Below are 109,456 nucleotides of genomic sequence, written 5' to 3' on the forward strand. Positions count from 1 at the left end.
GCGGCTTATGCCTGAAGATATCGAAACGCTGGGCATCAGGGGTTTGGTAGACATCCCAAGCGCGGCATATCTTGCCGTGCCGTCACCGCCGATCGGCGCGTGACGCTTAACCTTTGCGCAAACAGGCGATGTAGAACCCGTCCATGCCGCCTTTGTCAGCCCAGAAATCAGGGCGCAGACGCAACCCGCCCTCTTCGGTGATCCACTCTGCGTTGACCCCGGCCACGTCCAGCGCGGCGCGGTCAACGGTCATGTCGCCATGCCGCTCCAGTGCCTCATCGACCTGCACTTCGCCCTCGTCCGGCAGCAGGCTGCAGGTGCAGAACACCAGCCGCCCACCGGGTTTCAGCAGGCTCCATGCGTGGTCGATCAACTCGGATTGCAACTCGATCAGATCACCGAATTCCGAGCCGTCCTTGGCATGGGGCAGATCGGGGTGGCGGCGGATTGTACCGGTGGCAGAGCACGGCGCGTCGAGCAGGATGGCGTCGAATTCCCCTTCTACGGCACGCGCGTCTTTGGTCAGCGTCTTAGCCTTAAGACCCACGCGGGTCAGATTTTCCTTCACCCGCTGCATCCGGGGATGGGACTGGTCGACGGAAGTGACAACGGCCCCGGCAGCGGCGAGTTGCATGGTCTTGCCCCCCGGTGCGGCGCAGAGGTCCAGCACGGTCTCGCCTTCTTTCGGGGCCAGCACCCGCACCGCAATCGCGGCGGCAGCGTCCTGCACCCACCAGTCGCCTTCGGCAAAGCCGGGCATGGTCGAGACCTGCCCGGCATCCGTCACCCGAACGGAGCCGGTCGGCAGCAGCGTGCCGCCCACGGCCTCGGCCAAAGCGGCAGGGTTGCCCTTGGCGGTCAGATCAAGCGGCGCGCCCGCGAAATGCGCCTCTTCCATCGCGGCGATGGCGTCCGTTCCCCAAGCCTCAGCCAGCGGGCCGCGCAGCCATTTGGGCAAGCGCGGTGCGCGCAGGGCGCCCCATGCTTCGGGGCCCTGCGCGGCAATCTTGCGCAAGACGGCGTTGGTCAGCCCTTTAAGGTGGCTAAGCGTGCGGTGCTGGGACACAAGATTGACCATCGTGTTCACGACCCCATGCGCCGCCCCGCCCTGACAGAGCTCCACCGTACCGACGCGCAGCACGTTGCGCACGGTCAACGGGGGGGCCTTTTGCAGATGTTTTTGCAACAGCCGGTCGGCACGCTCCAACCCGCGCAGCGTGTCCTGTGCGAGACGTTGTGCCCGCGCCCGGTCATCGGGGGGCAGCTTGTCCAACGCGCCGGAGGCGAGCAGTTCCGACATCAGACGTGGCTCTTCGCCCAAAACCTGATCCAGCAGATATACCGCGCTTCTGCGGGCCTGAACGCCTGTGTCTGCCATGATCTTATCCTATCTGGGTCTTGCTTCGGGGGTTGCCGGGTTGTCTGGGCCAGCGCGCGACGTATATCAAGGGAGAACTTGGCTCAAGAGGACCATGATGCCCGATCAACGCCCCATTCCCGACAGTAGACCCGGCCCTGACCCAACTCCAAGCCCCGCGCCGGACCTGCCCCCGCAGCCCAAACCGGGCCCGAAACCGATCCCCGACACGCCGCATGACCCGACACCGGCCCCCGGCCCAGACCTGCCCGCCGCCGCGCAACGTGCCTTGGCCGAAGCTGCCGCACGGCGCGAGGCCGCCGCAGCGCTGGATCTGCCCGCCGAACTCGGCGGGCGAGATGGGCCGGAGCCGGTGCGCTATGGTGATTGGGAGAAAAAGGGCATCGCTGTCGATTTCTAAGCGGCCTTAGCGCAGGGTCAGCACCGCCGATTCACCCGTCCCCTTGTCTGAGGTGAAACGGATTTTCGCGCCATCGCGCATGACAACTTGGCAGTTATAGCCCAGATCCTTGCCGCCCCAGACCAGCGTCCGACAGAAGAAACCGTCTTTCCACGTCCAAGTGCCCGTGACCTCCCAAACCGCGCCTTTGCCGGAAATGGCTCCGCCAGAGGTCACCCGCAGATCGACGAGCGGGCGGGTCAGCCTTTTGCCATTCACCGCCGCGACGAAGTCGGATTTGCTTTGGATACGGGCATATTCCGCCGCCGCGGGCAGGGCGCTCAGCGCCAGCATCGCAGTCGCGGCGAGTGCAAAGATAAATCTCATCGAAACCTCCCATCAGTGAATTGCCTTCGGCATTCACGTAGCTCACGCGGGTAAAGTTTCAGATAATCTGCGCTATTATGAGGTTTTCAGGCCCAGCACATCCAGCATGTCATATTCGCCCGGCGCCTGTCCCTGCCCCCAGAGCGCTGCCTTCAGCGCGCCTCGCGCAAAAAGAGCCCGGTCAGAGGCGATGTGGCGCAGGATGATCCGCTCGCCAGCGGCGGCGAACATCACATCATGTTCCCCCACGATGTCACCGCCCCGGATCGCGGTGAAACCGATATCGCCCTGCTGGCGCGAGCCAGTGATGCCATCGCGGCCCCTGTCGGAGACATCCGCGAGTTTCACGCCCCGCCCCTCGGCGGCAGCTTCGCCCAACATCAAAGCGGTGCCTGACGGTGCGTCGACCTTTTGATTGTGATGCGCCTCGATGATCTCAATGTCGTAGTCAACATCCAGCGCGGCGGCGACCTGACGGGTCAACTGTGTCAGCAGGTTCACCCCAAGGCTCATGTTGCCCGCGCGGACGATGATGGCCCCCTGCTCGGCTGCTGGGGCAAGCTGCGCGATCTCCTCATCGGTCATCCCGGTGGTGCCGATGACATGCACGATCCCGGCCTTCGCGGCCTCGGCAGCAAAGGCAATCGTAGCTTGCGGCGCGGTGAAGTCGATCACGGCTTGCACCTTGGCAAACGCCTCGGCTGCGTCGTCAGTTACGGTCACACCAGACGCAGTGCCCCCCATCGCTTCGCCCACATCGCACCCCACCCAGTCATGACCGGGACGCTCCACCGCCGCGGCCAGATGCATTTTGTCGCTAGCGGTGATCTCACGGATCAACATCTGGCCCATGCGGCCAGAGGCGCCGGTAACGGCAATGCCGGGGGTCTGTGTCATGGGGGTGTCTCCTGCAGTTCGGGGGCATGAATGGCTCGGCTGGTTTAGCCCGTCGGCGAGCGCTTGGCAAAGTGCAACCGAAGCCTTAGATGGGGTTCATGGCAAAGAACAAGTTTCATGAGGGCGCAGGCCCGTCGCAACGACAACTCCGCGTGGGCGAAACCGTCCGCCGCGCCTTGTCTGATGTACTCGCACGCGGGGACGTGCATGACACCGACCTCAACCGTCTGTCGATCACCGTGGGAGAGGTGCGCATCTCGCCCGATCTCAAGATCGCCACGGCCTATGTGCTACCACTGGGTGGTGAAGGTCAGGATGAGGTGCTCAAGCTGCTGGCGCGCAATAAGAACGAATTGCGCCGACAGGTGGCTAAGAAACTCACGCTCAAGTTTTCCCCCGATCTGCGGTTCCAATTGGATCGCACATTCGACCGGATGGACGACACGCGCCGGATGTTGAACCAAGACGTGGTGCGCCGCGATGCGGATGCGCCGGATGATGACGCTGCAGACTGCGCGCCGGATCAGTGATCCGCGCCGGTCTGATCGCATTGGCGCTGATCGCGCTGAAAGGCACGCCTTCGGACGCCGCCGAATGTCGCAACATCACGTTTGACGGCAGTTCCTATACTATTTGCGAAGTTGATCTGGAGCGTGACGATCTGCGGCTCTTTCTTAACGATGACACAGGCGCGCCCTATGGGTTCTTCGGATCGCTTGATGAGGCCTTGAAGGCGCAGGGCTTGCGGCTGGGCTTTGCGATGAACGCGGGCATGTACCACGAGGATCGTTCTCCGGTCGGGCATTACGTCGAAGAAGGCGTCGAGGCGCGCGGCGTGATCGACAGCGCGGGGCCTGGCAACTTTGGCCTGCTGCCCAACGGCGTCTTCTGCCTGCGCGATGGCCGCGCCGATGTGATTGAGACCAAGCGTTACCTCAAGAGCAAACCTGACTGCCGCTTTGCCACGCAATCGGGGCCAATGCTGGTGATCGACGGGGCGCTGCATCCGCGATTCTTACCCAACAGCACCTCGCGCTATATCCGCAACGGCGTTGGCACCACGGCAGACGGAAAACGCGCGGTTTTCGCGATTTCCAATGACGTGGTAACCTTTCATGAGTTTGCCCGGCTCTACCGCGATGAGCTGGACCTGCCTAACGCGCTGTATTTCGACGGCAATATCTCACGTCTGCGCGCACCGGGACTGCGCCGCACCGGGGCGGGCTTCACCACGCTAGGGCCGATCATCGGCATCGTCACGCCTGCAAAGTGACTTTTCCCCGGCGCTAGGGCTGGGCAGCGGCGCGCGGCTCCGTTAGAGGGCAGCACCACAAAGGCGAAGGGGCAAGACATGGCACGCAAACGCAAAGGTCGCGACATTTCCGGTTGGCTGGTGGTGGACAAACCCGCCGGGCCGACATCGACCGCCGTGGTCAACAAGGTTCGCTGGGCGCTTGAAGCCAAGAAGGCGGGCCACGCGGGCACGCTTGATCCCGAAGCCACCGGGGTTCTGGCCATCGCCTTGGGCGAAGCGACCAAGACCGTGCCCTATATCACCGACGCGCTCAAAGCCTATGAGTTCACCGTGCGTCTGGGGATTGCCACCAACACCGACGACGCCGAAGGCGAAGTCATCGGCACCTCCGATCTGCGCCCCGACGATGCGGCCATCAAGGATGCGCTAAGCAATTTTATCGGCGATATCCAACAGGTACCGCCGCAGTTCTCTGCCGTGAAGATCGACGGCCAGCGCGCCTATAAACGCGCCCGCGATGGCGAAGAGATGGACATCGCCGCCCGCCCGCTTTGGGTGGAAAGCCTGCTGCTGCTCGACCGGCCCGACGCCGATCACGTCACACTTGAGATGGTCTGCGGCAAGGGCGGCTATGTCCGCTCCATCGCGCGCGACTTGGGGCAGAAGCTTGGTTGCCTCGGCAACGTCCGCGAGCTGCGCCGCACGTGGTCCGGCCCGTTTGAGGCCGCGAACGCGCTGACGCTGGCACAGATCGACGAGATCGCACGAACGCCAGAACTCGACACGCATCTGCTGCCGCTGGCCGAGGGGCTGGTCGACCTGCCCGAGGTCAAAGCCACGCCCGAAGGTGCCACCCGTCTGCGCAATGGCAACCCCGGCATGGTCATCGCCCATGACGTGGAATATGGCGACGAATGCTGGGCTTCGCTGGATGGCCAGCCCGTGGCCGTGGGCCGCTTCAAAGTGGGCGAATTGCACCCCAGCCGGGTGTTTAACCTCTCTACGGACACGAACGAGGGCTGAATGCCCCTCATCACCCGCAGCCATACGAAGGGCGATGCGCCCTCAACGGCGGTCTACTCTGCTTGCGAGCAATACCGCTACAGCCTCACACGAGTCTGGGACAGCGCTGCGCCGCGGGTGATGTTTGTCATGCTGAACCCCTCCACCGCGACGGAGGTGCAGAACGACCCCACCGTCGAGCGTTGCGAGCGTCGGGCGCGGGTGCTGGGCTTTGGCGGTTTCCGGGTGACCAATATCTTTGCCTTTCGCGCCACCGATCCGCGCGACATGCGTGCCGCCCCCGATCCGATTGGCCCCGACAACGACGCCACGCTGGTCGAAGGGGCCGACTGGGCCGACCAGATCATCGCCGCTTGGGGCGTGCATGGTGCCCATCTGGACCGGGGCCTTAGCGTCGCCGCACAGTTGGCGGCGGGGGCCAAACCGCTCTACCACCTTGGACTCTCCAAGGCCGGGCATCCGCGCCACCCCCTCTACCTGCCCTACACACAAGAGCCGGTTTTGTGGCAACCCTAGCGCCCCGCGCTGGCAGGCATTCGTTAACCACTTTCCCGCTATTCCTTTGATTTTACAGCCACAGCGTGCCCTTCTAAGGGCGGGATGATGTGTGGGGCATCAAGCAATGAACGGGTGGAACTGCGCATGTTGTGGCTGGCTGGTGTGATGGGTCTGATGGCGGTCAGCGCTGTCACTTTCGTTGAAATCGAAACGCCGCCCGATGATGATGTTCCAGAAGGTGACACTCCGCGCGGCCCCAACACCGTCGGAGACATCCTGTCGGGCAGCGATGGCGGAGAGACGGTGCAGGGAGGCACGGGCGACGACCAACTTGGTGGCCACGGCGGGAATGATCTGATCCATGGCGCCGCCGGCGATGATGATCTGCACGGCCATGATGGCAACGACACGCTGTACGGCGATGATGGCGACGACAGCCTGCACGGCAATGACGGAGATGATGACCTTTTCGGCGGCGCAGGGAACGACAGCCTCTTTGGCCATAATGACGATGACTTCCTCTATGGCGGTGCGGGCGATGACGCGCTGCAAGGCTCTGCGGGTGATGACGTGCTGCATGGCGAAGCTGGGAGTGACGCGCTCCAAGGCGGGCTTGGCGATGATGCGCTGCGCGGTGGCGCGGGCGAAGATACGCTCTTTGGCGGCTGGGGCGACGACACGCTTACCGGGGCGGATGACCTGCAAAGCCGCGATTACCTGAACGGTGGCGGCGGGGATGACCTGATCGTAGCGGGGGCCGGGGACGTGGTGACATCCGGCGAGGGCACGGATCGGATCGTAATGGGCGAATGGATCGGCAGCGGCGGTGCCGCGCAGATTACGGACTACCACGCACAGGATGATTCGCTGCTTTTTGTCTGGGATGACAGCGCCGCAGCCGGGGCGGAACCGCCGCTCGCGATCCTGCCCGACCCCGATCTGCCGGGCCAATCGCTGGTTATGCTTGATAATATTATTGTTGCACGGGTTCTCGGGGACAGTGTTGCGCTTGATGATATTGCCCTGATCCCGCTCAGCGCGGCCTTTAACCTTGGCTTTGCGGCATAACGCATCTGACAAGCTGGCATAAATCAGCCTTTGCCAAAGGCGCAAATTCCTCCTATACGCCCCCATCGCCTGCTGATTCCGTCAGCGGGTGATATCTCCATGGGCCTGAGCTGGACGACATCCCGGCCTGCGCCATCCATTTAAACTCTTTTCGAAAGGAGACCCCGATGTCGATTACTGCTGAAGAAAAAGCAAAAGTCATGAAAGATTTCGGCACCAAAGAAGGCGACACAGGTTCGCCCGAAGTACAGGTTGCCATTCTGACCTCGCGCATCGTCACGCTGACCGAGCACTTCAAGACCCACAAAAAAGACAACCACGGCCGCCGTGGTCTTTTGAAAATGGTCGCGACGCGCCGCAAGCTGCTGGATTACGTTAAGGCCAAAGATGAGTCCCGTTATCAGGACCTGATCAAGCGCCTCGGCCTGCGCCGCTAATTGCGGACAGCCCGCCGGGTTTCCCGGTGACAGGACGACCCAAACCTCCCGGCCCACGCCGGGAGGTTTTTTGTTGCGCGCAGGTCAGCGCAGAGCGCAACGGAGAGAAGCCGCCGCTCATAGCCCCGCTACGACAGAACGCTTCCCATTTGCCTTGAAAACCTGTATGTCCGCGCAATCTGAAATCCGGCGCGCGGACTCCTGCGCCTGAAAAAGAAGATACCGGAGTCAGGGGCAATACGGCCCCTATGCAATGGCCAATGGGCCAAAAAGGAAACGTAGATGTTTAATGTAACGAAAAAATCGATCCAGTGGGGCGAAGAGACGCTGACACTGGAAACCGGTAAGGTTGCCCGTCAGGCGGACGGGTCGGTGATTGCCACGCTGGGGGAAACCAGCGTTATGGCCAACGTGACGTACGCACGTCAGCAAAAGCCGGGCCAGGACTTCTTCCCCCTGACCGTGCACTACCAAGAGAAATACTATGCCGCCGGTAAAGTACCGGGTGGCTTCTTCAAGCGTGAGGCCCGCCCCACCGAGAAAGAAACCCTGACCGCGCGTCTGATCGACCGTCCGATCCGCCCGCTTTTTGTCCCCGGCTTCAAAAACGAAGTTCTGGTGATGTGTACCGTGCTGAGCCACGATCTGGTGAACGACCCCGATATGGTCGCGATGATCGCCGCTTCCGCCGCGTTGACCATCTCCGGCGCGCCCTTCATGGGTCCGATCGCGGGCTGCCGCGTGGGCTATGAGGATGGCGACTACATCCTGAACCCAACAATCGACGACATGCAGGACCTGCGCCTGAACCCCGAGCAGCGCCTCGATCTGGTTGTCGCCGGCACCAAAGACGCCGTGATGATGGTCGAATCCGAAGCCTATGAGCTGTCGGAAGAGGAAATGCTGGGCGCCGTTAAGTTCGCCCACGACCAGATCCAGCCGGTCATCGACCTGATCATCGATCTGGCCGAAGACGCGGCGAAAGAGCCGTTCGACTTCCAGCCCGACGATTACTCGGACCTGTCCGCCGCTGTGAAAGCCGCTGGCGAAGACGAAATGCGCGCTGCATTCGCCATCGCCGACAAGCAAGAGCGCACCGCCGCTGTTGCCGCCGCCCGCGAGACGATTAAGGGCAAGCTCACCGAAGAGCAGCTTGAGGACAAGAACCTCGGCTCCGCGATGAAGGGCCTTGAGGCCAGCATCCTGCGCGGCGACGTGGTGAAAACCGGCAAGCGTATCGACGGTCGTCGCACCGACGAAATCCGTGACATCGTGGCTGAAACCGGCATCCTGCCGCGGACACACGGCTCGGCGCTCTTCACCCGTGGTGAAACCCAAGGCTTGGTCGTGACCACGCTCGGCACCGGCGACGATGAGCAGTTCATCGACGCGCTGCACGGCAACTTCAAATCGAACTTCCTGCTGCACTATAACTTCCCCCCCTACTCGGTTGGTGAAGTTGGTCGCGTGGGCCCTCCCGGCCGTCGTGAAGTTGGCCACGGTAAGCTCGCTTGGCGTGCTCTGCAGGCGGTTCTGCCCGCAGCGACAGACTTCCCCTACACCATCCGTCTCGTGTCCGAGATCACCGAATCCAACGGTTCGTCCTCCATGGCATCCGTCTGCGGTGGTTCGCTCTCGATGATGGACGCAGGCGTGCCGCTGAAATCGGCTGTGGCCGGTGTGGCGATGGGTCTGATCCTCGAAGATGACGGCTCCTACGCGATCCTGTCGGACATCCTCGGTGACGAAGACCACCTCGGAGACATGGACTTCAAAGTGGCCGGTACCGAAGCGGGCATCACATCCCTGCAGATGGACATCAAGGTTGCAGGCATCACGCCCGAGATCATGGAAAAAGCCCTGGCTCAGGCCAAAGAAGGCCGTATCCACATCCTTGGCGAGATGAACAAGGCGCTCTCGGGTGCCGCGGACTTCTCCGTCCACGCCCCGCGCATCGAGACCATGCAGATCCCCACCGACAAGATCCGTGAAGTGATCGGGTCCGGCGGTAAGGTCATCCGCGAGATCGTCGAAGTCTCCGGCGCCAAGGTCGACATCAACGACGAAGGCATCATCAAGATCGCAAGCGCCAATGGCGACGCCATCAAAAAGGCCTATGACATGATCTATTCGATCGTGGCAGAGCCCGAAGAAGGCGCCGTCTACACCGGCACCGTGGTCAAGATCGTCGATTTCGGCGCTTTCGTGAACTTCTTTGGCAAGCGCGACGGTCTGGTCCACGTGTCCCAGATCGAAAACCGCCGCCTGAACCACCCTTCGGACGTTCTGAAGGAAGGTCAGGAAGTGAAAGTGAAGCTCTTGGGCTTTGACGATCGCGGCAAGGTGCGCCTGTCGATGAAAGTTGTCGATCAGGAGACTGGCGAAGAGATCACTGCCGAGAAGAAAGAACCGGCAGAAGGTTGATTAAATCCTGCTGCGGACCCTCCCCGGGGTCCGCAGCTTTTCCCGCAGGGCAGTACAAGACATGAGCGCAGAGCATCTGGTCACGATTTGCATTACCATGGGGCTGCGTCCCGATGTCCTGCAACAAACGCTCGAAAGCCTCGGCCCAGACCTGCGTAAGCTCCCCATCATTGGCATTAACGACTTTGGCGATGCCCAAACAAGCGCGGTCTTCGACCGTCTCTGCCCCCACGGCCAGCGCGTTGATCTGGGCAAACAGGTCGGACACCACCCCGCCGTTGACGCCATGTATGCCAAGGTGCGCACGCCTTACGTCTTTCACATGGAGGACGACTGGGAATTCACCCGCCACGATTTCTTAGATGACGCCCTGCGCCTGCTAGAGGCCCATCCCGATGTTTCCTCGGTCTGTTTCCGCGACACCGATAACTTCTTCATCGAAGACGCGGCCCGCGCCCAGATCGTCAATGAGGACTGTGCAGGCGTCTCCTACGCGCGCATGGATGCCCTTAGCCCTAAATGGTATGGCTATACGTTCAACCCGCATCTTGCCCCCCTCTCCCTCTGGAAAGAGGTTGGCGGCTTCAGCGGTTTCAAACGTGAAAGCCATATCTCGCGTCACCTGCGCAAACAGGGAAAATTTACCGCCTTTTTGAAACCCGGCGCCTGCCAGCATATCGGGTTTGTCAGCGTCGCTCACAAACCGCCCTCCGCCTTCAAACGGTTCAAAAACTGGCTGCGCGGTCGACCTACCCCCAAAGCTTAACCCGTAAGAACCTGTCACCCCCGGGGCCGATAGGAATGAGGTCAAATCCATGCCGCAGCGCCCAAAGGGATTCGTTATCAATCTCGCCGCCTCCCCCAAACGGCTGGACAGCGCGAAGGCCGAGTTGGACGGCGCCCAAATTGACCCGATCCGCGTAGACGCATTCGACGGGCGTGAAATCGACCTTGCGCAGTTCGCGCCCTATAACGATAGCAAAGCCCGACGGTTCATGGGCCGGTCGATGACCCAAGGTGAGGTCGGATGCTACGTCTCCCACCAACGCGCCGCCACAGCCTTTCTAGAAAGCAGCGATGAGATCGGCTTCGTTTTCGAAGATGATATCGCCCTGCAGCCTGAGTTCAAAACCGCCGTGCCACAACTGATAGAATGGCTCCGCGCCCGCGACGATTGGCACTGCGTCAACTTAGGCGCAACGCGCTTGAAAATCACCAGTCCCATGGCAGAGGTCGCAGGCATTGAAGTGCTCCGCGCCCACTATTTCCCCATGCTCGCCCATGCGCTGATCTGGAACCGCGCCGGAGCCAATGCCTTCCTTGCCGCCTCCGAGCCTATTTTCTGCCCCGCGGACAATATGTTAAGACAAGTCCTCACACGTTCCGACATGGGGTTGGCAACCGCCCAAAGCCTCGTCACCGCTGGCCGGTTCGACAGTGACATTTCCGCCCGCTCAGGCGGCAACCGGGGTCAGTTCCGCCGGTCGCCGCTCTATGGCCTGCGCAAACAGCGCCGCTTGCTGCATGAAAAAGCGATGGCCTTCGCACATAAGCTCGGCCATCGCTGACAGCGCATCAGCCCGGCAGCTTGGCCTTACGCAGATAGGGCAACACAGTATCGAAAGCCCCGAACTTCGCCTTGGCGTCCTCGTCTGACACGGTCGCGGGAATGATTACATCCTCGCCCACCTGCCAATCCGCTGGCGTTGCCACGCCATTCTTGCCAGCAGTCTGCAACCCATCCAGCGCCCGCAGCACCTCGGCAAAGTTACGGCCGACATTCATTGGATAGGTCATGCTCAGCTTCAACTGCTTATCCGGCGAAATGATAAAGACCGAGCGCACCGTGGCACTGTCATTGGGCGTGCGGCCATCAGGCATATAGGCTTCGGCGGGCAGCATATCAAAGGCCTTCGACACCTCCAGCCCAGCGTCAGCGATAATCGGGAAACCGGCCTTGGTGCCCGCAACCTTCTCAATATCGCCCTTCCACTTTCTATGCTCTTCAACCCCGTCAACGCTGACGCCGATCACCTTGGTGCCGCGCTTTTCCCACTCATCGGAGAGCCGCGCCACGGCGCCGAATTCGGTCGTGCAAACGGGGGTGAAATCCTTCGGATGCGAGAACAGGATCGCCCAGCTGTCACCGACGAACTCATGCAGCGAAAAACTGCCCTGATCGGTTTCGACGGTAAGGTCGGGAATAGTGTCGTTGATACGCAAGCCCATGATATCCTCCGGGTCAATCTGTGAACAGATAGGCTAGAGGTAATCGCAAACCCCGCCATTTTCACCCCCCGATTGCCACAAAGCAAAACTTCACCGCAGCGCCACGGCCCCTTCCCCTTCATCCTTTCTTAAATACCGATCCCGCCCCCACCTCACATCGCAAGGCTGGGCACGGAGCGCCCTTCAGAACGGCGCCTTCGCCCGTACCTTGGTCGATGTCCCGCCCTGCGGATGGTTAAACCGCAATTCCTCACTATGCAGCATCAAGCGCGGAAAATCCCGCGCAGGCCCGGTAGCATAGAAAGGGTCGCCCAAGATCGGATGCCCAAGCGCCAGCATATGCACGCGAAGCTGGTGGCTGCGTCCGGTCTTGGGGAACAGCCGAACGCGGGAGGTTTCTCCATTAGTCTTGAGCATCTTCCAATCTGTTTGTGCGGGTTTGCCCGTTTCATGGCAGACCTTTTGCAAGGGCCGATTGGGCCAATCAACGATCAACGGCAGATCGACCGTGCCGGACTTCCCTTCCGGCACACCCCAGACCCTTGCAACATAGGTTTTCCGCGTCATGCGTTTTTCAAACTGCAGCCCAAGATGGCGCTGCGCATGGGGCGTCATCGCAAAGATCATCACGCCCGAGGTGTCCCGATCCAACCTATGCACCAGCAGTGCCTCGGGAAAGACCGCCTGCACCCGCGCGATCAGGCAATCGGCCAGATGCTCGCCTTTGCCGGGCACGCTCAGCAAACCAGAGGGTTTATCGACCAGCAGCACTTCGGCGTCTTCATGCAGAATGACCAGCGGGTCCTGTGGCGGGTTATATTCGCTATCCATGGCTCCCCCTCGCAGATGACGCCCCGCTGATCAAGCAAGGCGCGGCCTTTAGGCGACAGCGGCGAAACTGTCTTTGAGAATCGCCGACAGCGCATCGGCATCCGCTTGGGTGAACGCATTGGGTTGGTCGCTGTCGATATCAAAGACCCCCAGCAATTCGCCTGCCCCGTTCCAAACCGGCAGCACCAGTTCCGACCGTGTCGAGGATGCGCAGGCGATATGCCCGGGGAACGCATCGACATCCGCCACCAACTGCACCTCGCCCGTGCGTGCAGCAGCCCCGCAGACCCCACGCGAGAACGGAATCACCAGACAGCCGTGCCCGCCTTGATAGGGCCCGATTTTCAGCAATTCAGGCGCGGTCACGCGGTAGAAGCCCGTCCAATTAAAGCGGTCATCGGACTGATGCACCTCGCAGGCAATCGTGGCCATCAAGGCCACGGCGTCATCTTCGCCGTCGGTCAGGGCGGCGATGGTTTTGGCAAGGGTTTGGTAGTCGACTGTCATGGTGAAACTCTTATTGCAGACGGGAAAAGGGAGGCGGGCCGCCTCCCTTCGAATGGTTAAAGAAACGTGGATCAGGGACGCTCAATCGCGATGGCGGTGCCTTCGCCGCCACCAATGCAGATCGCCGCGATACCGCGCTTCAACCCGCGCTTTTCCAGTGCGTTCAAGAGTGTCACCATGATCCGCGCCCCCGAGGCACCGATGGGGTGGCCAAGCGCACAGGCGCCGCCGTTAACGTTCACGATGTCATGCGACAGGTCCATTTCATGCATGAAGGCCAGCGGCACTACGGCGAAGGCTTCATTGACCTCCCACAGATCCACGTCTTCTTTCTTCCAGCCGATCCGCTCCAGCAGTTTTTGCGCTGCGGGCACGGGTGCGGTGGTGAAAAGCCCCGGCGCTTGGGCGTGGCTGGCATGGCCGACGATCCGTGCGCGGATATTCAGATCCTTGGCTTTGGCGCTGTCCTCATCCGCCAGAACCAAAGCCGCCGCCCCGTCTGAGATCGAAGATGAGTTTGCCGCCGTCACCGTACCGCCCTCGCGGAAAGCCGGCTTTAGCTGCGGGATCTTCTCGGGCCGGGCGCTGGCGGGCTGTTCGTCCGCGCTAACCGTGGTGCTGCCCTTGCGCGATGTCACCTCCACCGGGGCGATTTCATCGGCGAAAGCACCGCCTTCCTGCGCCTCAATCGCACGCGACAGCGACGCGAGTGCATAGTCGTCTTGGGTCTCACGGGTGAACTGGAACCGTTCGGCGCAATCCTCGGCAAAGGTGCCCATCAGGCGGCCCTTGTCATAGGCGTCTTCCAAGCCATCAAGGAACATATGGTCGATCACCTGCCCATGGCCCAGCCGCGCGCCGCCACGCATTTTCGGCAGCACATAGGGCGCGTTGGTCATGCTTTCCATGCCGCCCGCGACCATCACATCGGTATGGCCAAGCGCGATTTGGTCAAAGGCCATCATCGCCGCTTTCATGCCCGAACCGCACATCTTGTTGAGCGTGGCGGCGGGCACTTCTTCGCCCAGACCTGCCTTGAAGCCCGCCTGACGCGCGGGCGCTTGGCCCTGACCTGCAGGCAATACGCAGCCCATCAGCACTTCCTGCACAGCACTTGGGTCCATCGCCCCCAAGGCCGCTTTGATCGCGCTGCCGCCCAACTCCGCGGCCGTAAGCCCTTCGAAAGCGCCCTGAAAGCCGCCCATTGGGGTTCTGGCTGCACCGGTTATCACGACATTGCGCATCACGTTCTCCTTAAGTTGGGCCGCATAACATGAGGTGAGGTTTTGCGGTTAATCACGTCTGGAACTTTACAGTCTTGAGCCATGTCTATGGAAGTTTCCGCAAGAAAAGAAGACCGCTTTTGCACGGTCAGCGTGCTCCACAAGCAGATCAACGCGGCTGTTAGCTGGCCTGATTGCCCCGTTATTACCCCCCTCCTTTGAGGCAGGGCGGTACGCATATTCCCCAAAACAGCCTCGCTGGGATCACAATTGCGCCTTGGTTGAGCGGCATGAACCTAGTTGTAGCTGCATATAGCTTCCCTCGGTGCCGCGTTTAATAGCCCCCACCCAGTACGCGGTGCCGAGGAACTTCTCCCAAATTTCACCTCGCATTGGCAGAACCAACATCACGGTCTAGGGTCGCGTTGACGTATATCAGCGAGAGGCACCCCATGCGCGATTTCCATCTTCCCGGCCGGTCGGCTGTTTTGGCAACCAATGGCATGTGCGCCACCTCGCACCCGCTGGCCGCGCGGGCGGCGGTGGATATCCTTGGGCGTGGCGGCAATGCGATGGACGCGGCGATTGCTGGCGCGGTGCTGCTGGGCATTTGCGAACCACAGATGACCGGGATCGGTGGTGATTGTTTTGTGCTTTACTCCCCTGCGGGCAGTAAAGAGGTCCATGCGCTCAACGGCTCTGGTCGTGCGCCTGCTGGGCTGGATGCCGCCAAATTGCGGGAAAAGGGCGAGACAACGGTGCCACTCCGCTCTGCCGATGCTGTGACCATTCCCACCGCCATTGACGCCTTCTGCCACCTGTCTGAGAGCGTGGGCAAGCTGGGGTTGGACGCCCTACTGGCCCCTGCGATCCACTATGCCGAGGCCGGTGTGCCCGTCGCCCCGCGCGTGGCCTTTGACTGGGCCACAGATGGCGGCACCTTGCAGGGCCGGGCACGCGACCACTTCTTGATTAATGGCAAAACGCCCCGCGGCGGTGACATTTTCCGCGCGCCGGGCCAAGCCGAAGTGCTGCGCCGCGTTGCTGCTCAGGGGCGCGATGCGTTCTATAGCGGAGAAATCGCTGAAGACATGATTACCACGCTGCAAGCCGCAGGCGGCAGCCACAGCGCCGAAGATTTTGCAGCGGCCCGCGCCGAGGTCACGACGCCTGTGTCGGGCCATTACAAAGACCTCGAAGTGGTCGAGCATCCGCCCAACGGCCAAGGCGCCACCGCCCTTTTGCTGATGAACATCCTCAACCATTTCGACATCGCCGGAATGGACCCGCAAGGCGCCGAACGGCTGCATATTGAGGCTGAGGCCACCAAGCTTGCCTATGACGCGCGCAATCGCTTTCTGGCTGACCCGGATCATACGACGCGGTTGGACCACATGCTCGCGCCTGAAACAGCCCGCGCACTCGCAGCGCTAATTGATCCCAAACGCGCGATGGCCGCCGCCGCGCCGATCAGCGAGGCGGTGCATAAAGACACGATCTATATCACAGTGGTAGATGGCGACGGCATGTCGGTGTCGTTGATTTATTCGATCTTCCACGGCTTCGGCTCGGGGCTAGCCTCGGACAAGTTCGGCATCCTGCTGCAGAACCGCGGCGCAGGCTTCACGCTGGAAGAGGGTCACCCCAACGAACTGAAGGGCGGCAAGCGCCCGATGCATACCATCATCCCCGGCATGATCCGCGAGAATGGTCGCGTGACGATGCCCTTCGGCGTGATGGGCGGTGCATATCAACCCTGCGGCCATGCGCGCTTTGCGTCCAACCTCTCCGATTTCGGCATGGATGTGCAAAGCGCCATCGACGCGCCCCGCGCCTTTGCCGATGGGCATGTTATGAAGGTCGAGCGCGGCTTTGGCGATGACGTTCGTCAAACGCTGAGCGACTTGGGGCATAAGGTTGAGATACCCGCCACCGCGATCGGCGGCGCGCAGGCCATCCGCATTCGCGAGGACGGCGTGCTTGAAGGGGCCAGTGACCCGCGCAAAGATGGCTGTGCTTTAGGGTATTGATTGGCGAAAGTCTGGCGGGCAACAGCCCGCCGGGCTCAGTTCATCTGAAAATGCAGCGGATAGGCGCCGTCGGTGAAAGGGCCAAACAGATCAGGGATATCGGGGTGATCCACCGGCTCGCCCGAATAATCCGCGACGAGGTTCTGCTCGGACACATAGGCCACATAGTAGCTCTGATCATTCTCGGCCAGGAGATGATAGAACGGCTGATCCTTCACCGGGCGGTTCTCTTCAGGGATCGACTCGTACCATTCTTCGGTATTGGCGAATTCCGGATCGACATCAAAAATCACGCCACGGAAGGGATGCTTCTTGTGACGGACGACCTGCCCGAGGTGATATTTTGCGCGCGTACGTATCATAACATGCTGCCCCTACCCCTCGACGGTAGCCCTTTCAAGGGGTTTGTCCAATCATGGCGATAGTTCATAGAGAAACAGACTGTGATCGGCGTACCGACAGCGGCCTTCGGGCGTTGGCACCCCCAAAGCGGTGTGCGATCAGCGCAATCCCGCCAAGCCGGGCGCCCATCCCGCTAATTTAGTGATGTGATGAGACACGGGAATCGGGTAAAGTCCTTGAAAAAACGTACCTATAAAAAACGAGAGGCGAGAGGCAAATGAGCAAGCATCTTCGCGCAATGATTATCGTGCTGCTGGTGGCATCCTGCGGCGGTGGCCCCCAAACGGCCCCGCGCGATTTGGATAACGCCTGCACGATTCTGAAAGAGCGCCCCGATTATTTACGTGCATTCCGCGCGACCGAACGGAAATGGGGGGTGCCCATTCACGTGCAAATGGCCACCATCCACCAAGAAAGCAAATTCGTGGCCGACGCGCGGACGCCGTTCAAATACGTGCTGGGCGTGATCCCCATGGGCCGTCAATCCAGTGCCTTTGGCTATTCGCAAGCGCTTGACGCGACATGGGATGAGTATCTGAACTCCGAAGGCCGCCGCCGTGCGAAACGCGATGAAATCCGCGACGCGAGCGATTTCATGGGATGGTATATGAACCTGACGCGCGATCGGAACGGCGTTTCCCTGCATGACGCCCGGAACCAATACCTTGCCTATCACGAAGGCCACACCGGTTTTTCCCGACAGAGCTACAACAGCAAGGCGTGGCTGGTTGGCGTCGCCGGCAAGGTCGATTCGCGCTCAAAGCTGTATGAACGTCAAATCGCCGGATGCCGCCTGCGCGGTTGGTAAATGCCCGCAGCCAGTTCTAAACGCAAAACGCCCCGGCTCATCGAACCGGGGCGTTTTTGTTTCTGCAGGGCCGCTTAGCGCTTGCTGCCCGCCCGCGCACCTGCGGTGTCAAACAAGCTATTGGCGATATTGCCGCCGACCTGCATGTCACCCAGCACGACGGTTGTGGCACTGCCATTGCCGTCATTGATGATCCACTGGCGCAGTTGCACCGGGTTGCCGGTGAACTTCATCTGGATGTTACCATATTGCGGGTTCGCGGGGTCTTGGGCCGTGACCGTGGTGGCGGTGCCGTCATAGCTGTGACCGGTCACCATCTTGGCACGGCCCAGATCGACATTTTCCGCCAAGATGATCGACAGAGGGGTGCGCGCCAGCGGATAGGTCTCTGCCGGTTGGTTGGATTTTTTGTCGTAGATCACAACCGTGTTCGCGCCCGCAATGACCAGCCCAGAATCGGGGGCGTTATATTCAAAACGTACCTTACCGGGGCGTTTGATATAGATCGTGCCCGAGCTGATCGACCCATCGTCGTTGATCTGGGTAAAGTCGCCCTTGGCGGTCCGAAGCTGGTTCAGATAGCCCGAGATCTCGTTCAGCGACAGTTGCTGCGCCGCCGCGGCGAGGGGGGCGGATACGGCCAAACCAATCGCCAGAATCGCAGAAGTAAGTTTACGCATGTTGTTCGTCCTGTGTTGCCTCACGCTCTGACATAGGGCGGGTTGCCGTGATATTCGATATCAGGGGGCGGTTTTTCGCTATCACCCCTCACCCGGCCCATAAAAAAAACACCGCCAGGACAGTGATCCGGGCGGTGTTTTTATGTCTATCCCCCAAGAGGGGAGGGGGAGATCGCCCCCTATGCCTGTTCCGGTACCAGAATTTCGCGCTTGCCAACGTGGTTGGCCGGAGAGACAAGCCCTTCGTCTTCCATCTGCTCAACCAGTCGCGCGGCCTTGTTATAGCCGATCGCCAGTTTCCGCTGGATGTAGGAGGTCGAGCATTTGCGGTCTTTGATGACCACCTGAACGGCGGTGTCATAAAGCGCGTCTTCGCCATCGGTATTGCCGCCAAGGCCCAGCACCGCGTCGATGTTGCTTTCCTTGTCCTCGGACGGCCCTTCGACCACGCCGCCGACATAGTCGGGCTCACCGAACTGCTTGAGGTGGTTGACGATCTCTTCGACCTCTTCATCGCTGACGAAGGGGCCATGGCAGCGGGTAATCTTGGCCCCGCCCGCCATATAGAGCATGTCGCCCATGCCTAGCAGCTGCTCGGCACCCATCTCACCCAAGATCGTGCGGCTGTCGATTTTCGAAGTGACTTGGAAGGAAATCCGCGTGGGGAAGTTCGCTTTGATCGTGCCGGTGATAACGTCCACGGACGGACGCTGCGTCGCCATGATCAAGTGGATACCCGATGCCCGCGCCATCTGCGCCAGACGCTGAATGCAGGCTTCGATTTCCTTGCCCGCGACCATCATCAGGTCGGCCATCTCGTCGACGATAACGACGATATAGGGCAGCGCCTCGGGGGTATTTTCTTCGGTCTCAAAAATCGGCTCGCCGGTGTCCTCGTCAAAACCGGTCTGCACGGTGCGGGAGAACATCTCGCCCTTGGCCAGCGCTTCGCGGACGCGGCCGTTGTAGCCTTCGATGTTCCGCACGCCCATCTTGGACATCTTGCGATAGCGCTCTTCCATTTCGCCCACGGTCCATTTCAGCGCGACCACGGCCTTTTTCGGATCGGTCACAACCGGGGACAGCAGATGCGGAATGCCGTCATAGACCGACAGTTCCAGCATCTTGGGGTCGATCATGATCATCCGGCATTCCTGCGGTGTCAGCTTGTACAGCAGCGACAGGATCATCGTGTTGATCGCCACGGATTTACCCGACCCTGTGGTCCCCGCGATCAGCAGGTGTGGCATTTTCGCGAGGTTGGCGACAACCGGATCACCGCCGATGTCCTTACCAAGCGCCAGCGGCAGGCGCTGGTTGCCGTCGCCGAAATCACGGCTCGACAGGATCTCGCGCAGAATCACCTTCTCGCGGTGCTCGTTGGGCAGTTCGATCCCGATCACGCTGCGGCCGGGCACGGTAGACACACGGGCGGAAAGGGCAGCCATGGAGCGCGCGATATCGTCTGCAAGACCGATCACACGGCTGGCTTTGAGGCCCGGCGCAGGCTCAAGCTCATACATCGTGACAACCGGACCGGGGCGCACGGCGACGATCTCGCCCTTCACGCCGTAATCATCGAGCACGGTTTCCAGCATCCGCGCGTTTTCTTCCAGCGCCTCGTCGCTCAGGTGCAGGCGCTGCACGCTCTCGGGGCTTTCCAAAAGGCTCAGCGGCGGCAATTCGAAACCGGGGTGCGTGTCGTCGAAGGTCAAGGTGGGCTGCGCTTCGACCTGCGCCTGTTTCGAGGGCTGGACGGGTTTGCGGGTGGGCTGCTGCACCACTTTGCGCGGCTCGGCCACGGGGATCTTCATCGCCTCTGGCGCGGGCGTTTGCTGCAACGGCAGGGTTTCAGAGGCTACTGTATCCTCGTAGCCCTGAACCGTCGGCTCGTGCATCATCGGCTCTTCGACCATCGGCTCCGGTGCCGGCTCAGGTTGTACCTGCGGTTTGCGCAGCAGCGGCTCGGGGCGCAGGGTGGCCGCGCCTGCGGTCAGCGGCGGCTCGGCGCGCAGGGTGGCGGGCTGGCTGGTGTTCAGCAACAGCGGGTCAGGCCCGCGGCCCCGGCCCTTGGTCAGCGGCGCGGTTGTGGGCGTATGGATCGCATTGGCATTGCGAACGCGGTTCTTGATGACATCAGCGATCTTGCTTTTGATGCGCTCCTCGCCCGGAGTTTCATCCACGATGGCATCGCTGTAGGTCTCGATCAGTTCCGGCTCGGGCATGTCGTCCGCTTCGGGGCGTTTGATAAGACCAGGCATCCGGCCAAACAGGCTGCGCGGCTCTGCTTCCGGCTCGGCCATTGGGGCTTGCTGCGCGTAATAATCCTGACCAGCATCCTGTGCTGCCCAAGTCTCGGCTTCCTCAGCCTCCTGACGGCGACGCTCACGCCGTTCGGCCTGACGGGCCGACAGGTTCTGCGCGGCCACAACGGCACCGCTGGCGCCACGGCCCAGAAGGGTCATCAACCCGGCATAGGCCATGATCAGACCGACCAGCAGGAACCGCGTGATGCGCATCAACTCGGCCTTGGTGAAGCCCAGCACAAAGGCACCCAGAGCCAGAATCGCCACGCCCATCAAAAGCGACATCAGCTTGACCGTCAGGGTCGAGCCGATGGGCAAGACCGTCAGCAACGCGCCCATGACGGTATCGCCAAAAAGCCCGCCCAGACCAAAGCTATGGGTCAGCAGCCATTCCTGACCGGGGGCCAGCGTCGCGGCATAGATCGCCCCAAGAGCGACGGCGATGGGGGCAAAGATCAGACGGCCAAGAGCGCGGTCATCGCCTTGATGCAGCGCGAAACGCCCGCCCCAGAACAGCAGAACGATGGCAATGCCCCAAGCGCCCCAGCCCACGATCATGAACAGTGGTGCCGCGATGGAGGCACCGATCCGGCCCATCCAGTTCTGCACCGGCGCATCGGTCGAGACCATCCAGTTGGGATCGTCGGGCGTGTAGCTGCCGATCATCATGGCGGCCATAATGCCCAGCATGATCAGCGCCAGCCCCAGCAGTTCACGACCGCGCTTTTCGATTGCCTGGGCCATGTTGCTGTCTAGCAATGGATCGCGTCCCCGTGTCTGATATGCCATGTCGTCCCTCGCTTATGTCGAATACAGACAGTCGCGGATCGCTTCCAACCCGCGCGTCGTTTCGTCTTTTGGGGCCACCAAGGCGACCCGAATGTAATTTTGACCGGGATTGTTCCCGGCAACGTTCTGCGCCAGATAGCTGCCGGGCAGCACCCGCACGCCTGTCTCGCGCCACAGTCTCAGCGCCGCGGCCTCATCATCCTCGACCGGGAGCCACAAGAAGAACCCCGCCTCGGGGCTCGCATAGCCCGGCACATTGCCAAAAATGCGGTCGGCGATGGCGTATTTCTCTTGGTAGAGCGCGCGGTTCTCTTCCACATGCGCTTCATCCGCCCAAACGGCGGCAGCGGCCTGTTGCAAGGGCAGCGGCAACGGCGCGCCCGCGTAATTGCGCAACTGTTTGATCTCGCGCATCGTCTCTGGCCCGCTGGCGGCAAAACCCGCCCGCAGCCCCGGCAAGTTCGAGCGTTTCGACAGCGAGTGAAAGATCACCACCCGGTTGCGGTCGGTGCCGAGTTCCTTAACCACCTCCAGCGCGCCGGTCGGCGGCGTGTCGCGGTAGATCTCAGAATAGCATTCATCAGCAAAAATCAGGAAATCATATTTCTCGGCCAGCGCGATCAACTCGGCCCAGTAATCGCGCGAGGCGACAACGCCCTGCGGATTGGCGGGGGAGCAAAGATAGGCCGCCGTGGTGCGGCGGAGCACCTCTTCGGGCAAGCTCGCGAAATCGGGCAAATGCCCGGTCTCGGCGGTGGCGGGGACCATGATCGGCTCCGCCGCGCCCGAAATCGCGCCGATCATATAGACTTGGTAAAAGGGGTTCGGCATCAGAATCGCCGATTTCTCCCCATTCTTGGTCGTTGGGCAGAGTGCGATGACGGCGTTATACAGCCCCTCGCGGGTGCCGTTCAGGGCCATAACCTCGCTGTCGGGGTCCATCTCGACCCCGTAGCGGCGGGCAATCCATGCGGCGATGGCGCCGCGCAATTCGGGCGAGCCGTCGTTTGGCGGGTACTTGTTAAAGCCTTCGGCGTGTTTCGTGATCTCATCCGTGACCCAAGCCGGAAACGCATGTTTCGGCTCGCCAATGGTCATATGGATAGGCGTGCCACCGCCCTCATGCCCATCAAGCAAGGCGCGCAGGCGCGGCCACACGTGGGCCGGAAGGTTCGAAAACCGCTCGGAATACATCATCAAAACTGCCTCGGATCGGGATCATTCATGCCCCGTTTGCCCCAAGGTACCCAAGGCCGCCTCTCCCGTCCAGAAAAACCGGGAGATTTGCGGCCCTTGTGGCTTTTCGGTCGTGCGCTGTTATGCCTCGCGTAGGGCCGTTTCAGCCGCTGCACCAAGGCGCAAAAGCTGTTCCTCGGCATTGGGCGCAGCCATAAAAGAGATGCCGCACGACGGCGCGCCGGTTGGCAACGTAAGCGCGCAGAGCCCCATGAGATTCGCGACTCGCGTGTTGCGTAGAGACAGGAGATTCTGCGCGAGGTAGTAGTCATGGTCGCTGTTCAGCCGCTCAATGTTCGGTGGCAGCATCGGCGCAGTTGGCACCAGTACGGCGTCATAGCCCGCCACGGCCCGGTCATAGCCCGCCCGCGCCAGGTCAAGTTTGGCCCAAGCGGCGACGTAATCAGGGCCGGAGAACCCTTTACCTAACCGAAAACGCTCAAGGATTTCGGTGAACATCGCCTCTGGATTGGCCTCGATGACATCTCGCCAAAGACCGTAGGCTTCGGTGGTGTAGAGACAAGAACTCAGCGGCATCGCCTCTTCGACGTCGGGCACGGCGATTTCATCAACCGTGGCACCGGCCTCTCTCAGCCGTTCCACTGCCGCTTCGAAAGCCGCTTTCGGCTCTTCGGAAAGCTCCTCCATCACAACATTGGTCAGCACCGCAAAGCGGCAGCCCTCCAATTCGCTTTCCTGCAAATCAGCAGGCTTCGCCCCTTCCAGAACGCCCAGCAGCAGCGCCGCGTCCTCAACCGAACGGCAAAGCGGGCCAACCGTGTCGAACTTTGCCGCCAGCGGCACTGTCCCGGAAAGGGAGACCCGCCCAGCCGTGGTTTTGAGCCCCACCAAATCGTTCCACGCCGCCGGGATACGCACCGACCCGCCCGTATCCGACCCAATCGCCGCCGCCGCCAGCCCAAAGGCCACCGACGCCGCAGCCCCGGAAGATGAGCCGCCCGAGACACTGTCCGGCTCGTTCACACAGGGCGGCGTCGCGGTGCTGGGGTTATGACCGAGGCCCGAGAAGGCCAATTCGCTCATGTGGGTTTTGCCCAGACAGACCAGCCCCATCGCGGTCGCACTGGCGAGCACTTCGGCATCGCGTTCGGGCACCCGGCCTTCGAGCAGTTTGGTGCCTGCTTCGGTGGCTGTTCCGGCGGTGTCAAAAAGGTCTTTCCAAGAGATCGGCACACCATCAAGCGGCGACAGGCGCTGGCCGTCGCGGGCACGCTCAGCCGCGGCGGCGGCTTCGGCGCGGGCGCGGTCGGGGGTGACGCGGGCATAGATACGGTCGCGCATCGGATGTGCGTCGATGGCATCAAGATAGGCATCGCAAAGCGCCACCGGATCGATATCACCTGCCGCGATCCCGCGCCCCAGATCCGCCGCCGTCATTTCCAACCATTCTTGCATGTCATTCCCCTTGCCGCTGTTCTTGGCGAACCTAGCGACCGTTCGGCGCATGGACAATCCCCGCGCGCAGGTCATATCTAGGGCCATGGATTTTGACCACGATATCGCGATCATCGGCGGCGGATTAAACGGCCCCGCCCTTGCCTTGGCCCTCAGCCGCGCAGGATTGCGCGTGGCGGTGATTGATGCCCTGCCCGCGCAGACCTTTGACGACGCCGAATTCGATGGCCGAGCCTATGCGCTGGCGCTGACCTCGGTCAGGTTGATGGAAGGCATCGGCATCTGGCCCGAGATTGCGGATGACGCCCAGCCGATGCTGGAGATCAAGGTGACCGACGGGCGCGCGGGCACCGGCCCCTCGCCCATGTTCATGCATTTCGACCATGCCGAAATCGAAGAAGGCCCCATGGGCCATATGATCGAAGACCGCCACCTGCGGCGCGCCTTGCTAAAGGCCGTCGCGGCTGATCCGGCGATCACCCTGTTGAACGACACCCGCGTCACCGATCAAACGGTCGAGCCGACCGGCATCACCCTGACCTTGGACGGCGGTAAGACTCTACGCGCGCGGTTGGCCGTGGGGGCCGATGGGCGCGGCAGCGGGACCGCTGAACGTGCCGGGATCAAGCGCATTGCATGGTCCTACGCGCAGACGGCGCTGGTCTGTGTGGTCGATCACGAAAAACCGCACCACGGCATCGCACATCAATTTTTCATGCCCCCCGGCCCGCTGGCAATCCTACCGCTGACGGGTAACCGCTCCCTCATCGTCTGGAGCGAAGCCAGCGCCAATGCCGCCGCGATCAACGCCCTGCCGAATGCGCAATACCTCGACGTGCTGCGCCCGCGCTTTGGCAGTTTTCTGGGGGAGCTTTCCCTGACCGGCCCGCGCTACAGCTATCCCCTGGGCCTGTCTCTGGCGCATTTCATGACCGCCCCGCGCGTGGCGCTTTTGGGCGACGCGGCCCATGGCGTGCACCCCATCGCGGGTCAGGGGTTGAACGCGGGTCTACGCGATGTGGCGGCCCTGGCCGAGGTAATCGCTGATGCGGTGCGCCGGGGCGAAGACCCCGGAAATGACGCCGTACTGGCACGCTATCAGGAGTGGCGGCGGTTCGACAACGCCAGCCTTGCGCTGGCGACCGATAGCTTCAACCGGCTGTTTTCGAACGATAATGCGTTTTTGCGCCTGGCCCGCGACATGGGCATGGCCGCAATCAACGCCCTGCCCGGCCTGCGTCGCAACTTCATCCGCGAGGCAGCAGGCCTGACGGGAGAATTGCCCCGGCTGATGCGTGGAAAGCCCCTTTAACAGGGCCGCGCAGCGTTACAGCGTACGCGCTTCATCCGGCAACATCACCGGAATGCCATTGCGGATTGGATAGGCAAGCCCGGCGGCCTTCGACACCAATTCCTGCTTTTCCGCGTCATAGACCAGCGTTGTCTGAGTACGCGGACAGATCAGTGCCTCCAGCATCCGGCGGTCGAATTGAACGGTCGCATCCGTCATTGCATCAAGCCCTCTTCCTGACCGCCACGCATCGCGAATTCGATCAATGTCACCAATGTCTCGCGCCGGGTCTCCAGCGATGGCGCCTCAAGCAGCGCCTGTTTGTCTTCGTCCTCAAACTCCAGCATCATCGACAGAGAGTTAATGAGCAATTCATCTTCGGCGTCTTTCAAGGTATCCCAATCCGCCGAAAGGCCGCGGGCATCGAAATAGCGGCCTAACAGATCAAGGAAACGCGTCCGGTCAAAGGTGTCGTCAAACTCATCCTCGCCAAGATCCCGGTCGAAGCCCGACCAGTTCACATCGCAGCGGCGATAGGGGCTAAAACCTTCGATCTCTTCCACAACGCGAAACCGTGACACACCACCCAAGGTCACCATATAGCGCCCATCTTCGGTCTCGGAAAATTGCGTGATGCGCCCGGCACAGCCAATCTGGTGCAGGCCATTGCCATCGCGGCCCGGCACTTCGTTGGGCTGGACCATGCCGATCAGCCGAGTATCCGTTTTAAGCGCATCTTCGATCATCTGAAGATAGCGCGGTTCGAATATATGCAACGGCAACCGCGACCGGGGCAGCAACAGCGCCCCTGCCAACGGAAAGATCGCAATTGTTTTGGGCAATTCTGCTGGCTTGATCATGACAAGGGACTTAGTGCGCCCGGCTCCTCAGGCAAATATCATCGACGACAGTTTGCGGCGCCCGTTCAAGACCACCGGATCATTGGGCTTTAACGCCTCGAAAATGGTGAACATCTGGGTCTTGGCAGCGCCCTCATTCCATTCACGATCCCGGCGGAAAAGCTCCAGCAAGTGATCCACCGCCCCTTCGGCATCGTTATGCGCATAAAGCGCCTGAGCCAAATCAAAGCGCGCTTGATGGTCGTCAGGATTGGCCTCAACCGTGTCGGTCAGCTCGGCCACCGGGCCCGCGTTGGCCGCTTGATGCGCCAGTTGTAGCTGAGCATGAGCCGCTTCCAGCTCAGGCGACTTGGAGATTTCGATCGGCGCACCATTCAGCAAAGCTTCGGCCTGCTCCAACTCGCCCATCGCGATATAGGCGCGCACCATGCCACCGTAGGCCGGGGCGTTCATCGGGTCTTCTTCCAAAATCGCGGCAAAGGTCTGCGCCGCGTCGGCCGCAGCCCCTTCGGTCAGCATTTCTTCGGTAGCGGCCACGGCGTCGGCAAGCGTATCACCGGGCGCTTCGCCACCACCCGCTATTACCACGCGGTCAACGAAGGCCTTGATCTCGGACTGCGGCTGCGCGCCTTGGAAACCATCAATCGGCTGACCTTTGTAGAAAGCATAGACTGTCGGGATCGATTGGATCTGCAATTGCCCTGCAATCGCCTGCGCCTGATCGACATCGACCTTCACCATCTTTACCGCACCATTCGCGGCGCGCACGGCGTCTTCCAACATCGGGCCGAGCGTCTTGCACGGGCCGCACCAAGGCGCCCAGAAATCAACGATGACCGGCACCGTCTGCGAAGCTTCGACCACATCGGCCATAAAGGTCGCTTCGGTCGTGTCCTTGATTAGGTCGGCATCTGCCGAGGCCGGGGCGGCGGTGGAAAGGTTCAGGTCAATCATGCTGTCATCCTCGCTAATCGCGTTTGGCTTTATATGGACGTGCGGTGGTCCGATTCAAAGGTCAAAACTGGCAAAAACCGGTGCGTGGTCGCTAGGTTTCTCCCAACCGCGTGCATCGCGGACGATATGGCTGGAGTGTCCGGCCTGTGCGATATCAGAGGTGGCCCAGATGTGATCGAGCCTGCGGCCCTTATCAGCGGCGTCCCAATCGGCGGCGCGGTAGGACCACCAGCTATAAAGATTGCCCGTCGGCACGTCCTGCCGGGTGATGTCGATCCAATTGCCCGCATCCTGCACCGCGCCAAGCGCTTCGACCTCCACCGGGGTGTGGCTGACGATCTTCAACAGCTTCTTGTGGTCCCAGACGTCATCCTCACGCGGGGCGATGTTCAGATCACCCACAAGGATCGACTTCTTGGGCTTTTCACTATGAAACCAGTCGCGCATTTCCGAGAGGTAGTCGAGCTTTTGTCCAAACTTCTCATTGATCTCGCGGTCGGGTTTGTCACCGCCAGCGGGGACGTAGAAGTTGTGGATCGTGGTGCCGTTTTCCAGCTTGGCCGCCACATGGCGGGCATGGCCCAACATGGCGAAATCCTGATCTCCTGCGTCCAGCAGAGGCAGCTTCGACAGGATCGCCACGCCGTTGTAGCCCTTCTGACCGCGCGCCACCATGTGCGTATAGCCAGCCGCCTTGAACGCCTCGACCGGGATTTTATCGACCGGGCTTTTGCACTCTTGCAGGCACAGCACATCCGGCCCGTGTTCGGCCAGCAGTTTCAGCACCAAAGGCTCGCGCAGGCGGACGGAGTTGATGTTCCAAGTGGCGAGGGAAAAGGACATGGGGCAGGCTCCGGTCTGAGGGTGGTCCGGCACAGTAACGCGGGCGGCGCGGGGGTGCCATGAGGAAATCTGCGCACAGGTCACTGGGGCTAAAGATGGACAGAAGATAAAAAAAGGCCGGGCACTACGGCCCGGCCAGTCCAACAGGGAGGTATGTACCTTTAACCCGGGTACAAAAGTCGGGCTTCAAACCGAGTGGCGGGTCATGAAAACCCCGCCTCTCAGAGTTTCCAACCACGCGGGGTTGGAAATGGTTCCATGATTTATGCCATCAGGCGATAACCACCGGATTCAGTCACCAGCAAACGGGCATTCGAGGGGTCAGGCTCGATCTTTTGCCGCAGGCGGTAGATATGGGTTTCCAGCGTGTGGGTCGTGACGCCAGCGTTATAGCCCCAGACCTCATGCAGCAGCACATCGCGCGGCACGACACCATCGGTTGAGCGGTAGAGGAATTTGAGGATATTGGTCTCTTTCTCGGTTAGACGCACCTTGCGGTCGTCCTCTGTTGTCAGCACTTTCATCGCGGGTTTGAACGTATAAGGCCCAAGCTGGAACACCGCGTCTTCGGACTGCTCGTGCTGGCGCAACTGCGCGCGGATGCGGGCCAAAAGGACGGGGAATTTGAATGGCTTCGTGACGTAATCATTCGCCCCCGCATCAAGGCCAAGGATCGTATCGGCATCGGTGTCATGGCCCGTAAGCATCAGGATCGGGCTTTTCACCCCCTGTTTGCGCATCAAGCGACACAGTTCGCGCCCATCGGTGTCCGGCAGGCCCACATCAAGGATCACCAAATCGTACAGCGCCTCTTTGGCTTTGGTCATCGCCTCGGTGCCATTGGCGGCTTCGAAAACGTCGAAATCCTCGGTCATGATCAGCTGTTCACTCAGCGCCTCACGCAGGTCATCGTCGTCATCAACGAGCAGGATTTTCTTAAGCTGGGGCATCTATCTCTCCGTCTGTTGTCTTATACATGCGCTTCGGCAGGGGCTCCGACAAGGGATGTGACCTCTGTCTCACAGCCTCGTGTCAACAAAGCGTGAAATGTTTCAATTCCTTGCGAAATAACCTAGATAAACGCTGAAGCCTTTGCGGAGTTGCAACAAACCATGAGTTTCGCCCCGGATATCACCGAACAACTGGCGCGTGCGCGGGCCGATTTACGCATGGGCGTGCCCGTGGTTTTGGCGGATGGGGCGCAGGCCGCCCTCGTGCTGGCGGCGGAGACGCTGACCGCGCAGCGCCTTGCGGATGTACTGGCCTTGGGCGGAGCGCCCGTGCTGGCAATCACCGCGCGGCGAGCCGAAACGCTGAAAGCCCGCGCCTATGATGGCCAACTGGCCCGCGTGCTACTGCCCCCCGGCGCGACACCCGCTTGGGTGCAAAGCATCGCTGATCCGGCAGATGATCTGCGTGCCCCGATGAAGGGTCCGCTCCAGACCGCGCGGGGCGGTGATACGGTCGCGCATAGCGCCGCGCTTGATCTGGTGAAAGCCGCGCGGATGCTGCCTGCTGCATTGGTGCTCGATCTGCCGCAGGGTGCTGACTTCGCGCGTCTGCACGGGCTGACCCTGATTAACCTCACCGCTGCCGTCCCGATCCTTGCGCGGCGCAGTGCCCTGCATCCGGTGGTCAACGCCCGTTTGCCGATGGAAGTGTCTGAGGCGGGTCGTCTGCATATCTTCCGCCCCGAAGACGGTGGCGAGGAGCATTACGCGATCGAGATCGGCCGCCCTGCCCGCAACACGCCCGTTCTCTGCCGTCTGCACTCAGCCTGTTTTACCGGCGATCTTATGGGCAGCCTGAAATGCGATTGCGGCCCACAGCTTCGCGCGGCACTGGCGCAGATGGGGGGCGAAGGCAACGGCGTGTTGCTCTACCTCAATCAAGAGGGGCGCGGCATCGGCCTTGCCAACAAGATGCGCGCCTATTCTTTGCAGGATCAGGGTTTTGACACGGTTGAAGCCAATCATCGCCTCGGCTTTGAGGATGATGAGCGCGATTTCCGCCTCGGCGCGGACATTCTGCGCTCGATGGGGTTTTCCGCCGTTCGGTTGCTGACCAACAACCCGCGCAAGGTGGGCATGATGGAGCAAAGCGGCGTTGCCGTCACCGAACGTGTCCCGCTGGCCGTGGGCGAGAACCGCCACAACAGCGCCTATCTGGCTACCAAGGCCGCGAAATCGGGACATCTTCTGTGACGCCGAGTGACATGGTTCTGACGCCGACGGGCCTGCGGTTTCAGGGGCGGCGCTATGCCTGTAGCATCGGCAAGGGCGGTCTGACCCATGACAAACGCGAAGGCGACGGGGCCACGCCGCGCGGGATCCATCGTTTGGTGGGGATGCTCTATCGGCCTGACCGTATCCCTGCCCCAAGCGCTTGGGCACAGCCGATCGGGCCCGGTGATCTGTGGTCCGACGCCAGCGGCCAGCCTGACTACAACCACCGCGTCCATGCCCCCTACCCCCATAGCCACGAGGCGCTGCGCCGCGCTGATCCGCTCTATGATCTGGTGATCCTGACCGACTGGAACTGGCCGGAAGCCGAAGCTGGCCGCGGCTCCGCGATCTTTATCCATCAGTGGCGGCGGCCGGGCTATCCGACCGAGGGCTGCATCGCCTTTGCACGGGCCGATCTTCATGAGATCGCCGCCCGTGTCGGCCCGGCGACGCGGTTAATTATTCGCTAACCCGTTCACCAAAAATAGCAGAGCCGACACGCACATGGGTCGCCCCAAGGGCAATGGCCTGCTCAAAGTCACCGCTCATGCCCATCGACAAGCCGTTCAAATCGTTGCGCGCGGCGATCTTGGCAAGTAATGCGAAGTGCAGCGATGGCGCCTCATCTACCGGGGGAATACACATCAACCCCTTGATCGGCAGGTCCAGCGCGCGGCATTCGGCAATGAAATCATCCGCCTCACGGGGCATCACCCCGGCCTTCTGATCTTCTTCGCCGGTATTCACCTGAATGAAGAGGTCGGGACAGCGGCCAATCTCCTGCGCCAAGCGCGCGATGGTCTTGGCCAGTTTGGGACGGTCTACCGTGTGGATCGCCTCGACCAGTTCCATCGCCTGACGGACCTTGTTGGTTTGCAAGGGGCCTATGAGGTGTAGCTCAACATCCGCGAAATCCTCGCGGAACCCCGGCCATTTGCCTGCCGCTTCTTGCACGCGGTTCTCACCAAAGATGCGATGCCCTTCGTCCAATACCGCACGCACGCGGGCATCAGGCTGCACCTTACTCACAGCAATCAGCTTGACCGATCCCGCCGCGCGGCCTGCATCGGCTTCGGCTTTCCTGATGCGGTTTTGGATGTCGTTCAGACTCATTTTCGGCCCTCCATTTCAGGCGCGCAGAGAACACCAGCATCGCGCAAAAGAAAAGGGGCAGACCAAAAGGCCTGCCCCAATATTCAGAGTATGTCGCTCAACTTAGAAGTTGAAGCGAACACCCATGTCGGCAACGGTGTCGCCGTCGATCTGCTTAACCACACCACCGCGCAGCGAGGTGCCGCCGCCGAGGTCGTGGTTGAAGTCAACGCCGTAGCCGGTGTCGTTTGCAGAGTCTGTCGAGTCGCTGTTGTCAGCAACATAGACTTCTACGTCTGTCGCTGCACCAACGTCAAAGCGCGCGGCCAGAACAACACGATCACCGCCGGTGCCGTTGTCAGCATAGGCCAAAGTCACGTCTGCGATGCCGAAGGAACCACCAGCGGATGCGGTCCACTCGGTGTCAGCTGCGCTGTCGGAGTCTTGACCACCAACTGCGAAGGTCCAACCGCTCCATGTGTACGCAACGTAACCGGCAACGCGGTCGTTGTCGTCGGAAGCCGACACGTGCACAGCAAGATCACCAGCGGAGTACAGAACTTCCAGACCGTTTGCACCGGCTGCGCCGCTGCCGCTGGAGGAGTACTGGTCGCCACGGTCGTTGAACGCGGTGTAGTCATAACCGAGACCGGTCAGACCCATGTCGACAGGGTACTGACCTGGCATGGATTCCAGAGCACCGAAGATGTTACCAACGCCAACTTCGAAGCCACCGGTGCGAGCGAAGAAGCGAACACCGTTGAGGTCAGAACCGGCAGGATCGTTGCCGTTGTCTGTGTTGTTCTGCTGGATGCGAGTGCGTGCACCGAAGACAACGCCAGCGTCGGACTCAGCTGTCGCGTCGATCTGCAGACGGAAACGCGAAGTCACGTCTGTGGAGCTGTCACCAGTTGTGGAGTCGTTGTCGTTGTACATGATACCGAAACGGCCGTAGCCGCCGAATGTCACGTCTGCTGCTGCTACACCGGCGGTCGCAACCAGGGCTGTTGTAGCGAAGAGAACTTTTTTCATGAGTTTTCCCTCGGTTTGAATTCATATGCCCAGACCGGGGAATCCGGTAAGGGTATGAAGGGTGTTTGCCCCCAATGCCCTGCACTTGGCAAGGTTCACGGGCCGCCCACCTACAATGTCACCGGGGCTGGTGCAGCTATGCCACAGTTTGGCCGTCTCGAGCTGTACACAGCGCCCACACAGCGCCTGCCCCCATGCACACGCCTTTGACATAGACCTTGCCGATATGGGCCCGCTTGGATAGACCGGAGCGCAAACAGGCAAAGGAAAGCTGCAATGGCCCTTCGTACCGCTTGCAAGATGGCGATCTCCGTTCTGGCGCTTAGCGCGCTTGCCGCCTGTGGTGGGGGCTTTGGTAGCCCTGCCACGGAACGGCCAGATCAATACACCAACTCAAACAACCCTAATAACATTGAGACCAACCCGGAAAACACGATCTGGTCGATCTTTAACCGCAAGAACACGGACAGCAGTGTTTCGGTGAACAAATACCTGTGGTCGGCCTCGCTTGAAGTACTGAACTTCTTGCCGGTGCAATCGGTCGATCCTTTCACCGGCGTGATCGTCACGGGCTACGGCACCCCGCCGGGCGGTGGCCGTGCTTACCGCGCGACGGTTCTGATTGACGATCCGGCGCTTGATGCCCGCTCGCTCAACGTCGCACTGCAGTCCTCGGGCGGCCAGCCTGTCGCACGGGCCACCTCGCGTGCGGTAGAGGATGCGATCCTAAGCCGGGCGCGGGAAATGCGTGTGTCCGACAGCAAATTCTGAGCCCGCTTAACTCAACACCTTTCCAACGCCGGGCCTTGTGAAAACAGCAGCCCGGCGTTTTTCATGTCATAAGGTCCCCGTCATGCCCCGCTATACCCCCGCCGAGATCGAAGCCCGCTGGCAGCAAGCCTGGGAAAAGGATGGCGTCTTTCAGGCCACCCGCAATGCAGACAAGCCGAAATACTATGTGCTTGAGATGTTCCCCTATCCGTCGGGCCGCATCCACATGGGGCATGTGCGCAACTACACGATGGGCGACGTGATCGCGCGCTACAAGATCGCCACCGGGCATAACGTGCTGCACCCGATGGGCTGGGACGCCTTTGGCATGCCCGCCGAAAACGCCGCCATGGCCATCGGCGGCCACCCGGCGGATTGGACCTATGACAACATCGCCGAGATGAAGAAGCAGATGAAACCTCTGGGCCTGTCGATTGACTGGAGCCGCGAGATCGCCACTTGCCATCCCGGTTATTACGGCCAGCAGCAGGCGCTGTTTTTGGACTTCCTCGAAAAGGGTCTGGTCTACCGCAAGAACGCCGTGGTGAACTGGGACCCGGTCGATATGACCGTGCTGGCCAACGAGCAGGTCGAGAACGGCTGCGGCTGGCGCTCTGGCGCGCCGGTGGAGCGGCGCGAGCTGACGCAGTGGTTCTTCAAGATCTCCGACCATTCCGAAGAGTTGCTCTCTGCCCTCGACAGTCTCGACAACTGGCCCGCCAAGGTCAAACTGATGCAGGCCAACTGGATCGGCAAATCGCGCGGGCTGCAGTTTGCCTTCTCGACCATCGAAGCGCCCGAGGGTTTTGACCGGATCGAGGTCTATACCACCCGCCCCGACACACTGCTGGGTGCCTCCTTCGTCGGCATCTCGCCCGACCATCCGCTCGCCAAGACGCTGGAGCGGGACGACGAAGCCGTCGCCGCCTTCTGTGCCGAATGCCGCAAGGGCGGCACCACCGAGGAAGCCATCGAAACCGCCGAGAAGCTGGGCTATGACACCGGCATCCGCGTGCGCCATCCCTTTGACACGGCGCATGAATTGCCGGTCTATATCGCCAACTTCATCCTGATGGATTATGGCACCGGCGCGATTTTCGGCTGCCCCGGCCACGACCCGCGCGACTTCGAGTTCGCCACGAAATACGACCTGCCGATCATCTCGACCTTCCTGCCGTCCGAGGATGCCTCGCCAGAGCTGGACGCCGCTTTCGTCCCGCCGAAGACCGAAAAGGTGTTCTACAACCGTGGCTTCGCGGGCGACCAGTGGCAGACCGGCGAAGACGCCGTCGACGCCGCCATCGCCTTTTGCGAGGAGAACGGCATCGGCCACGGCGTCACCAAATACCGTCTGCGGGACTGGGGCCTCTCGCGTCAGCGCTACTGGGGCTGCCCGATCCCGGTCGTTCATTGCGATGACTGCGGCGTGGTGCCCGAAAAGAAAGAGAACCTGCCGATCGAGCTGCCCTACGATGTCACCTTTGACACCCCCGGCAACCCGCTTGACCGCCACCCGACATGGCGCAACTGCGCCTGCCCCGCCTGCGGCAAGGACGCCCTGCGCGAGACCGACACGATGGACACCTTCGTCGACAGCTCGTGGTATTTCGCCCGCTTCACCGCGCCGCGCGCGGAGACGCCGACCGTCATGGAAGACGCGCAATATTGGATGAACGTCGATCAATATATCGGCGGCATCGAACACGCGATCCTGCACCTGCTTTACTCGCGCTTCTTTGCCCGTGCGATGCAGATCACCGGCCACCTGCCCGAAAGCGCGGTGGAGCCCTTCGACGCGCTCTTTACCCAAGGCATGGTGACACATGAGATCTACCAGACCCGCGACGCCAATGGCCGCCCGGTCTATCACCTCCCCGAAGAGGTGACCGAGGGCAAACTCAGCGACGGCACCGAGGTTGAGATCATCCCCTCCGCCAAAATGTCGAAGTCTAAGAAAAACGTCGTCGACCCGCTGCACATCATCTCGAACTACGGCGCCGACACCGCGCGTTGGTTCGTGCTAAGCGATTCGCCCCCTGAGCGGGACGTGGAATGGACCGCCAGCGGCGCCGAGGCGTCTTACAAGCACCTGTCGCGCGTGTGGAACATCTGCGACCGCGTGAGCGAAATGGACCGCGATGCAACCGGCACCGGCGATGATGATCTGCTGCGCGCCATGCACAAGACGATCCATGACGTGACGATGGGCGTGGAATCCTTCGGCTTCAACGCGGCGATTGCCAAGCTCTATGCCTTCACCGCCACTTTGCAGAAATCCAAGGCAGGCTATGCCGCGCAGCGCGAAGCGATCATGACGCTGGCGCAGTTGATGTCGCCGATGACCCCGCACTTGGCCGAAGACATCTGGGCGCATCAAGGCGGCGAAGGGCTGATCACCAAGGCCCCATGGCCCAAGGCCGATGAGAAGATGCTGGTCGATGACACCGTGACCCTGCCGATCCAGATCAACGGCAAACGCCGGGCAGAAATTCAGGTGCCCGCCGACATGCCGAAGGAAGAGGTTGAAAAAATCGCGCTGGCGCATGAAGCTGTCATTCGAACGCTGGACGGGGCCACACCGAAAAAGGTCATCGTCGTGCCCGGACGGATTGTGAATGTCGTTGCCTAAGCCCACTCATATGCGCCGCCGCTTCCTGCTGGCCCTTCCCCTGTTGGCGCTCGCCGCCTGCGGGTTTGACCCGGTCTATGGCCCCGGCGGCGCGGGCACGGCCCTGCAAAACCGCGTGCTGGTCGATGTGCCCGAAGACCGCTTTGGCTATTTTCTGGTGCGCGAAGTGGAAAGCCGTTTGGGCCGCGCGGCCACGCCCCGCTGGGGGCTGGCGCTGACCACCACCACAACCGAAGACGGGCTGGCCATCGACAGCGAAGGCAACACTCGGCGTTATAACCTGCTTGGCACCACCTCTTACGCCCTGCGCGACCTCGACAGCGGGCAGATCGTGACCTCGGGCAAGGTCGAAAGCTTCACCGGCTATTCCGCCACCGGCACCACCGTCGCCACCCGCGCCGCCGAGTTGGACGCGCAGGAACGCCTGATGGTGATTCTGGCTGACCTCGTCGTGAGCCGCCTTTATGCGGCTGACCTGCCGCAATGAAGCTCACCCCGCGCGAGGCGAAACCCTATTTCGCGCGGCCTGATCCTGCGCGGACGGGGCTTTTGATCTACGGCAGCGATGCCATGCGCGTGGCGCTGAAACGGCAGGAATTCCTGAAAAACCTGCTCGGCGCCAATGCCGAAGAGGAAATGCGCCTCAGCCGGATGCCCGCAGGCGAATTGCGCCGCGATCCGGCGATGCTGTTGGACGCGATCAAGGCCGTCGGGTTCTTCCCCGGCCCGCGTGCCGCGCTGGTGGAAGAGGCCAATGACAATATCGCTAAAATCCTGCTCGACGCGCTGAAAGACTGGCAACCGGGTGACGCGCAGATCATCGTCACCGCAGGCGACCTGAAAAAGACCTCCAAGGTGCTCAAGGCCTTCGAGAGCCATCCCAATGCCTATGCCACCGCGATCTATGACAACCCGCCCGACCGGGCCGAGATCGAACAGATGCTGAAGGAAGCTGGCCTCACCCCCGAGGCCGACGCGATGGCCGCGCTCAGCGATCTGGCCCGCACGCTTGATCCGGGTGATTTCCGCCAAACGCTAGAGAAGATCACGCTCTACAAACTGGGCGACAGCAGCCCCATCGGGCTGGAAGACATCGCCGCCTGCGCCCCCACCTCAACCGAGGCCGAGGTGGACGACATCCTGCATGTGGTCGCCGAGACCCGCGCCGCCGAAATCGGCCCGGTGATGAGCAAGCTGCAAGGCCAAGGCGTGAACCCGGTGACGCTGACCATCATGGCGACCCGGCATTTCCGCACTCTCTACCGCATCGCCGCCAACCCCGGTGCGCCGATCTATGGTGTGCGCGACCGCGACCGCGCGATGCGGCAGGCGCGCAACTGGGGCGCGGTGAAGCTGGAAACGGCGCTTGCGGTGCTGACCGAGACCGACCTCAAGCTGCGCTCTGCCGGGCAGCACGCCCCGGCGCTGGCATTGGTTGAGCGGGCCTTTATCCGTCTGGCAATGCTGGGCGCACAACGTTGATTTTGGGAGAGGAAATTCAATGTATACAGTCATCGGCGGCACCAAGTCCCGCGCGTTTCGCGTTATGTGGATGCTCGAAGAATTGGGCCAACCCTACACGTTGAACCCCGCAGCACCCCGTTCGGAGGAGGCGCGCAAATACAACCCTTCGGGCAAGATCCCCGCGCTTGTGGACGGCGATGAGGTGCTGACCGATTCCCTCGCGATCATGACCTATCTGGCCGACAAGCACGGCGCGCTGACTGCCCCCGCAGGCACGCCCGAACGCGCGCGGCAGGATGCGATGACCTTTTGGCTGATTGACGAATTCGACGCCGTGCTTTGGGCGGCTGCGAAACACAGCTTTATTTTCCCCGAAGAAGCGCGTGTGCCAGCAATCAAAGACAGCCTAAAGGCCGAGTTCGAACGCGCGGCCAATGCGCTCTCCGACCGCCTTGAGGGACCGTTTCTCATGGGCGATCAGATCACCGTCCCCGACCTGCTGGCGGTACATTGCATCAACTGGTCCATCGGCGCGAAATTCCCGCGTGTGGATGACAGGCTGAACCTCTGGGCCAAATCCCTACGCGAACGCCCCGCTTTCGTCGCGGCGATGGCCAAGGAAAATGGTTAACGCCGCGCCCATTCCACAGCATGGCGGCCCGCCCAATGGCCGGTCGCTAGACAACCGTTGATCAGATAGCCGCCCGTGGGCGCTTCCCAATCCAGCATTTCCCCGGCGGCAAAGACGCCCGGCACCTCGCGCAGCATCAGCCCGTCGTCAAGCGCGTCGAGCCGAATGCCCCCCGCCGTCGAAATCGCCTCATCCATGGGGCGCAATCCGGCGTGGGCGATGTGCAGGTTCTTTAGCAAGGCGGCCAGAGCTTCGGCATCCTGCGGCAGCGGGCGCGCCATTTCTTGGAGCAGCGCAATCTGTGCGGGGGTCAGTTTTAACCGCTTGCGCAGGTGGTTCGCCTGACTGTCCTTGCCGCGCGGTTTCGCCAGACGCGCCGCCACGTCGCCAACCTGCAAGTCCGGCAACAGATCAAGCGCCAGCCCATGTCCTTCACGCAGCCCGCGCGAGACGGAATAGATGCCACCACCCTCCAGCCCTTTGGCTGAGATCACCGCCTCCCCGCGAGAGTGGTAGGGGCCGGCAGACCATGCCCCCCCCTTTAGCGCCGCGCCGAAATGGCGGGTCATATGCGGCGACCAATCGACCAGCAGCCCGACATTGGCCGGGGCGAAATCCCGCAGGGCCACCCCGCGCTCCGCGAGAAGAGGCGCCCATGCCCCCGTTGCGCCAAGCCGCCGCCAACTTGCACCGCCAAGGGCTAGCACGGTCACATCGGGATCGACCACTTCCCGGCCACCCGGCGTATCAAAGCCCAAGGCATCCCCGTCCCAGCCCTGCCACTGCCAGCGGGTGTTGATCGTCACCCCACGCTCGGCCAGCTGCGCCAGCCAAGCGCGCAGCAAAGGGGAAGCTTTCATTGCGCGGGGAAACACGCGTCCGGTTGAGCCGGTAAAGACCTCTTGCCCGAGCCCTTCAGCCCAATCCTGCACCGCTTGGCCATCAAACGCCTTAAGTATCGGACGCAGGGCGGGGCTTGCCTCCTGAAAGGCTGCGAGGAACGGGTCGAACGGCTCTGCCTTGGTCAAGTTCAGCCCGGATTTGCCCGCCATTAGAAACTTCCGCCCAACCGAGGGTTTTGCTTCACAGAGCGTCACCGACAGCCCTGCATTCACCATGACCTCTGCCGCCATCAACCCGGCGGGGCCGCCTCCGATAACCAGCGCGCTCTTCATCGACGGGTCTGCGGGTCGAAGACGCCGCCCTCTGGCGCGCACATTTCTTTGATGCCGCTGGCGATCTCGGCAGGTGCTGCAAGTGTATCAGCGGCGAGCTGGGCGGCGTGGGTAAGCAGGTCGTCCCCTTCAACGATGCGGTCGATCAGGCCAAAGGCCAGCGCTTCTTCCGCCGTGATCTTTTGCCCGCCCATCAACATCAGCTTGGTTCGCGCAGGGCCGATGAGCGCCGCCATCCGTGCCGGGTCCGAAGGCTGCGGCAGAAAACCGAGCTTCATCACCGGATAGAAAAACTTCGCCCCCGGCACCGCGATGCGCAGATCGCAGGCCAGCGCCATGCCCATCGCACCACCCGCCAGCGTGCCGTTAAGGGCGGCGATGCTCAGCCCCGGCAAGGCCGCCACCGCGCCCGAGAGACGTTCCCAAACATCCGATTTGGCAAGTCCCGCGCGGGCCTCGTCAAGATCGGCCCCGGCGCTGAACACCTTGCCACGCCCCGTGAGGATTACCGCGCGGGCGGTCTGCGCCGCTTCCATAATCTCGGCCAGTTCGACCAGCATGGCATGGGTCAGGGAATTGGCCTTGTCGGGGCGGTTGACCGTGATGGTCCAGATGTCGCCTGCGCGGTCGAGCTCGATCATATGAGGCCCACCGCCTTGCGGATGTCTTCGTCCCGCAGGGAAATCTCATCGCCCAAGAAACGATCCGCTTCGGGGCCACACATCCACAGCAGAGCCCGCGCAGGCCAATCGGCGGGGATATGTACGTCCCAGTCAAGCTGGCTTACCGGGTTTACGCCGCTTTGTTTGATGTCGCGCTGCATGTCGGTCGCGACCGTGCCGGGTGACAGGCCGATGGCGCGGATGCCATTGCCGCCCTCTTCGTGGTGCAGGCATTGGGTCAGCATATTCGCCGCGGCCTTGGAGGCGCAGTAGTGGCTCCATGCCTCGACCGGACCGTGGGCCGCCCCGGAAGAGATCGTGAGGATCGTGCCGCCGCCCCCGTCTTTCATCACCGGAAGGGCTGCACGCATCCCATGGAAGACGCCGGTCACATTGATGTCGACGGCCTTGGCCCACTCGGTCGGCTCGGCTTCGGCCAAAGGTGAGATCGGGTCGATGACGCCTGCGTTGTTGATCAAGACATCCAGCCCGCCAAATGCCTGCCGGGTTGTTTCCACCGCCGAGGACATCTCGTTATAGCGGGTCACATCGCAAGGGATGGCGATGGCCTGTTTGCCCAACTCCCCCGCCAAATCGGCGATGGCATCCTGACTGCGTGCAAGCAGGGCCACATTGCCGCCCGCTTTGGCAAAGACACGCGCGGCCGCAGCGCCGATGCCCCGGCTGGCGCCGGTAATCATGATCGTCTTGCCTGTCATATCCATGTGATGATCCTTCCGCTAACTTTGTCATTGCTTAAGTGCTGTGGTAATCCGCCGATCAATCAGGGTCCAGCCTCGCGTGGCTTGACCCTGCGCAGGGAATGGCAGACTCTGCGCCTAACTCATTGCCGAAAAGGATTTTCTGATGTCCCGCATTCCCACAGCATCGCTGTTTCTCTCCCTCCCGGTTACGCTGGCATCGACGACCCTTTGGGCCGATCTGACCCCGGCAGAAGTCTGGGGCGACTGGCGCCAATATATGGAGCGCATGGGCTATCAGGTCGAAGCCCAAGAGGCCACGGAAGGGGATGACCTTACCGTAAGCGACGTGACCCTGAAAATGGACATGGCCGAAGACGGCGGCGATTTCTCCATGTCCCTCGGCACGCTGAACTTTGAGCAAGAGAGCGACGGCGCGGTTAACATCCTTATGCCTGATGTGATGCCGATGACCATCAACGTAGCCCCCGAAACACCCGAGGATGAGCCGGTGTCGATGGTGCTAAACTACACCCAGACCGCCCCGGTAATGCGCGCCAGCGGCAGCCCTGATGCGCTGCAATATAACTATGCCGCCGACACGATCTCGCTCACGCTGGCGGGTCTGAAGGTTGGCGAGCAAAGCTACACTGAAGAGCAGGCCAAGTTCAGCCTAACCGGGACCGGCGTCAGCAGCCGGACTGAAATGAGCGGCACCGAGACGCGCAGCTATGAGCAATCGGGCCGCATCTACAACCTGACATATGACGTAGTGATGAAGACCCCCGATGACCCGGCGCGCGTCGCGATGAACGGTGGTTTGGCACAGGTTGTGTTTGACGGCAGCGGCGCATTGCCGATGATCGACGCGGGTTCGGATATGGCCGCGATGATGCGCGCAGGCCTGACCTTTGACGGCAGCTTTACCGCTGGGGCGGGCAGCACCGAGATGGAAGTTTCAGACCCAGAAAATGGCGACTTCGGCCTGATCAGCAGTTCTTCGGGCGCGAAGCTGGGTGTCAGCATGGGGCCAGAGGGGCTCGCCTATAAGGGCGGCCAGCAGGACATCGATGTCAATGTCACCGCCGCTGACATGCCCTTCCCAATCCAGTTCAGCATGGCCGAAAGCGCCTTTGACATGAAGATGCCGATCATGGTGACTGACGAGCCGCAAGACTTCGCCTTCGGCGTCACGCTCGACAGTTTTGAAATGTCGGACATGATTTGGGGCATCTTTGACCCCACCGGCCAACTGCCCCGCGATCCGGCGACATTGGTCGTCGATATTTCGGGCAAGGCCAAGATGCTGTTTGAATTGCTGGACCCCGAAGTCGCATCCACCATGGGCGATCAGGCACCGGCAGAGATTCACGAGTTGACCGTGAATGAGGTCACCCTTGACCTTGCTGGCGCTGAATTCGACGCGACGGGCGCCATCACATTCGACAACGACGGCATGAGCGGCGCCCCCGGCATGCCCCAACCCGTCGGCTCGCTGGACCTGTCGCTGATCGGCGGCGTGACATTGCTCGATAAATTGGTGACCATGGGTCTGGTCCCACAAGAGCAGGCAATGGGCGCGCGGATGATGATGGGTCTCTTTACCGTACCGGGCGACGGCGAAGATTCCTTGACCTCAAAGATTGAATTTACCGAAGACGGCGGCATCCTCGCCAATGGTCAGCAAATCAAATAACCCCACAGCGCTGGCTTTCCCGCGCTCTCTCAACTGGGGAAATACAGCGTTGCCCTTGCCCCCTGCGGGGCGGGGGATTACCCCTTTTGCAACCCAAGCGGAGCCAAACCATGCCAGAAGCCCTTGATGCATTGACCAAGTCCCTTTTGCAGGCGGCCACCAAGGCCGGTGCGGATGCGGCCGATGCAATGGCGATCACGGCAAGCTCTGTCTCGATCGAGGTGCGCGGCGGGGCGCTGGAACAGGCGGAGCGCTCCGAGGGGACGGACATCGGTCTGCGGGTTTTCGTCGGGCACCGCTCGGCCAATGTTTCGGCCTCTGACACATCGTCGCGCACGATTGATGAAATGGCCGAACGCGCTGTTGCCATGGCTCGCGAAGCACCCGAAGACCCCTATTCCGGGCTGGCCGATCCCGATCAACTCTCTGCCCGCCGCGATGCCGAAGGGCTGGAGCTTTGCGATCCAACGCCCGAACCCTCCCCCGAAACCCTGCAAGATGACGCCGCCCGCGCCGAAGCCGCCGCGCTGGCCGTGAAAGGCGTCAGTCAGGTGCAATCGGCGGGCGCAGGCTATGGCGCGCAAGAGATTTACCTCGCCGCGACCAACGGCTTCGAGGGCGGCTACGCCCGCAGCGAACGCGGGCTGTCCTGTGTCGCCATCGCCGGCAGCGGCACGGGGATGGAGCGGGATTACGACGGCGACAGCCGCATCTTTCAGGCTGACCTGCGGGATGCCGGGGACATCGGTGCACGTGCAGGCGAACGCGCGCTGGCGCGGCTGGGTGCGCGCAAACCACCGACCGGCAGCTATCCGGTGCTGTTCGACGAACGCATCGCCGCGTCGCTGATCGGGCATCTGCTGGGCGCGATCAACGGTCAGGCGATTTCGCGCGGGGCGTCCTTCCTGCGCGATGCGATGGGGGAGCAGGTGCTGCCCGAAGGTCTGTCCCTGATCGAAGACCCGTCCCGCATCCGTGCCACCGGCTCACGTCCTTTCGATGCCGAAGGGTTGCCGACCCAGCAACGGGCCATCGTTGAAAAAGGCATCCTGCAAGGCTGGACGCTCGACCTTGCCACGGCCCGCAAGCTGGAGCTTACCCCCACCGGCAACGCCGCGCGGGGCCCCGGCTCTGGCCCTCAGCCCTCCAACTGGAACATCGCGCTGACCCAAGGGCAGGCCAGCCGCGACGATCTGATCGCTGAGATGGGCACGGGGCTTTTGGTGACCTCGATGATCGGCAGCACGATCAACCCCAACACGGGCGACTATTCGCGTGGGGCCTCGGGCCTCTGGGTCGAGAATGGCGAGATCACCCATGCGATCAACGAATGCACCATCGCGGGCAATCTGCGCGACATGCTGCGGGCGATGATCCCCGCCAATGATGCACGCACCCATCTGAGCCGCGTTGTGCCCTCGCTGCTGGTGCCGGGAATGACCCTTGCCGGTGCCTGAGGATGACCTCGCCCTTTTAATCGACGCGGCCCGCAAGGCGGGTGCGGTCGCGCGCGGCTTTGTCGGGGCCACGGCCAAACGCTGGGACAAGCCCGATAACGCAGGACCGGTAACCGAGGCCGATCTGGCGGTGAACGATCTGTTGCTCGCGGAACTGCGCGGCGCACGGCCCGGCTATGGCTGGCTGTCGGAGGAGACCGAGGACAATACCGAACGGCTGGGGCATGAACGGGTCTTTATCATCGACCCGATCGACGGCACCCGCAGTTTCGTCGAAGGCTCCGACACATGGGCGCATTCGCTGGCGATTGCCGAGGCGGGTCAGGTCACGGCGGCGGTGGTCTACCTGCCGATGCGCGACATGCTCTATGCTGCCAGCCGGGGCGGTGGGGCCACGCTGAACGGCACGCCGATCCGTACCTCCGAGGTGAGCGATCTGGCCGAGGCGACTGTACTTGCCGCCCGCCCCGCGCTGGTGGCCGAACGCTGGCACGGCGGCGCACCGCCTGTGTTCAAACGCAGCTACCGTCCCTCGCTTGCCTACCGCATGGCGCTTGTGGCCGATGCGTCTTTTGACGCGATGATCACCCTGCGCCGTACATGGGAATGGGACATCGCCGCAGGGACGCTGATCGTGGCCGAGGCGGGCGGCACCTGCGCCACCACCAAGGGCGCGCCGCTTAGGTTCAACAACCCGGACCCGCGTGTCGATGGCATCGTGGCGGGTGGCCCAATGGTGCAGCGCGCGCTGATTGACGCCCTTGCGTGACCGGCCCCATCTGCTAGGCACTATGCGCAGCACCGCAGCTTTGACAGATCAAAGGACAGCTCCATGACCCAACGCCTGCACCTTGTTTTCGGTGGCGAACTTGTCGATCCGACCAAGAACGCGTTCAAGAACGTCGACGACATCCATATCGTCGGGATCTTCCCCAACTACGCCAGCGCCTATGACGCATGGAAATCCGAAGCGCACCGGACCGTGGATAACGCGCATATGCGCTATTACATCGCCCATCTGCACCGCCTGCGCGACGAAGAGACCTCGGCCTCACCCACCGAAGAGCTGGAATAAACCACCATGGCGGCGCGGTCGCTGGGGCTTGCAGCCTATCGCGCCCTCGTGCGCCGCGGCGGGGCCGAAGACGCACCGCCCTATGCCCCCCGCCCCAAAGGGGAGCTGGTCTGGATGCATGCCGCCGAGGCGGGCAACGTGCTGGCCGTGCTTGACCTTGCCAAACGGTTCATGGCGATGCGCGACCGGGTCGCGGTGCTGGTCACCCTTTCGGAAAGCGCGGCTGCGCAAGACCTGCCAATCTGCGACACGCGCGATCTGTTCATCTTCCCTGCCCCCGGCGAACACCCCGACAATGTCGCGCGGTTCCTTGACCACTGGCGGCCCGATTTCTGCCTGTGGACATGGGGCGGGCTGAGGCCCAACCTCGTGTTGGAAACCGCAGAGCGCGGCTGCCCCATGATGATGATCGACGCCGACAGCGCCGGTTTCGATGGCCGACGGGACCGCTGGCTGCCTGATGTGACGCGGCAGTTGCTAGGGGCTTTCGAACAGGTGCTGGCCCGCTCCCCCGCCGTGCTGCGCCGTCTCGTGCAACTGGGCCTGCCGCGCAGCAAGGGAGAGGTGACATCGCCGCTGCTGGGCGGCGGTCAGGCGCTGCGCTGCGCGGAATCGGATCTGGCGGATATGTCGGCCTGTCTGGTCGGGCGTCCGGTCTGGTATGCGACGCAGGTGCTGGCCGAAGAGATACCGGTCATACTCACCGCCCATCGCCAAGCACTGCGCCTGTCGCATCGGTTGCTGCTCATCTTGCACACCCATGACTACCCGACCGCCGATATCGCCTATGATCGCGCCCGTGCGCGCGGCTTCACCACGGTGCGATGGGGCGATGACCCCTACCCTGACGAGACGACGCAGGTCATGGTGGCGGACGATCCGGGCGATCGGGGGCTGTTCTTTCGGGTGGCTCCGGTGTCCTTCCTCGGGTCTTCGCTGGTCTCGGGCCACGGCGGCTGCGATCCCTTTGAGGCGGCGGCGCTTGGCTCGGCGGTGCTCTACGGCCCCAAGGTGAGGAACTTCCTACCCTCCTACGGGCGGCTGGCGACAGCAGGCGCGGCGCGGATCGTCAACGACGCGGGCGCCCTTGGCAACGCGGTGTCGCGGTTGATCGCGCCGGATCAGGCCGCCACCATGGCCCATGCGGGCTGGGACGTGATCAGCGAAGGGGCCGAACTGGCCGATAGGGTGATTGAAATGGTGCAGGACCGGCTCGACGAACAGGCGGGAGCATCCCATGCGCGCGCCTGATTTCTGGCACCTGCCCCGCCCCGACTGGCGTGCACGGTTGCTGCAACCGTTAGGCGTGCTTTATGCTGCGGCCACCGCGCGGCGGCTGGCCAGCGGCACGCCGCTGCGCTTGGGCATCCCGGTGATCTGCGTCGGCAATATCAACGCGGGCGGCACCGGCAAGACGCCCACGGTGATGGCGGTGCTGCAATACCTGCTGGAGCGCGGCCACCGCCCGCATGTCGTCTCACGCGGCTATGGCGGCACGCTGGAGGGGCCGGTGCGGGTTGACCCCGTACAGCACAGCGCGAATGAAGTGGGCGACGAGCCGCTGCTGCTCGCCGCATTCGCCGATGTTTGGGTGGCCCGTGATCGTGCAGCCGGTGCGCGGGCGGCAGAGGCGGCGGGGGCCACGGTGGTGGTGCTGGATGACGGTTTTCAGAACCCCGCGCTGGTGCAGGATCTGAGCATCGTCGTGGTGGACGCGGTCAAAGGGTTTGGCAACGGCCTCTGCCTGCCTGCCGGGCCGTTGCGCGAGCCTGTCGCGGCGGGGCTGGCGCGGGCTGACTTACTGTTGTCGATTGGGGCTGACGCAGCGCAGGCAGCTTTTGCAGAAAGGCTGCCAAAGACCGATCTCCCCCACGCGCGCGCCGAACTCGCCCCACTGCAAACCGGAATGGATTGGTCGGATTCCCAAGTGCTCGCCTTTGCAGGCATCGGCCACCCTGAGAAGTTTTTCGCCACGCTGCGCGGGCTGGGGGCCACGATCCTCCACGCCGAGGCGCTGGAGGATCACCAGCCACTGACGCCACGACTGATGCTGCGGCTAAAGACCGAGGCCGCGATGCGCGGGGCGCAGCTCGTCACTACCGAGAAAGACGCGGTGCGCCTGCCGATGGAGTTCCGCGCAAAGGTGCTGACCCTGCCGGTGCGCCTGTCCCTGCCCGAAGGCAATGCGCTGCATACAGCGCTGGACAGGCTGCCACCGCCTTAGGCCTTATTGTCTTCGCCCAATTTCGGCGCGGGCCGGTGCAGCGAAAGCTCGGCCCCTGAAAAGGTGAAAGGCGACCGCAGCCCCGGCACACCGTCGAGTTCGATCTGCATGCCCCGCGCCACGACCTGCGGATCGGCCATGACATCGGCCATGTCGTTGATCGGCCCGGCGGGCACGCCATGCGCTTCGCACGCCGCCAAAAGATCATCGCGGCTGCGCAGACGGGTCGCCCCGGTCAGGCGGCGGATCATCTCGGGCCGGTTGGCGACACGGTCGGCATTCTTGAGGTACTCGGGCGCGGTGGCCATGTCATCCAGCCCCAGCAACTGACACAGGCGCTGATATTGCCCGTCATTGCCCGTGGCGATGATGAGATGGCCGTCGGAACACTCAAACACCTCATAGGGCGTCAGATTGGGATGCGCGTTGCCCATCCGCGTCGGCGCCTTGCCGGTGGTGAGATAGTTCATCGCCTGATTGCCGGTGATCGCCACGGCGCAATCGAGCAGGGCCATGTCGATATGCTGGCCCACGCCGGTTTGGTGACGCTGATGAACCGCCGCCAGAATCGCGGTACTGGCATAGACCCCGGTAAAGATATCGGTGATCGCCATGCCGGATTTCTGCGGCTGGCCGTCCGGCTCCCCGGTGATCGACATCAGGCCAGACATGCCTTGGATGATGAAATCATAGCCCGCGCGATGAGCGTAAGGGCCAGTTTGGCCGAAACCCGTGATCGAACAATAGATCAGCTTGGGAAATTGCGCAGACAGGCTGGCATAATCCAACCCGTATTTCGCTAATCCCCCGGTCTTGAAATTCTCGATCAGAATATCCGCATCGGCCAAAAGTTCTTTGACCTGCGCCTGACCTTCCTCAGTGCGGAAATCGACGGTGACGGAGGCTTTGCCCCGGTTCGTCGAATGGAAATAGGAGGCGGTAACATCCTCGTCCCGGGTGACGAAGGGCGGGCCCCATTGGCGGGTGTCATCCCCCGCCGGGCTTTCCACTTTGATCACCTCGCATCCGAGGTCCGACAGTGTCTGACCGGCCCAAGGGCCGGCCAGAACACGCGCCAATTCGACGACTTTCAGTCCTGCAAGCGGGGCGGTCATTAGCCAGCCAGCGCTTCGTCGAGGATTTCCTTCATGTCAGCATAGGACATGTTGGAGTGTTTTTTGCCGTCGATGACAAAGCTCGGTGTGCTTGAAATGTCATCCTCTTTGGAGTTCTCGGTGTACCATGCCACCAGCGCCTCGGCTTTTTCACCGTCTTTCAGGCATTCGTCCAACGTCTCGTTGTCAAGGCCAGCCAGACGGCCAATCTTGCGCAGCTCGTCGACGATGGCGGCAGGTTCGCCCGCGCGGGTCCATTCGCTTTGCGATTTGTAGATCAAGTCGGCGATGCCAAAGAACTTCTCCTGACCGCCGCAGCGCGCCACCATGGAGGCCCAGAGACCGTAGCGGTCGAAATAGACTTCGCGGTAGATGAACTTGACCTTGCCGCTGTCGATGTAATCGGCCTTCAGCTTTTTGAAGGTATCGTTGTGGAAGGTCGCACAATGCGGGCAGGTGAAGGAGGCGTATTCGATCATCGTCACCGGCGCGTTTTCATCGCCCATGACCATCTCGGTGATGCCTGAGGTATCCACATCGGCTTCGGTCGTTTGCGCGTTCGCGGCCCCAACGAAAGGTGTCAGCGCGGTGCTGCCAAGGGGGGAGGAGCCGAAGCTGCTTGCGGCAAACCAGCCACCGACGCCGAGTGTGGCGAGACCGCCAAGGATTACGTTTCTGCGATTCATGAGATGTTCCTTTGTCTGTTACGTCAGCTTTAGGTTGGTCAGCTTTAGGTTGGTCAGCTTTGGTTCTTGTTCAATATGTTCTCGCCCAGACGTGCAAGGGCTGCGCGCAGCCCTTCGTCGGCCACGGGCTGAGCGGCTTCGGCTGCTTTGCGTTGCAATGCAGGGCTCGGAGCGGTCTTTTCGCGCTTGGGTTTATGATCAAACGCCACTTGCCCTTCGGCAAAGCCTGTCGCCGCTGTCTGGGTGATCCGCACCCGCGCGATGGCGTTGTAGCCGTAGACCGCGTTGACCCGCGCGCGCAGTTGCTCTTTTTGCATCTCGAGCATGGGCGCATTGGCCCCGGTGGTCAGCAAGGTCAGCGTGGCACCGATGCCTTCCTTGCGGCCATAGCTGACCTCAACCGGGCGTGAGATGGCGGCGGTCGCTTCGCCCACGATCTCGGTCCAATGGGTCAACAGACGCGATTGCGCAAAGCCACGGGTCTCGCTTGCCTTGCGAATCTGCTGCGAGAGCAGGCTGTCGGTGCGTTTAAACCCTTTTGTAGTTGTACGACGTGGCGGCATGGCTTTGTTTCCCGAATGTGCTGACATACATAACCATTTGCCCCAGCGTCACCAGCCCCTGCCCTGTGGAAAGGCCTAAACATTGCGTGAGAAGACATCCGTCAGCAAGCTGCCGCCGATCCTGCTGGAATGGTACGACACCCACGCCCGCGCCCTGCCGTGGCGGGTGCCGCCGCACGACCGGATGGCAGGTGTCACGCCCGATCCCTACCGCATCTGGCTGAGCGAGGTCATGTTGCAGCAGACCACCGTGGCCACGGTAAAGGACTATTTCACGCGGTTCACCGCCCGCTGGCCGGATGTCGCCGCCCTTGCCGCCGCCGAGGATGCCGATGTGATGGCCGAATGGGCGGGCCTTGGCTATTACGCCCGCGCCCGCAATCTGTTGAAATGCGCGCGTGCGGTGGTGGCCGAGCATGGCGGCAGCTTCCCGGCGGATCACGACGCGCTGCTGAGATTGCCGGGGATCGGACCTTATACGGCGGCGGCGATTTCTTCCATCGCGTTCGATCTGCCCCATGCGGTGCTTGATGGCAATGTCGAGCGGGTGATGGCGCGGGTCTATGACATCCACACGCCCCTGCCCGCTGCGAAGCCCGAGCTGATGGCGCGGGCCGTCGCGCTAACCCCGCAGGACCGGCCCGGAGACTATGCCCAAGCGGTGATGGATCTGGGCGCTACAATCTGCACGCCAAAGTCCCCCGCCTGCGGTATCTGCCCGTGGCGTGATCCCTGCGCTGCGCGGGCGGAAGGCACGGCGGCGCTTTTGCCTAAGAAGACCCCAAAAAAGCCGAAACCGGTGCGGCACGGCACGGTCTATCTGGCGCAGCGCGAGGACGGTGCTTGGTTGTTAGAGACGCGGCCCGATAAGGGGCTGCTCGGCGGCATGCTTGGCTGGCCCGGCTCCGACTGGGTAGACGCATCCGAGCCGCGCCCCGAAGGCACGCCGCCGCTGGCCGCCGATTGGCAGCCCCTGCCCGGCGAGGTGCGCCATACCTTTACCCATTTCCATCTGATGTTGACGGTGCAGCACGCGCGGGTCGGCCATGATACCGCGCCCCGAAACGGCGAGTTCATCGGCCAAAATCAATTCAGCCCCAGTGATCTGCCTACCGTAATGCGCAAAGCCTTCGACCTGACGCGCTAGCGCCGCGTCAGGCTTTGAGCGCCGACTGAACTGCGGTATATCTGGCGCGAAACAGCAAGGTGACCCATGGCAAACCGGATTATCTCTCCACAAGACCTCGCTCGCCTGTCGCGGGCGCTGCCATTCTGGATGTCGCTGTTGCTGATCCCGCTGGCGTGGTTCTGTGCCATGCAGGGCGGCTGGACCATTGCGCTCCTGCCGCTGGTCACGTGGTATCTGTTTTCAATGCTCGACGCGGTGCTGGGGCTGAACCTCGACAACGCGGACCTAGAGGCCACCGAAGATGACCTCTATTGGTACCGCCTTGTCACGCTGATCTGGGCGCCGCTGCAATTTCTCACTGTTTTCGGACTGATCTACTATGCCACCCGCGCCGGACATCTAGACACGGCAGAGCGGATATTCCTTTTCTTCGGCGTTGGCGTGATCACCGGCACCATCGGCATCAACTATAGCCATGAGCTGATGCACCAGCGGAACAAGACCGAACGCCTATTGGCGGACACATTGCTGGCGATGGTGCTCTATTCGCATTTTCGATCCGAGCACTTGCTGGTGCACCACCGCCATGTCGGCACCCCGCGCGACACGGTAACGGCGCGTTATAACGAAGGATTCCACCGCTTCTACCCCCGCGTGCTGCGCGAGTCGCTGACCTCGGCCTTCCAAGCGGAGAAAAACATGCTGGCGCGCAAGGGGCTGCCTTGGACCGATCCGGCCAATCCGTTTTTCAAATACTGGGCGCTGCAAGCCACCTTCTTGTTGCTGGCGCTGGTCTTGGGCGGTTGGAGCGGGCTCGGTCTGTTCCTCGTGCAGGCTGGGGTCGCGATATGGCAGCTGGAGCTGGTCAATTACATCGAACACTACGGGCTCACACGCAAGCATCTGGGCGGCGGGAAATATGAGCACGTCCAGCCACGCCACTCGTGGAACGCGGCGCATAAAGCGTCAAACTGGCTGCTGATCAACCTGCAACGCCATTCCGATCACCACTACAAACCCGACCGACGTTTCCCGGTCTTGCAGACCTACGGCACCGGCGACGCGCCACAGCTGCCCTATGGCTATCCGGTAATGACAATGGCCGCGATGCTGCCCCCGCTGTGGCGGCGCATCATGAACCCCCGCGTGCGCAAATGGCGCGAAATGTACTACCCTGAGATCACCGACTGGAAAGCCTACAACAAGGCCAGCAATCCCCTACCCCGGCTTTAGGCTGCGATTGTTACCAGTGGAGTGGTATTGCGCGAATTTCGCGTTTGAGCTGGCCTGCGTCGACTGGCACGTAGACACCCGTCATTAAGCTAAAGAATTGGTCCTCCCCTATCATTTGGGAGAAGGCGGCCTCTGCCGCGGTGCTCTAACTCTGAGTTCGACGCCCGCTACCTGACCGCCGCACTGCGGGACTTTCAGGCGCGAAAAGGGCGGTTGCATTAGGCCGATCCAACAAAAAAACCCCGCCATGGAGCGGGGTCAAGGTAGGCACCCGTGTGGCTGCCCCTCACGCAGAGGGGCCACGGGTGCCGGCGGTGTTCGAATGTCTGTGGGTGGATCAGTTGGCCATTTCGGCTCTGATCTGCTGACGTAGAATGTCGATGGGGACATTCTTGCCGTCTTTCTTGTAGCACCAATAGGTCCAGCCATTGCAGCTTGGCGCTTTCTCATAGGCCGCGCCCACCTGATGGATCGACCCTTTGACATCGCTGCCGATCAGGGTGCCATCGGCACGGACCTTGGCCTTATGCCGGCCATTCATAGAATAGAGGTTCTCGCCCGGGCGCAGCATGCCGCGCTCGACCAACTGGCCGAAAGGCACACGCGGCTCGGCACGTTTGGAGGTGGTGGTTTGCAGCGCTTCGTTGTCGAATTTGCGCACCATCGAGATGCGTTTTTCGGCAACCTTGCGGTAAGATTCCTCGCGCTCAATGCCAATAAAATCACGGCCCAGCATCTTGGCGACAGCGCCGGTGGTGCCGGTGCCAAAGAACGGATCGAGAATCACATCGCCGGGGTTGGTCGAGCCTACGAGAATGCGGTGCAGCAGGCTTTCGGGCTTTTGCGTCGGATGTGCCTTGTCGCCTGCTTCGTCCTTCAGACGCTCATGGCCGGTGCAGATCGGCAGCACCCAATCGCTGCGCATCTGGATGCCTTCGTTCAGCGCCTTCAGCGCTTCGTAGTTGAAAGTATATTTGCTGTTCTCGCTCTTACCTGCCCAGATCATCGTTTCATGGGCGTTGGTAAAGCGCTTGCCGCGGAAGTTCGGCATGGGGTTGGACTTGCGCCAAACCACATCGTTGAGGATCCAGAAACCTTGATCCTGCAATGCCGCGCCGACACGGAAGATGTTGTGATAGCTGCCGATCACCCAGATCGCGCCATCGGGTTTCAGCAAACGCCGCGCGGCTTTCAGCCAAGCGCGGGTGAAATCGTCATAGGCTTTGAAGCTGGCGAATTGGTCCCATTCGTCATCAACTGCATCGACCTTGGAGTTGTCCGGGCGATGCAAATCACCCCGCAACTGCAAGTTGTAGGGCGGATCCGCGAAGATCAGATCCACCGACTCTGCTGGGAGGGCGTTCATTGCCTCAATGCAATCGCCCGCAACAATAGTGTTCAAGGGAAGCGCCGCAGCGCCCTTTGTCATCGTTTTCATATCTCTGCCTCATTACCCGGCGCTTAAGCGCTCATTGGTTGTGGATAAAATGGGCCATCAACGATTCGTGGTCAATTTCTTTTTTGAATCAATCGGTTAACAAATTGGCTTGATACAAGATATTGTGTACGGGTTTGAACAAACGTCTATGGTGTGGGGTCACACCAAGATCCCGGAGGGCAGCCATGTGGCTTTTCGATCCGTAGCCCATATTGGTTTCCCAGCCATAGCCGGGATGCTGTTGCGCTAAATCCACCATGAGGTTATCGCGCACGGTTTTGGCAACGATAGAGGCGGCTGAGATCGACAGACAGCGGGCGTCACCCTTCACCACAGGTTGCGCCGGAAGGCTCAGATCGCGCGGAAGCATATTACCGTCGATCAATGCGTAGTCCGCCACGCAGGCCAATCCGGCGAGTGCGCGGGTCATCGCCAGATGGCTGGCACGCAAGATGTTGTGTTCTTCGATCTCTTCGACGGTAGCATGGGCCACGCAAACCACGGCCACCGACATGATCTCATCATAGAGCCGCTCTCGGGCGCGGGCGGTCAGCTTTTTAGAATCGTTCAGCCCCTCGGGGATCTGCCCTTCGGTAAAGACCACGGCAGCGGCTGTGACGGGACCGGCCAGCGGGCCGCGACCTACTTCGTCCACCCCGGCGATGGTGCGAAAGCCGCGGGCAGCCGCGCCGCGTTCAAATTCAAAGTCTGGTATCATGGAGGCGGTGAAACCGCATGCGCCGAAAAGGTGCAACAAAAAAGAGAAAGGGGAAGCGCCCGAACACCCCCCCTTTCAACACCCGAGCGACAGGGACGTGCCGCTCGGTCAAGGCACGCCGGTGTTACCGACGGGCCAAGCTGTAACCCGAGTCGCGCAGGCAGCGGGCATCATAGCCGTAGCGCGCGCCGTCCGCCGTCTTCACGCGCTTGGCGCAATAGTTGGGCAGACGGTCGACTTGGGCGTAATTCTTTTCAAGGCAGGGTTCGCCAAACATCATCACCTTGCCGTCTTCGCCGTTAAAGCTGCGGAAGCACTGCTGCGGCAGCAGCTTGCGATCCACCCGCTCAGGCAGGGGGCGCACTTCGCGCTTGGGCGATGTCCGGGCAGTGCGACGGGGCTGCGGGCGCCGATCAACATAGGGGCGCAAACGGGGCCGCTCGGAAACCGTGGGGTAATAGCGTGGCGCTTCATAAACCGGGGCGGCACGACGGCGGGTCACGGTCTCGCGTTCTTTGCGCTCTTTGTTATTGTCGTAGATCATCTTGCCCACGATCGCGACGCCCGCAATCGCGGCGAGGGTGCGCAGCACTTCCTTTTCATCGGCAGCGGCGTCGCGGGCACCAAAAGCGGTGATGGCAACCGACAGAGCGGCGATGGTAGCAATGAACTTGCGGTACATGGGTCTGGTCCCTTCTTGTTATCGGCGCGGTGTCCTGCGCCCTTTGTCGTCTGCGGCCAACGCTCGGGGGCCGTGTCTGAGTTTTCGTGTCTGTTGATGCCAGCAAATTGGGGAGAGGGCCAAAGACAGGCAATAACAGGGGGTCGTTATCGAATAACAAGAGGCCGAAAACACCTTAGTTATTGAATATCAGCGGGCAAACGCGCATTAAAAATGTATGAAAAACGCATGTTTCACCCTGATGACCGCGCTGGCGGTCACTGTGGCCCTGCCCGCGATGGCAACGGCTGGCTGCTATGCCGATTATAAGGCCAAGCAAGACAATCCGCTGCGCCTCCATTATGGGGTGGCGCAGATTAATGATGCCTGCGATGCCGCCGGCGCCAAGGCCGAACTCACGCCACGACTTGCGGCGGAGGGCTGGACATTGTTGAATATCCTCTCCGTATTCGGCGACGAAGGTCTGGATCAAAGGAAAGACAGTGCAGGAACATTCTACCTCCGCTTCTGACATGCGCAGATTTGGCGGGCGTTTCGTAGGCGGTGGCATTGCCGCCGTCGTGCTGGTGTTGCTGGCCGGGGCGGCGTTGCTGCTTTGGGCGCTGCCCGATGCCAATGCCTTTAACGCGCGGGTTGAGCGGATTTTTATCGAAAATGACGATCTGACCACCCAAGCCGAGATCAAGCTGCTCGAAATCCTCGCCCAGTCCGGCACCGCATTTTCCGAGACATTGGCCAGCTATCGCATTGTGATCGTGGTCTTGCTGGTCTTTGCCAGCGCGATGCTGATCGCGGCGATGGTGTTTCTGATCATGCTCGTCGGCTTCAACCGTCGCATGGCGCAGATCGAGCGGACGGGCATTCAGGTGAACTCATTGCTGATCAGCCGCGAAGAAAACACCGTTTACCTTAATAACCTCGGATTCAAACTGACCGCAGCGGCGATGGAGACGATGTCAGTTCTCGCCGAAGCGCGGATGGATGACGACGTACTGTCAGGCTCCGAGATCGAGGGCATGATCTCTGGCCGCAGCCCCGCCGATTGCGATGAGGCCGCCGGGGCCACGCGGATCAAACGTTTGCGCGACACATTAGGCAATCAATTGGTGTCGGAACTGCTGGTCAAAAACATCGCCCGGCGTGGCTATATGCTGGCGATCAACAAGGACGTCATCAAGGTTCTTTAACCCCGGCAGAGCGGCGCCCTGCCCGGTCTGCGCGCGGCTGGCCCTAGCCAATGCCCCGCAGGCACGTTAAATGGCGTCAAATTTAATTGGACAGACTGGAGTAATCAGATGGGTTATCGCGTCGCCGTCGTCGGTGCCACAGGCAATGTGGGCCGTGAAATGTTGAACATCCTCGCGGAACGTCAGTTCCCCGTGGACGAGATCGTGGCCCTGGCCAGCCGCCGTTCGCTGGGTTCGGAAATCAGCTTTGGGGACAAGACCCTCAAGACCAAAGACCTCGACACTTTCGACTTCACTGGCTGGGACATGGCGCTCTTTGCCGTGGGCTCCGAAGCGACCAAGAAATACGCCCCCGCCGCTGCGAAGGCGGGCTGCGTGGTGATCGATAACTCGTCGCTTTACCGCTATGACCAAGACGTGCCGCTGATCGTGCCCGAGGTGAATCCGCAGGACGTGCACGGCTATTCCAAGAAAAACATCATCGCCAACCCCAACTGCTCGACCGCGCAGATGGTCGTGGCGCTGAAGCCGCTGCACGACCGCGCCAAGATCAAGCGCGTCGTCGTCTCGACGTACCAGTCGGTTTCCGGCGCGGGCAAGGAAGGCATTGATGAGCTTTGGGATCAGACCAAAAGCATCTACAACCCGACCGATGACAAGCCCGCCAGCAAGTTCACCAAGCAGATCGCATTCAACGTGATTCCGCATATCGACGTCTTCCTCGAAGACGGCTCGACCAAGGAAGAATGGAAGATGGTCGCCGAGACCAAAAAGATCGTCGACCCGTCGATCAAAGTCACCGCGACCTGCGTGCGTGTGCCGGTATTCGTGGGCCATGCGGAATCGATCAACATCGAATTCGAAGACCACCTCGACGAAGCCGAAGCCCGCGACATCCTGCGCGAAGCGCCGGGTCTCATGGTGATCGACAAGCGCGAAGACGGCGGCTACGTCACGCCGGTGGAATGCGTGGGTGACTTCGCCACCTTTATCAGCCGCATCCGTCAGGACAGCACCATCGACAACGGCATCAACCTGTGGTGCGTCAGCGACAACCTGCGCAAGGGTGCCGCCCTGAACGCCGTACAGATCGCCGAACTGCTGGGCCGCGAAGTACTGAAAAAAGGCTGAGGTTCAGCCGCAGTTCTGAATAAGAAAGGGGGCCAAACGGCCCCCTTTTTCGTCTCTGCCTCATGCATCTGCGATGGGCTCAAACCGGCTCGAATGTCTTTGCCTTGGCGTCGTAATATTCCAAGCTGCCCTCGCCGATGTCCGTCCACAGGCCGTGCAGGCTCAGCGTGCCATCTTCGACCTTTTCCTTGATCCACGGGAAGGTCATCAGGTTCTCAAGCGAGGTCAGCACGGCCTGACGCTCCAGCAAAAGCTGCTGCTCCGCCGCGTCTTCGACCTTTTCTACCGTCTCGTATTTCGGGCGCAGCAGGTCCATCCAGCGGCCCACGAAACTGTCTTGGTTCTCAAGCTCGGGCGCGTTGCCTTTGCACATCTGGATACACCCCGCGACGCCACCGCAGCTGGAATGGCCCAGCACAATCAGATGCGCGACCTTCAGCGCGTTGACGGCATATTCCACCGCCGCCGAGGTACCGTGCTGTTTGCCATCCGGCTCATAGGGCGGGACGAGGTTGGCGATATTGCGGTGAATGAAGAACTCGCCTTGATCGGCGCCAAAGATCGAGGTCACATGCACGCGGCTGTCGCAGCAGGAGATCACCATCGCGCGCGGGCGCTGCCCCTCAGCGGCCAATCGGCGGTACCATGTCTGGTTCTCGGCATAGCCGGTCGCCTTCCACCCTTGATAGCGTTGCAACAGATACGACGGCAGAGCCTTGGCCTTGTCCATGTGTAAACGTCCCTTAATGCATGAAGCGGTTTCAGCGCAGATAGCGCAAATACCATACGAATTCGAGAGAAAAGACTCCACCATCGCAACCCTTTGCACACCATCTTGCGTGATGTTGCGACATGGCCGTGGGGGCTGATTGAAGGATGACAACGATGCAACTTGTGCAAATACGCCCGATGGAACAAATCCGTGTCGATCAAGACTGTCTTGGGCTGCTCTACACGCAACTCGGAGAAGTGGGGGCCGAAGATGTCGTCTGTCGCGCGTCGGAGGAATTGGCTTTGCGGATGTCCCATTGCAAAAGTCTGCACCAGAGCCAAGACCGCGCCGGGCTGCGCAAAAGCGTGCATCGTCTGATCGCCATTGCCGAGCAGATTGGCATGGCATTGGTCTCGCAGGTGGCGGCCGATGTTATAGCCTGTATTGATGCCAAGGATGACATCGCCACCGCCGCCACGCTGTCGCGCTTGATCCGCAGCGGGGAACGGTCGCTGACTGCGATCTGGGACTTGCCAGACCTCACGATCTGATCGCTTGCGGGTGGCGATGGAAAGAGTAGGCTGCGCGCAAATCCAGATTTGCAAAGGTTTGTCATGTCCGCCGAATTCGCCACCCCCTCCGCCAATGCCCTGCCGCTTCATGTCTTGAGCGAAGCCGCGCTTGAAGGCTGGCTTGCCGATCAGCCCGGCGCTGTGCAGGCATGGGTGAAAGCCGGCGGTTTTTCGGGCGGCCTTGGTCAGGCGCTTGTCGTGCCGGGGGAGGAAGGCACTCCCGCGCTGGCATTGGTGGGCTACGGCACCGAAGCCGCGCGCCGGCGGGGCCGCTTTCACCTTGCTGCCGCTGCGGCAAAGCTGCCTGCGGGGGACTACCGAATTGAAAGCGGTCTGCCGGAGGACCAAGCGGCGAATGAAGCGCTCGGCTGGCTGCTGGCAGGCTACCGCTTTGACCGCTACCGCGACCAGACGCCACTGGCGGCCCGGCTTGTCGCGCCCGAAGGGATCGACGCCGCGCAGATCACCGCACTTGCCACGGGCGAGATGCTGACCCGCGACCTGATCAACACCCCCGCCTCTGACATGGGGCCGCCCGATCTCGAAGCCGCCGCGCGCAAATTGGCCGAGCAGCATGGCGCGGAGATTGGTGTCATCACCGGCGATGCGCTCTTGGAAAACAACCTGCCGATGATCCACACCGTGGGCCGCGCCGCCGACCGCGCGCCGCGCCTGATCGATATGGCGTGGGGCGACAAGGGGCCAAAGCTGACGCTTGTCGGCAAGGGCGTCTGTTTCGACACCGGCGGGCTGAACCTGAAACCCGGTGCATCGATGGCGCTGATGAAAAAGGACATGGGCGGGGCCGCTGCCGTATTGGGGCTGGCGCATATGATCATGGCCACCGGCATGGAGGTGCAGCTGCGCGTGCTGATCCCGGCGGTGGAGAACTCCGTCTCCGGCAACGCCTTCCGCCCCGGCGACATCCTGACCTCGCGCAAGGGGCTGACGGTAGAGATCAACAACACCGACGCCGAAGGGCGTCTGGTATTGGCCGATGCGCTGGCGCTGGCGGATGAGGACAAACCGGATCAGATCATCTCGATGGCGACGCTCACTGGGGCCGCACGGGTCGCCGTGGGGCCGGACCTTGCGCCTTATTACAGTGACGATGCCGCTTTCGTCTCGGCCTTGGAAAGCGCCGCTGCGGGCTCTGCCGATCCGGTCTGGCGGATGCCTTTCCATGACGCTTACGAGGCGCTGATTGAGCCCGGCATCGCCGACCTCGACAACGCGCCCAAGGGCGGGTTCGCCGGGTCGATCACCGCAGCGCTTTTCCTGCGCCGTTTTGTGACCGAGAGCAAATATGCCCATTTTGACATCTACGGCTGGCAGCCCGCCGACGCCCCCGCCCGCCCCAAAGGCGGCACCGGGCAAGGCACCCGCGCGATCTATGCCGCACTGCCTGCCCTGCTAAAGCCATGAGCGATCCACGCCTCACCCCAGACCCGGCGCTGGCGAGCCAAAGCCGCGCCGCGCAGGTGGCGGTGCCGGTGGCAGACCTCTGCCGTCGACCCGACGGGCCGCGCGACCGGCAGGTGTTGTTCGGTGAGCAGGTAACCGTCCTGCATGAGGCGTCGGGCTGGGCCTATGTGCAGGCCGAGAAGGATGGCTATTGCGGCTATGTCCTGCAAAGCACCCTTGGCACACCGCGCAACGCCACCCACCGTGTCTGCGTCCCCGCCACCCATGCCTATGTCAGCGCCGATCTAAAATCGCCCGACCTGCTGAGCCTCAGCTACGGTGCGCGCGTCACGGTCAGGGCAGAGACCAAGGATTTCGCCGAGACCCCGCAGGGCCATATCCCGCGCGGCCACCTTGCCCCCATCGACAGCCATGAGGAAGACCCCGCGCAGATCGCGGCGCTGTTCCTCGGCACGCCCTACCTTTGGGGCGGCAACAGCCGCTGGGGGATTGATTGTTCCGGTCTCGTGCAGGCGGCGCTGCTGGCCTGCGGCATCCCCTGCCCCGGTGACAGCGACCAGCAGGAAAAGACCGTGGGCGCCCCCGTCAGCGGCGCCTATCAGCGCAATGATCTGCTGTTCTGGAAAGGCCATGTCGCGTTGGTGGTGGATGGCGAGACGATGATCCACGCCAATGCCCATGCGATGGCCGTGAGCTATGAAAACATCGCCGACGCCATCGCCCGGATCGAGGCGGGCGGGGACGGCCGGGTGACGGCACATCGCCGCCCCGGCGTTTAGTCCACCGCGCGGATCAGCTTACGCTCTAACACACGCAGCACCGCTTTAAGGTCATGGCCCCGGCGCAGCACCTGCCCGCCGGTGCCCACCACCGCATACATGCCCTGCCGATTGCGCAGCTTGGGCCGCTTTTCGATCCGGTACAGCGGTATCTCCGCCGTGCGCCGAAAGACTGAAAAGACCGCCACTTCTTTAAGGTGGGAAATCCCATAATCGCGCCACTCTCCGGCGGCGACCATCCGGCCATAAAGCGATAGGATCAGCGACAGTTCCGTGCGGTGGAATGCGACCTGTTCGGCGGGGCGCTCGAAAGCCGTGATCGGCGATGGGGGCTCTATGCTCATGGCTTTACAGTTGACCCTGATGGGGGCCAAATCAAGCCCTGACATGGTCGAATGCGCCGCTCAAAATTTCTTGAAAGCGTTACAGAATTGTGCAACCAATCTGAAAAATGAAACACAAAGGCCCGATGGAATGACCCCAGAAGCCCGCGCCCGCAAATGTGCCGAGGTGATGTTCGCCCAAGATTCCGCCTCTGCCGGATTGGGCATGACCATCGACGATGTGACCCCCGGCGGCGCGGTTTTGTCGATGTCGGTGCGCCCGGGCATGCTGAACGGCCACGGCATTTGCCACGGCGGATTTATCTTCACACTGGCCGACAGCGCCTTTGCCTTTGCCTGCAACAGCTACAACCAAACCACTGTCGCCCAGCAGAACCAAATCACATATCTCAGCCCCGGTCAGCCAGAGGAGCGGCTGACCGCCACCGCATGCGAAGTGTCGCGTAGCGGGCGGTCGGGCATCTATGACGTTACCGTCACGGGCGAGGATGACCGTGTCGTGGCCCTGTTTCGCGGGCTCTCCCGCAGCATCAAGGGCCAGCTATTTACCGAGGAGGAGCCGACCTGATGAAAGACCTGACCCCCGCGAAGGACACGCTCGACCCGATTGAGATCGCCAGCCGGGACGAAATCAGCGCCCTGCAATTGGACCGTCTGAAATGGTCCCTGCGCCACGCCTATGACAACGTGCCTTTCTACAAGCAAAGCTTTGATGATGCAGGCGTGCACCCCGACGATCTGAAACAGCTTTCCGATCTTTCGCGTTTTCCCTTCACGGTAAAGACCGACCTGCGTGATAATTACCCCTTTGGCATGTTCGCCGTGCCGCGCGATCAGGTGGCGCGGATCCATGCGTCTTCCGGCACCACCGGACAGCCGACGGTGGTGGGCTATACCAAGCACGATCTGGCGAACTGGGGCCAAGTCGTTGCCCGTTCCCTGCGCGCGGCGGGGATGCGCCCGGGCGACATGCTGCACAACGCCTATGGCTATGGGCTGTTCACCGGCGGTTTGGGCATCCACCTCGGCGCTGATGCGCTTGGCCTCTCGACCGTGCCAATCTCGGGCGGGATGACACCACGCCAAGTGCGGCTGATCGAAGATTTCCAGCCCAAGGGCATCACGGTGACACCCTCCTACGCGCTGTCGATCCTGGATGAATTCGCCAACCAAGGCATTGATCCGCGCCAATCCTCACTTGAGGTTGGCATCTTCGGGGCTGAGCCTTGGACCAACGCCATGCGGCTTGAGATCGAACAAGCCTTCGACATGCATGCCGTCGATATCTACGGCCTCAGCGAAGTCATGGGGCCGGGCGTTTCGATGGAATGTGTGGAGACCAAGGACGGGCTGCACATCTGGGAGGATCACTTCTACCCCGAAATCATTAACCCCGAAACGGGTGCCCCGGTCGAAGATGGTGAAATGGGCGAGCTGGTGTTCACCTCCCTCACCAAACAAGCCTTCCCGATCATCCGCTACCGCACCCGCGACCTCACCCGTCTGCTGGCGGGCACCGCGCGCTCCATGCGCCGGATGGAGAAGGTCACGGGCCGCAGCGACGACATGATTATCCTGCGCGGCGTCAACGTTTTCCCCACCCAGATCGAAGAGGCGCTGATGGCCACGCCCGGGCTGGCCCCGCATTTCCAGATCGAACTCTCGCGCCCCGATCGGATGGATCAGATGCGCGTGCTCTGCGAATGCGCCGATGCCAGCGTGACCCCCGACGCCCGTGCCACCGCAATCAAAGCGCTCTCGGCGCAGATCAAGCAAACCGTCGGCATCTCGGTCAAGGTCGAGGTTATGGACGTAGGCGGCGTTGCCCGGTCAGAGGGCAAAGCCGTGCGCATTCTCGACAAGCGGCCAAAGGGCTAGGGGGTCGAGCCTAGCCGCAGGTGACCTTGGCGATTTTCCCTTCCGCGTCCAGCACGATGTTGGTGCGATTGGGATTGGCGTCCATGGTCACCGGGTCGCCCTCGGTATAGACGCGCTTGGGCTCGGACACGATGTTTGCCGCCGCGCGGGGACGGCCAATCAGACCCCACCAGCTGCCTTCTTTGCACGTCTCCGCCAGTGGCTTGGCAGGCGTGGGCGCGGTAGGCGTGCTGGAATTGCTGGAACTGCTGGAGTTACTAGACGGCTCATTCACCGCGTCGATCACCGAATTGGGCAGGGGCTTGGGCTTGGTCGTGGAGGCGCGCGCTTCTGTCCGTGCGGGGCGTGGCGCGGTCTGTGTGGGCGGTGTTGTTGTGGCCGCCGGAGGCGTAATCTGCCCCCTCGGCGCAACCGGGGCCGGAATGGGGTTTTGCACCGGCGCTGTCGCCACTTCGGCGCAGCCCGCCACCAATAGGGGTGCCAAGAAAACTAATCTCATGTTCCAAACCTCGTTATTCGCGTGGCGTCGGAGCAAGGGCCGACCATCTCGCAACAGGTAGGTCCATCCCGCGCGTCGCCAAGGGCAAGGCGCTTTGCATTTGCTGGAACCCGCCGATGGCACTACGGTAAGCGCCAGATTACGGAGTTCTCCCATGCGATTTTCGTTCAACCGCAAACGTTTCAAAGACCTCAGCGAACAAGAGGTGCTGGCGCTTGCTATTTCCTCCGAAGAGGACGACGCGCGCATCTATCGTGACTATGCCGAACGGCTGCGTGAAGAATACCCCGACAGCGCCGCAATCTTTGACGGGATGGCCGAGGAGGAAAATGAACACCGCCGCCGCCTCATTGATCTGCACCGCAGCCGTTTTGGAGAGGTCATCCCCCTCATCCGGCGCGAGCATGTTTCTGGCTATTACGCCCGGCGCCCGGTCTGGCTGATCGAAAACCTGTCGCTGGAGCGCATCCGGCAAGAGGCCGCCGCAATGGAGCAGGATGCCGAGAAGTTCTACCTCGCCGCCGCGGCCCGCACCAGCGACGCCGCGACCCGGCAGCTTTTGGGTGATCTGGCCGCAGCCGAGGCAGGCCACCAAGGCAACGCACAGGATCTGACAGAACGGCACCTTGATGACGACAGCCGCAGCGACGAGGACAGCCGTGCGCATCGGCAATTCCTGCTGACTTGGGTGCAACCGGGTCTGGCGGGGCTGATGGACGGCTCTGTCTCTACCCTCGCCCCAATCTTCGCCACGGCCTTTGCCACCCATAACACTTGGACGACCTTCCTTGTGGGCCTTGCCGCCAGTGTGGGCGCCGGCATCTCGATGGGGTTTACTGAGGCCGCGTCGGATGACGGCGAGTTGTCGGGTCGTGGCTCCCCCATAAAACGCGGGTTGGCGTCGGGCGTGATGACCACTGTGGGTGGGCTGGGCCACGCCCTGCCCTACCTCATCACCGACTTCTGGACCGCCACCGTCGTCGCGATCATCGTCGTCTTTGTAGAGCTTTGGGCCATTGCGTGGATCCAGAATAAGTTCATGGAAACACCCTTCTTTCGCGCCGCGTTCCAGGTGGTGCTGGGCGGCGCATTGGTCTTTGCCGCTGGGGTGCTGATCGGCTCAGGTTAAGGCAAAGAGCCATGCCCCATTGCACCCCAAGGGCGGGCTGGCTAATGCTTGACCCATGGTCGCGATCTTCCTGAAAACCCTGCCGTTCTTTGCGCTGATCGGCCTTGGCTACTGGGCCGGGCGCACGCGGTTCTTCTCAGCCGAAGCGACGGCCTATCTCACCAAATTCGTCTTCTACTTCGCCCTTTCGGCGATGCTGTTTCGCTTTTCTGCCAACCTGTCACTGGCCGAGGTTTGGGACAGCCGCCTTGTCGCTGCCTACCTTTGGGGGACGGCTTTCGTCTATGCCATCGCGAGCCTCATTGGCTTCCTGCGTGGGCTCGACGTGGCGACCAACGGGATCGAGGCGCAATGTGCCGTGATCGGCAACACCGGGTTTCTGGGCGTGCCGATGCTGACGCTGCTCTTGGGGCCAGAGGCGATTGGCCCGGTACTGCTGGCGCTGACCGTCGACATGATCATTTTCTCCAGCCTGATCGTGATCCTCATCACCGGCTCCCGCGAGGGGCAGTTGCGGCTGGCGACCTTCAAGATCGTCGGGCTCGGCCTGCTGAAAAACCCAATGATCGTCGCCATCACACTGGGGTTCCTTTGGTCCGGCTTCGGCATCCCGATCCCGGTGCCGCTGAACGAATTTCTGGCCATCCTAGGCGGGGCCGCCACCCCCGGGGCGCTCTTTGCCATTGGTGCCTCGCTTGCCTCTAAATCCGCCGAACGGATCGAGATCGCGGGCTGGCTGACCTTTTGCAAGCTCGTGCTGCACCCGCTGTTCGTGGCCTTTGGCGCGCTATTCCTCTTCGGCGTCGACCCGTACAAAGCCGGGGTTATCATCGCCACGGCCTCTCTCCCGGTCGCGGGCAATGTCTATATGCTCGCTCAACACTACGGCGTCGCCCCTCAGCGGGTCTCTGCCGCCATTCTCGTCTCAACCACAGTCAGTATCGTGACCGTCAGCCTTGTCGTAGGCTGGGTCTCGGCCCTGTGACACATTCAAGTTCGAAAGGAACGCTGCCATGAAGACCATCTCGGAAAACGCCTGTTTCGGTGGCACGCAGGGGGTCTATTCTCATGCGTCCGACGCCTGCGGCTGCGACATGACCTTTGGCCTCTTCCTCCCCGCCGAGGCCCAGGACGGCCCGGTGCCGGTGCTGTGGTATCTCTCGGGCCTGACCTGCACCCATGAGAACGCCATGACCAAAGCGGGTGCGCAGCTTTGGGCGGCAGAGCACGGCATCGCTGTCGTCTTCCCCGATACCTCCCCGCGGGGCGAGGATGTGGCGGATGAAGACGCTTACGACCTCGGCAAAGGCGCGGGGTTCTATGTGAACGCGACGCAGCAGCCTTGGGCGAAAAACTATCAGATGTGGGACTATCTGGCTGATGAGCTGCCCGGCCTGATCGGCGAAAACTTCGCCATTGATATGGAGCGGCAGGGCATCACCGGGCATTCCATGGGCGGGCATGGCGCGTTGACACTGGCGATGAACCTTCCGGGGCGGTTCCTCTCGGTCTCGGCCTTCGCGCCGATCACCCACCCCACGTCGAGCGACTGGGGCAAGAAGCAACTCAGCGCCTATCTGGGGGCGGATGAAAGCACTTGGACAAAACACGACAGCACTCTGCTGATGCGCGAAAAAGGCTTCGATGGCCCGATCCTGATCGACCAAGGCAGCAGCGACCAATTCCTTGACCTGCTGAAACCCGAAGCACTGGCCGAGGCCATGGCCGCCAAACGCCAGCAAGGCAGCTTCCGCATGCAGCCGGGCTATGACCACAGCTATTTCTTCGTGGCGAGCTTTATGGAAGATCACGTCGCCTTCCACGCCGACGCGCTCTATGCAGGTTAAGCCATGACCGCGCTCTACATCGACGCCGACGCTTGCCCCGTCAAAGCCGAGGCCGAGCGGGTGGCGACCCGCCATAAGGTCAAGATGTTCCTCGTCTCGAACGGGGGCCTGCGCATGTCGCAAAACCCGCTGGTCGAGGTGGTGATCGTACCTGACGGGCCCGACGTGGCCGACATGTGGATCGCTGACCGCTGCGGGCCCGGCGATGTGGTGGTCACGGGGGATATCCCGCTGGCCGCGAAATGCGTGGAAGCCGGGGCAAGGGTGCTGAAACACAACGGCGAGGCGCTGACGCAGGCCAATATCGGCAACGTGCTGGCGACCCGCGATCTGATGACCGACCTGCGCGCCGCCGACCCCTTTCGCCAAGGCGGCGGCAAGGGGTTTACAAAGGCCGACCGCTCCCGCTTCCTAGAGGCATTGGAGCGGGAATTGCGCGCGGCAACGCGGGGTTAGCCCCGCGTTTAGGAATTGATAGGGCAAGTGATATGACACCACAGGCAGTCGTTTTCGACATCGGCAACGTATTGATCGAATGGCAACCGGAACGCTTTTACGACAGCGTCATCGGCCCCGACCGCCGCCGCGCCATGTTCGACGCGGTAGACCTGCACGGCATGAACGACCGCGTCGACAGCGGCGAAAACTTCCGCGACACGATCTATGCCACGGCTGAGGAATACGCCGATTGGCGAGATGAAATCCGCCTCTGGCACGACCGCTGGATTGAGATGGCCGCCCCGGTGATCGACCACTCCTTGCGGCTGATGAAAGCGCTTCAGGCGCGTGGCGTGCCAGTCTTCTCGCTCACTAATTTTGGCATCCAGAGCTATGACCACGCGGCAACCCATTATCCCTTCCTGCGTGAGTTCGACCGCGATTTCATTTCGGGCCACCTTGGCATGATCAAACCCGCGCCGTCGATTTACAAAGCCGTGGAGCAAGGCAGCGGCCTGCCGCCCGAAGCGCTACTGTTCACCGACGACCGCGCCGACAATATCGCCGCCGCCGCCGCGCGCGGCTGGCAGACGCATCACTTCACCGGACCGCAGGGCTGGGCCGACCGGCTCGTTCACGCCGGGCTGCTGAGCCGGGAGGAAGCCGCATGACCGTGATCCCCAATATCTCTTTCGACGAAGGCGAAGCGCTGCTGGACTGGATTGCGCTCACCGATGCGCTGGCCGCGGGGCATGACCTGCCCAAGGCCGAGATTGGTGATACCTTCCTCTATCGCGGCAAAGACACGCTTCTCAGCCGCGCGGCATGGATCGACGGGCTGGGCATCGCGGTGAAATCCGCCACGATCTTCCCCGGCAATCCCCACCGCGAAGTGCCGATGGTCAATGGTGGCGTGTCCCTCTTTGATGACGAGACCGGCACGCTCGCCGCGATCGTGGATTTCCACCTCGTCACCAAATGGAAAACCGCTGGCGACAGCCTGCTCGCCGCGCGGCGGCTGGCGCGACCCGACAGTGGGAACATCCTGATCGTCGGCGCGGGCACCCAAGGCCGTGCGCTTCATGCCGCCTATTCCGCAGCCTTCCCGAAGGCGCGTTTCACCGTCTGGAACCGGACGCCCAAGAACGCCGAGGCGATGGCGGCTGAGCTAAAGATCAACGTAGCGACCGATCTGGAGCAGGCCGTCCGTGCCGCCGATATCGTCACCTCTGCCACCATGTCGACCGACCCGCTGATCATGGGCGATTGGCTGCAACCCGGCCAGCACGTCGATCTGATCGGCGCCTACCGCCCCGACATGCGTGAGGTGGACGACACGGCGCTGCTGCGGTCGCGGGTCTTCGTGGACAGTTTCGACACCACGATCGGCCATATCGGCGAAATCAACATCCCGCTTGAGGCAGGCGCAATCGCTCGCGATCACCTGATCGCGGATTACTACGACCTCGGGGTCTTCACTCGCCAAAGCGATGACGAAATCACCCTGTTCAAAAACGGCGGCGGCGCGCATCTCGACCTGATGACCGCGCGACACATCCTTGAGCGTTGGCGGGCCCGTTAAGCGGTCACCAACCCCTCGAGCCGTTTCTCGCGGATCGGCAAATGGACCACGGCGCTGAACGCCCCCACGGCCACACCGACCCACCAGACGCCGGTGTAGCTGCCATAGATGTCATACATCCGCCCGCCCAGCCACACGCCGAGGAAGCTGCCCAACTGGTGGCTGAAAAAGACGATCCCATAAAGCGTGCCCATGTAGCGCAGCCCGTAGATATGCGCGACCAATCCGCTGGTCAGCGGCACTGTGGCAAGCCAAAGCGCCCCCATACCGACAGAGAATAAGATCACCGTCATCGGCGTGATCGGAAACATGATAAAGGCCGCTGCGATCACCGTGCGCCCCACATAGATCCCCGCTAGCAGGTATTTCTTGGAATAACGTTTGCCCGCCCATCCGGCGAGCAAAGTGCCCGCAATATTTGCGAGGCCAATCAGCGAAATCGCCACCGCACCGAGCGCCGAGGTGGTCGTGATTCCGATGTTATGCAGCACGCCACCGGCCAAAATCGGACCGCACATCTCGGTCACGAAAGCCGGGAAATGCGCGGTGATAAAGGCAAGCTGGTAGCCGCAGGAGAAGAAGCCAAGAAAGATCAGCGTATAGGAGGGATCGCGGAAAGCTTTACCGAGGATCTGGCCCATCGACTCCTCCAGCTCTGCCCGGCTGGCCATCGCAGGCGCGCGCATCATCGGCAGGGTCAGCAGCATCGCAAGGATCACACCCGCGAAACTGACAAAGGTCATCTGCCAAGACATGAAGCTGAGCATCCACTCCGCCACCGGCGCGCCAAAGACCTGCCCCGCACTGCCCGCCGCCGTGGCAATCGCCAGCGACATGGAGCGATTGTCATCCGACGCGGCGCGGCCCACCACGGCCAAGATCACGCCGAACCCGGTCCCCGCGATGCCAAAACCCACCAGCCACGCATAGGTCTGATGCTCAATCGGTGTGGCGGAATTGGCCGAGAGCAGCAGACCCACGGCATAGACGACCGCTCCGATGATGATCGCCTTTCGGTCGCCAATCTTTTCCGCCAGCGCCCCAAAGATCGGCTGGCCGATGCCCCAGGCAAGGTTCTGGATCGCGATGGCGAGCGAGAATTCGCTCCGCGCCCATGCGAATTCCTCGGCAATCGGGATTTGGAAAACACCGAAGGAGGCCCGCACGGCAAAGCTGACCATGATGATGATACATCCGACCATCAGGACCGGGGTGAACAGGGGCGCGCGGCTTTGCATGGAGGAAATCCTTTCCGCGGCAGATTATGAGTTTCCCCGCCGCCGTCAATTGCGCATCCGTAAGGCCAAAGACTGGCCAGCCCGCCCGCGCTGACGTAAACCCTGCCTGACAAAGCAAACGGGATCCCCATGGACGAGATCGACAACAAGATCATCGCAGAACTGCGCCGCGACGCACGCATGTCCTATTCCGCGCTGGCGGCCACCACCGGTCTGTCGCGGGTGACGGTGCGGGCGCGGGTGGAGCGGCTGGTCAGTTCCGGTGCAATTTTGGGCTTCACGCTGATCCTGAAAGAAGACATGCGCCACAGCCCAATCCGGGGTCATACCCTCTTGGCCATCGAAGGGGCGGGCACCGACCGGATCAAACGCATCCTTGCGGGCATGCCCGCCGTACAGGCGATCCATTCGACCAATGGCAAATGGGATTTGATTGTCGAAACGGGGACCGAGACCGTCGAAGAGTTGGACAGCGTGCTGGGCCAGATTCGCCGCATTCAGGGGGTGAGTTCCAGCGAGACGAACCTGCTGCTGGCCACCCAAATGACGGTCACGAAATAGCCTAATCGGCAGAGAGCACCACCACCTCAACCCGGCGGTTCTGCTCGCGGCCCGCTTCGGTCAGGTTGCTGGCCCGCGGCGCGAGATAGCCCGCGCCCTGCGCCTCGACCCGGCCGGGGGCCACGTCATAGCTCTGCACCAAACGTTGCCGCACAGCCTCTGCCCGACGGCGCGACAGGGCGGTGTTGGCGTCCAAACTGCCCACCGCATCGGTGTGGCCCACCAGCGCCACGCGCAGATCCGGCTCGGCCTTGAGCAACTCGGCCAGCCGCTCAAGTGTGGCAAAAGGGCCGGGACCAAGCGCAGAGGTGCCGGTCTCGAACTCCAGCCGGTTGAGGACCAGATGGCCGTCGACTTTCAGAGTTTCTGCGAAATCGCCCGTCGCAGTGGCAAGCGGCACCTCGGCAGTCGCCTCTGGCGTGATGGGGGTGCTTTCCCCTTCGGGCGCATCGCCGCTGCGGGCTTGGATAATCTGCACATAGGCCGAGGTCGCCGCCGTGCTGGCAAGGATGCTGATCGCCTCGGTCGGCGTTCCGTCCTCGCCCCGGCGCAGGGCGGTGATGAAGTGGAAAGCCCGCAGGTTCACATACATGTTCGGCCCCGGCAGCACCTCCACGGCAAAGCGAAAATCAAAGCCCCCGCATTCCCGCGCAGCACAGTCGAGCACGATGTCAAAGCCCGCTTCATTAAGCTGCCGCCGCAGCGGGCGCATCACCTGCAAGGCGGTCAGCCCCGGCGTATCCATCCGCCAAGCGGCGCGGCGCACACTGCCATCTACATTGACCCGCGCCACCTGACCTTCGGCATAGACCCCGACCGGCGCCGCATAGCGATCCGGCGCGGTGTTACGCTCTGCCGTCGGGCGTGCGATGCTGGGCAGCGCCAGTTCAAGCGCCGCCGCCGGAGCTGCCAGCAGCACCCAGAGCAGAGCCGCAGCAGCCCCCGACCGGCTCATCGCGCCTGCGCGTGGTAATCGTCGTTCGGGCGCATGTCGGTGGCGCTGGCCACCCGGTTGGTCATGTTAAAGAAACCCGCCACACTGGCGATATCGAAGATGTTACGGTCGGTGAAGCCTGCATCGCGCAGGGCCTGACGGTCGGCCTCCTCGACCTTGGCGCTCGCCTCGGTCAGCTTCACCGCGAAATCCAGCATGGCGCGTTGTTTGGCGCTGATCTTGGCCACGCGGTAGTTCATCACCAGCGCCTCGCCCAATTGCGGATCGCCCGACATTTCGCGCACCGCCGCGCCATGGGCCACAAGGCAGTAGTAGCATTTATTGACCGAAGACACCGCCACCGCGATCATCTCACGCTCTAGCTTGCTGAGCGCACTGTCAGCCAGCATCAGATCGTTATACATGCCCGCAAAAGCGTTCAGCTTGTCGATGTCAAAGGCATAGGCCCGCAGGACATTCGGCACCATTCCGAGCTTTTCCTGACAGATGTCGAAATACTTCTGCGTCGCTTCGGGCAGCGGATCGACCATCGGCAGATCAAGGGCGGTGGGCATGTCGTTGGCCATGGTCTTATCCTTTACTCAGTGCTTTGACGGTAATGATAGTGCCCGACCGGGGCAAAGCCCAGTTTGGCATAGAGCGCCTGCGCGCGGGTGTTGGTATCGACGCAGAGCACCGAAAGCCGCTTGGCCCCTTGGGCCTGCCCCCAATGGGCGGCGGCGCGCATGATCCAAGTGGCCACACCTTGGCGCTGTTGATGGGGCAGCACCTCGACCGCGTGGACCATGCAGATATCATTGTGCACCCCGGCAAAGGCCACGCCTGCGGGTTTCTCGTTCCAGCGCGCAAGGATGCCTGTTTTGGTCGCGGCACGGTCCATCACGGCAAGGCGCGCGGGGCCGACCCCGCCGGCGGCCCAGACCTCGGCCATGATCGCCAGCGGCTCCCAAATGCAAAAGGCGGTGACTGGGGGCATCGGCACATCCGTCAGTCGGGTGATCGGCAGGCTTAGGACCCTGACCGGATCGACCACGTCATAGCCCCGCGCGGCCAGCAGCGCGTCGAGGTCATCTTCCCCCGCGCGGACCATGAAAAGCGGGCGCTGGTCCATCTCGCGCATCGCCGCTTCGGCAGCCGGAATGTCGGCATCGGAGATCGCCCCACGCGCTGTCGCTGCCGAAACACGTTTGCCGCCGCCCTGCCCTTCGCGCAGAGTCCATGGCCCGTGATCAAACCGCCGCGCGGCGGGCCATGTCGCGTCACCCGCGTCAAAAAACGCCTGCGCCTCACTCATGCGAAGGCGGCCTTGAGCTTGGCCATCGCGGCTTCGACCATCCCCGGATCGCTGCCCCGGATCACCACATGCGCGCCAAAGACACCGTCCTTTTGAAACGGGTAGCTGCCCATCGACAGATGCGGATATTCCTCGGCCAGCCCCCCCAGCGGCCCGGCGATATCGCCTTCGCCCCGGTCGATGCGCAGCGTCTCACTGATCAGGGGTTGGCCGCCTGTGAGCCCCGGCAGAACGCTGGCAACCATCGCCTGAAAGACCGTGGGCACCCCGGCCATCACATGCACATTCTCAACCACGAACCCCGGCGCGGCAGAGACCGGGTTTTCGATCAGCGCGGCGCCCTCAGGAATACGCGCCATGCGCAGGCGGGCCTCGTTCATTTGCGTTCCCGCGCGGGCGTAGTGTTCGGCCAGTATCTCGCGCGCGTCGTCGCGCACGTCGATATCACGGTTAAAGGCGGCGGCGATGCAATCGGCGGTGATGTCGTCATGGGTCGGCCCGATACCGCCCGAGGTGAAGACATGGGTATAGGCAGACGACAGCGCCTGCACGGCGGCGATGATCGCCCCGTGATCGTCCGAGACCACGCGCACTTCGCGCAGGTCGATCCCCACTTTCGTCAACTCCCCCGCAAGGTGATGCATATTGCTGTCGCGGGTCCGGCCCGAGAGGATTTCGTCGCCGATCACGATCATCGCGGCGGTGGGGTTTGACATGGGGCGGCTCCTTGAGGATGGCGTCCCTTCGGTATAGGCCGCGTGCCATGCGCTTTCAAACCCAACTTGTCCCCGCCCGGCTGATCCGCCGCTACAAACGCTTTCTGGCTGATTGCAGGCTAGAGGAGACGGGCGAGGAAGTGATCGCTCATTGCGCCAACCCCGGCTCGATGATGGGGCTGGCGGAACCGGGCAGCCGCATCTGGCTGGAGCCGAACGACGATCCGAAGAAAAAGCTGAACTACGGCTGGCGTTTAGTGGACCATGAGAACGGCCATTTCACCGGCGTCGACACCTCCCTGCCCAACCGCGCGATGAAGGCGGCGTTGATCGCACGCGAGGTGGCGCCGCTTGCCGCCTATACCGAGGTCCAGCCCGAGGTGAAATACGGCGAAAACTCCCGCATCGACTTCCTGCTGCGCGGCGATGGCCTGCCCGATGCCTATGTCGAGGTCAAATCCGTCACCCTCTCGCGGCAGACGGGCCTTGCCGAATTCCCCGACAGTGTCACCGCACGCGGGGCGAAACACCTTGGCGAACTAGCGCGGATGGCTGAGGCCGGGCACCGCGCCTTGCTGCTCTATCTGGTGCAACGCACCGATTGCACGCAGATGACCCTCGCCGCCGATATCGACCCGACTTATGCCGCTGCGTCCCAAGCGGCGCGGGCGGCGGGGCTGGAAATCTACGCCATCGGCACCCATATCACGCCCCAAGCCGTCACACTGGCGCAACCGATCCCCTTTGCGGGCTGAGCTGCACTGGCCCTTGCCGGAAAGCCACGCTAAATAGGAGCGAACACAAGGATGGAGAGAGCGGTGAACAACGCACACCGAGGCCGCCAGACGCGCGACGGCATTCGCATTTACGAGCCTTCGGATCACGCCGGGATGCAAGCGGCGGGCCGTCTGGCCGCCACGATCCTCGACGAGATCGCAGAGCATGTCTTCCCCGGTCAAACCACCGGAGAGCTTGACCGCCTGATCGAAGAGAAGGTCAACGCCGCCGGCGCGAAATCCGCGACGATCGGCTACAAAGGCTATCAGCACGCGAGCTGCATCTCGGTGAACCATGTGGTCTGCCACGGGATCCCCAGCGACAAGAAGCTGAAAGACGGCGACATCCTGAACATCGACGTGACCGTGATCGTCGATGGCTGGTTCGGCGACACCAGCCGCATGTATGTGGCGGGCAAGCTTTCGCGCAAGGCCGAGCGATTGATCAACGTGACCCATGACAGCCTGATGCACGGGATTGAGGCGGTGAAGCCGGGCAATACCTTTGGCGACATTGGCCATGCGATCCAGACATTTGTCGAAGGCCACCGCATGTCCGTCGTGACCGATTTCTGCGGTCACGGGCTTGGGCAGGTCTTTCACGCGCCGCCCAACGTGCTGCACTATGGCCGCCCCGGCACGGGTGCTGTGCTTGAGCCGGGCATGTTCTTTACCATTGAGCCGATGGTGAACCTTGGCCGGGCCGAGACCAAGACCCTCGCCGATGATTGGACCGCCGTGACCCGCGACAAATCCCTCTCGGCGCAGTTCGAGCATTCGGTTGGCGTGACCGAAGATGGTGTGGAGATTTTCACCCTCTCGCCCGGCGGCTTGTTCCACCCGACTTATAAAACCGACTGAAACGCTGCGGGGGCACGGCCCCCGCACGCCTATGCGTCGATGGCGACCAAATGGTTGTCCCACGCGCGGCTGGCTGTGGTCAGCCGCGATAGCGTAGCCTCTTGCAGCGACAGGATACCGCCCAGCCCATCCGTGGCGACAAAGCCGCCCCGGCCCGGCGCCAGCCCGCAGACATCGGCACGGCGGTGGCTGGCGAGGAAAGCACCATTGTCGTCAAAGACATGCAACCGCCCGCCCCGCGGTGACGTGATCCCGACCGCCCCGCCATCCGCCGCAAATGCCACGCTGCCCGCGTAGCCCTGCATCGCGATCTGCTCGGCCAGATCGGCCTCGGCTAGGATCGCCGACTGCCCGCGCCGGTGCAGCCCCAGCAGGGGCACACCGTCACCCGGCTCCCCTTGCCATTGCATCGCAAAAGCCACCTGCCCGTCTGGTGCCAAGGCCAGATGACGGATCGAATTCTTGTGAAGCTCATCGGGCAGCGCCACCTGCTCCAGCACTTCGCCCGAGAGGCTGACATAGGACAGGTTGGGCCGCATATCTCCAATGTTCAACTTCTCCCGCCCGCTGTCGGGATGCGTGCGGATGCCGCCATTGGCCACCACCAGCACATCCTCGGCCCAGCGGCGGATTTCATGCGGGCCGATCCCGCCCGAGGCGATCTCGCCAATCCGGGCGTAACCCTTTGCGCGGGACCACAGTCCGATGCGCCCTTCGCCGGTGTCGATCTCATTCTCGCTGGTGGCGAGGATGGCCCCGCCCTGCAAAAACGCCCCATGCCCGTAGAAATGCCGCCCCTCTGGCGCGTCGAGGCGATGGGCCACTTGCCCCTTCTCACAGTCGATCACCAGTGCAAACCGCCCTGGACGGCGGGCAAAGGCCACGGCCTCGGGCGCCGTGGGATGCGCGGCGGCGGCATGGCCACGGTCGGGCAGCGGAATGCGGAAAATGTCGTGGCCGGTCCCGTCCAGCCCGAAAAGCGCATAGTCCCCCGAGGGGTCGCGCGCAGCGGCAAGGTAGACGGGGCTTCCGGCGGCAGCCCAGCCCATCGCCGGCAGACTCGACGCGGCGGCGAGACCGGCGAGGAAATGGCGGCGCGACGGCATCAATCGCCATCCGCCGAGTTAAACCCGACCGAAACGCCGAGCGCAGGGGCGATCTCGGCCCCCACCGCCTCGGAAATGGCACGCACGTCATTTTGCAGTGCTTCGACCCGGATACGGCTGATCGGATCGGCCACCCCGGCGAAAACAGGGTCTTCCAAGCCGCGGGCGGCGGTGAGCGCGCGGTCAAATGCGGCATCGGCCTTGGGGGTGGGCGCGTCCGACAGCGTCCCGGCCAGACCCTGCAATGCTTCAAGCGACAGAACCACATTGCGCAGGCTGCGACCCGAACGGCGCGCCTCGGCCACCTGCGGTTTGGGGGCGTCAAAACTGCCCATTGGGCGGCCCAGACGTTGGTCGGCGACGAACTCCAACCCGGTGGCGAGCGCAGTGTAGAGCGCCTGAGATGCTTCGCGCGGGCTGAGGAAACGGCTGTTCCCCGCCTCCCCGGCGCTGCCGAGCGTGGCGGCGAAATCCTCACCCCATGCGGTGTCGACCTCGCGCCCCAGCACGGCCAGATCAGCCGCCATCGCTTGGGCCAGTGCGCAGCTATAGCTCTCGGCCCCGTAGCCTGCGAAGTCTTCGTCATAAAGCAGCCGTTCCAGCGCAAAGAGCCCGCGCGCGGCGATGGAGACTTCGGCATACTCCCCGCTTGTCGCAATCGGGTCTTCCTCGGCCACCAGCCGCGCCACGCTGCGCCCCACCATGCCGCGCGTATCGGGCCAGAAGGCGATGGCCAGCCCGCGCCCGTCTTCTTCCAACGGTCCAAGGGTCAGATGCGCGATGCCCATCCATGCGTCGAAAGCCTCTTGATAGGCCGGGCGCAGGGCCGTGTCGGTGCAATCCGCCTCCGCGGCCGCGCCTAGCGCTGCGGTAGCTGAGGCGAAACGGGCGGTGCCCGGCAACGCGTGATCGTCGATCACCTCGCTCACCCCGGCAAGGGCGGGGGCGGCGGACAACAGAAAGGTGGCGGTCAGAAGGCTGCGCATCAGAGGCTCTCCAGATAGCGGATCAGGGCGTCGCGGTCGGCTTTGGGCATGGCTACCACGGCATCACGGGCGGGCTGTGCTTCGCCGCCGTGCCAGAGCACCGCTTCGAGCAGCGACCGCGCGCGCCCGTCGTGCAGGAATTGGGTATGCCCGTTAACCTGTTCGGTCAAGCCGATGCCCCAGAGCGGCGCGGTGCGCCATTCGCGCCCATTCGCGCGGCCCTCGGGGCGGTCGTCGGCCAGCCCTTCGCCCATGTCATGGAGCAAAAGATCGGTCATCGGCCAGATCAGTTGGAAGCTCTGCTCGGGCTGATCCTCCAACCGTTCGGTCACGAATTTCGGCTGATGGCAGGAGGTGCAGCCGACCTCATGGAACACCGCCTTGCCGCGCAGCACCTCAGGTGCGCCGACATCGCGGCGGGCGGGCACGGCAAGGTTGCGGCTGTAGAAGGTCACCAGATCCAGCCCCTCGGCGTCGATCTCGGTGCCACGCGTGTCACCATCCCCATGCGGGGCGTCGCGGCAGGCGGTCTGTTCGGTGGTGCAATCGCCCCAAGCTGCGTCGAAGATGGGGGATGAAATGCCGATGTCGCCCGCAAAAGCACTGGCGGATTGTTCGCGGATCGTCGGTGCGCCGGATTTCCAGCCGAAACGGCCCAGCATCGGGCGCGCGTACTCAAAGGACCAGACGATCTGCGCCCGGCCAGAGATCCCGTCGCCGTCGGCGTCTTCCGGGTCGGCCAGTGCCAAGATATCCGCCGCCGGGATCGCCTCCAACAAGCCCAAACCGATCATCTGCGGGGCGACGCGGGGGCTGAGCATCGCGCCGTCGGCCAAGGGGCCATAGCCGAGGTCTTCGGCGCTGTAGGTCGGGCGGCGCAGGCTGGCTGTCTCCCCCTCCGACAGGGCGACTTCCACCTCTTCATAACTCACGCCCAGACGGTATTCCGCCGGATGGCCCGCCACCCCGAAATCCTGCAATTGCCCGCCATAAACCGGATCGGGCCGCGTGCGCGGGGTGCTGTCGCCCACCGAAAGCAGAAACGCCTCGATCTCGCTCATCGCCTCTTCGGGGGGCGTGGGGACCGAGATGCGCAGGAACATCGACACCGCGTCATCCTCTGGCCCCTCGGGCGGATGGCCGCGCCCGTCTTTCAGGTGGCAGCGCTGGCAGGAACGCGCGTTAAAGAGCGGCCCCAGCCCGTCAGACGCGAGCGTCGACGAGGGCGAAGAGACCCAGAGCTTTTTAAACAAACCATTGCCGACCTTAAAGTCCAACTCCCGCTCGAACGGAATGTTGCCCGAGGGCAGCGAAAACGCATCGGCATTGCCGCGCGGGCTGACCGTGGCGGCCCCTGCCGGGTTCGTCTCAAAGGGTTCGGGCTTGTCGAATTCGGTCGCGGGGGCGGTGACCTTGGCAATCCGGGCGGCCTCTTCTGCGGTGCGGGGGATCACCTTGAGATGCGGTTCCTCCAGTGCTTGTGGAGCGGCGGCGGCCATGCTCGCGGCGGCCACCGTGAGCATCGGAATGAGGAATCGCATGGGGTATGCCTTGGATAAGCGGCAGGCCCAGAGCCGGGCCTGCCATTCGAAGTTACTTGCTGTCGTCTGTCGGCTTGGCCTGAAGCTGGCCATAGACGGCCTCGCCTAGTTCGGCCTGAAGCGACAATTGGGTTTCGAGGAAGTCGATATGCCCTTCCTCGTCGGCAATCAATTCCTCGAACAGGTTCTTGGAGACATAATCCCCAACCTGATCGCAGTGATTGCGCGCCTCAATGTATAGGGTGCGGGCCTCATGTTCGGCGGCCAGATCGGACTCAAGACATTCCTTGACCGTTTCACCGATGCGCAGCGCGTCCAGCTTTTGCAGATTCGGATGCCCCTCGAGGAAGATGATCCGCTCGATCAGCTTGTCGGCGTGGTTCATCTCTTCGATGCTTTCCTCGCGCGACTTATCGGCAAGCCGACCATAGCCCCAGTCTTCTTGCAGCCGGTAGTGCAGCCAGTATTGGCTTACCGCTGTCAGCTCGCTGCGCAGTGCCGCGTTGAGATATTCGATGACCTTTACGTCGCCCTTCATGAACCTGTCTCCTTGTTTGGTTTTGCCTGACGTAGAGTGGGTTTCAGCACAGGCACGGAAAAGTTGCCATTTCCTCGCATGGTAGACAAGAACAGAGGCATGCAGCCACCACAATCGGCTGCTTTGCCCAAGGCGCGGTAAATTTTACCCGCAGTGATGACCGTCCGCGCGTCAGAGGCGCGCATCCAGTCGATGGCGTTGTTGATGTCGCGATCGGTAATGTTCTGACAGTGACAAACAATCATGGTTTTGCGTATTCCCTTGCTGGCCTCGGGCCGCCGCAGCGGCCCGAGGATGGATTAGGATTACTGGAAGACGGCCTCTGGCGCGTCGAGGCTGTTGGAGCCTTCAAAGGCGATCTCGTCACCGCCCAGAGCCGTCACGGCACGCTCAATCGCGCGGGTCTGACCCACCAGCGCATCGACCGCGCCCATGATCAGCGCCTCGCCTTCGGCATTGCCGCGCTCAAGCATCATGTCATAGCTGAACCCCGCTTCGGCGGCGGTTTTGATCTGGCCCAGTTCCACCATGGAGGCGTTCAGCTTGGCGCGCAGGTCTTCGTCGACGCTGGCATCGGCGCTGGCCACCAGATCGGACAACGACGCGCCGGAAACCACGCGGCCATCGACGCGCAGGTATTCGCCCAGATAGACGTTCCGCACGCCCAAACCGTCGTAGTAGTGGCTGTTGTGGGTGTTGTCCGAGAAGCAGTCGTGCTCTTCTTCGGGGTCGTTCAGCATGACGCCCAGCTTCATCCGTTCCCCGGCCTGTTCACCGTAGGAAAGCGAGCCCATGCCAGTCAGGATCGCGTCGATCCCGGCGTCTTCGTCGGCCAGCACGGCGGCGCGTGCCTCACCGCCTTCGGCCCATTGCCCGGCCATCCACTCCAGATCGCTGACCAGCAGATCAGTCGTGGCCTTGAGGTATTGCCCACGGCGGTCGCAGTTGTCGCCGGTGCAGTCTTCGCCGGTCGCGTAGTCGGTCCAAGGACGGTTGCCCGCGCCATGCTCAGTACCGTTCAGGTCTTGGCCCCAGAGCAGGAATTCGATGGCGTGGTAGCCGGTGGCGACATTGGCCTCGACTGCGCCCGCCTCATGCAACTGCCCTTCGAGGAGCGCAGGCGTAATCTCGGCGGCGTCCACCTCTTCCCCGCCCAGCGTGAAGGTCGGGTTGGCGATGATGTTCAGAACCGCCAGTTGGTTCTCATCCGTCTCACCGCCATAGGAGGCATCGACATAGTCGATCAGACCTTCGTCCAGCGGCCATGCGTTTACCTTGCCTTCCCAGTCATCGACGATGGCGTTGCCAAAGCGGAAAACCTCGGTCTGCTGGTAGGGCACGCGGGCGGCCAGCCATGCGGACTTCGCGGCCTGAAGCGCTTCGGCCGAGGGGGTGGCGATCAGCGTCTCGACGGCGGCTTGCAGCGTCTGCGCGGTAGTCAGGCTGTCTTCGTAGCCTGCCTGTGCGATGTCGGCATAGGTGCCAAGCACCTCGGCCTTGTCTTGTGCAAATGCCGGAGCGGCGGCGCATGTGATCAGCGCAATGGCCGTGGTCGCTTTGAGGCGCATCGGATGTCCTTCCTTGAAAATCACCATAGTCCCGACGCAGGCGCGGCGGGCCTTCGGGCAATAGGTGACTTATTCTGTCGGAAAAGACAAGGATCAACCTGAGAGGGGATAGCGCTCGGCAAAAAGCTGTTAGCTTGCAGCCCTTTGCAGCAGCGTCACATGGGTATCGCCGTATTTGCGCGTGTCGATCCGGGCGAATCCCTCGGGCGCGTGCATGGGCGCGCTTTCCTCCCAAACGATCATCGCGCCGGGCGCAAACCAACCGCCTTCGGCTGCCGCAACAAGCGCCTTTTGCCCCATGGATTTGCCATAGGGCGGGTCAAGGAAGACCAGATCGAAAGGGCCCTGTGCGCATGGCCCCAGCCGCGTCGCGTCATTGCGCAGCAGCCGCGTTTCCGCCTCTGCCTCCAGTTTGCGCATGTTCTCCCCGATCAACTGTTGGCCTGTCCGGCCATTCTCAACGAAGCAGACCGACACGGCTCCGCGCGACAGGGCCTCAAACCCAAGCGCGCCGGTGCCTGCGAACAGGTCCAACACCCGCGCGCCCTCGATCACATCGTGATGGGTCAACATTGAAAAAAGGCTCTCGCGCACCCGGTCGGAGGTCGGTCGCAGATGCGCTCCGGCGTCGCCCTTGCCAAGCGCGGCAAGCGGTCGGCCACGGTATTTCCCGGCAATGATCCTCATGTTTCCAGCAGAGCCTTAAGGTCGGTATCAGGGTCCGCGACCAGCGCGGGATCAGGCGATTTCCCCGCCTCGATCAACCGTTTACCCACCATGTAACCACGTGGGTCGTTCGCAGCATCCACGGCCAGCAGGGTGTCACCAAGGTAGTACCAGAAGGACGCGCTGCCGTCGCCAAGGCGGCTGACCACGCGGTCATAGCCTGCGTTCAGCCCGGCGATTTGCAGTTTCACGTCATATTGGTCCGACCAGAACCACGGTTTGGCAATGTAGTCCTTACCCGCGCCGAGGATATTTTCAGCGACCACCTCGGCCTGGTCGATGGCATTGGGAACGCTTTCCAAACGGATACGCCCGCCGCGATAGGGGAAAGAGGTGCAATCCCCCGCCGCCCAGATGCCCGGCACACTCGTGCGGCCCCGCGCGTCGACCTTGATGCCGTTGTCGATCTCGATCCCTGCTGCCTTGGCCAGCGTGATGTCGGGCTCAATGCCCACGCCGGTGATGACGAAATCGGCGGCAATCTCTGTCCCATCGCTCAGCCGTGCGCCGGTGACGTGACCTTCGCCCAAGAGCCGCTCAAGCCCCACGCCTTCGCGCAGGGTAACACCGTGGCCTTCATGCAGGGCGCGGAAATAATCACTGGTCTCGGGCGCTGCGACGCGCTGCAGGATGCGGTCGGCCATTTCCACCAGCGTGACCTCTAGCCCCAACTTGGCCGCGACAGCCGCGGCTTCCAGCCCGATGTAGCCACCGCCGACGATCAGAACCTTCGCGCCCTTCACGAAACGCGGCGCCATGGCATCCACATCCGCCAGATCGCGCACGGTAAAGACGCCATCCAGATCGCCGCCAATCGCCGCTGGCAGCCGACGCGGGAGGGAGCCGGTAGCAAGCACCAGTTCGTCATAGGCGACCTCGCCCTCGGTCGTGCTCAGAACACGCGCCTCGGGGTCAATCGCGGTAACGCGGCAATCGGTCTTGAGCGCGATCCCTTGGTCGGCATAGAACGCCTCGGGCCGCAGAAACAGCCGCTCCAGTGTCATATCGCCCAGCAGGTACCCTTTAGACAGCGGTGGCCGTTGGTAGGGCGGGCAAGGCTCGGCCCCGATCAGGGTGATCTTGCCCTCGAACCCGCCATTGCGCAGTTTGGCCACGCATGAGGCCCCCGCCTGCCCGGCTCCGATCACCACCACATGCTGCATTTGCCGCCCCCCAATTGATCTGGTCTCAGTCGCGGTCAAAGCCTATATCTGGCCCCAAGACAACCGCAATGACAGGAGAGGCTATCCCATGACGATTTCTCAAGGTTCTACGCTGCCCGACGCAAAACTGGTTCAGATGGGCGCGGATGGGCCCGAGCCGGTACAGATGGCCGACAAGCTAAAGGGCCGCAAAGTGGTGATCTTTGCCGTGCCGGGCGCCTTCACGCCGACCTGCCACTCTGCCCATGTGCCGAGCTTTGTGCGCACCAAGGATCAGTTCGACGCCAAAGGCGTGGATGAGGTGATCTGCGTCTCTTGCAACGACCCTTTCGTGATGAAGGCTTGGGGCGAAGCAACCGGCGCAACCGAGGCCGGGATTACAATGCTGGCCGACGCCAGCAGCGAATTCACCCGCGCCATCGGCATGGAGTTCGACGCGGCCCCTGCCGGTTTGGTCGCACGGTCCAAGCGCTATGCGATGCTTGTCGAAGACGGCAAGGTGACACTTTGGCAGCCCGAGGAAAGCCCCGGCACCTGCGAGATCTCCGGCGGCGAAGCACTGCTGGACAATATGTAAAACGCGAACGCCCGGCCAGATTGGCCGGGCGTTTTGCTAACTGGGGCTGCCCCCTCAAGGTCGCACGGGCGAAGGCCTACTCTGCAGCAGCCTGCACAATGGTACGCGTGGGGAACGGAATATCGACACCGCCCTCATCCAGAGCCTCTTTGACCTTGCGGGTCATATCGGCCTTGAAGGCAAAATAATCATCCGCGCTGCACCAGACCCGCACAAGAAAATCAACGGAACTGTCGCCAAGGTTGCTCACCTGCACAAAGGGCTCAGGATCGGCATGCGCGCGCGCGTCTGCTGTGATCGTGCTGCGGATGATCTCTTCGGCGGTCTTGAGGTTCGCACCATAGCCCACACCAAAGGTCCATTCCGCGCGGCGGGTTGGGTTGACCGAATAGTTGGTGATGACATTGCCCCAAACTTCGGAGTTCGGCACGATGACCTGCACATTGCTGAGGTCCGCTAGCACGGTGTAGTTGAGGTTGATCTGCTTGACCGTGCCCATCTCGCCCGCGATCACAACGAAATCCCCGATTTTAATCGGGCGGAACAAGATCAGCATGACCCCCGCCGCCACATTCGACAGCGTGCCTTGCAAAGCCAAACCGATCGCCAGACCCGCCGCACCAATGACTGCCACGACCGAGGTCGTTTTGACACCGAAAGTGTTGAGCACGAACAGAACCGTAAAACCCAGCACCACATAGCGCACGATGGAAGCCAGAAATTCGAACAGCATCTCGTCAAGATGCTTGTTCCGCTTGCCAAGGTTTTCGACACGGTGCTGCAGCCAACTTGAAATGACCCAACCCAGCAACAGGATCACAATCGCGCCAATCACCGATCCCGCCGCGCTGGCAAGGAATTCAAGCGTCAGCAGATCGGCGATCGTCTTGCCCTGCCACAGTTCCGTTTCAAACAAATCTTGCATCCGGTCTCTCCGTCAGTCTTTCCCGGCCCCAAAGAGACCATCCATCTTGCGCGCCAGTTTCGCATCAAGCGAGCTTAGCCCATCTACGTCATGGGTGATCAACGTCACCTCCACACGGTTGTAAACGTTGCTCCATTCGGGATGGTGATTCCATTTTTCCGCCCAAATGGCCACCCTTGTCATCCAGCCAAAGGCATCGGCGAAATCACTGAACTTGAAGGTCTTGTGGATCGCATCCCGTCCTTCCACCATCTCCCAGCCCGTATTAAACAGCGGCTGAAGCAGGGTCTTGCGGGTCTCGATGCTCAATCTCTCGGTCATTCTTGTTCCTCGATCGTCGTCTTTTTGAAAGGGCCGTAGTCAGTCAGCACGCTGATCTCCTCGTCCACGGCGTCGCGCTCGGCCTGCAGATACTCCCCCACGGCAGAGGCAAAACCCGGATCGCGCATCCAATGCAGCGACCATGTGGGTGACGGCAGATAGCCGCGTGCGAGCTTGTGTTCGCCCTGTGCACCCGCCTCGACACGGGAAAGCCCATGGGCGATGGCAAATTCCATGGCGCGATAATAGCACAGCTCAAAGTGCAAAAAGGGGTGATGTTCGGTACAGCCCCAGTAGCGGCCAAAGAGCGTCTCAGCCCCGATGAAGTTTAGCGCCCCGGCAACCCAACGCCCGTCACGTTCGGCCAGCACCAGCGCGATATCGTCCCGCAGGTTTTCTTGCGCGTGGTCAAAGAATTCCCGCGTGAGGTAAGGCGAACCCCATTTCCGCGCACCGGTGTCTTGGTAGAACTGCCAAAAGGCATCCCAATGTTCGGGTTCGATCTGATCGCCAGTGAAGGTGTGGATCGTGCCGCCAAAATCCTGCGCCTGCGCGCGTTCCTTGCGGATATTCTTGCGCTTGCGCGAGGATAGACTGGCGAGGAAACCGTCGAAATCCGCATAGTCGCGGTTGTGCCAGTGAAACTGCTGGCTTTTGCGGCTCATCAAACCCAGTGCTTCGGCCCGCGCGACCTCCTGCTCGGTGCAAAAGGTCACATGCAGCGACGACAGCGCGTTGTTATCGGTCAGCTGCACCGCGCCCTGAACCAGCGCGGCGGTGCCTGTCTCTTCAAACTCGGGCCGCACCAAAAAGCGCCGCCCGGTGGCGGGCGTATGTGGCACCGCGATCTGCAGTTTCGGGTAATAGCGCCCGCCCGCCCGCTCATAGGCATGGGCCCAGTTATGGTCGAAAATATATTCGCCTTGGCTGTGCGATTTGGCATACATCGGCGCCACGGCGATCACTTGGCCCGCAATCCGTGCAACCAGATACTGCGGCTGCCAGCCCGTGCCGGGCCCAACTGACCCGCTGCGCTCCAAGGCCGATAGGAATCGATAGGTGGTGAAAGGGTCACGCGGACGCGCCCCGTCTGCGGTCTCAGGACAGGCGCAGGCGTCCCAATCCTCTTGGCCGATCTGTGCCAGTTCCGGCACCACCGTAATCTCGATTTCCTGCGCGCTCATCTGAACCTTGCCTGCCTTGCGTCCTATGTGTGGCCTTGGCCCCGCGGATCAAGGGCGCGGCTGGGGTAGATAGCTTTCAAAGGTAACGTTCTGCGCCACCTGACGTGCGATGTCTTCTTCGGCTTGACTACGGATCGTCCAACACAGCACCGCCGCACCACCGGCTTTCAACTCGGCCACACGGGAGCGGCTGAGGTCATCGGCCTCGTGGCTGATGAAACAGGCGCCACAGTCGGCATAGTCGGGAATTTCACGCAGCCGGTCGCAGGTCGCCGTGGGCAGCGGCCATTCATCGGCGCGGTAGCCGCTGGTGGTCAAGCCGCGTGGCACATCCGGCAACAACCGGGAGAGTTCTCGCACCGAATACGGGTTAAACGACATCACGGCCAGATCCCCGCGATAAGCGGCAAGAGGCCCGGCGGCTGCGGCCTCTAATGCGCCTACATCCGGCCCCATACTGCCATCTTGATCCTTGAACTCCACCAGCAGCGGCACGCGGCCGGCAACAAGATCAAGGATCTCTTCGAGCGTCGGGATGCCTTCGTCGCCCCCTTTGAGGGGGATCTTCGCCAGAGCATCGGCATCGCGCAGGCGCAACGCACCTCGCTCTGCCGTCAACCGCTCTAGGCCATAATCGTGAAAAACCATCGCCTTACCATCGGCGCTAAGTTGCAGGTCGATCTCAATCCCGAACCCCGCCTCAACCGCCGCGCGCACAGCGGCACGGCTATTTTCGGGCCGTCCGGCGGCGAGATCATGCAGCGCGCGATGCGCCAATGGAACATTCAGAAAGGCGGAAGGAAGGGTCATTCGATCTCAAAAATGCCTTCGATTTCGACGGCAACGCCCAGTGGCAACGATGCGGCAGAAACCGCCGACCGCGCGTGACGACCTGCCTCGCCCAAGGCCTCAACCATGAAATCTGATGCACCGTTGATGACTTTGGGCTGGTCGGTGAAATCTGCGGTGGAATTGACAAACCCGGTCAGTTTCACAACCCGCTTCAGCCGATCCAAATCGCCGTCACAAGCGGCGCGCACCTGCGCCAAAAGGCTTAGTGCACAGCTGCGTGCGGCAGCGGCCCCGGCGTCGACATCCATGCTGTCACCCAAACGCCCGACAATCAGCCCATCCGGCCCGTTCGAGATCTGGCCCGATACATAAACGGTGTTCCCTGTGACCACGAAGGGCACGTAGTTCGCGGCAGGTGCAGGGGCGTCGGGCAGGGTAATCCCGAGGTCGGCAAGGCGGGCGGTCAGGGACATGGCGTTTTCCTTTGGCTGCGGTTTCAGGCGGACGCTATCCGCCCTCAAGGCCGAGGAAAAGCCCCTTTGCCGCCTGGCCGGTCGACCGGGTCAGCTTTCGCGGAAGGCGCGGGCAAAATAGTCGGCCATGGGCTTGAGCAGATAGGCCATGGGAGAGCGCTCTCCGGTGCGGATAAAAGCCTCGACCGGCATGCCGGGTAGTAGGATGGTGCCTTCTTCCAGCTTGTCAGTTTCACCGGGATTCAGCGCAATCTCAGCTCGGTAATAGGTTTGCCCGGTGGCGTCGTCTTCGATGGAATCGGCGGACACTTGCAACACCTTGCCGATCAGTTCTGGTGTGGTGCGCTGGTTCAGGGCCGACAGGCGCAAGTTCACTTCTTGGCCCACCGCGACCTGATCAATGTGGATGGTTTGCACACGCGATGCGATGATCAACGGGCGATCTTGTGGGACAAGATACATCAGCGGTTCTGCTGCGCGCACGACCGAACGCGGCGTCTGTACTTGCATGGCGTAGATGATCCCCGACACCGGAGCGCGGATAGAAAGGCGGTCAATTTCAGCCCTAAGCGCGCGGCGCTGTTCTGCCATTTCCAGCTCTCGATAGCGCAGGTCGCGCAACTGGGTGATCGCCTCTTCGCGGCCTGCTGAACGAAGTTTAAGGCGTTCGATATCAATCTCGGTCACACGCTCTTGGGACTGGGCTTTTTGCGCTGACAGTTCGCCGATCTGCCCCGTTAGACGGGCCTCTTCACGTTGCAGGTTCAACACGGCAGACGCCTGCGTCAACCCGCGATCCAACAGCGACTGTTGATTGCCCAATTCTTCTTCGATCAGGTCCAACTGCCGTGCCAGTGCCGTTTCCTGCGCGTCGACACCGCGGATTTGGGCGTTGATCTGCAAGCGGCGCTTGCCCAACTGCTCAAGCTCTTGGGCCACGCTGACCCGCCGCGCGTCGAAAAGGTTGCGCTGCCCGTCGATCAATTCCTGCACATCCGTATTTTCCGACCCAGCGGCGATCAATTCATCATCAAAGGTTACCGCGTCGGTTTCGTCGCGCTGCGCCTCCAACCGGCCCCGGCGGGCCATTAGTTCAAACAATTGCCCTTCGACGATGGCCAATTGCGAGGTGAGCTGCTCAGCGTCGAGTTGCAACAACACATCCCCGGCGGCGACGCTGTCGCCTTCATCAACGCGGATCTCGGCCACCACGCCACCCGTTTCATGCTGAACGATCTGCCGATTGCGGTCGACTTCGATCCGACCTGACGCAACAACAGCCCCAGCGATTTGGCTGGTCACGGCCCAAGTACCAAAGCCACCGAAAAGCACAATCAGCCCCAGAAACCCAAGGATCAAAGGCCGCGTTGCGGACCAACGCTTGTCCGTTTGATCGCTCATGTCACACCCCCGGCATGCGCAGGTGCTTTTTTGATTTCGCGGTGGTTCTGCACCATTTCTGCCAGCACTTCATCCTTGGGGCCAAAGGCCTTGCGCATACCGCCATCAAGCACCAGCAGCGTGTCGCATTCCTGAATGGCCGCTGGGCGGTGCGCCATGATCAGCACCGAACGCCCGCTGGCTTTCATTTGCCGGATCGCATGGTTCAGCGCCTGTGAGCCGATATTATCAAGGTTCGAGTTCGGCTCATCCAACACAACAATCACCGGATCGTCATAAAGCGCCCGCGCCAGCCCGATACGCTGCATTTGCCCACCCGAAAGCCGTACCTGACCCGCACGGATCGGCGTGTCGTAGCCTTGGGGGAATTCAAGGATCATCTCATGGGCCGCTGCCATCTTGGCGGCTTTGACCACTTTGGCGTCATCCGGCTCGGACAAAAGACGGGCAATATTCTCGGCAATTGTTCCGTCAAACAACTGAACCCGCTGCGGCAGGTATCCAATGTGCCGCCCCAGCGTCTCGCTCCCGTAATGCTCTAGCGCAGCCCCGTCGAGGCGAATTGAGCCACCCGCAGGCTGCCAAACCCCGGTAAGAGTGCGCGCCAGCGTCGATTTGCCCGCCCCCGAAGGGCCGATCACGCCAACCGCTTGGCCCGGCTCTACGGTGAAGTTTATCGACTTTAACGCGGCTTGCTTCTCACCCGGAGCAACGACGGTCAGGGCCTTAGCGACCAGTTTGGCCTTGGGCTTGGGCAACGCGGTGCGCGCGGGTTCGACCCCGACAGCCCCCAAAAGCTGAGCCAGATTGGCCCAACCGGCCCGCCCGCGTTGCACCACCGGCCATTGGTTCAACGCCAATTCCACCGGAGCCAGTGCACGGCCCAGCAAGATTGAGCCAGCAATCATCGCACCCGGCGTCATCTGGTTTTGCAAGACCAGCCACGCGCCAAGACCCAGCATTGCCGATTGCAAAAACAACCGCAGCGTCTTTGTCATTGCTGTGAATGTACCGCCCACATCGGTTGATTTAACCTGCTGCTGCAGCGCCTGACCACGGGCCTGCTGCCAGCGCGAAAAAGCGGCGTCGCGCATGCCCATCGCCTGCACCATTTCGGCCTCGACCCTGATTTGGTCTGACATGGCATTTGCCGCCTGCCCCGAAATACCAGCTTGTGCTTGGCTTTCGCGCGACAGCAATTGGTTCGCCACGGTGATCGCCACCAGCACCGCCGCCCCGCTGAGCGCCAGCCAACCCAGCATTGGGTGAAACAGGAAGATCGCCGCGAAGAAGATGGGCGTCCAAGGTGCGTCGAAGGCGGCCATAAGAACAGGCGAGGTCATCAAACGCTGCACGGCCTCAAGATCCGCAAGGCTGGCATTGGTTTTCACATCCGGCGCCACCGCAGACTTGCGCACCACCGCATCAAACACCCGCCGGTCGAGATCGGATTGAAACCGCGCCCCCACCCGCGCCATGATCCGACCGCGCGTGTAATCCAGCACCCCCATCACACCATAAAGAAAGACAACCAGAACAGAGAGCGCGATCAGCGTTTCCTCAGAACCAGAGCCAAGCACACGGTCATAAACTTGCAGCATGTAAAGCGGGCCGGTCAGCATGAGCATATTGGCAAAAAGACTGAACAGCGCCACCGCCCAATAAAGCCCACGGCTGCGCCTGCGTATCTGCCGCAGCTCAGCCAGCCCTCTTTTCACAACATCGCTTTGCATCGATATCTACCAACCCTATCCGCCACCGAGCACCGCTGCGCAGTATGCCCTTTTTAAGGCATAATTAATTTAACAACTTATTGCCAACTTTCCTTTTGCGAAGGCCAACACCCAACCGCCCTAGCGATCGAGGAAACCCGGCGCGGGGGCGCTGGCCCCGTCGCCACTGCTGCCGCCCCCAAAGATGTCGCGCAAGACCCGATCAATCACGTTGTCCGCGCCACCGCCCTGATTGCCGCCCCCTTGGGGTTGCGGCGTTTGAGGCTCCGGCACGGGCTGCGCTTCGCCGAAATCGCTTGGCGGTGCTGGGGCGAGCATCGGCAAGTCGGTCAATGGCATTCCCTCATGCACGCGGCTCATGGTTTCACGCCAAATCTCTGCCGGCAGGCCGCCGCCAGTGACCCCTGTCAGCGGTGTGTTATCGTCATAGCCCATCCAGACACCGGCCACATAATCCGCCGAGAAACCGACAAACCATGCATCTTTGTTCGCTGAGGTCGTGCCCGTTTTCCCGGCCAACTGACGACCGCCAAACTTGGCGCGTTGGCCCGTCCCTTCAGAGATGACCTTCTCCATCATGTAGACCAACTGCCGCGCGGCATCTTCTTGAATGACACGCTCGTTGATGCCGCCACCGGTCCCCATCAAGGGTTCGGTTTCGCCCAGCAGACGCAGATCAATCAGACCATAGGGCGTCACGGACGACCCGCCATTAAGAATGCCCGCATAGGCACCGGTCATTTCCAGCAGCGTGCTTTCCGACGCGCCAAGCGCCAGCGCGGGGCCAGCAGCCAGATCGCTTTTGATCCCGAATTGCGAGGCAACCGAGCTTACGATCTCACGCCCCACACTTTCAGAGACTTTGACCGCCGGAATGTTGAGCGAATTTTTGAGCGCATCGGTCAAGGTGACCGGGCCTTTGAAGTTCTTGGTGTAGTTCTTGGGGCACCATTGACCTGAGCCGGGGATGTTCAGACAGTAAGGTTCGTCCACGATGATGTCATTGGGCGAATAGCCCAGATCGAGTGCCGCCGCATAGATGAAGGGTTTGAAGGCCGAGCCGGTCTGACGCATCGCCTGCGTGGCACGGTTGAATGCGCCTGCGACTTTGGTTTTGCGCCCCCCCACCAGTGCGCGCACCGCACCGTCCGAAGACATAACAACAATCGCTGCCTGCGCTTTCGAGCTTTCGCGCACCTTGTTCTCGAAAATCCATTTCAAGCCGTCTTCAGCCGCACGCTGGATGCGCTGATCGAGCGTCGTTTTAATGATGACATCTTCGGTGGTGTTGCGCGTAAAGAACTCCGGCCCCGAGGACATGACCCAATCGGCAAAGTAACCGCCTGCTTCGGCTTCTGCCGCTTCGGACAGTTGCGCGGGGTTGGCGATGGCTTCATCGGCTTCGGCAGCGGACAAATAGCCCTGTTCTTCCATCAGGCGGATCACTGTGGCGGCGCGGCTTTGTGACCGATCAAGGTTGTTGGTCGGCGAAAGCGTTGTGGGCGCGGTCAAAAGACCGGCCAGCATCGCCCCTTCGGACGCCGACAATGCTGCGGCAGGCTTGCCGAAGAAACGTTGCGCTGCGGCCTCGGCGCCAAAGGCACCGCCGCCCATATAGGCGCGATTAAGATAGATCGAGAGGATGTCGTTCTTGGTATATTTTAGCTCCATCGCCATGGAAAAGAGCGCTTCCTTGGCTTTGCGGCCCAAAGAAGAACGTCGGCAATCTGCCTCATATTCCTTTTCCGTCATGCCTGTGCTGGGGTCATAGGGTTCCCCAAGACAGAGCAGTTTTGCCGTTTGCTGCGTGATGGTGGAGCCACCGTGCCCCTGTAATGGGCCGCGCCCCTCGCTGAGATTAATGCGCACCGCCGAAGCGATGCCCCGCGGGCTGACCCCGAAATGACGGTAGAATCGCCGATCTTCGGTAGCGATGACCGCGTTTTTGAGGTGTTTGGAAACGGATTCAGCCGACACCACGCCGCCAAACTGGTCACCGCGCCACGCAAAGACGTCGCCTTCGCGGTCCAACATAGTGACAGAGCCACGCGCACGACCATCCAGCAATGCGTCAAGCGGCGGGATTGTGGTATAGATATAGCCGACAGCCAAGCCAAGAACGAGGAAAGCCACCAGGCTAACGCGCCAAGTTATTGTCCAGATCAAGCGCCAGAACCAACGAGCCAATCCGGCAAAAAAGCCACCGATGCCCCCGCGCCGAGGCCGTTTGGTCCGGGCTGGCTTACGGCGCGCGGGTGCCGCCTTGCGCGCGGCAGGTTTGGCCTGTGCACGCGACTTGGGTTTCGGCTTTGCCTTACCCGGATACCGCTTGTCCGCCACCAAAGGGCGCTTTCGCTTGTTCTTGTCGGTCATAAAATTGCCTGCCCGGCCCTATTTTTTGCCACTTTAGCCTGACTGCAGCGGTTTGTTTAGCGCTTCAAGGCGCAATCGGCGTCAATTGTCTGATTAATTTATAGGCAGATTCCAGCCAGCGCCCGCTTTTTGAGCAGCGGTGCCAATGAATGGCGCAAATTTGGCAAGCAAACCTGTCCAACAGCGCCTGATTCCCGGTTTTCTCGTGCTGCACGGGCAACCGCCCGCTTCGGTAAGCACGCATTCGGACCCGCAGACAGGAAACGACCATATGAAACCCATCTTAATACTTCCCCTTGCAGCGGCGGTCAGCGCCCTGCCAGGGCTGGCGCTGGCACAGGACGCAGAATACGCGACGCTGGCGGATACGACCTTCATCTTTAACACACTCCTCTTCCTGATCGGCGGCTTCCTCGTCTTTTGGATGGCGGCAGGCTTTGCCATGCTGGAGGCTGGACTTGTCCGATCCAAGAACGTGACAACGCAGTTGACCAAGAACATGGGCCTCTTTGCCATCGCGGCAGTCATGTATTGGCTGGTGGGATACAACATCATGTATCCCGGTGACGGTAATTGGATCATGGAAGGCGTCTTTGGCACCTTTGCCACCAAAGACATCAAGTCCGAGATCGACGCGGGCGGCTACTCCAACGCTTCCGACTTCTTCTTTCAGTTGATGTTCTGCGCCACCACGGCCTCCATCGTCTCAGGCGCGCTGGCCGAGCGGATTAAACTCTGGCCCTTCCTGATCTTCGTGGTCGTACTGACCGGCTTCATCTACCCGATCGAGGCATCCTGGCAGTGGGGCGGCGGTTTCCTTTCCGCGATGGGCTTTAGCGACTTTGCTGGCTCGACCCTCGTGCACGCTGCTGGTGGCTTTGCCGCACTCGCCGGGGCCATCGTACTGGGGCCGCGTTTGGGCAAATACGGCAAGGATGGCCGCGTTGTGCCGATGCCGGGCTCCAACCTTGCGCTCGCCACTCTGGGCACATTCATCCTGTGGATGGGCTGGTTCGGCTTTAACGGCGCCTCGCAGCTTGCCATGGGCACCATCGAAGACGTTGACGCCGTGGCGCAAATCTTTGCCAACACCAATATGGCCGCTGCCGCTGGTGCCGTTGCCGCGCTGATCCTAACACAGGTGATGTACAAAAAGGTCGACCTGACCATGGTGCTGAACGGTGCGCTGGCGGGCCTCGTCTCGATCACTGCCGGACCGCTTGACCCGACATTGTTCGGCGCGCTTTGGATCGGTGCCGTTGGTGGTGTCATCGTGGTCTTCACCGTGCCCATGCTCGACAAGTTCAAGATCGATGACGTGGTCGGCGCGATCCCGGTTCACCTGATCGCTGGCTTCTGGGGCACGCTGGTTGTGCCGGTCTACACCGAAGGCACATCCTTCGTGACGCAGATCATTGGTTTTGCCGCGGTTGGCATCTTCGTCTTCGTGGTCAGCATCGTGGTCTGGATGATCATCAAGGCCGTAGCCGGCATCCGCGTCAGCGAAGAAGCTGAGATCACCGGTCTGGATATGTCGGAACTGGGGATGGAAGCCTACCCCGAGTTCGCCAAGGGCTAAACCCTAGCGACATCGCTAAACAATCGACCGCCCGACCTGAAAAGGCCGGGCGGTTTTGCGTTAGGCCACCAGCGGTAAAGAAATCGTAAAGGTTGTCCCGACACCCGGTGCGCTGACATAGCGGATGCTGCCATTGTGACGGTCCAGAATCTGTCGTGTGATATGCAGCCCCAGTCCGCTGCCATAGGCGGTTTTCGTGTCGGAACTGTCCAACTGGCAAAACCGTGCAAACACTTGATCTTCGGCCCCCGGTGGGATGCCACAGCCACTGTCACTCACGGTCACCACGGCCATCCCTGCTTCACACCGCAGGCTGACCTCGACCAACCCACCCAGAGGTGAAAACTTCACCGCGTTCGACAGCACGTTGGACAGAGCTTGGGCCAGCCGCGCGGGATCGCCTTCCACCATCAGCGCAGCTTCAGGAATGTCACAGGTAAAGCGAATATTCTTCTCGGGCTGCAGGCTCTCGGCCTGCGCCAGCGCGTTCTGAACCATGGGGCCGAGTGCGCATCGTTTCGGGTCTATGCTGAACTGCGCGCTGCTGAGGCACTGGGTATCAATCAAATCATTCACCAGCTTTGTCAGCGCCTCGGAACTGCTGGTCGCCTTTGCGATCAAGCGGGCCTTTTGCGCCTCGTTTACCTTAGTGCCGCCTTGCGACAACAAGCCAAGCGCGCCGTTAATCACCGTCAGCGGGGTCCGCAGTTCGTGGCTTACCGTGGAAAGAAATTGCGCCTGCATCTGTTCGGCGGCAATCGCCTTTTGCGCGGCAATCTTCTGTACGGTGACATCCAAAAGCGCCACGGCCCAGCCGACGTGCTTTTGCCCCATTCCCAAAGAAATCGCATGGGCGCGCACGGCGAAATGGCGGTGACCCAGCTGAAAGTCGGTCACATCTGGCAAACAGCCCTGTGCCGCGAGGTAGCGGATAATCGACCCTAACTCTCCGAATTCACGCAGCGCCGGGGCATGCACGGCCTCCCGGCGCAGCAATTCTGCCGCCGCTGGGTTCGTCTCAAGTGCCTCGCCCTCGGGGTCGATCACAAAAACCGGATCGGTGCTGTTGTAAAACAAAAGCTCCCGCGCAATTGCGCTGACGTCAATCCAGCGGTTGTCGGCCACCAGCCAGACCACCAGCGTCAGCGAGAGGGCAAAGGAAAATGGCGTAGGGTCGGTGTGAAACAGGGTAACCCCGCCCATAATATAGGTCAGATTGGCCACCATCGGAATGAGCGTCGCAGCAAAAAGCTTGAGAAAAAAGCTCCGTACTGCTGGATTTGCCGAACGCACTGCGCGGCCCGCGACGACTGCGGCCGCCATGATGACCATATAAAGATATGTAATCGCTACAAAAAACAGCGGACCATGGTCGGACAGAATATATGATCCATTCTCCCCCGCCAGCCATTTGGTCTCTGATCCGTAAAACTTTCCATGCCAATTGTTGGTTACCGCCCCAAGGGTGATAAGCGCAGGCGCGACAACACTGCAAAGCGGCACCAGCCGCCGCGGCACCTTGGCCCCAAGCGCGTATTCATAAAGAAAAAAGGCCCAAAATGTCGGCAGCAGCACAAAGCCGATCCACGCCCAACGGCTGATCGCAAAGGCACAAGAGGCTGAAGTGGCGGAAAGCTCTATCCCGACGGACAGAAGCCAGAAATCCATGGCAAAGATGGCCCATAGGAACCAATGTTTACCGGGCAGGCTGCTATGTCCACGCACCCAAAGGGCCAGCACGGTGACGAGCGAAGCCGTCACAATCACCAGCTGCACAGCTGGCATGCTTACATCCATTCGAATGCACTGAAAAATTGATTCTAAAATCTGTCTGACCCTGAGTTTTCCCCAGAGGTATCCAAACAGACCATTCCGACCAAGTTTTGATCTAATCTGGACAGAACCGGGGCAATGGTGCCGCTGTGGTCCGGATCAACCCGGTACAGATAAAGAGATCGGGCCGCGACAGGCGCGGCCCAGATTGTTGTTAGATACCTACGTCAATGATCGCGCGGGCCAGAATTGGCACGCTGTTCTGGTTCAACCCTGCGATGTTCATACGGCTGTCACCCACCATATAGATGCCATGCTTTTCACGCAGCGCTTCGACCTTGTCCGGCGTGGTGCCAAGGCGCGAGAACATGCCGCGGTGCTGAGCGAGGAAGCCAAAACGGTCCGAGCCAGACAGGCGCTGCAATTCACCGGCCAGTTGCTCGCGCAGGGCCAGCATGGCGTTGCGGACATCCTCCAGCTCGGCCATCCAGTCGGCTTTGAGTTCGTCATCGGTCAGGATAGTCGACACGATCCGCGCGCCGTGGTCGGGCGGGAAGCTGTAGTTCTGGCGGTTGAGGAAGGCCAAGGTGGCTTGGTTCAGCCCTTGGGCCGCCTCGGAGGCCACCAGCATCAGGATGCCGGTCCGCTCACGGTAGATGCCGAAGTTCTTGGAGCAGCTTGCCGCGATCAGGCACTCTGGCACCGAAGACGCCACTTTGCGGGTCGCGGCGGCATCGGCTTCCAGCCCATCGCCAAAGCCCTGATAGGCGATGTCGATCATCGGCACGGCACCAGTGCTTTGCAGCACTTCGATTACCGCGTCCCACTCGGCGCTGTTCAGGTTCGCGCCTGTCGGGTTGTGGCAGCAGCCATGCAGCAGCACCACATCGCCTTTCTTGGCGGTCTTGAGGTCTTCGATCATGCCATCGAAATTCACGCCACCGGTGTCGCTGTCGAAATAGCGGTAGTTGACCACTTCCATGCCCAGGTAGGACAGGATCGACAGGTGGTTCGGCCATGTCGGGTCAGAGACGAAAACGCGGGCCTTGGGATTAGCCATACGCACCAGTTCAAAGGCCTGACGCACCGCGCCTGTGCCCCCGGGGGTGGCGGCGGCTGCCACGGAACCGCGCGGCACGGCATCACCCAACACAAGGGCCGCCATAGCATCGGCATAGGCCGGATCACCCGCCAGACCGGTGTAGACCTTGGTATCTTGGCTTTCCCAGATGCGCTGCTCGGCGGCTTTCACGGCGCGCATTACCGGCGTGTTGCCGCTGGCGTCTTTGTAGACACCGACGCCGAGGTCGATCTTCGTGTCACGCGGGTCTTCGCGGTAGGCCTGTACAAGGTCGAGGATCTTGTCAGCGGGCTGGGCCTTGAGCGTCTCGAACATGGGGTTCTCCGGTTGGAAGGTAACTAAAAAGGGTTAAGCCGCGCCAGTGGCAACGGGTACGGTGGGGAACATGCCCCACTCCGCCCAAGAGCCATCATAGAGCGACCATTTGCGGTGCCCCATCCGTTCCAGCGCCAGAGCCAGCACGGCGGCAGTGATGCCAGAGCCGCAGGAGGTGATGACCGGTTTGGAAAGGTCGACGCCCGCAGCTTCGAAAATCGCGCGGGTCTGATCGGGGGTCTTCATCGTCTTGTCGTCGTTCAGCAATTCGGTGAAGGGCACGTTACGCGCCCCGGGGATATGGCCCGCGCGCAGCCCCGCCCGCGGCTCGGGCGCATCACCACGGAAGCGGGCGGTGGCACGGGCGTCAACAATCTGCGGATCCCCGAGCTTGGAGGCATGGGCGACCTGCGTCACATCGCGCACCAGCTGGTTCTGGAAACGCACGGTCATATGCCGGTCACGGGGGACGGGCGGCATGTCTTCCGTCTCGCGCCCCTCGGCCTGCCATTTCGGCAGACCACCGTCGAGCACGGCGACGTTCTCTTGACCCATCAGGCGGAAGAGCCACCAGACACGCGCTGCCGACATCAGCCCCGCGCCGTCATAGACCACCACTTGATGCCCATCACCCACGCCCATCGCGCGCAGGCGCGACATGAATTTTTCAATCGGGGGGGCCATATGCGGCAGGTCCGACCGCGCGTCAGAGATGTCGTCAATATCAAAGAACCGTGCGCCGGGAATGTGCGCTGCGTCATACTCGGCCTTCGGATCGCGCCCGGCGTCGGGCAGATACCACGAAGCATCAAGGATGCGCAGATCGGGGTCTTTCAGGTGCTGAGCCAACCAGTCGGTTGAAACCAATGTCTTGGGATCGTCGGCCATTGGGGCCTCCTTCGTCGCGGGCGTTGCCTCTGACTATAACCGGCGAGGGATGCTGGCAAGTGGAAGGGGGCTGGTGAGGGGCGTTGCCTGCCCCTGGGTTGGCGATGCTATGGGGTATTCATGCCACTTTATGGTTCAGGTTTGATGTGTGCTTGCGAAGGAGCACCCAGCCTCACCAAATCGCCTACCCCGGGGAGGGGCAGGCGATGGCCCGGCGCCTGCGGCTCGATTCCGGGCCTGCCGCGCGTATCAGCCGTGATCCTTCAACAACCGCTGCTTCTGCCGCGACCAATCGCGCTTGGCCGCCGTCTCGCGCTTGTCATGCAGCTTCTTACCCTTAGCCACGCCGATCTTGATCTTCGCCATGCCGCGATGGTTAAAATACATCACCAGCGGCACCAACGTCATGCCCTTGCGCTGCGTCGCGTTCCACAGGTCGGCCAATTGCTTGCGGCTCACCAACAACTTACGGCGGCGGCGTTCCTCATGCTGAAAGGTCTTGGCTTGCCGGTAGGGCGCCACATAGGAGTTCACCAGCCACAGCTCACCATCCTCCACGGCGGCGTAGCTCTCGGCGATATTCGCCCCGCCTTCGCGCAGAGATTTCACCTCGGACCCTTCAAGGATGATGCCGCATTCGATGTCTTCTTCGATAGCGTAATCAAACCGCGCGCGGCGGTTTTCGGCGATCACCTTGTAATTCGGATCGGATTTGGAGCTGGTTTTGACCTGTGACATGCCAAAGCATGTAGAGCGCGACCCGCCCCGGTGCAAGATGCTGCCGCTCAGTCACCCAGTTTGGCGTGTACCTCATCCAGATCGATCTCGCCCACAGGCTGCTTGTTCCCCGGATTGTCGAAGTCATATTTGAACAGATCGAAGTCGCGTTTGTAGATCTCGCGCATCAGATGCATCGACAGATCGTCAAAGTAATCTTCAACCGGATGCGCCCGCTTGGGGCCGTGACCTTCGCTTTCGTTAAAGCGCGGGATTGCTGCAAGATCGACCTTATGCGGCGTCTCCACCGCGTTGAGCACTTGTTGCATGCCCTCGTTAAACTGCTCGGTCCAAATGATATTATCGTAGGTGCCGCCATTAATGATGAAGGTGCTGACATGGCCCGACACCGCAGACCAGTGAATGTCCGGGTCCATCGGCCGCCGCCAACGAATGGTATCGCGCGCAAACAGCAAGAAGCGCCGGAAGCTGGCGATCTGGTCAAACTCCTGCTTGCCGTCATCGCCGCCCACGTCGATCCCGTATTTCTGCACCAGCAGCGGCACCAAATTGCCGCGATACCGCCGCCCATTGCGCTGGATGCCGCAAATCTTGTCAAAGAAGGACGATAGAACCCGCGTGTAGGGATTGCGCACGCAGGTAAAGGCATAGGACTTGCGCGCCGTGACATTCTCGGTGATCGGCCCCTGCGATGCATCCAAGGCCCATTTGTGAATGCCCGCCTTGGCATCATGGATGTCCCCGTCAAAGAATTCGCCATGATCGGAGTAATACATGATCTGGCCGATTGTCGAACAGGCGCATTTGGGCACCACCCGGTACACCATGCTCTCACTTTCCGTCATCCATGTTCCGGGAAAACCCATGCGCGTTCTGCCTCCTGCTGGCGCTGACTGTTTTGAGCAACAATCTGGCCTTGCTGCAAAAAAGCAAAGAAATGCTGTTTATTCAATCGGTCTTCACGATTACCTAGGTAAATGACCCACGACAAAAGGCCGATGCAAGCGGGCCACGACAAGGACATTCGGTATCCTGCATGGCGAAAATTGCCTACATCCTGCTGTGCCACAAAGATCCGGAGGCCGTCATCCGGCAGGCGGAGCGGCTGACTGCGGCGGGCGATTATATGGCGATCCATTTTGACGCCTCAGCCAGTGCTGCCGATTACGCCCAAATCACTGCCGCCTTGGGCGACATCGCCAACGTCACCTTTCCGCGCAAACGCATCCGTTGCGGTTGGGGCGAATGGTCTTTGGTACAGGCCACGCTGGACACGCTCAGCGCCGCGATGGAATGCTTCCCGCGCGCCACGCATTTCCACCTGCTCTCCGGCGACTGCATGGCGATCAAATCAGCAGAATACGCACACCAGTTTCTTGATGAGAACGACACCGACTTCATCGAAAGCGTGGACTATTTCGAAAGCGATTGGATCAAAACCGGCTGGAAAGAAGAGCGGCTGATCTACCGTCACTGGTTCAACGAACGCACACAGCGTAAGCGATTCTACGCGATGTTCGAGGTACAAAAGCGCCTTGGCCTGACCCGCAAGATCCCCGCTGACCTTCAGGTGCAGATCGGCAGCCAATGGTGGTGCCTGCGCCGCCGCACCGTTGAGGCGGTGATGGCGTTCACCCACAAACGCCGCGACGTGATGCGCTTTTTCCGCAGCACATGGATCCCGGATGAGACGTTTTTCCAAACCCTCGTGCGCCATCTGGTCCCCGAGGCCGAAATTTCCAACCGCAGCCTGACCTTCCTGCTCTTTACCGACTACGGCATGCCGGTAACCTTCTACAACGACCACTACGACTTGTTGCTAAGCCAAGACTACCTTTTCGCACGCAAGATCAGCCCCGAAGCGCTGGACCTCAAACGCCGCCTCGGCCTGCTCTATTCCGCCCGAGGGGTACAGTTTCAGATCAGCAACGAAGGCCGCAACCTCTTTAAGTTTCTCACTGCGCGGGGCCGTATTGGCCGCCGCTTCGCCCCCCGCTTTTGGGAGACCGAAGCCAGCCTTGGTCGCGAACGTGAACTGCTGATCGTCATCGCAAAGAAGTGGCATGTGGCCAAACGCGTGCTCGAACGCATGCGTCAGGTGACCAACCTGCCCGCCATCGACTTTCTGTTTAATGAGCAAGACACCCCCCTGCCCGACCTCGGCGGCATCCAAACCACGCTGGAAAAACGCACCCGCCACCGGCGCGCGCTGATGCGGATGCTCTATAACTATTATGATAGCGAGCGGCTGATCGTCTGTATGGATACATCCAACCTCGACCTGCTGAATGATTTCGCCTCGGACCGCGCCCAAGTGCGCATGCTTGAGATCGAATGCAAGCTGACAGACCGGTACTTGACTGACCACGCCCTACGCATCGGGCTGGCCGGAGAGCAGACGTCCCAAGAAACCCTGACGCGCCTGCTGCCCACAATCCGAGGCGACATGCTGCACGAAGCCGATCAAATTCGTGATGCTCAGTTCGAAAATTATGGCCGCCTGTCTGAGTACGCCGACACAGAGACCAATACCGCAGCATTGGCACGCTTCTTGACCGTTACTGAGGATAAGGCCCGCGCGATCGCGCAGACCGACAATCTCTTCGCAGATTAGCACCACCACTCTAACTAAATGGAACAGCCCCGACCGACAGGCGTTGAACCCGGAACGCCGATACCGCGCACCATCTGCGGATCGGCAAAACCAACATGCAACTAATGAGGTCACCCATGCACCGCAAGTTCACCGCCATCGCCACTTCCCTCCTGCTTGCCCCAGCTGCCCTCCATGCCCAAGAGACCGCCCCGCAGGTAGACCGTGTCAGCATGTCCCAGGCCGTCAAAGCCGCGCAAGGCAGCATCGACGGCGGCGTACTCGAAGCTGAGATTGAAACCGAAGGCGATGCGCTGGTCTACGAAATTGACCTCGTCCGCGGTGATGCCGTTTACGAAGTGACCGTGAATGCCGCTACGGGCGAGGTGCTCTCGCAATCCGAAGAGCAACTGACGAGCTTCCTCAGTGGTCTGTTCCAGGAGGATGAGCTACGCGCCGCCGGTGACTCCCGCGAAGTCCTGATGCAAGCGCTTACCGAACTCGAAAGTCAAGACGGCACGCGGGTTGAAGAGCTATCACTCGACGAAGAAGACGACCGCATGGTCTATGAGGTCGAACTGACCGACGCCACGGGCGAACGCGACGTGCTAATCGACGCCAGCACCGGCGAGATCACAAACGACGGCTGATCTACAAGCGCAAGGTGCGGCTGCCCTAGCTGGCCGCACCTAACAATCAACAAAACGCCCCTCCCCTAATTTCATCCTTTCTTAAATACCGCTGCGCAGCATCGGCCCCAGCCGCAACGCCAGCGTTTCCCCCCGCCTCACCGCTCAAATCTTGCCGTCACCGGCCACCAGATCCACCGGATCGATCCCCCGTTTTTCCGCACTGGCCCACACGGCGTCTCGCAGTGCAGCGCTCCGTTCAAGCAGGCGTCGAAAGCGGTCTTCGTCCAGCACCAGTAGAGTCGTGGGTGCGATGGCCCGGACATCCACCCGACGTACTCGGTTGGTCAGGATCGCCATCTGCCCAAACATTTCCCCGCGCCCCAAACGCCAAGTTTGCCCCGCGCTTTCTAACTCAACCGCGCCCGAAGCGATAAAGAAAACGCTGCTCGCAGGACTATCCTTATGCAGAACCACATCGCCAATATCGACATAGCGGGTTTTAAGCGACCGGCTCAGCCGCTTCAGCGCGGCATCCTCCAGATCTGTGAACAGAGGAAATTGCTCAATGAGCGCCCCGCGCCGCACGGCGAGATCCAGCCCCGGTCGACCCTCCGCTGCCATACGCCGTGTCGTCAATTCCTGCATCAGAGCGGTATAGACTTCGGCCCCAAACAGCCCATCTTCGCGCATCAACGTATATTCACGCTCTTCCAAACGCAGCGCGGTCCGGCGAATGAAACGGCGTTCCAATTCCTCGGCGTAACCGGGGTACTGTAGCCGCAAACCTTCCAAGGCGGTTTCAATTCCTTCGATGCGGCGCGCCAGCAGATCGTGCAGCAGTTCCGCCACCCGGCGCCCATGAATACGGCGAATGCGCCCGTCGATGAATGTCCCCAAGTCGCGCAAGATCAACCGCTGCGACAGCAACATCTCAAAGCGGTCCGCCGTCATCCGCGCCAATGGGCCAGACACACCATAGCGCCCGTGCAGCACCGCCGCTGCGCGGAAGGTGCGCCCATAGGCCACACTGCGCCGCGCCGCGCGTTGATAGCCGCTGCGGCCTTGGGTGCGCGCCCCTTCGATCAGCCGGTCAGCGTCAGAGAGCACCAGATCGGCCATCCGGGCCGAGATCGTCCGCTCCCGCACGCGGGCAAGGATCGTGTCGCGCTCATGGCCCGCCAGCGCGATCAGGCCAAGCGCGATGCGGTCGCGGTCAAGGATGTCGGTCGCCTCTTCGGCAGTCTTCACCGCCGTCTCCAACCGCTCGCCAAAGCGCTTGGCCTCAGACCGCACGATATCGCGGTTCAGATCGTAGTTTTCGGTCGTTTGGGCCACATCCTCGCGCACGGTCTGTAGGGCAACGGCGATCACCTGCCGCGACAGCGCGTGGTCGATGGGGGAAAGCTGATCCAAGCCCAATCGCCCAATGATCCAACGTAGCGTCGTACCCTGTGCCAAAAGGGTAAAGAGCGTGAACCCGGTGGCCAAGATACCCACGATCCGTTGGATATCATCCGGCACCCGCACGCTTTCCGTCACGGCTAGGGCCAGCGCCAGCGTGACCGCGCCGCGCAGCCCACCCCAAAGGATGGCCACGCGATAGGGCCGCTCAACCATCGGGGAAAGTTTGGCAGCCGTCAGCAATGGCAGCAGGCCAAAAAGGATCACCGCGCGGGAAAGGATCGCCGCAATGACGACCACCGCAATAAGGAAGAAATCCTCCAGCCGGACTTCTTCCAGCAAGCGCGGGATCAGCAAAGCGGCAAGGATAAAGATGAGCGCTCCCGCCCAATGGGCCAGCACATCCCACAACTCGCGCAGATTGGTCAGCGCTTGCGGTGGCAGCCGGCCCGGCGCGGTGAGGTTCAGCGTCAGCCCCGCCGCGACCACGGCGATCACACCCGACGCGCCGACGCTTTGCTCGGCCACGATATAGGCTAGGTAGGGCAGCGCGACCGAGATCGATTGCTGTGCCAGTTCGTGCCGTGCAAACAGCGCCATCACCCAAACAGCGACCCGCGCGCCCAGCCAACCGACAAGTGCCCCGCCCGCGATCAACATCGGGAATTGCGCCAAGGCACTGCCCAGTTCCGGGTCGGGGATGCCCAGCATGACATAACCCATGAACAAACCAAAAAGCGCGATCGCCGCGGCATCGTTCAGCAGGCTTTCACCCTCAATGATCCGCGCCAACCGACGCGGAGCCGAGATTGAGCGAAAGATCGAAACAACCGCCGAGGGGTCAGTGGTTGAAACAATCGCCCCGATCAGCAGACAGGCCGCCAATGGAATGGCGCTAAACCAGAAAAGCGCGTAGCCAATGCTGACCGTCGCCACCACAACCGCCACGACCGCCAGCACAAGGATTGGCACCCAATCGTCGACCATCCGGCGCAGGTTCATCCCCAAGGTCGCTTGGAACAACAGCGTCGGCAGAAAGACGTAAAGAAAGACGTTCGACCGGATCGGCAGCCCCAGAATGGCGGCGGCCATCGGGTTCAGCGCATCGGTCAAATCCGTACGCAACAAAAAGATCGCCGAGGCCCCGATAAGGATACCCACAACAGCAAGGATCACGCTGAATGGCAGGCGCAATCGCGCCGCCAAGGGCTCGGCCAAGCCGATGACCACAAAGAGCGACGCGATGATCGTGGTGACGAGGATGATGTCCATATAGGATGGAATACCAGAGTTTTACCTGAATGCGGGACACTTCTTGCCCCGCTCAGCGCTTGCAGTTCTCAGTGATGTTACTTCCGCGCGCGGCGTTCGGCCCGCCAACGGGCAAAACGGCCCCGTCGAACGGCGATGTCATCCTCGATCGCCTCTATCTTGGGGTCCAGCCGCGCCCGGCGGAACCGCCGCCAGCGCACCCAGATCGCATAGACCAGCGCCGCGAAAAGCAGCAGCACGATGATGGTGACAAAGGGAATACCCTTGCTCGCCTCAGGCCCTTCGACCGCTCGGAGCGAGATGGCATTGGGGTAGATCGACAATAGCTCACTGCGCCAACCATAGTGCTTCAGCGCGTAATACTGCGGTGCGCCAGTGGTGCTGCGTGCGTCTGCCGCCTCGGCCTGAAGGTTGGCGGTGTCGAATTTGAAATAGGGCGGCCAGCCCCAGCCCGTATCTTCGTTACGGTAGACCATGACATCGCCCTTAGCGCGGCGGGTCTGGATGAAAAAGACATCGCGGTTGACCGCCTGCCCGGCGCTGTCCGTCGACGATCCGGACCAGAATATAGAGCTGTTGCCGAAGTCGATCCGCTTTTCATAGGTGTCCGTGACACGCACGATATCGGTCTGTGGCAAGGTATAGTGGAAGAACGCCCCCACCATCACCCAAATGGTTACCCAGAACACCCATTTGACGATTTTCATCTTCGGCCCTTTCAATTACGTCGCGCGGCCGATCAGGGGCCTTCCCCTCACGACATAGTGCCTCTGCGGCACTGCGGCAAATGCCTTACGCCTTGGCGCAGGGCATTTGTCGCGGCGCAAGCGATTTAGCTGCCCAAAAGTGCTTTGGTCAGCTCACTATCAGCTTCGGCCAGCGGATCAATCACATCGAAATGATGCTTGCCCTCGGCCACAACCTGCTTCGCGCCCCAACTACGGGCGAAATTCTCGGCCTGCTCAAGGAAGACCGGGCGCTCATCCGCGCCAACCCAAACCGTCACGTCAACCCCATGGGGCGGGGTCATGTTCATCGGGCTTTCAGCGGCAGCTTCGGCCTCATCCAGACGCAGGGTGTCGTTCATTTCGGTCTGAAGCAGCGGTGTCAGATCGGCCACGGGAGAGATCGGCACGATCCGTGTGATCCGGTCCCGCACCTCCGCCCCCAGCAGCAGGGGGTCGGTCATCCGTGCCACCAGATGCCCGCCCGCCGAATGGCCCGACAGCACGATGGTGCCCTGCGTGCGGTTCGCCACCTCAGTCAGCGCGGCGGCGATCTGTGTGGAAATCTCCGAAATGCGCACATCGGGACAAAGATCATAAGACGGCATCGCCACGGCATAGCCCCGCGCCAATGGCCCAGCGGCCAGATGCGACCAATAGCTCTTGTCGAACGCCTTCCAATAGCCGCCATGCACAAAGACGGCTGTCCCGCGCGACACACCCTCAGGCTGGAAGAGATCGAATTTCTGCCGGTCCGAAGGGCCATAGCGCACATTCAACTGCGCCCGCGCACCCAAGTTTGCGCGAAACGCCTCTGCCTCCTTCTTCCAGCGGGGCGGAAAGCTGTCGGCCCCGTCGATATAGGCAGCGTTTGCGTAGGCGTCATCAAGCATCATTTGGGTCTCCCACCCCGGATTTGATCAAACTGAACTGGACAATCATACTCGTTGTTGCTTTGGAGGCTATAGAGAATAGCGGAGAGATGACATGACTGATGCTAAGACGGATCTGAAATCACTGCTGAAAGACCCCAGCCTGCTTGAAACCCGCGCCTATATCGGTGGCCAATGGGTCGACGGCGATGACGGCACCTTTGACGTGACCAATCCTGCGCGGGGCGATGTCATCGCACAGGTTGCTGACCTCAGCCGCGCGCAAGTCGCGGGCGCGATTGCCCAAGCCGAAAAGGCGCAAAAAGACTGGGCCAGTTGGACCGGCAAGGAACGTGCCGCAGTGATGCGCAAATGGTTTGACCTGATGATGGAGAACCAAGACGATCTGGGCACCATCCTGACCGCCGAACAGGGCAAACCGCTGGCCGAAGCCAAGGGCGAGATCGCCTATGGCGCGTCGTTCATCGAGTTCTTCGGCGAAGAAGCCAAGCGCGTCTACGGCGAGATGATCCCCGGCCACCAGCGCGACAAGCGCATCATGGTGATGAAGCAGCCCATCGGTGTTGCCGCCTCGATCACGCCGTGGAACTTCCCCAATGCGATGATCACCCGCAAGGCGGCTCCGGCGCTGGCGGCGGGCTGTTCCTTTGTGGCGCGTCCGGCGGCGGAGACTCCGCTCTCGGCCATCGTCATGGGTGTGCTGGCCGAACGTGCGGGCATTCCGGCGGGCGTGTTCAACGTGCTGCCGTCGTCGTCCTCGTCGGCTGTGGGCAAAGAGTTCTGCGAGAACCCCGCCGTGCGCAAGCTGACCTTCACCGGCTCCACCGAAGTCGGGCGCATCCTGCTGAAACAGGCCGCAGACCAAGTGATGAAATGTTCGATGGAATTGGGCGGCAACGCGCCGTTCATCGTCTTCGATGACGCCGATCTAGATGCCGCCGTCGAAGGCGCGATCATGTGCAAGTTCCGCAACAATGGCCAGACCTGCGTCTGCGCCAACCGGATCTACGTGCAGGCGGGCGTCTATGACACATTCGCCGCCAAGCTGAAGGACCGTGTGAGCAAGATGAAGGTCGGCGACGGCCTTGAAGAGGGCACTGACCTTGGCCCGCTCATCAACCCCGAAGCCTCGGACAAGGTGCGCGAGCATATCAAGGATGCGGTCGACAACGGGGCCGAAATCATTCTGGGCAACGCCAAGGATGACATGGGCGGCAACTTCTTCGGCCCGACCATCGTGACCGGCGTGACGCAGGATATGAAGGTCGCCAAGGAAGAGACATTCGGCCCGCTCGCGCCGCTGTTCAAGTTCGACGATGTGGACGACGTGATCGCCATGGCGAACGACACGATCTTTGGCCTCGCGTCCTACTTCTATGCCAAGGACCTCAGCCGTGTCTACAAGGTGGCCGAGGCGCTGGAATATGGCATCGTCGGCGTGAACACCGGCATCATCTCGACCGAGCTTGCGCCCTTTGGTGGGGTCAAGCAATCCGGCCTTGGCCGCGAAGGCAGCCACCATGGGATCGAGGACTACCTTGAGATGAAATACGTCTGCCTGTCGGTCTAAGAACCGACCGGAGGAATGAAACGGGGCGTGCCTAAGGCGCGCCCCGTTTTGTTTTGCCTTAACGCTCCGGGCGGTCCTGCGCCAGCATCCGACCTTCTGCGCGGCTCAAGTGATGCACGGCCTGCGCCACATCCCCTTCGCAGCGCTGCAACGCCCGGCACCAAATCCGATGCGCGGATTGCGGCGACCACGGCAATGCCGCCTGCGCTAGCCAAGCCCGCAGAGGCGGTGGCAGGCGATCATATGCCGCCATCGGATCACCCTGCCGCCGCCTATGCTTCAGCCCGCTGCGCAGGTTTCGTTTTCTGCCAGACATGCTGATGGGCCGCCTTTAGTGCGCCTGCATATCCGCCGCGATGTCAGCGGCGCTCATGCTGGTGGGGAAGTAGGTTGGCCAGTTGGTGAGTTCCGCAAGCACTTCAGCGCGATCATCGCCCCAATAGAGGTGGTAGTGGTCGGCCTTCTCGGGTGCGATGATATGGTCGCTGAATTGAATATACGCCGGTGCTTCGGCATCGCCGCCCTCTTTGGCAAAAACATAACGCACGCCGCGGTTGCCCTTTTCGTAGGTCAGAACTTCGTAACCATCGCTCGCATAACGCCCCTGTACCGGATCGCCCGCGCGGAAAAAGGTCACGGCATCACCTTCGATGGTGATGCGGTCCACATCGGTGGCATAGCCAACCTCGTAGTAGGCTTTGTATTCCTGCGCGGTCTTGTCGCCTTTTTCAGCTTTGTGCTGCATCACCGGATCAAGCGCGCCCTGTTGCAGCAGCGGAAACACGGATTGCCAGTCGCCTGCCCAATCAGACAGGGGGCGATCCTTGATCTGCTCATCGTCGAAGTAGCCTTTGTAGATGTCTTCTTTGGCATAGTCGTGATCATGAGCGTGGTCGTGGTCGTGGTCGTGACTATGCGTCTCATTCTTCGTCTTAGAAGCCGTTTCCGCGTACGCCGGTGCCGAAAGCGCGAGGCCAGCGCCAAGAGTGAGCAGGTAAAGCGGGGATGCGAGTGTCTTTTGCAAGGTCATACTCCGTGTTTATGCCGAGTGGTGAAAAGGATATGTTATATCATAACTAAATCTCTTTAACTTTCTTCGGACATCTTGGCAAGCTGACAGAACTCTCGACCAAAGAGCGGGCACAAAAAATGCCGACAGCACTTTCATGCTGCCGGCCTCGGGGCGCGGGAGAGGACGCCCTATCGGAATGACCAGACTTAGTTGGTCTGGGTCTGTGCAGCGCCGCCTGCATTCATCTGATGGGTCAGGGTTGCGGCAAATTCTTCGCCTGTCATGCCAATGACAAGTTGGCCCTCGGCATCAACAACCTGATCGATCTGCACCACGGCACGGTCGCTATCGACGTCCAGATCGCTAGATAGATCAATGGAATAGCGCACGGAACCATCAGGCTGCGGTTCAACGTTTGAGATCGTGCCAATTACAGTGTCATCCGACGCTACAGCGATGGAGCTGCCATCAAGCGCGGTGTCGATGTCTGTGTCGGCTGTGGCAGCTTGGTCTGCGGGCAGGCTGCCATCGACGTCAGCCGCGACATTCGCGTCGACTTCGGTGCCGGCCACATCGGCACTCACGTCAGAGCCAACACCCGCATCTAGCGATTGCGCGGCGACCGGAGCGGCCATCAAAGCTGCCACAGCGGTGGTCAGAGTCAATTTGCGTAGGGAATTTACATAGGTTGTCATGGGTCTTCCTTTCATTGCGCGTGCGGATTCTTGCACGCAGTTGCCCGAGCACGCCTGCCCGGTCCCACCCTCAACCCGGTGGCTGGCCCTTGGTTTCGCGCCTAACAATGCGCAGCAGAAACACGCCGGTTTCGGCTCCCCTCACCGGCAGATATCCTCCCAAAGCCATGCCCGCAGTTGCCCGCTACCCAACGAAAAAGGCCCGCTTGATAGCGGGCCTTCACAAAGCTCGGAATGGAACCGCGCTTAGTTTACGGATTTAGCGTCAACCACGTCCTTGTCGATCGCCTTCACCTCGGAAGAGATCGCAATCTGGCGTGGTTTCAGGGCCTCGGGCACCTGCCGCTCAAGCTCGATATGCAGCATGCCGTTGGCATGGGCCGCGCCGATCACCTGAACGTGGTCCGCC

115 protein-coding genes (2 of these 115 running past the window's edge) are annotated in these 109,456 nt (G+C 61.6%); 51 read left to right on the plus strand and 64 right to left on the minus strand.

Annotation, left to right across the window (positions count from 1 at the left end; translation table 11 throughout):
• Positions 1-103 carry the 3' portion of a phosphate/phosphite/phosphonate ABC transporter substrate-binding protein gene (locus tag ACSQ16_RS17400; RefSeq protein WP_243262164.1) on the plus strand. Its footprint begins 647 nt before the window's first position, so only the last 103 of its 750 coding nucleotides appear in the window; the start codon falls outside the window, past its left edge; it ends in the stop codon at positions 101-103.
• A gap of 3 nt (positions 104-106) precedes the next feature.
• On the opposite strand, the gene ACSQ16_RS17405 is transcribed toward ACSQ16_RS17400, so the two are convergent.
• The gene (locus tag ACSQ16_RS17405; protein ID WP_243262163.1) at positions 107-1,378 is read right to left on the minus strand and encodes an RsmB/NOP family class I SAM-dependent RNA methyltransferase; all 1,272 of its coding nucleotides are present in this window, start codon (positions 1,376-1,378) and stop codon (positions 107-109) included.
• Positions 1,379-1,475: 97 nt separating this feature from the next.
• Between ACSQ16_RS17405 and ACSQ16_RS17410 the strand changes: the two genes are divergently transcribed.
• Positions 1,476-1,778 (plus strand): DUF1674 domain-containing protein, encoded by a 303-nt coding sequence (locus ACSQ16_RS17410; protein ID WP_269341648.1) that lies wholly within the window; start codon positions 1,476-1,478, stop codon positions 1,776-1,778.
• Positions 1,779-1,784: 6 nt separating this feature from the next.
• Here the strand turns inward: ACSQ16_RS17410 and ACSQ16_RS17415 are convergent, their stop codons facing one another.
• Both ACSQ16_RS17415 and dapB read right to left on the minus strand, forming a co-directional pair.
• Positions 1,785-2,144, minus strand: coding sequence for a dihydrodipicolinate reductase (locus ACSQ16_RS17415; RefSeq protein ID WP_243262162.1), 360 nt, complete (start codon positions 2,142-2,144; stop codon positions 1,785-1,787).
• Positions 2,145-2,219: 75 nt separating this feature from the next.
• Entirely contained in the window at positions 2,220-3,041 is an 822-nt protein-coding gene (gene dapB / locus ACSQ16_RS17420) for a 4-hydroxy-tetrahydrodipicolinate reductase (RefSeq protein ID WP_243262161.1), read from the minus strand.
• Between the two features lie 98 nt (positions 3,042-3,139).
• Here dapB and rbfA point away from each other — a divergent pair, with 98 nt between their 5' ends.
• From rbfA to ACSQ16_RS17465, 9 genes are all read left to right on the plus strand, one after another.
• Complete coding sequence (gene rbfA, locus ACSQ16_RS17425) at positions 3,140-3,571, plus strand: 30S ribosome-binding factor RbfA (RefSeq protein WP_243262160.1); 432 nt, start codon at positions 3,140-3,142, stop codon at positions 3,569-3,571.
• Positions 3,568-4,314: a phosphodiester glycosidase family protein gene (locus ACSQ16_RS17430; protein ID WP_243262159.1), complete on the plus strand. Its 747-nt coding sequence runs from the start codon at positions 3,568-3,570 to the stop codon at positions 4,312-4,314. Before rbfA ends, ACSQ16_RS17430 begins: the two co-directional genes overlap by 4 nt.
• 78 nt (positions 4,315-4,392) lie before the next feature.
• Complete coding sequence (truB, locus tag ACSQ16_RS17435) at positions 4,393-5,319, plus strand: tRNA pseudouridine(55) synthase TruB (RefSeq protein WP_435988574.1); 927 nt, start codon at positions 4,393-4,395, stop codon at positions 5,317-5,319.
• Positions 5,320-5,835 (plus strand): DUF1643 domain-containing protein, encoded by a 516-nt coding sequence (locus ACSQ16_RS17440; protein ID WP_243262157.1) that lies wholly within the window; start codon positions 5,320-5,322, stop codon positions 5,833-5,835.
• An 87-nt stretch (positions 5,836-5,922) separates the two neighbouring features.
• Positions 5,923-6,885, plus strand: a complete 963-nt coding sequence (locus ACSQ16_RS17445) for a calcium-binding protein (RefSeq protein WP_317405639.1) — start codon at positions 5,923-5,925, stop codon at positions 6,883-6,885.
• 167 nt (positions 6,886-7,052) lie between these two features.
• Positions 7,053-7,322 carry a 30S ribosomal protein S15 gene (rpsO, locus tag ACSQ16_RS17450; protein WP_067624299.1) on the plus strand — a complete coding sequence of 90 codons (270 nt, stop codon included), beginning with the start codon at positions 7,053-7,055 and terminating at the stop codon, positions 7,320-7,322.
• Between the two features lie 282 nt (positions 7,323-7,604).
• Complete coding sequence (pnp, locus tag ACSQ16_RS17455; RefSeq protein WP_243262153.1) at positions 7,605-9,746, plus strand: polyribonucleotide nucleotidyltransferase; 2,142 nt, start codon at positions 7,605-7,607, stop codon at positions 9,744-9,746.
• 61 nt (positions 9,747-9,807) lie between these two features.
• Positions 9,808-10,512 (plus strand): glycosyltransferase, encoded by a 705-nt coding sequence (locus tag ACSQ16_RS17460; protein ID WP_243262151.1) that lies wholly within the window; start codon positions 9,808-9,810, stop codon positions 10,510-10,512.
• Positions 10,513-10,561: 49 nt separating this feature from the next.
• Positions 10,562-11,314 (plus strand): glycosyltransferase family 25 protein, encoded by a 753-nt coding sequence (locus ACSQ16_RS17465; protein WP_243262150.1) that lies wholly within the window; start codon positions 10,562-10,564, stop codon positions 11,312-11,314.
• 7 nt (positions 11,315-11,321) lie between these two features.
• Here the strand turns inward: ACSQ16_RS17465 and ACSQ16_RS17470 are convergent, their stop codons facing one another.
• The 4 genes from ACSQ16_RS17470 to ACSQ16_RS17485 all read right to left on the minus strand — a co-directional run bounded on the left by ACSQ16_RS17470 (position 11,322) and on the right by ACSQ16_RS17485 (position 14,557).
• Positions 11,322-11,975 (minus strand): peroxiredoxin, encoded by a 654-nt coding sequence (locus ACSQ16_RS17470; protein ID WP_243262148.1) that lies wholly within the window; start codon positions 11,973-11,975, stop codon positions 11,322-11,324.
• Between the two features lie 183 nt (positions 11,976-12,158).
• On the minus strand, positions 12,159-12,806 hold the full coding sequence (locus ACSQ16_RS17475; protein ID WP_243262147.1) for an RluA family pseudouridine synthase: 648 nt from the start codon (positions 12,804-12,806) through the stop codon (positions 12,159-12,161).
• Positions 12,807-12,854: 48 nt separating this feature from the next.
• On the minus strand, positions 12,855-13,313 hold the full coding sequence (locus ACSQ16_RS17480) for a GAF domain-containing protein (protein ID WP_093927876.1): 459 nt from the start codon (positions 13,311-13,313) through the stop codon (positions 12,855-12,857).
• A gap of 71 nt (positions 13,314-13,384) precedes the next feature.
• Positions 13,385-14,557, minus strand: coding sequence for a thiolase family protein (locus ACSQ16_RS17485; protein WP_243262146.1), 1,173 nt, complete (start codon positions 14,555-14,557; stop codon positions 13,385-13,387).
• A 431-nt stretch (positions 14,558-14,988) separates the two neighbouring features.
• On the opposite strand from ACSQ16_RS17485, the gene ACSQ16_RS17490 reads away from it, so the two are divergent.
• Positions 14,989-16,566 (plus strand): gamma-glutamyltransferase family protein, encoded by a 1,578-nt coding sequence (locus tag ACSQ16_RS17490; protein WP_243262144.1) that lies wholly within the window; start codon positions 14,989-14,991, stop codon positions 16,564-16,566.
• 35 nt (positions 16,567-16,601) lie between these two features.
• Here the strand turns inward: ACSQ16_RS17490 and hspQ are convergent, their stop codons facing one another.
• Positions 16,602-16,928: a heat shock protein HspQ gene (gene hspQ / locus ACSQ16_RS17495; protein ID WP_093927873.1), complete on the minus strand. Its 327-nt coding sequence runs from the start codon at positions 16,926-16,928 to the stop codon at positions 16,602-16,604.
• Positions 16,929-17,185: 257 nt separating this feature from the next.
• Between hspQ and ACSQ16_RS17500 the strand changes: the two genes are divergently transcribed.
• The gene (locus tag ACSQ16_RS17500) at positions 17,186-17,776 is read left to right on the plus strand and encodes a lytic transglycosylase (RefSeq protein WP_093927872.1); all 591 of its coding nucleotides are present in this window, start codon (positions 17,186-17,188) and stop codon (positions 17,774-17,776) included.
• A gap of 74 nt (positions 17,777-17,850) precedes the next feature.
• Here the strand turns inward: ACSQ16_RS17500 and ACSQ16_RS17505 are convergent, their stop codons facing one another.
• From ACSQ16_RS17505 to ACSQ16_RS17520, 4 genes are all read right to left on the minus strand, one after another.
• On the minus strand, positions 17,851-18,456 hold the full coding sequence (locus ACSQ16_RS17505; RefSeq protein WP_243262143.1) for a LolA family protein: 606 nt from the start codon (positions 18,454-18,456) through the stop codon (positions 17,851-17,853).
• A gap of 179 nt (positions 18,457-18,635) precedes the next feature.
• On the minus strand, positions 18,636-21,551 hold the full coding sequence (locus ACSQ16_RS17510; RefSeq protein ID WP_243262141.1) for a DNA translocase FtsK: 2,916 nt from the start codon (positions 21,549-21,551) through the stop codon (positions 18,636-18,638).
• 12 nt (positions 21,552-21,563) lie between these two features.
• The gene (locus ACSQ16_RS17515; RefSeq protein ID WP_243262140.1) at positions 21,564-22,748 is read right to left on the minus strand and encodes an aminotransferase class I/II-fold pyridoxal phosphate-dependent enzyme; all 1,185 of its coding nucleotides are present in this window, start codon (positions 22,746-22,748) and stop codon (positions 21,564-21,566) included.
• A 120-nt stretch (positions 22,749-22,868) separates the two neighbouring features.
• Positions 22,869-24,203, minus strand: a complete 1,335-nt coding sequence (locus tag ACSQ16_RS17520) for an amidase (RefSeq protein ID WP_243262138.1) — start codon at positions 24,201-24,203, stop codon at positions 22,869-22,871.
• 85 nt (positions 24,204-24,288) lie between these two features.
• On the opposite strand from ACSQ16_RS17520, the gene ACSQ16_RS17525 reads away from it, so the two are divergent.
• A complete protein-coding gene (locus ACSQ16_RS17525; RefSeq protein WP_243262136.1) occupies positions 24,289-25,515 on the plus strand; it encodes an FAD-dependent monooxygenase in 1,227 nt (408 codons plus the stop codon).
• Positions 25,516-25,530: 15 nt separating this feature from the next.
• Here the strand turns inward: ACSQ16_RS17525 and ACSQ16_RS17530 are convergent, their stop codons facing one another.
• The 5 genes from ACSQ16_RS17530 to ACSQ16_RS17550 form a co-directional block, all read right to left on the minus strand.
• The gene (locus tag ACSQ16_RS17530) at positions 25,531-25,713 is read right to left on the minus strand and encodes a Trm112 family protein (protein ID WP_067942458.1); all 183 of its coding nucleotides are present in this window, start codon (positions 25,711-25,713) and stop codon (positions 25,531-25,533) included.
• A complete protein-coding gene (locus ACSQ16_RS17535) occupies positions 25,710-26,354 on the minus strand; it encodes an LON peptidase substrate-binding domain-containing protein (RefSeq protein ID WP_093927866.1) in 645 nt (214 codons plus the stop codon). The genes ACSQ16_RS17530 and ACSQ16_RS17535 overlap by 4 nt, the downstream gene beginning before the upstream one ends.
• A gap of 27 nt (positions 26,355-26,381) precedes the next feature.
• On the minus strand, positions 26,382-27,308 hold the full coding sequence (trxA, locus tag ACSQ16_RS17540; protein WP_317405631.1) for a thioredoxin: 927 nt from the start codon (positions 27,306-27,308) through the stop codon (positions 26,382-26,384).
• A gap of 54 nt (positions 27,309-27,362) precedes the next feature.
• A complete protein-coding gene (locus ACSQ16_RS17545; protein ID WP_243262134.1) occupies positions 27,363-28,151 on the minus strand; it encodes an exodeoxyribonuclease III in 789 nt (262 codons plus the stop codon).
• Positions 28,152-28,414: 263 nt separating this feature from the next.
• Positions 28,415-29,101, minus strand: a complete 687-nt coding sequence (locus tag ACSQ16_RS17550) for a response regulator transcription factor (RefSeq protein WP_093927863.1) — start codon at positions 29,099-29,101, stop codon at positions 28,415-28,417.
• Positions 29,102-29,263: 162 nt separating this feature from the next.
• Here ACSQ16_RS17550 and ribA point away from each other — a divergent pair, with 162 nt between their 5' ends.
• Both ribA and ACSQ16_RS17560 read left to right on the plus strand, forming a co-directional pair.
• Entirely contained in the window at positions 29,264-30,355 is a 1,092-nt protein-coding gene (gene ribA / locus ACSQ16_RS17555; RefSeq protein ID WP_243262133.1) for a GTP cyclohydrolase II, read from the plus strand.
• On the plus strand, positions 30,352-30,846 hold the full coding sequence (locus tag ACSQ16_RS17560; protein WP_243262132.1) for a L,D-transpeptidase family protein: 495 nt from the start codon (positions 30,352-30,354) through the stop codon (positions 30,844-30,846). The genes ribA and ACSQ16_RS17560 overlap by 4 nt, the downstream gene beginning before the upstream one ends.
• Here the strand turns inward: ACSQ16_RS17560 and ACSQ16_RS17565 are convergent.
• Complete coding sequence (locus ACSQ16_RS17565; protein ID WP_243262131.1) at positions 30,836-31,489, minus strand: YggS family pyridoxal phosphate-dependent enzyme; 654 nt, start codon at positions 31,487-31,489, stop codon at positions 30,836-30,838. The genes ACSQ16_RS17560 and ACSQ16_RS17565 overlap by 11 nt on opposite strands.
• 102 nt (positions 31,490-31,591) lie before the next feature.
• Positions 31,592-32,500, minus strand: coding sequence for a porin (locus tag ACSQ16_RS17570; protein ID WP_093927859.1), 909 nt, complete (start codon positions 32,498-32,500; stop codon positions 31,592-31,594).
• Positions 32,501-32,776: 276 nt separating this feature from the next.
• Between ACSQ16_RS17570 and ACSQ16_RS17575 the strand changes: the two genes are divergently transcribed.
• From ACSQ16_RS17575 to ACSQ16_RS17595, 5 genes are all read left to right on the plus strand, one after another.
• Positions 32,777-33,271: a DUF3576 domain-containing protein gene (locus ACSQ16_RS17575; protein WP_093927858.1), complete on the plus strand. Its 495-nt coding sequence runs from the start codon at positions 32,777-32,779 to the stop codon at positions 33,269-33,271.
• A gap of 82 nt (positions 33,272-33,353) precedes the next feature.
• A complete protein-coding gene (gene leuS / locus ACSQ16_RS17580; protein WP_317405627.1) occupies positions 33,354-35,900 on the plus strand; it encodes a leucine--tRNA ligase in 2,547 nt (848 codons plus the stop codon).
• On the plus strand, positions 35,887-36,387 hold the full coding sequence (gene lptE, locus ACSQ16_RS17585) for an LPS assembly lipoprotein LptE (protein WP_243262129.1): 501 nt from the start codon (positions 35,887-35,889) through the stop codon (positions 36,385-36,387). Before leuS ends, lptE begins: the two co-directional genes overlap by 14 nt.
• A complete protein-coding gene (gene holA, locus ACSQ16_RS17590) occupies positions 36,384-37,382 on the plus strand; it encodes a DNA polymerase III subunit delta (protein WP_243262128.1) in 999 nt (332 codons plus the stop codon). Before lptE ends, holA begins: the two co-directional genes overlap by 4 nt.
• Before the next feature lie 19 nt (positions 37,383-37,401).
• Entirely contained in the window at positions 37,402-37,995 is a 594-nt protein-coding gene (locus ACSQ16_RS17595) for a glutathione S-transferase family protein (RefSeq protein WP_243262127.1), read from the plus strand.
• On the opposite strand, the gene ACSQ16_RS17600 is transcribed toward ACSQ16_RS17595, so the two are convergent.
• From ACSQ16_RS17600 to ACSQ16_RS17610, 3 genes are read right to left on the minus strand one after another with little or no spacing between them, the layout of a single operon-like run.
• On the minus strand, positions 37,992-39,170 hold the full coding sequence (locus ACSQ16_RS17600) for a TIGR03862 family flavoprotein (protein ID WP_243262126.1): 1,179 nt from the start codon (positions 39,168-39,170) through the stop codon (positions 37,992-37,994). The two genes, ACSQ16_RS17595 and ACSQ16_RS17600, sit on opposite strands and share 4 nt — an antisense overlap.
• Complete coding sequence (locus ACSQ16_RS17605; protein WP_243262125.1) at positions 39,167-39,811, minus strand: enoyl-CoA hydratase/isomerase family protein; 645 nt, start codon at positions 39,809-39,811, stop codon at positions 39,167-39,169. The genes ACSQ16_RS17600 and ACSQ16_RS17605 overlap by 4 nt, the downstream gene beginning before the upstream one ends.
• Positions 39,808-40,557 carry an SDR family oxidoreductase gene (locus ACSQ16_RS17610; protein WP_243262123.1) on the minus strand — a complete coding sequence of 250 codons (750 nt, stop codon included), beginning with the start codon at positions 40,555-40,557 and terminating at the stop codon, positions 39,808-39,810. Before ACSQ16_RS17610 ends, ACSQ16_RS17605 begins: the two co-directional genes overlap by 4 nt.
• A gap of 142 nt (positions 40,558-40,699) precedes the next feature.
• Between ACSQ16_RS17610 and ACSQ16_RS17615 the strand changes: the two genes are divergently transcribed.
• The 6 genes from ACSQ16_RS17615 (at position 40,700) to lpxK (ending at position 46,985) form a co-directional block, all read left to right on the plus strand.
• Entirely contained in the window at positions 40,700-42,229 is a 1,530-nt protein-coding gene (locus ACSQ16_RS17615; RefSeq protein WP_243262122.1) for a DUF2125 domain-containing protein, read from the plus strand.
• A 110-nt stretch (positions 42,230-42,339) separates the two neighbouring features.
• Complete coding sequence (locus ACSQ16_RS17620; RefSeq protein ID WP_243262121.1) at positions 42,340-43,686, plus strand: TldD/PmbA family protein; 1,347 nt, start codon at positions 42,340-42,342, stop codon at positions 43,684-43,686.
• Positions 43,679-44,455, plus strand: coding sequence for a 3'(2'),5'-bisphosphate nucleotidase CysQ (locus ACSQ16_RS17625; RefSeq protein ID WP_243263113.1), 777 nt, complete (start codon positions 43,679-43,681; stop codon positions 44,453-44,455). The genes ACSQ16_RS17620 and ACSQ16_RS17625 overlap by 8 nt, the downstream gene beginning before the upstream one ends.
• A 63-nt stretch (positions 44,456-44,518) precedes the next feature.
• Positions 44,519-44,761, plus strand: a complete 243-nt coding sequence (locus ACSQ16_RS17630) for a DUF4170 domain-containing protein (protein WP_067262181.1) — start codon at positions 44,519-44,521, stop codon at positions 44,759-44,761.
• 6 nt (positions 44,762-44,767) lie between these two features.
• Positions 44,768-46,012, plus strand: a complete 1,245-nt coding sequence (locus ACSQ16_RS17635) for a 3-deoxy-D-manno-octulosonic acid transferase (protein WP_243262119.1) — start codon at positions 44,768-44,770, stop codon at positions 46,010-46,012.
• A complete protein-coding gene (gene lpxK, locus ACSQ16_RS17640) occupies positions 45,999-46,985 on the plus strand; it encodes a tetraacyldisaccharide 4'-kinase (protein WP_243262118.1) in 987 nt (328 codons plus the stop codon). The genes ACSQ16_RS17635 and lpxK overlap by 14 nt, the downstream gene beginning before the upstream one ends.
• Here the strand turns inward: lpxK and ACSQ16_RS17645 are convergent.
• From ACSQ16_RS17645 to ACSQ16_RS17655, 3 genes are read right to left on the minus strand one after another with little or no spacing between them, the layout of a single operon-like run.
• Entirely contained in the window at positions 46,982-48,100 is a 1,119-nt protein-coding gene (locus ACSQ16_RS17645) for a CaiB/BaiF CoA transferase family protein (protein ID WP_243262117.1), read from the minus strand. The two genes, lpxK and ACSQ16_RS17645, sit on opposite strands and share 4 nt — an antisense overlap.
• A complete protein-coding gene (locus ACSQ16_RS17650) occupies positions 48,100-48,786 on the minus strand; it encodes a DsbA family protein (RefSeq protein ID WP_243262116.1) in 687 nt (228 codons plus the stop codon). The genes ACSQ16_RS17645 and ACSQ16_RS17650 overlap by 1 nt, the downstream gene beginning before the upstream one ends.
• Positions 48,787-48,839: 53 nt before the next feature.
• Positions 48,840-49,349 (minus strand): DUF721 domain-containing protein, encoded by a 510-nt coding sequence (locus tag ACSQ16_RS17655; RefSeq protein ID WP_243262115.1) that lies wholly within the window; start codon positions 49,347-49,349, stop codon positions 48,840-48,842.
• 82 nt (positions 49,350-49,431) lie between these two features.
• Here ACSQ16_RS17655 and mutY point away from each other — a divergent pair, with 82 nt between their 5' ends.
• Complete coding sequence (mutY, locus tag ACSQ16_RS17660) at positions 49,432-50,496, plus strand: A/G-specific adenine glycosylase (protein ID WP_243262113.1); 1,065 nt, start codon at positions 49,432-49,434, stop codon at positions 50,494-50,496.
• A 66-nt stretch (positions 50,497-50,562) separates the two neighbouring features.
• The gene (locus ACSQ16_RS17665; protein WP_243262111.1) at positions 50,563-51,711 is read left to right on the plus strand and encodes an alkane 1-monooxygenase; all 1,149 of its coding nucleotides are present in this window, start codon (positions 50,563-50,565) and stop codon (positions 51,709-51,711) included.
• Positions 51,712-52,048: 337 nt separating this feature from the next.
• Here ACSQ16_RS17665 and ACSQ16_RS17670 read toward each other — a convergent pair whose 3' ends face one another.
• The 3 genes from ACSQ16_RS17670 to ACSQ16_RS17680 all read right to left on the minus strand — a co-directional run bounded on the left by ACSQ16_RS17670 (position 52,049) and on the right by ACSQ16_RS17680 (position 54,549).
• Complete coding sequence (locus tag ACSQ16_RS17670; protein ID WP_243262110.1) at positions 52,049-53,149, minus strand: site-specific DNA-methyltransferase; 1,101 nt, start codon at positions 53,147-53,149, stop codon at positions 52,049-52,051.
• Between the two features lie 88 nt (positions 53,150-53,237).
• Positions 53,238-53,867, minus strand: coding sequence for a ribonuclease HII (locus ACSQ16_RS17675; protein ID WP_243262108.1), 630 nt, complete (start codon positions 53,865-53,867; stop codon positions 53,238-53,240).
• 124 nt (positions 53,868-53,991) lie between these two features.
• Positions 53,992-54,549 (minus strand): hypothetical protein, encoded by a 558-nt coding sequence (locus ACSQ16_RS17680; protein WP_243262107.1) that lies wholly within the window; start codon positions 54,547-54,549, stop codon positions 53,992-53,994.
• Positions 54,550-54,790: 241 nt separating this feature from the next.
• Between ACSQ16_RS17680 and ACSQ16_RS17685 the strand changes: the two genes are divergently transcribed.
• The 3 genes from ACSQ16_RS17685 to ACSQ16_RS17695 all read left to right on the plus strand — a co-directional run bounded on the left by ACSQ16_RS17685 (position 54,791) and on the right by ACSQ16_RS17695 (position 56,867).
• On the plus strand, positions 54,791-55,060 hold the full coding sequence (locus ACSQ16_RS17685; protein WP_394805062.1) for a hypothetical protein: 270 nt from the start codon (positions 54,791-54,793) through the stop codon (positions 55,058-55,060).
• A 1-nt stretch (position 55,061) separates the two neighbouring features.
• Complete coding sequence (locus ACSQ16_RS17690) at positions 55,062-55,736, plus strand: winged helix-turn-helix domain-containing protein (RefSeq protein WP_243263112.1); 675 nt, start codon at positions 55,062-55,064, stop codon at positions 55,734-55,736.
• Between the two features lie 108 nt (positions 55,737-55,844).
• Entirely contained in the window at positions 55,845-56,867 is a 1,023-nt protein-coding gene (locus ACSQ16_RS17695) for an aspartate-semialdehyde dehydrogenase (RefSeq protein ID WP_067623574.1), read from the plus strand.
• 79 nt (positions 56,868-56,946) lie between these two features.
• Here ACSQ16_RS17695 and ACSQ16_RS17700 read toward each other — a convergent pair whose 3' ends face one another.
• Positions 56,947-57,597 (minus strand): carbonic anhydrase, encoded by a 651-nt coding sequence (locus tag ACSQ16_RS17700; RefSeq protein WP_243262105.1) that lies wholly within the window; start codon positions 57,595-57,597, stop codon positions 56,947-56,949.
• Positions 57,598-57,752: 155 nt separating this feature from the next.
• Between ACSQ16_RS17700 and ACSQ16_RS17705 the strand changes: the two genes are divergently transcribed.
• The 3 genes from ACSQ16_RS17705 to ACSQ16_RS17715 all read left to right on the plus strand — a co-directional run bounded on the left by ACSQ16_RS17705 (position 57,753) and on the right by ACSQ16_RS17715 (position 60,355).
• A complete protein-coding gene (locus tag ACSQ16_RS17705) occupies positions 57,753-58,130 on the plus strand; it encodes a hypothetical protein (protein WP_243262104.1) in 378 nt (125 codons plus the stop codon).
• Between the two features lie 63 nt (positions 58,131-58,193).
• Positions 58,194-59,576 (plus strand): leucyl aminopeptidase family protein, encoded by a 1,383-nt coding sequence (locus tag ACSQ16_RS17710; protein ID WP_243262102.1) that lies wholly within the window; start codon positions 58,194-58,196, stop codon positions 59,574-59,576.
• The gene (locus ACSQ16_RS17715; RefSeq protein WP_243262101.1) at positions 59,573-60,355 is read left to right on the plus strand and encodes a C40 family peptidase; all 783 of its coding nucleotides are present in this window, start codon (positions 59,573-59,575) and stop codon (positions 60,353-60,355) included. The genes ACSQ16_RS17710 and ACSQ16_RS17715 overlap by 4 nt, the downstream gene beginning before the upstream one ends.
• On the opposite strand, the gene ACSQ16_RS17720 is transcribed toward ACSQ16_RS17715, so the two are convergent.
• Positions 60,352-60,699 carry a DUF2794 domain-containing protein gene (locus ACSQ16_RS17720; RefSeq protein ID WP_093927835.1) on the minus strand — a complete coding sequence of 116 codons (348 nt, stop codon included), beginning with the start codon at positions 60,697-60,699 and terminating at the stop codon, positions 60,352-60,354. The two genes, ACSQ16_RS17715 and ACSQ16_RS17720, sit on opposite strands and share 4 nt — an antisense overlap.
• 130 nt (positions 60,700-60,829) lie before the next feature.
• Between ACSQ16_RS17720 and paaI the strand changes: the two genes are divergently transcribed.
• Both paaI and paaK read left to right on the plus strand, forming a co-directional pair.
• Positions 60,830-61,267 (plus strand): hydroxyphenylacetyl-CoA thioesterase PaaI, encoded by a 438-nt coding sequence (gene paaI, locus ACSQ16_RS17725; protein ID WP_243262100.1) that lies wholly within the window; start codon positions 60,830-60,832, stop codon positions 61,265-61,267.
• Positions 61,267-62,577 carry a phenylacetate--CoA ligase PaaK gene (gene paaK, locus ACSQ16_RS17730; RefSeq protein WP_243262099.1) on the plus strand — a complete coding sequence of 437 codons (1,311 nt, stop codon included), beginning with the start codon at positions 61,267-61,269 and terminating at the stop codon, positions 62,575-62,577. Before paaI ends, paaK begins: the two co-directional genes overlap by 1 nt.
• Positions 62,578-62,587: 10 nt before the next feature.
• Here paaK and ACSQ16_RS17735 read toward each other — a convergent pair whose 3' ends face one another.
• Positions 62,588-63,076 carry an I78 family peptidase inhibitor gene (locus ACSQ16_RS17735; RefSeq protein WP_243262097.1) on the minus strand — a complete coding sequence of 163 codons (489 nt, stop codon included), beginning with the start codon at positions 63,074-63,076 and terminating at the stop codon, positions 62,588-62,590.
• A gap of 154 nt (positions 63,077-63,230) precedes the next feature.
• On the opposite strand from ACSQ16_RS17735, the gene mbfA reads away from it, so the two are divergent.
• From mbfA to ACSQ16_RS17765, 6 genes are read left to right on the plus strand one after another with little or no spacing between them, the layout of a single operon-like run.
• The gene (mbfA, locus tag ACSQ16_RS17740) at positions 63,231-64,205 is read left to right on the plus strand and encodes an iron exporter MbfA (protein ID WP_243262096.1); all 975 of its coding nucleotides are present in this window, start codon (positions 63,231-63,233) and stop codon (positions 64,203-64,205) included.
• Positions 64,206-64,260: 55 nt separating this feature from the next.
• Positions 64,261-65,190, plus strand: coding sequence for an AEC family transporter (locus tag ACSQ16_RS17745; protein ID WP_243262095.1), 930 nt, complete (start codon positions 64,261-64,263; stop codon positions 65,188-65,190).
• Positions 65,191-65,218: 28 nt separating this feature from the next.
• Entirely contained in the window at positions 65,219-66,052 is an 834-nt protein-coding gene (gene fghA / locus ACSQ16_RS17750; RefSeq protein WP_243262093.1) for an S-formylglutathione hydrolase, read from the plus strand.
• Between the two features lie 3 nt (positions 66,053-66,055).
• Complete coding sequence (locus ACSQ16_RS17755; protein WP_243262092.1) at positions 66,056-66,508, plus strand: YaiI/YqxD family protein; 453 nt, start codon at positions 66,056-66,058, stop codon at positions 66,506-66,508.
• 32 nt (positions 66,509-66,540) lie between these two features.
• Positions 66,541-67,161, plus strand: coding sequence for an HAD family hydrolase (locus ACSQ16_RS17760; protein ID WP_243262090.1), 621 nt, complete (start codon positions 66,541-66,543; stop codon positions 67,159-67,161).
• Positions 67,158-68,072, plus strand: a complete 915-nt coding sequence (locus ACSQ16_RS17765) for an ornithine cyclodeaminase family protein (protein ID WP_243262089.1) — start codon at positions 67,158-67,160, stop codon at positions 68,070-68,072. Before ACSQ16_RS17760 ends, ACSQ16_RS17765 begins: the two co-directional genes overlap by 4 nt.
• Here the strand turns inward: ACSQ16_RS17765 and ACSQ16_RS17770 are convergent.
• Positions 68,069-69,310 carry an MFS transporter gene (locus tag ACSQ16_RS17770; RefSeq protein ID WP_243262087.1) on the minus strand — a complete coding sequence of 414 codons (1,242 nt, stop codon included), beginning with the start codon at positions 69,308-69,310 and terminating at the stop codon, positions 68,069-68,071. The genes ACSQ16_RS17765 and ACSQ16_RS17770 overlap by 4 nt on opposite strands.
• Positions 69,311-69,439: 129 nt before the next feature.
• Between ACSQ16_RS17770 and ACSQ16_RS17775 the strand changes: the two genes are divergently transcribed.
• On the plus strand, positions 69,440-69,871 hold the full coding sequence (locus tag ACSQ16_RS17775; RefSeq protein ID WP_243262086.1) for an Lrp/AsnC family transcriptional regulator: 432 nt from the start codon (positions 69,440-69,442) through the stop codon (positions 69,869-69,871).
• 1 nt (position 69,872) lies between these two features.
• Here the strand turns inward: ACSQ16_RS17775 and ACSQ16_RS17780 are convergent, their stop codons facing one another.
• Genes ACSQ16_RS17780 through ACSQ16_RS17795 form a run of 4 tightly spaced genes read right to left on the minus strand, consistent with a single transcriptional unit; the run spans position 69,873 to position 72,836 of the window.
• Positions 69,873-70,826, minus strand: a complete 954-nt coding sequence (locus ACSQ16_RS17780; RefSeq protein WP_243262085.1) for an OmpA family protein — start codon at positions 70,824-70,826, stop codon at positions 69,873-69,875.
• Positions 70,823-71,392, minus strand: a complete 570-nt coding sequence (locus ACSQ16_RS17785) for a peroxidase-related enzyme (RefSeq protein ID WP_243262084.1) — start codon at positions 71,390-71,392, stop codon at positions 70,823-70,825. The genes ACSQ16_RS17780 and ACSQ16_RS17785 overlap by 4 nt, the downstream gene beginning before the upstream one ends.
• Positions 71,393-71,403: 11 nt before the next feature.
• Entirely contained in the window at positions 71,404-72,120 is a 717-nt protein-coding gene (locus ACSQ16_RS17790) for a GNAT family N-acetyltransferase (protein ID WP_243262083.1), read from the minus strand.
• Complete coding sequence (locus tag ACSQ16_RS17795) at positions 72,117-72,836, minus strand: competence/damage-inducible protein A (RefSeq protein ID WP_243262082.1); 720 nt, start codon at positions 72,834-72,836, stop codon at positions 72,117-72,119. The genes ACSQ16_RS17790 and ACSQ16_RS17795 overlap by 4 nt, the downstream gene beginning before the upstream one ends.
• A gap of 47 nt (positions 72,837-72,883) precedes the next feature.
• Here ACSQ16_RS17795 and sfsA point away from each other — a divergent pair, with 47 nt between their 5' ends.
• Both sfsA and map read left to right on the plus strand, forming a co-directional pair.
• Positions 72,884-73,591 carry a DNA/RNA nuclease SfsA gene (sfsA, locus tag ACSQ16_RS17800; RefSeq protein ID WP_243262081.1) on the plus strand — a complete coding sequence of 236 codons (708 nt, stop codon included), beginning with the start codon at positions 72,884-72,886 and terminating at the stop codon, positions 73,589-73,591.
• Between the two features lie 51 nt (positions 73,592-73,642).
• Positions 73,643-74,473: a type I methionyl aminopeptidase gene (gene map / locus ACSQ16_RS17805; RefSeq protein WP_120349970.1), complete on the plus strand. Its 831-nt coding sequence runs from the start codon at positions 73,643-73,645 to the stop codon at positions 74,471-74,473.
• A 29-nt stretch (positions 74,474-74,502) separates the two neighbouring features.
• On the opposite strand, the gene ACSQ16_RS17810 is transcribed toward map, so the two are convergent.
• From ACSQ16_RS17810 to ACSQ16_RS17845, 8 genes are all read right to left on the minus strand, one after another.
• Positions 74,503-75,579: a DUF1513 domain-containing protein gene (locus ACSQ16_RS17810; RefSeq protein ID WP_243262080.1), complete on the minus strand. Its 1,077-nt coding sequence runs from the start codon at positions 75,577-75,579 to the stop codon at positions 74,503-74,505.
• Positions 75,579-76,565 carry an imelysin family protein gene (locus ACSQ16_RS17815; RefSeq protein ID WP_243262079.1) on the minus strand — a complete coding sequence of 329 codons (987 nt, stop codon included), beginning with the start codon at positions 76,563-76,565 and terminating at the stop codon, positions 75,579-75,581. The genes ACSQ16_RS17810 and ACSQ16_RS17815 overlap by 1 nt, the downstream gene beginning before the upstream one ends.
• Positions 76,565-78,088, minus strand: a complete 1,524-nt coding sequence (locus ACSQ16_RS17820; protein ID WP_243263111.1) for a di-heme oxidoredictase family protein — start codon at positions 78,086-78,088, stop codon at positions 76,565-76,567. The genes ACSQ16_RS17815 and ACSQ16_RS17820 overlap by 1 nt, the downstream gene beginning before the upstream one ends.
• Before the next feature lie 70 nt (positions 78,089-78,158).
• Complete coding sequence (bfr, locus tag ACSQ16_RS17825; protein WP_093927816.1) at positions 78,159-78,644, minus strand: bacterioferritin; 486 nt, start codon at positions 78,642-78,644, stop codon at positions 78,159-78,161.
• Positions 78,641-78,889 carry a (2Fe-2S)-binding protein gene (locus ACSQ16_RS17830; protein ID WP_093927815.1) on the minus strand — a complete coding sequence of 83 codons (249 nt, stop codon included), beginning with the start codon at positions 78,887-78,889 and terminating at the stop codon, positions 78,641-78,643. Before ACSQ16_RS17830 ends, bfr begins: the two co-directional genes overlap by 4 nt.
• A gap of 60 nt (positions 78,890-78,949) precedes the next feature.
• Positions 78,950-80,212 carry an imelysin family protein gene (locus ACSQ16_RS17835; RefSeq protein WP_243262078.1) on the minus strand — a complete coding sequence of 421 codons (1,263 nt, stop codon included), beginning with the start codon at positions 80,210-80,212 and terminating at the stop codon, positions 78,950-78,952.
• A 129-nt stretch (positions 80,213-80,341) separates the two neighbouring features.
• Entirely contained in the window at positions 80,342-80,899 is a 558-nt protein-coding gene (gene rsmD, locus ACSQ16_RS17840; protein WP_243262077.1) for a 16S rRNA (guanine(966)-N(2))-methyltransferase RsmD, read from the minus strand.
• Positions 80,896-82,101: an NAD(P)/FAD-dependent oxidoreductase gene (locus tag ACSQ16_RS17845; RefSeq protein ID WP_243262076.1), complete on the minus strand. Its 1,206-nt coding sequence runs from the start codon at positions 82,099-82,101 to the stop codon at positions 80,896-80,898. Before ACSQ16_RS17845 ends, rsmD begins: the two co-directional genes overlap by 4 nt.
• A gap of 88 nt (positions 82,102-82,189) precedes the next feature.
• On the opposite strand from ACSQ16_RS17845, the gene ACSQ16_RS17850 reads away from it, so the two are divergent.
• Positions 82,190-82,678, plus strand: coding sequence for a peroxiredoxin (locus ACSQ16_RS17850; RefSeq protein ID WP_243262075.1), 489 nt, complete (start codon positions 82,190-82,192; stop codon positions 82,676-82,678).
• 76 nt (positions 82,679-82,754) lie between these two features.
• On the opposite strand, the gene ACSQ16_RS17855 is transcribed toward ACSQ16_RS17850, so the two are convergent.
• The 8 genes from ACSQ16_RS17855 to ACSQ16_RS17890 form a co-directional block, all read right to left on the minus strand.
• Positions 82,755-83,603, minus strand: a complete 849-nt coding sequence (locus ACSQ16_RS17855) for a mechanosensitive ion channel family protein (RefSeq protein WP_093927810.1) — start codon at positions 83,601-83,603, stop codon at positions 82,755-82,757.
• A gap of 12 nt (positions 83,604-83,615) precedes the next feature.
• Complete coding sequence (locus ACSQ16_RS17860) at positions 83,616-83,924, minus strand: 4a-hydroxytetrahydrobiopterin dehydratase (RefSeq protein WP_243262074.1); 309 nt, start codon at positions 83,922-83,924, stop codon at positions 83,616-83,618.
• Positions 83,921-85,108 carry a GNAT family N-acetyltransferase gene (locus tag ACSQ16_RS17865; RefSeq protein WP_243262073.1) on the minus strand — a complete coding sequence of 396 codons (1,188 nt, stop codon included), beginning with the start codon at positions 85,106-85,108 and terminating at the stop codon, positions 83,921-83,923. Before ACSQ16_RS17865 ends, ACSQ16_RS17860 begins: the two co-directional genes overlap by 4 nt.
• 48 nt (positions 85,109-85,156) lie before the next feature.
• Positions 85,157-85,918, minus strand: coding sequence for a glycerophosphodiester phosphodiesterase family protein (locus ACSQ16_RS17870; protein ID WP_243262071.1), 762 nt, complete (start codon positions 85,916-85,918; stop codon positions 85,157-85,159).
• Complete coding sequence (locus tag ACSQ16_RS17875; RefSeq protein ID WP_243262070.1) at positions 85,915-86,373, minus strand: RidA family protein; 459 nt, start codon at positions 86,371-86,373, stop codon at positions 85,915-85,917. The genes ACSQ16_RS17870 and ACSQ16_RS17875 overlap by 4 nt, the downstream gene beginning before the upstream one ends.
• A gap of 90 nt (positions 86,374-86,463) precedes the next feature.
• Positions 86,464-87,774, minus strand: a complete 1,311-nt coding sequence (locus tag ACSQ16_RS17880) for an HlyD family type I secretion periplasmic adaptor subunit (RefSeq protein WP_243262069.1) — start codon at positions 87,772-87,774, stop codon at positions 86,464-86,466.
• Positions 87,771-89,507, minus strand: a complete 1,737-nt coding sequence (locus ACSQ16_RS17885) for a type I secretion system permease/ATPase (RefSeq protein ID WP_093927804.1) — start codon at positions 89,505-89,507, stop codon at positions 87,771-87,773. Before ACSQ16_RS17885 ends, ACSQ16_RS17880 begins: the two co-directional genes overlap by 4 nt.
• A gap of 120 nt (positions 89,508-89,627) precedes the next feature.
• Complete coding sequence (locus tag ACSQ16_RS17890; protein ID WP_243262067.1) at positions 89,628-91,880, minus strand: transglycosylase domain-containing protein; 2,253 nt, start codon at positions 91,878-91,880, stop codon at positions 89,628-89,630.
• A 271-nt stretch (positions 91,881-92,151) separates the two neighbouring features.
• Here ACSQ16_RS17890 and amt point away from each other — a divergent pair, with 271 nt between their 5' ends.
• Positions 92,152-93,459: an ammonium transporter gene (gene amt / locus ACSQ16_RS17895; RefSeq protein ID WP_093927803.1), complete on the plus strand. Its 1,308-nt coding sequence runs from the start codon at positions 92,152-92,154 to the stop codon at positions 93,457-93,459.
• A 60-nt stretch (positions 93,460-93,519) separates the two neighbouring features.
• Here the strand turns inward: amt and ACSQ16_RS17900 are convergent, their stop codons facing one another.
• From ACSQ16_RS17900 to ACSQ16_RS17920, 5 genes are all read right to left on the minus strand, one after another.
• Positions 93,520-95,244, minus strand: coding sequence for a histidine kinase N-terminal 7TM domain-containing protein (locus ACSQ16_RS17900; protein WP_243262066.1), 1,725 nt, complete (start codon positions 95,242-95,244; stop codon positions 93,520-93,522).
• 202 nt (positions 95,245-95,446) lie between these two features.
• Positions 95,447-96,628 carry an aromatic amino acid transaminase gene (locus ACSQ16_RS17905; protein WP_243262065.1) on the minus strand — a complete coding sequence of 394 codons (1,182 nt, stop codon included), beginning with the start codon at positions 96,626-96,628 and terminating at the stop codon, positions 95,447-95,449.
• Between the two features lie 33 nt (positions 96,629-96,661).
• Positions 96,662-97,516: a 3-mercaptopyruvate sulfurtransferase gene (gene sseA / locus ACSQ16_RS17910; RefSeq protein ID WP_243262064.1), complete on the minus strand. Its 855-nt coding sequence runs from the start codon at positions 97,514-97,516 to the stop codon at positions 96,662-96,664.
• A gap of 249 nt (positions 97,517-97,765) precedes the next feature.
• Positions 97,766-98,254, minus strand: a complete 489-nt coding sequence (smpB, locus tag ACSQ16_RS17915) for an SsrA-binding protein SmpB (protein ID WP_243262063.1) — start codon at positions 98,252-98,254, stop codon at positions 97,766-97,768.
• Positions 98,255-98,301: 47 nt separating this feature from the next.
• Complete coding sequence (locus ACSQ16_RS17920) at positions 98,302-99,120, minus strand: sulfotransferase family protein (protein ID WP_243262061.1); 819 nt, start codon at positions 99,118-99,120, stop codon at positions 98,302-98,304.
• Between the two features lie 170 nt (positions 99,121-99,290).
• On the opposite strand from ACSQ16_RS17920, the gene ACSQ16_RS17925 reads away from it, so the two are divergent.
• Positions 99,291-100,868 (plus strand): DUF5928 domain-containing protein, encoded by a 1,578-nt coding sequence (locus ACSQ16_RS17925; RefSeq protein ID WP_243262060.1) that lies wholly within the window; start codon positions 99,291-99,293, stop codon positions 100,866-100,868.
• A 116-nt stretch (positions 100,869-100,984) separates the two neighbouring features.
• The gene (locus tag ACSQ16_RS17930; protein ID WP_243262058.1) at positions 100,985-101,497 is read left to right on the plus strand and encodes a PepSY domain-containing protein; all 513 of its coding nucleotides are present in this window, start codon (positions 100,985-100,987) and stop codon (positions 101,495-101,497) included.
• A 144-nt stretch (positions 101,498-101,641) separates the two neighbouring features.
• On the opposite strand, the gene ACSQ16_RS17935 is transcribed toward ACSQ16_RS17930, so the two are convergent.
• The 3 genes from ACSQ16_RS17935 to ACSQ16_RS17945 form a co-directional block, all read right to left on the minus strand.
• On the minus strand, positions 101,642-104,152 hold the full coding sequence (locus ACSQ16_RS17935) for a cation:proton antiporter (protein ID WP_243262057.1): 2,511 nt from the start codon (positions 104,150-104,152) through the stop codon (positions 101,642-101,644).
• A gap of 77 nt (positions 104,153-104,229) precedes the next feature.
• Positions 104,230-104,859 carry a DUF1523 family protein gene (locus ACSQ16_RS17940; protein WP_243262056.1) on the minus strand — a complete coding sequence of 210 codons (630 nt, stop codon included), beginning with the start codon at positions 104,857-104,859 and terminating at the stop codon, positions 104,230-104,232.
• 125 nt (positions 104,860-104,984) lie between these two features.
• Entirely contained in the window at positions 104,985-105,773 is a 789-nt protein-coding gene (locus tag ACSQ16_RS17945; protein ID WP_243262054.1) for an alpha/beta hydrolase, read from the minus strand.
• Positions 105,774-105,864: 91 nt separating this feature from the next.
• Here ACSQ16_RS17945 and ACSQ16_RS17950 point away from each other — a divergent pair, with 91 nt between their 5' ends.
• Entirely contained in the window at positions 105,865-107,340 is a 1,476-nt protein-coding gene (locus ACSQ16_RS17950; RefSeq protein ID WP_093927793.1) for an NAD-dependent succinate-semialdehyde dehydrogenase, read from the plus strand.
• Between the two features lie 58 nt (positions 107,341-107,398).
• On the opposite strand, the gene ACSQ16_RS17955 is transcribed toward ACSQ16_RS17950, so the two are convergent.
• The 4 genes from ACSQ16_RS17955 to ACSQ16_RS17970 all read right to left on the minus strand — a co-directional run.
• A complete protein-coding gene (locus tag ACSQ16_RS17955) occupies positions 107,399-107,656 on the minus strand; it encodes a DUF6525 family protein (protein WP_093927792.1) in 258 nt (85 codons plus the stop codon).
• A gap of 15 nt (positions 107,657-107,671) precedes the next feature.
• Positions 107,672-108,370 carry a ZinT family metal-binding protein gene (locus ACSQ16_RS17960; protein WP_394805061.1) on the minus strand — a complete coding sequence of 233 codons (699 nt, stop codon included), beginning with the start codon at positions 108,368-108,370 and terminating at the stop codon, positions 107,672-107,674.
• A 188-nt stretch (positions 108,371-108,558) separates the two neighbouring features.
• Positions 108,559-109,047, minus strand: coding sequence for a hypothetical protein (locus ACSQ16_RS17965; protein ID WP_317405600.1), 489 nt, complete (start codon positions 109,045-109,047; stop codon positions 108,559-108,561).
• 246 nt (positions 109,048-109,293) lie between these two features.
• On the minus strand, positions 109,294-109,456 hold the 3' end of the coding sequence (locus tag ACSQ16_RS17970; protein ID WP_093927975.1) for an Hsp20 family protein. The gene runs 308 nt beyond the window's last position; the window shows 163 of its 471 coding nt (coding positions 309-471); the start codon falls outside the window, past its right edge; it ends in the stop codon at positions 109,294-109,296.

Origin of the sequence: Sulfitobacter sp. SH24, from assembly GCF_965641895.1 — a bacterium.
Lineage (GTDB): Bacteria > Pseudomonadota > Alphaproteobacteria > Rhodobacterales > Rhodobacteraceae > Sulfitobacter > Sulfitobacter dubius.

Excerpts from the sequence above, each read along its gene's own strand:
- ACSQ16_RS17715 (WP_243262101.1), top strand. The coding sequence starts at position 59,573 with ATGAGCGATCCACGCCTCACCCCAGACCCGGCGCTGGCGAGCCAAAGC.
- ACSQ16_RS17955 (WP_093927792.1), bottom strand. The coding sequence starts at position 107,656 with ATGTCTGGCAGAAAACGAAACCTGCGCAGCGGGCTGAAGCATAGGCGG.
- ACSQ16_RS17950 (WP_093927793.1), top strand. The coding sequence starts at position 105,865 with ATGACTGATGCTAAGACGGATCTGAAATCACTGCTGAAAGACCCCAGC.
- ACSQ16_RS17770 (WP_243262087.1), bottom strand. The coding sequence starts at position 69,310 with ATGCAAAGCCGCGCGCCCCTGTTCACCCCGGTCCTGATGGTCGGATGT.
- ACSQ16_RS17635 (WP_243262119.1), top strand. The coding sequence starts at position 44,768 with ATGGCGGCGCGGTCGCTGGGGCTTGCAGCCTATCGCGCCCTCGTGCGC.
- ACSQ16_RS17645 (WP_243262117.1), bottom strand. The coding sequence starts at position 48,100 with ATGACCGCCCCGCTTGCAGGACTGAAAGTCGTCGAATTGGCGCGTGTT.
- ACSQ16_RS17810 (WP_243262080.1), bottom strand. The coding sequence starts at position 75,579 with ATGCCGTCGCGCCGCCATTTCCTCGCCGGTCTCGCCGCCGCGTCGAGT.
- ACSQ16_RS17500 (WP_093927872.1), top strand. The coding sequence starts at position 17,186 with ATGAGCAAGCATCTTCGCGCAATGATTATCGTGCTGCTGGTGGCATCC.
- hspQ (WP_093927873.1), bottom strand. The coding sequence starts at position 16,928 with ATGATACGTACGCGCGCAAAATATCACCTCGGGCAGGTCGTCCGTCAC.
- ACSQ16_RS17860 (WP_243262074.1), bottom strand. The coding sequence starts at position 83,924 with ATGACCGAGAGATTGAGCATCGAGACCCGCAAGACCCTGCTTCAGCCG.
- ACSQ16_RS17790 (WP_243262083.1), bottom strand. The coding sequence starts at position 72,120 with ATGAGTGAGGCGCAGGCGTTTTTTGACGCGGGTGACGCGACATGGCCC.
- ACSQ16_RS17815 (WP_243262079.1), bottom strand. The coding sequence starts at position 76,565 with ATGCGCAGCCTTCTGACCGCCACCTTTCTGTTGTCCGCCGCCCCCGCC.
- ACSQ16_RS17920 (WP_243262061.1), bottom strand. The coding sequence starts at position 99,120 with ATGGGTTTTCCCGGAACATGGATGACGGAAAGTGAGAGCATGGTGTAC.
- ACSQ16_RS17850 (WP_243262075.1), top strand. The coding sequence starts at position 82,190 with ATGACGATTTCTCAAGGTTCTACGCTGCCCGACGCAAAACTGGTTCAG.
- ACSQ16_RS17905 (WP_243262065.1), bottom strand. The coding sequence starts at position 96,628 with ATGTTCGAGACGCTCAAGGCCCAGCCCGCTGACAAGATCCTCGACCTT.
- ACSQ16_RS17775 (WP_243262086.1), top strand. The coding sequence starts at position 69,440 with ATGGACGAGATCGACAACAAGATCATCGCAGAACTGCGCCGCGACGCA.
- ACSQ16_RS17680 (WP_243262107.1), bottom strand. The coding sequence starts at position 54,549 with ATGTACCGCAAGTTCATTGCTACCATCGCCGCTCTGTCGGTTGCCATC.
- ACSQ16_RS17510 (WP_243262141.1), bottom strand. The coding sequence starts at position 21,551 with ATGGCATATCAGACACGGGGACGCGATCCATTGCTAGACAGCAACATG.
- ACSQ16_RS17845 (WP_243262076.1), bottom strand. The coding sequence starts at position 82,101 with ATGCAGCATGTGGTGGTGATCGGAGCCGGGCAGGCGGGGGCCTCATGC.
- ACSQ16_RS17465 (WP_243262150.1), top strand. The coding sequence starts at position 10,562 with ATGCCGCAGCGCCCAAAGGGATTCGTTATCAATCTCGCCGCCTCCCCC.
- ACSQ16_RS17705 (WP_243262104.1), top strand. The coding sequence starts at position 57,753 with ATGCAACTTGTGCAAATACGCCCGATGGAACAAATCCGTGTCGATCAA.
- ACSQ16_RS17735 (WP_243262097.1), bottom strand. The coding sequence starts at position 63,076 with ATGAGATTAGTTTTCTTGGCACCCCTATTGGTGGCGGGCTGCGCCGAA.
- ACSQ16_RS17830 (WP_093927815.1), bottom strand. The coding sequence starts at position 78,889 with ATGATTGTTTGTCACTGTCAGAACATTACCGATCGCGACATCAACAAC.
- ACSQ16_RS17700 (WP_243262105.1), bottom strand. The coding sequence starts at position 57,597 with ATGGACAAGGCCAAGGCTCTGCCGTCGTATCTGTTGCAACGCTATCAA.
- ACSQ16_RS17460 (WP_243262151.1), top strand. The coding sequence starts at position 9,808 with ATGAGCGCAGAGCATCTGGTCACGATTTGCATTACCATGGGGCTGCGT.
- mbfA (WP_243262096.1), top strand. The coding sequence starts at position 63,231 with ATGCGATTTTCGTTCAACCGCAAACGTTTCAAAGACCTCAGCGAACAA.
- ACSQ16_RS17720 (WP_093927835.1), bottom strand. The coding sequence starts at position 60,699 with ATGAGCATAGAGCCCCCATCGCCGATCACGGCTTTCGAGCGCCCCGCC.
- paaK (WP_243262099.1), top strand. The coding sequence starts at position 61,267 with ATGAAAGACCTGACCCCCGCGAAGGACACGCTCGACCCGATTGAGATC.
- sfsA (WP_243262081.1), top strand. The coding sequence starts at position 72,884 with ATGCGCTTTCAAACCCAACTTGTCCCCGCCCGGCTGATCCGCCGCTAC.
- rsmD (WP_243262077.1), bottom strand. The coding sequence starts at position 80,899 with ATGAGGATCATTGCCGGGAAATACCGTGGCCGACCGCTTGCCGCGCTT.
- ACSQ16_RS17615 (WP_243262122.1), top strand. The coding sequence starts at position 40,700 with ATGTCCCGCATTCCCACAGCATCGCTGTTTCTCTCCCTCCCGGTTACG.
- ACSQ16_RS17480 (WP_093927876.1), bottom strand. The coding sequence starts at position 13,313 with ATGACAGTCGACTACCAAACCCTTGCCAAAACCATCGCCGCCCTGACC.
- leuS (WP_317405627.1), top strand. The coding sequence starts at position 33,354 with ATGCCCCGCTATACCCCCGCCGAGATCGAAGCCCGCTGGCAGCAAGCC.
- trxA (WP_317405631.1), bottom strand. The coding sequence starts at position 27,308 with ATGATTGACCTGAACCTTTCCACCGCCGCCCCGGCCTCGGCAGATGCC.
- ACSQ16_RS17935 (WP_243262057.1), bottom strand. The coding sequence starts at position 104,152 with ATGGACATCATCCTCGTCACCACGATCATCGCGTCGCTCTTTGTGGTC.
- ACSQ16_RS17685 (WP_394805062.1), top strand. The coding sequence starts at position 54,791 with ATGACCGCGCTGGCGGTCACTGTGGCCCTGCCCGCGATGGCAACGGCT.
- ACSQ16_RS17670 (WP_243262110.1), bottom strand. The coding sequence starts at position 53,149 with ATGAAAACGATGACAAAGGGCGCTGCGGCGCTTCCCTTGAACACTATT.
- ACSQ16_RS17445 (WP_317405639.1), top strand. The coding sequence starts at position 5,923 with ATGTGTGGGGCATCAAGCAATGAACGGGTGGAACTGCGCATGTTGTGG.
- ACSQ16_RS17760 (WP_243262090.1), top strand. The coding sequence starts at position 66,541 with ATGACACCACAGGCAGTCGTTTTCGACATCGGCAACGTATTGATCGAA.
- ACSQ16_RS17855 (WP_093927810.1), bottom strand. The coding sequence starts at position 83,603 with ATGCAAGATTTGTTTGAAACGGAACTGTGGCAGGGCAAGACGATCGCC.
- lptE (WP_243262129.1), top strand. The coding sequence starts at position 35,887 with ATGTCGTTGCCTAAGCCCACTCATATGCGCCGCCGCTTCCTGCTGGCC.
- ACSQ16_RS17690 (WP_243263112.1), top strand. The coding sequence starts at position 55,062 with ATGCGCAGATTTGGCGGGCGTTTCGTAGGCGGTGGCATTGCCGCCGTC.
- ACSQ16_RS17470 (WP_243262148.1), bottom strand. The coding sequence starts at position 11,975 with ATGGGCTTGCGTATCAACGACACTATTCCCGACCTTACCGTCGAAACC.
- fghA (WP_243262093.1), top strand. The coding sequence starts at position 65,219 with ATGAAGACCATCTCGGAAAACGCCTGTTTCGGTGGCACGCAGGGGGTC.
- ACSQ16_RS17795 (WP_243262082.1), bottom strand. The coding sequence starts at position 72,836 with ATGTCAAACCCCACCGCCGCGATGATCGTGATCGGCGACGAAATCCTC.
- ACSQ16_RS17475 (WP_243262147.1), bottom strand. The coding sequence starts at position 12,806 with ATGGATAGCGAATATAACCCGCCACAGGACCCGCTGGTCATTCTGCAT.
- pnp (WP_243262153.1), top strand. The coding sequence starts at position 7,605 with ATGTTTAATGTAACGAAAAAATCGATCCAGTGGGGCGAAGAGACGCTG.
- ACSQ16_RS17545 (WP_243262134.1), bottom strand. The coding sequence starts at position 28,151 with ATGTCCTTTTCCCTCGCCACTTGGAACATCAACTCCGTCCGCCTGCGC.
- ACSQ16_RS17925 (WP_243262060.1), top strand. The coding sequence starts at position 99,291 with ATGGCGAAAATTGCCTACATCCTGCTGTGCCACAAAGATCCGGAGGCC.
- ACSQ16_RS17530 (WP_067942458.1), bottom strand. The coding sequence starts at position 25,713 with ATGACGGATGCGACCGTTCAATTCGACCGCCGGATGCTGGAGGCACTG.
- paaI (WP_243262100.1), top strand. The coding sequence starts at position 60,830 with ATGACCCCAGAAGCCCGCGCCCGCAAATGTGCCGAGGTGATGTTCGCC.
- ACSQ16_RS17485 (WP_243262146.1), bottom strand. The coding sequence starts at position 14,557 with ATGCGCAATGTCGTGATAACCGGTGCAGCCAGAACCCCAATGGGCGGC.
- ACSQ16_RS17440 (WP_243262157.1), top strand. The coding sequence starts at position 5,320 with ATGCCCCTCATCACCCGCAGCCATACGAAGGGCGATGCGCCCTCAACG.
- ACSQ16_RS17880 (WP_243262069.1), bottom strand. The coding sequence starts at position 87,774 with ATGAGCGATCAAACGGACAAGCGTTGGTCCGCAACGCGGCCTTTGATC.
- ACSQ16_RS17710 (WP_243262102.1), top strand. The coding sequence starts at position 58,194 with ATGTCCGCCGAATTCGCCACCCCCTCCGCCAATGCCCTGCCGCTTCAT.
- ACSQ16_RS17655 (WP_243262115.1), bottom strand. The coding sequence starts at position 49,349 with ATGCCGCCACGTCGTACAACTACAAAAGGGTTTAAACGCACCGACAGC.
- ACSQ16_RS17565 (WP_243262131.1), bottom strand. The coding sequence starts at position 31,489 with ATGAGTCTGAACGACATCCAAAACCGCATCAGGAAAGCCGAAGCCGAT.
- ACSQ16_RS17490 (WP_243262144.1), top strand. The coding sequence starts at position 14,989 with ATGCGCGATTTCCATCTTCCCGGCCGGTCGGCTGTTTTGGCAACCAAT.
- ACSQ16_RS17550 (WP_093927863.1), bottom strand. The coding sequence starts at position 29,101 with ATGCCCCAGCTTAAGAAAATCCTGCTCGTTGATGACGACGATGACCTG.
- ACSQ16_RS17965 (WP_317405600.1), bottom strand. The coding sequence starts at position 109,047 with ATGACAACCTATGTAAATTCCCTACGCAAATTGACTCTGACCACCGCT.
- sseA (WP_243262064.1), bottom strand. The coding sequence starts at position 97,516 with ATGGCCGACGATCCCAAGACATTGGTTTCAACCGACTGGTTGGCTCAG.
- ACSQ16_RS17940 (WP_243262056.1), bottom strand. The coding sequence starts at position 104,859 with ATGAAAATCGTCAAATGGGTGTTCTGGGTAACCATTTGGGTGATGGTG.
- ACSQ16_RS17575 (WP_093927858.1), top strand. The coding sequence starts at position 32,777 with ATGGCCCTTCGTACCGCTTGCAAGATGGCGATCTCCGTTCTGGCGCTT.
- ACSQ16_RS17785 (WP_243262084.1), bottom strand. The coding sequence starts at position 71,392 with ATGGCCAACGACATGCCCACCGCCCTTGATCTGCCGATGGTCGATCCG.
- bfr (WP_093927816.1), bottom strand. The coding sequence starts at position 78,644 with ATGAAGGGCGACGTAAAGGTCATCGAATATCTCAACGCGGCACTGCGC.
- ACSQ16_RS17900 (WP_243262066.1), bottom strand. The coding sequence starts at position 95,244 with ATGCCAGCTGTGCAGCTGGTGATTGTGACGGCTTCGCTCGTCACCGTG.
- ACSQ16_RS17930 (WP_243262058.1), top strand. The coding sequence starts at position 100,985 with ATGCACCGCAAGTTCACCGCCATCGCCACTTCCCTCCTGCTTGCCCCA.
- ACSQ16_RS17570 (WP_093927859.1), bottom strand. The coding sequence starts at position 32,500 with ATGAAAAAAGTTCTCTTCGCTACAACAGCCCTGGTTGCGACCGCCGGT.
- ACSQ16_RS17820 (WP_243263111.1), bottom strand. The coding sequence starts at position 78,088 with ATGCTCACGGTGGCCGCCGCGAGCATGGCCGCCGCCGCTCCACAAGCA.
- ACSQ16_RS17695 (WP_067623574.1), top strand. The coding sequence starts at position 55,845 with ATGGGTTATCGCGTCGCCGTCGTCGGTGCCACAGGCAATGTGGGCCGT.
- ACSQ16_RS17865 (WP_243262073.1), bottom strand. The coding sequence starts at position 85,108 with ATGAGCGCGCAGGAAATCGAGATTACGGTGGTGCCGGAACTGGCACAG.
- ACSQ16_RS17875 (WP_243262070.1), bottom strand. The coding sequence starts at position 86,373 with ATGTCCCTGACCGCCCGCCTTGCCGACCTCGGGATTACCCTGCCCGAC.
- ACSQ16_RS17515 (WP_243262140.1), bottom strand. The coding sequence starts at position 22,748 with ATGATGTATTCCGAGCGGTTTTCGAACCTTCCGGCCCACGTGTGGCCG.
- ACSQ16_RS17675 (WP_243262108.1), bottom strand. The coding sequence starts at position 53,867 with ATGATACCAGACTTTGAATTTGAACGCGGCGCGGCTGCCCGCGGCTTT.
- rpsO (WP_067624299.1), top strand. The coding sequence starts at position 7,053 with ATGTCGATTACTGCTGAAGAAAAAGCAAAAGTCATGAAAGATTTCGGC.
- ACSQ16_RS17630 (WP_067262181.1), top strand. The coding sequence starts at position 44,519 with ATGACCCAACGCCTGCACCTTGTTTTCGGTGGCGAACTTGTCGATCCG.
- ACSQ16_RS17665 (WP_243262111.1), top strand. The coding sequence starts at position 50,563 with ATGGCAAACCGGATTATCTCTCCACAAGACCTCGCTCGCCTGTCGCGG.
- ACSQ16_RS17505 (WP_243262143.1), bottom strand. The coding sequence starts at position 18,456 with ATGCGTAAACTTACTTCTGCGATTCTGGCGATTGGTTTGGCCGTATCC.
- ACSQ16_RS17870 (WP_243262071.1), bottom strand. The coding sequence starts at position 85,918 with ATGACCCTTCCTTCCGCCTTTCTGAATGTTCCATTGGCGCATCGCGCG.
- ACSQ16_RS17410 (WP_269341648.1), top strand. The coding sequence starts at position 1,476 with ATGCCCGATCAACGCCCCATTCCCGACAGTAGACCCGGCCCTGACCCA.
- ACSQ16_RS17890 (WP_243262067.1), bottom strand. The coding sequence starts at position 91,880 with ATGACCGACAAGAACAAGCGAAAGCGCCCTTTGGTGGCGGACAAGCGG.
- dapB (WP_243262161.1), bottom strand. The coding sequence starts at position 3,041 with ATGACACAGACCCCCGGCATTGCCGTTACCGGCGCCTCTGGCCGCATG.
- ACSQ16_RS17650 (WP_243262116.1), bottom strand. The coding sequence starts at position 48,786 with ATGAATCGCAGAAACGTAATCCTTGGCGGTCTCGCCACACTCGGCGTC.
- smpB (WP_243262063.1), bottom strand. The coding sequence starts at position 98,254 with ATGTCACAGGTCAAAACCAGCTCCAAATCCGATCCGAATTACAAGGTG.
- truB (WP_435988574.1), top strand. The coding sequence starts at position 4,393 with ATGGCACGCAAACGCAAAGGTCGCGACATTTCCGGTTGGCTGGTGGTG.
- map (WP_120349970.1), top strand. The coding sequence starts at position 73,643 with ATGGAGAGAGCGGTGAACAACGCACACCGAGGCCGCCAGACGCGCGAC.
- ACSQ16_RS17600 (WP_243262126.1), bottom strand. The coding sequence starts at position 39,170 with ATGAAGAGCGCGCTGGTTATCGGAGGCGGCCCCGCCGGGTTGATGGCG.
- ACSQ16_RS17535 (WP_093927866.1), bottom strand. The coding sequence starts at position 26,354 with ATGATCAAGCCAGCAGAATTGCCCAAAACAATTGCGATCTTTCCGTTG.
- ACSQ16_RS17945 (WP_243262054.1), bottom strand. The coding sequence starts at position 105,773 with ATGATGCTTGATGACGCCTACGCAAACGCTGCCTATATCGACGGGGCC.
- ACSQ16_RS17620 (WP_243262121.1), top strand. The coding sequence starts at position 42,340 with ATGCCAGAAGCCCTTGATGCATTGACCAAGTCCCTTTTGCAGGCGGCC.
- ribA (WP_243262133.1), top strand. The coding sequence starts at position 29,264 with ATGAGTTTCGCCCCGGATATCACCGAACAACTGGCGCGTGCGCGGGCC.
- ACSQ16_RS17835 (WP_243262078.1), bottom strand. The coding sequence starts at position 80,212 with ATGCGCCTCAAAGCGACCACGGCCATTGCGCTGATCACATGCGCCGCC.
- ACSQ16_RS17745 (WP_243262095.1), top strand. The coding sequence starts at position 64,261 with ATGGTCGCGATCTTCCTGAAAACCCTGCCGTTCTTTGCGCTGATCGGC.
- ACSQ16_RS17960 (WP_394805061.1), bottom strand. The coding sequence starts at position 108,370 with ATGACCTTGCAAAAGACACTCGCATCCCCGCTTTACCTGCTCACTCTT.
- ACSQ16_RS17765 (WP_243262089.1), top strand. The coding sequence starts at position 67,158 with ATGACCGTGATCCCCAATATCTCTTTCGACGAAGGCGAAGCGCTGCTG.
- holA (WP_243262128.1), top strand. The coding sequence starts at position 36,384 with ATGAAGCTCACCCCGCGCGAGGCGAAACCCTATTTCGCGCGGCCTGAT.
- ACSQ16_RS17605 (WP_243262125.1), bottom strand. The coding sequence starts at position 39,811 with ATGATCGAGCTCGACCGCGCAGGCGACATCTGGACCATCACGGTCAAC.
- amt (WP_093927803.1), top strand. The coding sequence starts at position 92,152 with ATGAAACCCATCTTAATACTTCCCCTTGCAGCGGCGGTCAGCGCCCTG.
- ACSQ16_RS17415 (WP_243262162.1), bottom strand. The coding sequence starts at position 2,144 with ATGAGATTTATCTTTGCACTCGCCGCGACTGCGATGCTGGCGCTGAGC.
- ACSQ16_RS17885 (WP_093927804.1), bottom strand. The coding sequence starts at position 89,507 with ATGCAAAGCGATGTTGTGAAAAGAGGGCTGGCTGAGCTGCGGCAGATA.
- ACSQ16_RS17610 (WP_243262123.1), bottom strand. The coding sequence starts at position 40,557 with ATGGATATGACAGGCAAGACGATCATGATTACCGGCGCCAGCCGGGGC.
- ACSQ16_RS17405 (WP_243262163.1), bottom strand. The coding sequence starts at position 1,378 with ATGGCAGACACAGGCGTTCAGGCCCGCAGAAGCGCGGTATATCTGCTG.
- ACSQ16_RS17525 (WP_243262136.1), top strand. The coding sequence starts at position 24,289 with ATGGATTTTGACCACGATATCGCGATCATCGGCGGCGGATTAAACGGC.
- ACSQ16_RS17520 (WP_243262138.1), bottom strand. The coding sequence starts at position 24,203 with ATGCAAGAATGGTTGGAAATGACGGCGGCGGATCTGGGGCGCGGGATC.
- ACSQ16_RS17595 (WP_243262127.1), top strand. The coding sequence starts at position 37,402 with ATGTATACAGTCATCGGCGGCACCAAGTCCCGCGCGTTTCGCGTTATG.
- lpxK (WP_243262118.1), top strand. The coding sequence starts at position 45,999 with ATGCGCGCGCCTGATTTCTGGCACCTGCCCCGCCCCGACTGGCGTGCA.
- rbfA (WP_243262160.1), top strand. The coding sequence starts at position 3,140 with ATGGCAAAGAACAAGTTTCATGAGGGCGCAGGCCCGTCGCAACGACAA.
- ACSQ16_RS17780 (WP_243262085.1), bottom strand. The coding sequence starts at position 70,826 with ATGAGCCGGTCGGGGGCTGCTGCGGCTCTGCTCTGGGTGCTGCTGGCA.
- ACSQ16_RS17755 (WP_243262092.1), top strand. The coding sequence starts at position 66,056 with ATGACCGCGCTCTACATCGACGCCGACGCTTGCCCCGTCAAAGCCGAG.